The following is a 115343-nucleotide window of genomic DNA, read 5'->3' on the forward strand; positions in this document are numbered from 1 at the left end:
ATGGTGGAGAGGTAGAAGTGCCCTTCTTGGCTCTCAATTTTCCCCAAAGGAAAAATATAAGAGAGCCCTGTCATGGCACTAGAGACCTCTTGGGGGTTGAGCCCATAGGCGCGAATTTTTTTAGAATCGAGGCGAATTTGAATCTCTTTGTCTGATTCCCCATAGAGCGCCACATCGCTGAGGTTGGGGATGGCAGCAAACTCTTTTTTAATGACTTTGGCTTTTTTGAGAAGCTCTTCCATGGAGAGTGTTTCAGAGGCAATGGAGACTTGCATGAGGGGGATTTTTCTCTCCAAAACCGTTGCGGTGGGCTCATCCATGTCGCTGGGGAGGTTGGCTCTAGCTAGAGAGATGGCGTCTTTGACCTTGCTTAGGTCATTGTTTTTGTCGCTTCCCTCTTTGAGGGTAATAACGATGGTGAACATCCCGGGGCGGATGGTCGATTCGATCTTGGTCACGGAGGAGATGCTGCGCACCTCATCCTCAATCTCCCCCACCGCCATCTTGTCGAGATTGTCAGCACTTGCACCCGCATAGACGCCCGTGATAAGAATCTTATCCGAATCAAGAGGAGGGAAGAGCTCTCTTGGGAGGACTTGGTAGCAGTAGATTCCAGCCAACAAGAAAAAGAGCGAGAGTGAGTAGTTGAGCTTGGCGTGGCGAAGGAAAAATTCAATGAACCTCATGGGCTAGAATCCAATATCCATGATGAGGAATTTGAATTTTGTATCCTCTAGCTGTTTTTTGAGGTGTTTGTTCTCTTCGATGAGAGAATCGGATTGGTTTTGGAGCTGGAGGATGTTTTTGCTGGCGTAGTAGATATTGCTACGGATATAGATTTTGGGTGCTAAGAGCACGACGCTCCCTAGGAGAAGAATCATCATCCAAAGCATCAGGGTGAAGCTCAGATTTTTCTCCCCCTCCTGGTGACTCTCAATCGCGCTTAATAACTCCTCTTTCTCTTCCATGAAGTCCCTACGATTTAAACTCAAAAGCCCGCATTTTAGCGCTTCTTGACCTTGGATTGGCTTTGGATTCCTCTGGGGTGGCCACAAGGGGCTTTTTGGTGAGAATCTGACCCTTTTCGTGGTTGTTTCCGCAGGTGCAGCGAAAGGCTTCAGGGGGGCAGAGGCAAGAGTTAGACCACTCTTTGAAAAAATTCTTAACAAGGCGATCTTCTAGGGAGTGAAAGGAGATAATGCTTACACGCCCCTTGGCGATCTCTCCTATGGTTTGCAGGGCGCGCCCGATCTCGCCTAGCTCATCATTGACCTCGATGCGAATCGCTTGAAAAGCGAGGGTGGCAGGATGGATGTTGCCCACTCTTTTGAAATGGCGTTCGATGAGGCGGCTGAGTGCCTCAGCGCTTGTGATTCTCCCTTTTTTGCGTTCCTCGGAGATAAGAGAGACGAGTTTTTTAGATTCCTTGATCTCTCCATACTCCTTAAAGATTCTCTCTAGGCGATCTTGGGGGTAGCTATTGACCACTTCTAGGGCGCTGAGTTGAGCGTTTGGGTTCATTCGCATATCCAGTCTTTCAGAGTGAAAAGAGAATCCCCTAGAGGAATCATCTAGTTGAAGCGAAGAGACGCCAATATCCGCAAGAATCCCAGCAATAGGGAGCTCTTTGAGCGTGGGGAGAACTTCAGAGAATCGACCCTCTCTGAAGCTAAAGCGATCCTTGAAGGGGGCTAGGCGTTTTTGACTGAATTCAAGGGCGTGAGGGTCTTGGTCGATTCCAATGAGTGAGAGTTTTGGGTGCGCCTTTAAAATGGCCTCGCTGTGACCTCCAAAGCCTAAAGTGCAGTCAATGAAGTAGCCCTCACTCAAGGGGGCGAAAATTTCGAGTACTTCATTTTTGAGGACGGAGAGGTGAGGCGATTCCAAAGATTCTCCTAAAAAGGGGGTTGATGTCGCTATTATACTTTAAAATGGTGAGCGTTGCTCAAGAAGCGAAGGTGTGAATAAGCCTTGGGGAAGACCAAGGCTTATTATTCTAGGGAAGAGTTATAGAGTGGTGATTCTTGCGACACCGCTCTTGATAGCCGCTTTGGCTACAGCCTCAGAGACAAATTCGTTGAGTCGGGGGTCAAAAGGGGAGGGGATGAGATACTCTTTGCCATAGGCAAGAGGTCGGCCATGAATCTCTTCAAGCTCTTTGGGAACAGGAAGTTTGGCCAAAGCGGCGAGGCCTTTAGCCGCGGCGATTTTCATCTCTTCGTTGATCTTGGTGGCGCGGACTTTGAGCGCCCCTTTGAAGATATAGGGGAAACCAAGGACGTTGTTGATTTGATTGGGGAAGTCGCTACGCCCTGTAGCCATGATCACATCGGGTCGAGCGGCTTTGGCCACATCGGGCATGATCTCAGGAGTGGGATTGCTCATCGCAAAGACCATGGGATTGGGATTCATTCCTTCGATATCTTCACCCTTAATGATGTCAGCCTTGGAGAGACCTAGGAGCACATCCGCACCTTGAAGAGCCTCTTTGTAGCTCTTGTACTCTTCTTGACAGATAAACTCTTGTTTAGTGGAGTTGAGGTCGGTTCTAGAAGCGGTGATTGCACCTTTGCTATCAAACATCACAATATTTTTGACGCCAAGACTTTTGTAGATTCTTGAGCAAGAGATTGCGGCGGCACCTGCACCCACGACGACCACTTTAAGATCTTCAAACTTTTTGCCGACAAGTTCGATGGCGTTCATGAGGGCAGCGGCGGAGATGATCGCGGTGCCATGTTGGTCGTCATGCATCACGGGAATGTCTAGAAGCTCTTTGAGGCGGTCTTCGATATAGAAGCATTCGGGAGCTTTGATATCTTCAAGATTGATTCCCCCAAAGGTAGGAGCGATGGCCCGAACGATGTCGATGAATTTATCAGGATCTTTCTCATCCACTTCAATGTCAAAAGAATCGATATTGGCAAAGCTCTTAAAGAGCACTGCTTTTCCTTCCATGACGGGTTTGCCCGCAAGTGCACCAATATCGCCTAGACCAAGGACAGCGGTTCCATTGGAGATGACCGCAACAAGGTTGCCTTTGGTGGTGTAGTCAAACGCCTTAAAGGGATCCGCTTCGATCACTTTGCAGGGCACGGCGACACCAGGAGTGTAAGCCAAAGAGAGGTCTTTTTGGTTCTTTAGCTTGGACTTGGGCACAACCTGAAGCTTTCCGCCCGTATGATATTCCAATACCTCGGGGTATTTTTTCAATAGCTCTTCCGTCATTCTTCACACCTTTTGTTTTTTGAAATTGCCCTGAAATATAAACAAATGTAACCTAAAACTTTGATTTATTTAAGCTAAAACTTTATTGAGGAAGGGGGGTGTAAATTAAAATTTAATAAAAGAAAAAAAGTAGCTCAAAAAACTCAAAACCACATTACAATTTGTAACATCAAGGGAGTTAGAAAAGTCCCTTGATGAGATTCTTGACAGGCTCTTTCACCTTTTCTGGAACATATTTTTCAACCGCTTTACCGGCCTTATCTTGCAAAAGGCCGTGGGTATCGATAGAGATTTTAGGTTTGTCCAAAGCTCCCTCTAGAGTGAGCGTGGCAGGACGATCTTTAAATTTAGCCTCCAGCTTGGCGTCTATTTTGTTACGATCAGTATCAATTAGGGCATTCTGGGAGTGCAATTCGGTGTTTTGACTCTTCATTGCAAGATCAGACAAAATCACCCCCTTGTTGATCTTGCTTTTGAGCGTGGCGTGATTGTAAACCTCCTTGGTGAGGTCGATTCCAAAGAGGGGGCGCAGAAGAAGGGATAGCTGATTCTCCAAGAATCGACCCTTTTGAGCTTGTGCTTCTAAGATTCCCTCTTCTTTGGTGAGATTGTAGAGAAACGAACCATCGGTTTTGGAAGAGAAGAGCGCAGGATAGTCAAGCATTTTAAGGAGCTCCAGAAACTCGACTTGGGAGAGCTTGAGGGAGAGGTCATCGTTTTGAAGCTTGCCACTCACTTCGCCTCCAAGGGTTTGGCTAAAGAAATCAGCGATGAGCGATTGAGGGGAGTGCTGGATTTTTCCCGTGGCTTTGAGATCGCCTTTAAGCTTTTGCTTGGTGAGGAAGGCGAGTCTAGAGAGGTCAGGAATGAGAAGCTCATAGGGGGCTTCAATCATCAAAGCAGGAAGCGTAACAACCTGTACTTTGGGGGCGACAAGCTTTAAGAGATCCGAATCGAGGTGGATTTTGGCATTGCCTTTGCCTTGATGAAGAAGCATAGAAGAGGCGAGGGAGAGCTTGGTGGCAGGCATGGAGAGATTGAAATCGCGTTCAATAGGTTCTTTGCTAGTGATTGCCGAGGGGACTTCCATTTTGAGTTCACCGGAGATTCCCTCTTTAAAATCTTTGAGGGAGGCGTTAAGGTTGAGATTGCCTGTGACATACTGGGGCTTGCCTAGCATAAAGAGGAGGCGCTCTAGTTTCAGGTTGCTCACGCTGATATCGGCGGTGGCAGGGGCGAGGTCTTGAAGTGTGATGAGGTAGGAGCTTTGAGAGCCAGCCAGATCAGTGCTTCCATCTAGAAGGAGGGATTTTTTATCGCCCTTAAGGGTGCCTTGAGCTTTGAGCTTGCCTCTTAAGGGCACTCCTGCCAAAGGAGTGAGGGGGGAGAGGTCGCTTAGATCAAGGGCATAAAGAGAATCGGTGGCAAGTGTTTTGAGATTGGTGGCGCCTGATGTGTTGATGTTGCCAATGTTAGAGGCAAATTTGAGATTGTGCGCAACGTTATCCCCATTAAAATGACTTGCGAGTTTAAGATTGAAAAGAGTGGAGGGGATGATGATGTCAAACTCCTGCTTCATCACCTCTTTTGAGGCCTCACCATCATTGGCCAAAAGCTCGGCTTCCCCCTTGAATCCACCTTCAGGAGCGCTTTCAAGTTTCAAATCAAGATAAAGAGCGGCTTTGGCGTAGGAGGGTTTGCCAAGGGTTGCTAGCAGGGTCTCAAGTCGCGCTTTTTTGACATTGGCAATCGCAGAATAGAGGGCAAAAGATCGGAGCTCGATGAGAAATTTTGTCTCCCCTTGGGCGATATCGCTCTCTCCGATGATGGAGAGCTTTTCTCGATTCCCTGAAGCCTTGGCGCTCAGCGTGAAGGCTCCCTGAAGGGGAACGGAAGCCAGCGAAGAAGCATAAGAGAGGTCGTTGACCTTGAGATCAAAGAGGGCATCCACGCTTTGAGAGAGGAGGGAGTAGTTGCCCTTGAGATTTGCCGTGAGCGATTCTCCTCCCTGGAAGAGAAGATTAAAAGAGGAAAATCCTAGGCGAAACTGGGTCAATTCCAAAGGGATGGGCGAGGTTTCGTTGATCTTTTTTTGGACATAGGGTTTTAAAAGGGAATTCCCTATAGGGGTGAAAGGAAGGGTGAGCGCGACAAGAAGGAGGAAAAAAAGCCCCGCACCAGTGCGCAAAAGAAGTTTTCTCGACATCTAGACTCCTTTGGCAAAAGTTTTGCTAATCCCCCATTCTACAATGCAAAAGATTAGAACTCGCCTCAGGGCTAGGCTCACAAGAAGAAGAGAAGTTACAAAAGAGTCAGGCTAGAAGGGAGCTTAGAAGGCAACGCCGTCATTTTCCTGACAACGCCTCTTGCAAATTTCCGCCGAAGAAGAGTCTTTGCCATAGCGTTGGTTACAGTTTTGCATACAACCCTTGACCTTGATGGCAGCGCACATGGAGCGGGCTTTTTCGCAATCATTGAGGCACTGATTCATGGGCTTGCCCTCTTTGGTGCACTGATTCATGCAGTTGCGATGGACCTCATTGCAGTCGCTTGAGCCAAAGCCAAACTGCTTGCTCTTGTCCTCGCCGCATCCAGAGAGCAGCCACATCAATGATCCGAAGAAGAATAGAAGGATAAAGTTTCTCATGCAGAGAGAGTATTTAAAAAGAGATTAAAAATATATAAAAAATAAGAGTTCGGAGTCAAAAGAGGCAAAAGTGGCGACCCCTAGGAGATTTGAACTCCTGTAGCCACCGTGAAAGGGTGGTATCCTTGGCCACTAGATGAAGGGGTCTCTATTAAAAGGTGTGTCGACAATTAATATTTGATTTGAAGTGGCTTTAAGGTGGCGGAGCGGACGGGGCTCGAACCCGCGACCCCCTGCGTGACAGGCAGGTATTCTAACCAACTGAACTACCGCTCCATGTAAGTGGTGGTCGCTACAAGACTCGAACTTGTGACATCCACCTTGTAAGGGTGGCGCTCTACCAACTGAGCTAAGCGACCGAATGTATAAGATTATCAGCGTCTCATTGAATCGTGAAAAAGAAGAAATAAATAAAAGTGGTGACCCCTAGGGGACTCGAACCCCTGTAGCCACCGTGAAAGGGTGGTATCCTGACCGCTAGATGAAGGGGCCACTTTTATTTATAACATTGGTGTGAAGTGGTGACCCGTGTTGGATTCGAACCAACGGCCCATTCCTTAAAAGGGAATTGCTCTACCAGCTGAGCTAACGGGTCACAAACATCCTCTCTCACAAGGTCGTTTTTTACGTCCTTGGCGTAAAGGAGCTGGAATTATAGTGGCTTTTTTTTGGTTTGTCAAGAAGTTTCACTTGAAAATCACTCTCCCTCCAAAAGAAGGCGAAGCAAGAGATAGAGCCCATGGAGCGCGGCTTGCCTCTGAATGTATCGGCGATCCCCCTTAAAAAGGAGTCTTTCGACGATCTCTTGGCCCTCTTGGGAGCGAACTCCAATAAAGACGGTTCCGACAGGTTTATGATCACTCCCCCCTCCAGGGCCTGCAATTCCACTGATGGCCAAAGAGTAGTGGGCGCGAGCGACCCTGAGAGCGCCTTTGAGCATATCCTTCACCACGGCTTCGCTCACTGCGCCATAGAGATCCAGATGCTCCCGTTCAACCTCGAGCCAGCGCTCTTTGATCTCATTGTCGTAGGTGATCACGCCTCCATGAAAGACCTCTGAGGCGCCTGGAATCTGAGTGAGAATTTGTGCCACATCTCCCCCCGTGCAGCTCTCAGCCGTCGTCACAACATGTTTTTTTTGTGAAAGAATCTCGACCACCTTAGAGGCAAGCGAGGAAGCAGGAAGAATCTTCTCTCCAAAAAGCGCCTTCACACCCTCTAAAAAGCTCTCTTCATCGCTAAACTTGAGCGGTTTAGCCAAGAGCATCCCAAAGCCTTGAGCGTGAGAGAGGGCTTTGAGGGAGAGATTGTGGGATTGGGCTAGTGGAGAGAGCAGGAGCAGAGCGCTCTCTTCGTCGATTCCCATAAGGTAGAGGCAAATCTCCTCTTTGGCTGGAGGTAAAAGAATCGCAGGGAGCTCGCCTAGCTCATCAACCTCTAAGAGATTAATGAGGCATCCCTCTAACTCTAGAAGATAGCTCCCCTTTTCTGCGTGAAGGGTCTTGGAGGGAATAAGGCGCTCGTTTTGCCAAATGAGGGTGTCTTCATGAAGGGTGGCGATGAGCTTCATCACCGTGGGAAGTGATTCTTTAGGGCTTAAAAGAATTAGCTGATGAGAATTTTTCACAAGGTATTCTAGTGAAAGAAAAAGATTTTTATCATTATCGGAGAATCTAGAAACACAAGAGGGGATTCCAAGTTGTGAGCGAGCCTTTCGGATGGCATAGTCGCAAAAGTCATCATGACGAATGAGAGAATCTCCTACAAAAGCCAAAGCTAAAGATTGCATCGATTGAACCTCTTATCTATATGTAATAGAAAATGGAATAGAGTGATAAAGTCTAAAGAACCATTATAGCACGACACAAGGAGGAGTATTTGGCAAAGCAGATCGTGATCAGGCCCGAAGAGGAGAATCTCCAAAAAGCTTACGATGAGAGCGGAAAGCTCAAAGAATCATTTTATAAAAAGGAGCTGGTGAAGCTTCAAATTGAGCTGGTGAAGCTTCAAAATTGGGTCAAGCAAAGTGAAAAAAAGATCATTATTATCCTAGAGGGTCGTGATGGTGCGGGCAAAGGGGGCACTATTAAAGCGCTCACGGAGCATCTCAATCCTAGAGGTGCGCGTGTGGTGGCTCTGCAAAAGCCAAGCGATGTAGAGAAGACGCAATGGTACTTTCAGCGCTATATCAACGAGCTTCCCGTGGGGGGCGAGATCGTCTTTTTTGACCGTAGCTGGTATAACCGCGCGGGCGTAGAGAAGGTGATGGGATTTTGCACGAATGAGCAATACAAAGAGTTTATCTATCAGGTGCCCAATTTAGAGCAGATGCTCCTAGGAAGCGGCTTTTTGGTGTTTAAATATTTTTTAGATGTGGGCCAAGAAGAGCAGCTCAAGCGAATCGAACGACGCAAGACAGATCCTCTTCGAATGTGGAAACTAAGCCCTATTGATGAGAAGTCACTAGGGCTTTGGGATGAGTACACCGAAGCGTTTCAAAAGATGTTCGCTCGCACCCATACCCCCTATGCGCCTTGGGTGGTGATTGATTCTAATGATAAAAAACGGGCGCGCCTCAATATTGCTCGTGATCTCCTCTCCCGAATCGACTATGAAGGCAAGGATCAATGCAGCGTCTGCTTGCTTCCTGACCCAAGCATCGCCACGCGCTATTCGCAGGTGGTCAATCTTAAGCCCGTGGAGAGTGGTTCAGGCTCAAAAAAAAGAAAAGAGAAAAAATCTTAGCTTAATAACCGGTTAAACGGCTTTGGGCTAGAATCGCGCCCTAAAAACAGGGGCGATGTCCAAAAGCCCAAGGAGATGGATGATGGATTATAAAGAGACGATAGAGCTGCCCTCCACGACATTCCCTATGAGAGCCTCTCTCCCAGAGAATGAGCCCAAGCGCTACGAGAAGTGGCGCGAGGAGAAAGTCTATGCCAAGATGCAGAAGAATCGCGAAGGAGCCAAAGAGTGCTTCAATCTTCACGATGGCCCTCCCTATGCGAATGGGCATCTTCACATAGGGCACGCGCTCAATAAGATTCTCAAAGACACCATCGTCAAATATCACTATTTCCAAGGTAAAAAAGTCTCCTATGTTCCTGGGTGGGATTGCCACGGGCTTCCCATTGAGCAACAAGTAGAGAAGAAGCTGGGCAAAGAGAAAAAAGATTCACTCCCCAAAGAGAAGATTCGAGAGCTTTGCCGTGCTCATGCGGCCGAATTTATTGCTATCCAAAAGAGCGAATTTTTAGAGCTTGGCGTGGTGGGGGATTTTGAAAATCCCTATAAAACGATGGATTTTCCTTTTGAAGCAGCGATCTACCGAGCGCTTTGCCAGATCGCCCAAAAGGGTCTTTTAGCGGAGCGAAGCAAGCCTGTTTATTGGAGCTGGGCTTGCAAGACTGCACTGGCGGAGGCAGAGGTTGAGTATCAGGATAAGGTGAGCGATTCGGTCTATGTGGCTTTTCCTCTTCAAAAAGAGGCACTAGAGCGACTAGGTGTAAAGAGGGCTGTGCTAGTGATCTGGACGACCACGCCTTGGACGCTCCCTGCCAATGTGGCGGTGGCACTTAGACCCAAAGAGCTCTATGTGCTCATGAGCGATGGCAAGGTTGTGGCCAAGAATCTAGTGGAGAAGCTCACGGCCTTGGGCGTGGTAGGCGGTTCGATTTTACAAGAGTTTGATTCTTCAACCCTTGAGAATCTTTTGGCGCAAAACCCTCTAAATGGGCGGGATTCTCGTATTGTTCTTGGAGAGCATGTCGAGGTTAGTGATGGCACGGGATGCGTGCACACGGCTCCTGGGCATGGCGAAGATGACTACCGTGTGGGGCTTAGATACAACCTTCCTGTGCTCATGCCCGTGGATGATGAGGGACGCTTTGATGAGACGATTCAAAGAGAATCGCTTCTGCCTGAGGCTGATTCTTTTGTCGGAATGCATATTTTTGAAGCACAAAAGAGAATCTTGGGGCTTTTGGGCGATGCTTTGCTCAAGCACACCCAAATCACTCACTCCTATCCGCACTGCTGGCGCTCTCATGAGCCCGTGATTTTTCGAGCCACTAAGCAGTGGTTCGTGTTGATGGATGAGTCTATTCAAGGAGTTGGGAAGAGTCTTAGGGAGATCGCACTTGAAGAGATTCAAAAGACCTGCTTCTACCCTGATCATGGAATTAAGCGCCTAGGGAGCATGATTGAGAATCGCCCCGATTGGTGTATCTCTAGACAGCGAGATTGGGGCGTGCCTATCGCTTTTTTCCGCGATAGACAGAGTGGAGAGATGATCTTTGATGCCGAAGTGTTGGAGCATATCGCGGGGATTTTTGAGCAAGAGGGGTGCGATGCGTGGTGGAGCCGAGATAACGCCTATCTTCTCCCTGCTAGCTGGAAGAATCGAGCGGATAGCCTCGAGAAGATTCACCATATTTTGGATGTTTGGTTTGATAGTGGCTCCACATGGAAGGCTGTCCTGCTCTCTAGTGCGTATGAGGCGGGCAACTATCCTGCTTCGATGTATCTTGAGGGGAGCGATCAGCATCGAGGGTGGTTCCAAAGTTCGCTCCTTGTGAGCTGCGCCATCAATCACCACGCCCCCTACCAGTCGATTCTCACGCACGGCTTCACAGTGGATGAGAAGGGCGAGAAGATGAGCAAAAGCAAAGGCAATGTCATCGCCCCCAAGGATGTTCTCAAAGAGTTTGGAAGTGAGATTTTGAGGCTCTGGGTCGCCTCTAGCGACTACCAAAGCGATCTTAAAATCTCTCAAAACATCCTCAAGCAGGTGGCGGAAAACTATCGCAAGATTCGTAACACGATTCGATTTTTGCTGGCGAACACTAATGATTTAGAGCGACTTTCGCCCCTAGAGGATTTAAGCGAGATTGATCGATGGTTCATGCAAGAGGCAAGAGTGGCGCTAGAGGAGACTAATGCGCTATTTGGGCGATACGATTTCTCTAAAGGGCTTCAAGAGATCAACTACTTTATCACCAATGCCTTGAGCGGAATTTACCTTGATCTTTGCAAAGATAGCCTCTATTGCGATGGCAAAAATTCCAAAACACGCCGCGCTAGTCAAAGTGCCATGGCCTACACTCTGCGCGCCCTGCTTGCCACGCTTGCGCCCGTTCTCACCTATACAGTCGATGAGGCACTTGAGCATGCTGGAGAGGTGCTCAAAGGGGGCGCTCAAAGTGTTTTTGACCTTGTCTATGAGCCCCTCCCTTTGGTGGAGGCACCCAAAGTTGACTTCGTCAAGCTTGAAGAGCTTCGAGCCAAATTCTTTGAAGTGGTGGATGGCCTTAAAAAAGAGAAGAGGCTTAAAAATACATTGGAGGTCAATCTGCTTCTGCCTCCTAAAGAAGAGGACTTTGGAGGCTTGGCCAAGTGGATGATGGTGAGTGAAGTGCTCAAAGAGGCCAAGGGCGAAGAGCTTGCGAGCTTTGAGCTGGCGGGATTAACCTATCGGCTCCTTAGGGCGACCTTGCATCGATGCCCTAGGTGTTGGCAATTTGTCTCACCTAAAGAGGAGACGCTCTGCGAGAGATGTGCGGGAGCAATAGGCTGATGTTTGACCTCTGTGAACCTGTAGGATTGATTGAGGTTTTCATCACGGGAGGGGTGATTTTGAGTCTCATGGCGTTGGGCTATCGCTGGCTCAAGCGTCGCCCCTAGTGATTTTTTGGTACGCTTAGAAAGAAAAGAAGCTCAAATTTCTAAAACCAAACCCTAGTTATTGGGCTTTGGTTATAAAATAGATAAAAGAAAATTAACCGATACACTCCTTCTTACGCCTTGTAATCCCCGATAAAATCGAGAGTCCAAAAGTTATATTTAAATTAACTTAAAAAAGATATTTTGAATAAATCATAATGACTTTTCCCAATTTAAGCGAAATATCATCCTCCCTAACCTACAATTAATGGTTTCGCTCTTAATATTTTTTGTTACTTAATCCACAAAAGGAGGATGATGTATGCAATCAAATTCTGCACTAGAGTATGACTACTCTATATCCAAGCTTTTCGTCTATGCGACGATTGCCTTTGGTATAGTGGGGTTGCTACTAGGGGTTGTGATCGCATTCCAGATGGCGTTTCCTGAGCTCAACTATTTAGCGGGCGAGTATGGGACATTTAGTCGATTGAGACCGCTGCACACTAACGGTATCATTTATGGCTTCACCTTGAGCGGTGTTTGGGCGGGTTGGTACTATCTTGGCCAAAGAGTGCTCAAAATCACCTATAACGAGCACCCTTTCCTTAAAGTGATCGGACATGTTCACTTTTGGGCTTATATTGTGCTTATGGCATTGGCGGTTGTATCGCTTTTTGCAGGACTCACTCAATCCAAAGAGTACTCAGAGCTCGTTTGGCCTCTAGACCTTTTGGTGGTTGTAGTCTGGGTTTTGTGGGGGATTAGTCTTTTTGGAAGCATGGGGGTTAGACGAGAGCAGACGATCTATATTTCGCTTTGGTATTTCATCGCGACCTTTGTGGCGATTTCTGCTCTTTACATCTTTAATAACCTTGCGGTTCCTACCTATCTTGTCTCTGGTTATGGAAGTTTCTTTAACTCCGTCTCTCTCTATTCTGGAACCAACGATGCGATGGTTCAGTGGTGGTTTGGACACAATGCTGTGGCGTTTGTCTTTACTTCGGCTATCATCGGTCTTATCTACTACTTCTTGCCTAAAGAATCAGGTCAGCCTATCTTCTCTTATAAATTGACGCTCTTCTCTTTCTGGGGCTTGATGTTTGTTTATATTTGGGCGGGCAGTCACCACCTTCTTTACTCTACTGTGCCTGATTGGATGCAGTCTCTTGGCTCTATCTTCTCAGTTATTTTAATTCTGCCCTCCTGGGGAACGGCGGTCAACATGCTTCTTACAATGAAGGGGCAGTGGCATCAGCTCAAAGAATCACCCATGATTAAATTCTTGGTTTTGGCATCCACTTTCTATATGCTAAGCACCCTTGAAGGGCCTATTCAATCTATCAAATCTGTTAATGCACTAGCGCACTTCACCGATTGGATTGTTGGACACGTTCACGATGGTACTCTTGGATGGGTCGGCTTCACAGTGATTGCGGCGGTTTACCATATGGTTCCTCGAATGTTTAAGAGAGAGATCTACTCTAAGCAGCTCATGGATGCTCAGTTCTGGATTCAGACCACAGCGATCATCCTCTACTTCTCTAGTATGTGGATTGCAGGTATTACCCAAGGGATGATGTGGAGAGCCACGGATGAATTTGGTAACCTTGCCTACTCCTTCATCGATACAGTCACGGTGCTCATGCCCTACTACACCATCCGAGCCATCGGAGGTCTTCTCTATTTAGTAGGTTTCTTCATGTTCACCTATAATATCATCATGACGATGGTGGCGGCTAAAGAGCTTGAGAAAGAGCCCACTTACGCTACGCCTATGGCTGCATAAAGGAGGAAGGAAGTCATGTTTAACTGGTTAGAACGAAATCCATTTTTCTTCACCGTTGCCTTTTTGTTGGTCTTTTCTATCGCGGGTTTGGTTGAGATTCTTCCCGATTTTGCGAAAGCCTCTAGACCTACGGAAAATTTAAAGCCCTATAGTATGTTGGAAACCGCAGGACGACAGCTCTACATCAAAGAGAGTTGCAACGCCTGCCACTCGCAGCTCGTTCGGCCTTTCAAATCTGAAACCGATCGATATGGAGCTTACAGCCTTAGCGGTGAGTACGCCTATGATCGACCCTTCTTGTGGGGTTCTAAGCGAACAGGTCCTGATCTTCACCGCGTGGGTGATTATCGAACCACTGATTGGCACGAGAATCACATGATGGATCCTACTTCTGTGGTGCCCGGTTCAATCATGCCCGCCTACAAGCATATGTTTAAAAATGCGGCTGATATCGAAACGGCCTATGCGGAAGCCTATACAAACAAAGTGGTCTTTGGGGTTCCCTATGATCAACCTAGTGGGATTAAGCTAGGAAGTTTTGAAGAGGCAAAAGCGGCTATGTTTGAAGAGGCAAAACTTATCGTTGAAGACATGAAAAATCAAGATGTCAAAGACGCCTTGGCTCGGGGTGAAATCAAAGAGATTGTTGCTTTGATCGCCTACATGAATAGCCTCGGACAAAAAAGAAGGGCGAACTAATCGTGGATATGGAAGCTTTGCGAGAGATTCAGGCGTACGCCTATTGGTTCTTCTCTCTAGCGTTGGTGATTTTTCTGTGTGGGTATATTTTTCATATCTATAGGAGTCAAATCAAGGGGACTAGGGATTACGAAAAGTATGGCAGGCTGGCTCTGGATGATGAGCTCACTGATTCTCTCGTCGAAGCGCGCGAAGAAAAAACTGAGAATCCAAAGAAGGAGAGCTAAAAGAATATGGAATGGCTAAATCTTGAAGATAGCGTTAATGCGCTGTCATTGCTGGGTGCTGCGGTCATTTTAGCTTTGACTATCTTCGTCGCGGGTGGTTACATCAAGAAGATGAAGGACAGTCGGGCTGAGGGTGAGCTGGCAAAAGAGAGTTGGGATGGTATCGGAGAGTTTAAAAACGATATTCCTATTGGTTGGGGCGTGACTTATCTCGCGCTTATCGTTTGGGGCTTTTGGTATTGGTTTATTGGCTATCCCCTTAATGCCTACTCTCAAATTGGGGAGTACAATGAAGAGGTGAAGAGCCATAATGCTAAATTTGAAAGCAAATGGGCAAATGCCGACCATAAGACCTTGGTTGAGATGGGTCAAAGTATCTTTTTGGTACAGTGCTCCCAGTGTCATGGTGAGACCACCGAGGGGATGAATGGCAAAGCTGCCAACCTTACTCGATGGGGTCGCGAAGAGGGAATTGTTGATGCAGTTTTACAGGGAGCTAAGGGTCTTAACTATCCTTTGGGCGAAATGCCTGCGGGTCTTGTGGATGAAGCAAGCGCTAAAGCTGTTGCCGCTTTTGTGATGGCAGAACTTTCTGAAGTGAAAAAGAGCAAGAACCCCGCGCTCGTCGAGCAGGGGCGAGAGATCTGGGTCACTGGTACATGCTCTTCCTGCCACGGGGATGATGGTAAAGGGCTTGGCGGACAAGCGCCTGACTTGACTCAATATGGCACCGCCACCTTTGTTGCGGAGGTCCTAGAGAAAGGTAAAAAGGGTCATATCGGTGGAATGCCTGCCTTCAAAGCACCTATGTTGACCGAGATTCAGAAGAAAGCTTTGGCTAACTTCATCTATTCTAACAAGTAAGCAGAGGAGCAGGAAATGAATGGATTGTTCGGAGTCAATGGACTACTTGGATATCTAGTAGCGGTTGTGTTGCTGCTTAGCGTTGTTGGAGTGTTCACTTTCTTGGCTATCGGGGTGCAAAAAGAGGAGGCAACTAATTACTATCGCCTTGAAAAAGCACACGATATTCAGATGTACAACAGTGATAACGAAAAACAGTATCGCTCAACCAAATAAGGAGGATGGAAATGACAAAATATAACAGCCTTGAAAAAATCCTTTTTGTGGCGCATTTGGTTTTGATTGTTGTCTCCATCGTGGTAGCATTCATCCCTGGAATGCTTCCCTTTGTTGTCTAGTTCGGTGAAAGTTGTTGTTCAAAGGGCGGGGAGAGTTTGTCTCCTTGCCCTCTTTTTATTTCTGCCCGCCACGCTAGCCGCGTTCTCTTCACCCTATGTGATCAACCCCCACGCCCAGCTTGTCCCCAAGACTGAAGCCTTTGTTCATCTGCTCGCTCAAGAGCTCCAAGAAAAGACAGGAGTCTCTCTCTATTTGGTGGCCCTAGAGAACCTAGAAGGACGCGATTTCAAGTCCTATGAAGAGGAGTTGGCCAAAGATTTCAAACGCCCCTATGCCTTTATCTTCTTTGCCAAGAAGGAAAAAAAGATTGATGTGGTGGCTGAGGGTGAGGTGGAGAAGCTTTTTGACAAAAAGGATGTTTATTGGAACTATATCGTGCCGCTCATTCCCAAAAAAGAGAATGAGCTTACTGCCTCTAACATATCAGCGATGCTTTTAAATGGTTATGTTCAGATTGCCGATAGCGTGGCGGAGAAGGCGGGCGTGAAGTTAGAGCACTCTTTTGTTTCTGAGGACAAGGGAACCAAAGTGTTTGTCCGAGTGGTGCTCTACTTTATGATGTTCACGCTTTTACTGCTCTTTGTATTTCGATGGATAAGGAAAAAATGATGAGAGAGAAGAATTTTTGGCCTCTAGGAATCTTCTTGGTGACCATGACCGTGGTGGGAATGATTATTTGGACGGTCAATCTAGCGCTTAAAAATCCCGTAGAATTAGACAACTCCTATATGAGTTATTATCAACAGGTTGATTCTAATATTAATGAAATCCAGCAAGAGCAGAAGCGATTCTGGGGGCTCTACGCTATCAAGCCCTTCTCCTCTAAAGTCGAGATGAATCTACCTCAAGGGGTCTCTATTGAGCTTTTAAAAAGAGAGACCCAAGAGGGGGTTGAAGGGGCGAAGGTCACATTTAGACTCACCCGACCCCACACAGCGCGCGAAGATATAGACCTTGGAGAAGGCAGGGAAGTAGGCAAAGGAGTCTATGCCACGCCCGCCATCCAATTCCCCAAAGAGGGGCGATGGAAGCTTCAGGCAATGATTGAGACGAGCGAAGGCAAGGGCTATTTTGAGAAGGAATTGAACGCACGCTAGAGAGGATTACATCCTCTCTTTGGCAGTGATTCCCAGAAGTGCAAGACCCTGAGAGAGGGAGAGGGCTACAACTTTGCAAACCTTGAGAAGGGCAGCCTCTTGAGGGGTCTCTAGGATTTTATGCTCGTTGTAAAATTTGTGAAACTCTCCAGCGAGGGCTCGGAGATATTCGGCGACCTTTTGAATGGCACGATTCTCAAAGGAATCTTCTAGCACTTGAGGGAGTTGGAGCGAGAGGAAGAGAAGATCAAAAATTGAGTCTTCTAAGCCCTCCAAAGAGGCCGCTTCAATCTCTTGGGAATCAAGGCTTGATTTGCCAAGCATTGTATGGATGCGAGCGTGTGCATAGTTGATATAAAAGATAGGGTTGCTTGAATCCTCTTTATTGAGATCATCCACATCAAACTCCAAGTGAGTGTCAGGCTTTTTACTCAAAAAAATGAAGCGTAGCGCATCTGCGCCAATATCTTCAAGCACATCCCTCATAAGGATAAAATTGCCTGCTCGTTTGCTCATTTTATAAGGTTGTCCCCCTTTGAGCAGGGTGACCATCTGAGAGAGGAGCACTTCAAGTTTTGATGAATCGTGGCCCAAAAACTCAATAGCTGCCTTAACTCTCGCAATATATCCGTGATGATCGGCTCCCCAAATGTTGATGTAGCGATCATAGGGGCGAGCAAACTTATCGGCATGGTAGATGATGTCTCCCGCTAAATAGGTTGGTTCCCCGCTCTCTCGAACAATCACTCGATCCTTTTCGTCTCCATGAGCGCTTGAACGCAGCCAAACTTTGCCTCCCCCTTCGTAGCACCCCTGATGGGACTGAAGTAGGGCGTAGGTCTCCTCCCATCTGGGGTAGAGAGATTTTTCACTGACATAATGGTCAAAATGGATATGGGTGTCAGCTAGGTTGGAGCGAATCTCCTCTAGCATCAACTCTTTTCCGAAGAGGGAGAGCTCAGGGATAAAGGCTTCATCAGCAAAGGCCTTCTCCCCCCACTTCTTGAGTGCCTCCTTGGCAATATCTACGATGTACTCACCCCGGTAGTATTGCTCGGGGTAGGTGACAGGAAGAGAGAGAAGAGAATCGCGGCCCGCCAGATAGATGGAGAGACCAAGAAGATGGATTTGATTTCCCGCGTCATTAACGTAATACTCTGTCTCTAGGGCATAGCCAAGGTGTCTGCCGATACGGCTTAGGGCATCGCCTAAAACCGCTCCTCTGGCATGACCGATATGAAGAGGTCCTGTAGGGTTAGCGCTCACATACTCTAAAAGAATGCTCCCTTGCTTGTCTCCTTTGCCAAACTCTCTGCCTTGAGAGAGTGCTAAAGAGGCTTGTGCATCAAGAAAGCCTTGTTTTAGGCGAAAGTTGATGTATCCTCCAACACTTTGGACGCTCTCAAACACCTCAATCTCACTCAGCTTTTTGGAGAGCTCTTGAGCGATGAGGGCGGGATTCTTTTTTAGCTCTTTGGCCAAAGAGAAGGCAGCTGGAGTAGCGTAATGACCGTGATTTTTATCCTTGGGCTTTTCCAAAACAACGGAAAAGCCAAGCGTGGTTTCTAAGAGATGTTTGATCGTGTGGTGCAACGAAGTAGCCTTGTTATGCTTGTTTGGTGGTGTCTTGAATAGGGGTAGAGGCGCTCTTTTCGTTTTTGGGAGCCTCTTCGATTTTTTCGCTTTTGGTCACAGAGACTTCGCTCTCTTCATCCTCTTTCATCGCTTTTTTGAAATTCTTGATTCCTGAACCTAGACCCTTGGCAAGATCGGGAATCTTCTTAGCTCCAAAAAGTAAAACAACAATAGCCAAAATGACTAATAGTTCAGGCATACTGGGCATACCCATACAACTCTCCTTCTTCGGTAAAATTTGACAATTATATTCCCTATTGACTGTTAGGAGTCTTAGGAGTCTCTTTGCTTTTCCAGCGGGCTACAAGGCTTTCTACATCGTAGAGAATTCTTTTAGAGAGAGCTGCTCTGGCGATGGAGAGGAGAAGCTTTTCTGATTCTTTGAGGTCTCTGTTGACGATCACAAAGTCAAACTCTTTGATGTGTTTCATCTCCGTGTAGGCGTGCATCACGCGAAGATCAATCGTCTCTTTATCGTCGGTTCCTCGGAGCACGAGACGCTCTCTGAGCTCTTGCTGGGTGGGTGTGGTGATGAAGACAGAGGTGGTGAGCTCGGGATAAGATTCTTTGATGTTGCGGTGTCCTTGAATATCAATATCAAAGACCACCAATTTTCCTTGAGCCAAAGCCGATTCGACGGATTCTTTGGAGGTGCCATAGTAATTGCCATGGACTTCAGCCCACTCTAGGAAAAAATTCTCCTCGATTCCCTCTAGGAACTTCTCCTTGGAAACAAAATGGTAATGCTTGCCTTCGATTTCGCCTTCACGAGGAGTGCGCGTGGTGGTGGAGACGGAAAAGTAAGCGTTTTTAATCTCTTTGAATAGGGTTTTGCATAGAGAGCTTTTCCCTGAGCCGCTAGGCCCAGAGAGAACAAGAATTGCGCCTTTAGATCGTTCCATTATTTTTTATCGGGAAAGGAGATAGAGATGGTGAGCTGCATTCCATCAAGCAACTCTTTGAGCGCAGGGATGGAGAGCCCTTGGAGGTTTTTGATTGCCTCGGCGGCAGGGGCTTCGCTTTTTTGGACACTTGTGAAGGATTCGCTCTTCTCTTGAGTCAACGGAGCAGCAGGGATGGGCGCAGGGGGAGTGTCATCTTCAAAGTTAAACTCCTCCTCTTCATCTGGGGTGAGCTCTTCGCCTAGGGCTTCACTGAGTGCCTCTTCGGTGAGCGAGGCGAGCTCGCTACTCTCTATTTTGATATCGTTCATGTCTAAATCCTCCGCAGGAATGGGGGTGGGGTCATCTTCTTCAAGGAGATGTTTGACAGTTTCTAGGTCGTTAGCATCCAAAATACCGCCCGCTTCAAGAGGCTCATCGGGGATGAGATTCTCCTCTTTAGCCTCCAGCTCCTCATCCTTTTCTTCTAGGGAGAAGCCCAAGGAATCTAGGTCTAGGTCTAGGTCTTCTTGGGCTGAGGAATCAAGAGCTAAAGCCTCTTTGCTAGAGGCCACCTCTAGAGAATCGGGTGAGGCCTCAAGGAGGGAATCGTCCCACTCTAGGTCGCTTAGGGGGTCTTCCTCTTTGGGTTCAGATGCAGGAGTCTCTTCAAAAGAGAGATTCTCCATATCCACCTCTATAGGGGCATTCTTGGGGGTCTCTGGGCTTGGTGCGGGGGACTCTTCGTCAAACTCCAAAGAATCGAGATCTAAATCCAAATCTTCGCTCTCTTGGTTGGCGAGCTCTTGAGGGGAATCCAAAAGATCATCTTCCAAAAGAGGTGCGTCTTCTTCGCTTTTAGGAAGCTCTAGAGGTTCATCCAGGGAGAGGGGTGCATCAAGATCAAAATCAAGATCCTCTCCTTTTTCGAGCGAAGCGTCAACCTCTTCAGGAAGGTCTAGCGAGAACTCTTCTAGCTCTTTGGAGAAGGCGTCCTCGCCCGCTAAAGAAGAGGCACCCCCTTGGAAGAACTCTTTGGGAGAGCCCCCTTGGGCTTCACTCTTAAGAAGATCGACCATGTCTGTGGGTAAAAACGGCTTCTGAACAAAGAGGGAGAAGCCCGATTCTCTTGGGCGATCCTTGGAGTGGATGAAGCCATATTTTGCGTGGGGAATTTTTTCTGAAAGTGTCTCTAACGCGCCCTCTTCAAGACTCTCATCGTCGATAAAGACAAAATCGAAATCGAAATCTTCGACCTCCATGAATGACTCAACTTCGGCAACTCCGATTCCCGCTTTTTCGGCGCTAAGTTTGACGAGTTTCCTGACGATAGGATTCTTGTTGATGAGGAGCAGTTTCATGAATCTTCCTTCTAGCAAGCATGGATAAGGAAAAATTGTCACGCTTAAGGGTAAAATTATAGCAGTTAATCTCCGCTTTGACAAGGAAAATCCGATGTTTGCTCCTGTTCGACTTCTGTTTGCAATATGGCTTTTAGGACTCTCTTTGGAAGCGAAGGAGCAGTTTTATCTGATGCCAGAAGAGCAAAGAGAAGCGCTTGCCTCCCTCGTTCGTTTCATTGACAACACCAAGAGTGATTTGGATGTGGCGATCTATAGCTTCACCAACAAAGAGATATCTAAAGCGATTAGAAAAGCAGCAGAGCGAGGGGTGAAGATTCGACTTATTTATGATGAGAGCGCCAACAAAGGGGTGGATGTTTCCACGATTGGATATCTCGCTAAATATCGTCATATTGAGGCTTGCACGCTCAAAGGTGAAAGATCAAAAAATGATAAATATGAGGGTCTGATGCACATGAAAATGGCAATTTCTGATGGAAAAAGCCTGCTGATTGGCTCGGCTAATTGGTCAAAGAGTGCTTTTGAGAACAACTACGAGACGCTTCTAATCACTGAAAATCTAGAGTGGACGCAAAAGGCCAAGCGCTATTTTGAGAAGATGAAAACTCGTTGTCGCCCCTATTGAAAGAAGATTTTAAGGGCTTCTAGTGCGAGAATGAATTCTCTCTTGAAGTGGATAAGAATCGCGGGCAATATGACGATTAATACAGCGAAGGCAATGGCAATCTTTACAGGGAAGCCAATCACAAGTAGGTTAAATTGCGGGTGAGCCTTGCCTATCATCCCAAAGATGATGTCCGAGAGCAGGATAAGCGCAACGATAGGGAAGGCCATCGTAAAGCCAATAAGAAAGAGATTGGCAAAGGCCTTGAGCGTGTAGGAGGCGATATCAGGGGAAAAGACAAATCCCCCCAGTGGGATATGTCGCAACGATTCGGCAATAAAAAGAAAAAAGGGGTGATGGAGGTCAAGGGCTAACATCACCAAGAGGGCTAGGAGCGTGATGAGCTGACCGATGATAGGCTTTTGTGCTCCTGTGACGGGGTCATAAGCGCTGGCCATCGTGAGACCCATGGCAAAAGAGGTCACCTCTCCCCCAAAAGAGATCATCCCAAAGACGATCTGTAAAACGACCGAGGCAAGAAATCCCAGCATCAATTCGCTCAATCCTGCCAGCATGAAATCAACGATTTGCGTGGGGGGTGATTGAAGGGGAACGACAGGGAAAAAGAGAATCGTCAAAAAGAAGATGAGAGCGCCTTTAATGCTGGTGGAGATGAGCTGATTCTCAAAAAAGGGAAAGAAAAACATCACGCCACTAAAGCGCAAAAGAAGAAGCAAAAAAGCAGTGACATTTCCCTCGGTGAGAGAGCTTAAAAGCTCCATGGCAAAAGTCGCTTGTTGTCTAGACGATAGATTCGATCGCATCGCTTCGCCAAACTAGCGTCATGGGTGGCAAAGAGAAGGAGTGCTTTTTGGCTTTTGACATAATCAAAAAGTGCTTCCATCACGCTAGAGGCGGTCTCTTGATCAAGATTCCCCGTGGGTTCGTCCGCGAAGATGATTTGGGGTTTTTTGGTGAGAACCCTAGCGATCGAGAGGCGCTGCTGTTGTCCTCCAGAGAGCTCGCCCACGCTCTGTTCCACCACTTGTGCAATACCAAAAGCCTCAAGAAGCTCGTAATCTAGAGGCTGCTTGGAGAGAATGGAGGCAACTTGGAGATTTTCGATTCCACTGAAACCCCTAAAGAGATAGTGAGATTGGAAGATGATGCCAAGCTTTTCTCGTCTAAGCTCCAAAAGTTGGGCCGTTGGGAGTTGATAGATGGATTGATCAAAAAGCTTAACCTCACCTGCAAGAGGCTTAAGAAGGGTAGAGAGGGTGTGAAGGAGCGTTGATTTTCCGCTACCGCTCACGCCCATGATGGAGACGCACTCCCCCGAATCGGCTTCAAGGGAGACCTCTCCAAAGAGCTCATGCTCAAAGGCATGACCTAGAGAGGAGGCAGAAAGAAGGGGCATTAGCCTAGTTGAGCGGCCACTTCTTCGGCGAAGTTGCACGCTTTCTTCTCGATTCCTTCGCCTAGCTCGAATCGAACATAGTCAACGATTTCGATGCTATCGTCTAGCTCTTTGCCCTTGGCTTCAAGAACTTGGGCGATGGTCTTTTTATCATCCATGACATAGAACTGCCCCAAAAGGGTCAATCGTTGGTCAATTAGGGTGCTATCAGCAATGAATCGCTCAAGTTGACCGGGGACGATTTTGTCCCAAATCGCTTCAGGTTTGCCCTGAGCCTTAAGCTCTTCTCTTAGTTTTTGCTCTTGATTTTTGAGCACGCTAGGGGTGAGCTCGCTTCGGCTGATATATTCAGGGATTCGATGGAGGGGTTTGCCAAGTCGCTTGAGCTCTTCATTCTCTTTTTCAAGTTCGGCGATTAGGGCAACCTTCTCTTTGGTGATGAACTCAGGATCAAGCTCCTCATAGCTAAGCACTTGAGGTTTCATCGCTGCGGCATGCATGCAGAGGTTTCTGGCGAGCTCAACGCACGCTGACTTGGAGCCCTCTTTGCCAAATTTGATTCCGATTAAAACGCCCACACGACCGTTAGAGTGGACATAACCGTTGACGATCGCCCCCCTTTTGGTTTCAAGGGTGACTATTCGTCTAACAACAATATTCTCGCCGATCTTGGCGATATTTTGTTGAAGGTATTCGCTAAACTCCATGCCATCTACAGAGACGGTGTGAAGGGTTTCGGTGCTGGAGAGAGCATGATCGTGAACGAGCTTGGAGGTCTTGGCGACAAGCTCTTTGAATTGCTCATTTTTGGCAACAAAGTCTGTTTCAGAGTTGATCTCAAGCAGAGAGGCTTTGGAGAAATCAGACGCCACTTCTACGCTCACCACGCCTTCGCTAGCGACACGATCAGCTTTTTTGGCAGCTTTGCTGAGTCCTTTTTCGCGGAGGTATTCCACCGCCTTTTCGATGTCGCCATCGGTCTCAACGAGTGCTTTTTTGCAGTCCATCATGCCCGCGTCGGTCATTTCGCGGAGCTGTTTAACGAGTTGAGCTGTGATCTCTGCCATGATTTATTTCTCCTCTTCTTCGACAACTTCGCTCTCTTGGAGCGCGTCGCCCTCTTCACTCATTGCTTCAGCTAGAACCTCTTGCTTTTCGGCTTCGCTTGCAGGAGTGACCTCTTCAGTGGCTTCTCCCTCTTCGCTGCCGGCTAAGGCTCGACCCTCTTGAATCGCTTCGGCCATCTCTTTGCAGAAAAGCTGAATGGATCGAATCGCATCATCGTTTCCGGGAATGGGGAAATCTACAACATCGGGATCGCAGTTGGTATCAAGGGGGGCAACGACAGGAATTCCAAGTCTTCTTGCCTCAGCCACGGCGATTTTCTCTTTAGCGGCGTCCACGACAAAAAGCATATCGGGAGCTTTTTTCATGTGGCGCACACCGCCAAGATACTTCTCAAGCTTCTCTTTTTTGCGAGTGAGCATGAGCTTCTCTTTTTTAGTGAGAAGCTCGATTTGGCCGCTAGCTTCCATCTCTTCGATCACTTCAAGCTTGCGGATGGATTTTTTGATGGTGGAGAAGTTGGTGAGCATACCGCCAAGCCATCGGTAGTTTACATAGGGAGCGTTGATGGTGTCAGCGTATTGCTTGATGGTTTCGCTCGCTTGCTTTTTGGTGCCAACAAACATGACGGTTTTGCCCTCAGCCGCGGCATCACGGACAACATTGTAGGTGTATCGGAAGTATCGTAGGGTCTTTTGTAGGTCGATAATATGGATGTTTTTTCGAACGCCGAAGATGTATTTTTTCATCTTGGGATTCCATCGTCTTGTCTGGTGTCCGAAGTGAACACCGCACTCTAGTAGGTCTTTCATGGTAACCATGATCATTGTCTCCTTGGTATGTTTTTTGGTTTATGCCTCCACGCCCCTCTAACGAAAATGACTTTTCGCAACCTTTTCAAGGATTGGCGTGTGTGAGCTACTCTTTTGTCGCCTAGATGGAGTCGTCCCCTAAGGACAAAAAGAGTGGCGATTCTACTAAAAAGAGGATTAAATTTAGCTTTTTTGAAGCTTCTCTAGGGTCTCTAGAACCTCTTTGGCGTGTCCTGCGACCTTGACTCTTCTCCATGCATGGGCGATTCTTCCTTGGGGATCAATAATGAAGGTGGAGCGGATGATTCCTTCAGAGACTTTTCCATAGAGCTTCTTTTCGCCCCACGCTCCAAAGGCTTTGGCGACCTCTTTGGTGGGGTCGCTTAGCAGGGTGATTTTAAGATCGGATTTGGCAATGAAGTTTTGATGGGAGCGAGGAGAATCGGGGCTGACCCCAAGAACGATCGCTTGAAGCGTCTCAAAGCGGGGGAGTGACTCCGTGAAGTCGCACGCCTCTTGGGTGCAGCCGGGGGTGGAATCTTTGGGATAGAAATAGAGAATGATCCAAGCGCCTTTAAGGTCGCGCAGACAGATTTCGGCCTCGTCTTGATTCTTGAGGCAAAAGGCGGGAGCAGATTCCATGGGAGACTCCTTTGATAGGGATGAGTTTTGGATAGAGCTTCTAGCGCGAATTGGCTTAGGCGGATCTAAAGGGATTCATCCTAAAGCTCTTTTTGAACGATGAGTTTCCCCTTGAATCGATGTTTGAGATAGAGTGAAAGGAGTGCCAAAAGGGCCAAAAGGACTAGGGCGATGTAGAGCTTCTCCCTCTCTCCCTCTAGTGCCCCCTCACCGATAAAGGCATAAAGAAACGCTCCGGGGAGAATCCCAAGAAGCGTGCTGGTGAAGAATCGAGCGTAGCTCACTCGCGTGAGCCCCAAAAGGTAGTTGAGTGCATCAAAGGGGACAAAGGGGATGAGGCGAAGTAGAAGAAGGGTCTCAAAGGAGGGATTCTTCTCCAAGAGGGCGACGACTTTGTAGCGCGCGAGGAGTTTTTTAATCGTCTTTTCACCTAAATAGCGCGAGAGAGCAAAGGCGAGCGAGGAGCTGAGACTCGCTCCTGTGGTGATAAGGATAAAGCCCTCCATCGAGCCAAAAAGAGCTCCCCCGATCATCGCCATGAGGACGCTTGGAAAAAGGAGCAGGGGGAGCGTGATAAAGAGAAGGAGGTAGACTAGGGGGGCGAGAATTCCAAAGTCAAGAATGAGGGTTTTGAGCTCTTTGGGCGAGGGGAGTGCGCCTTTGCTTTGATACCAAAAGAGATACAAGAGAAGTGCCCATAATAGAAGAATCACCAATTTTTTCATGATCTTTGGGCCCTTTGAAGCCAGCGATTGAGGAATCGATTCTTCCATTTGGCGAAGAATCCCAAGGGGCGATTTTCGAGACGATTTTGGTAGAGAATCTCTAATAGATGCACTCCCTTTTTCCCTCCGATGGTGAGTCGGTCTGCGCAGGATTGGCAGTAGGTGAGGATAAGCGGTGTAGGGCTCTCTTTGGCGCGATGGATGGCTTGGTTTTTGGCCAGTGCGGGATGGGTGAGCCCCAGCATCCCTCCGCTCCCACAGCAGAGCGTCTTCTCTTTAGAGTTTTTGAACTCTCCAAAAGGAATCCCTGCTTTTTGGAGCACCCCTCGAACGCTTCTGTGGAGCTCGGGATGAGAAATCGAGGGGCAGGGATCGTGCAGGGTGAGGGCTGGCTGATGGGGCTGGGGGGTGAAGGAGCGAGGAAGGGGAATCTCCTCCAGCACCCCATAAAGGGGTTGAATGTCTAGAGAGGGAAGCTCTTTTTTAAAAGTGGTGTAGCAGTTGGAGCAGGCGGTGAGCAAAAGTTTGGGCGAGAGCTCTCTAAGGGCTTGGAGGCTCTTTTGAAAATCCGCTCTAAACCCCTCCTCATCGCCGATGAGTCTCAAGGGTTTTCCGCAACAGTGCTGGAAGTAGCCCACGGAATGAAAATGTTCACCTAAATGGTTTAAGATAGCTTCTATAAGCTCGGGAGAGCGGTTGGCTAGAGCGCATCCAGGCATGAAAGCCACCTCGGGAGAGCGCCCCTTAGAAGCGCTAAAAAGGGGAGAGAAGTTCCATTGTTGAAGCCTTAAGACTTTTTTAAAAGCCAAAGGAGGAGAAGAGGGGGTGAGAATCTTTTTTTGAGCTATAAAGAGCTCACCAAAATCAATCCCCTTGGGGCAAGCCTCCTTGCAAGCTTGACACTCCATGCAAGTGAAGGGGTCAAGGCTAGCTTGGGAGAAGTTTTCTAGAATGGATTTGGGGGAGCGCTCTTGATTCCTTAAAATGACACAAGAGGGAACGCAACGCTTGCAGTCGATGCAGGCTTGGCTCCACTCCATCCTTTTCTCTTTGTTCATCGGACTTGGCGATTCCTCTCCTCTCTTAATCGCCTAAAAAGCATCCATGCCACGCTCAGGGCAAAGAGGATGAGCAATCCTGAGACAAAATAGCCAATGGAGCCCGTCATGGTCTCGCCCGCATAGGAGTAGATAAGGGTGGCGGGGAGTTGCCCCAATCCCGTGGCGACCAGAAAGGGAAGGAGCCGCATTGAGGTGAGTCCTGCGGCGTAGCTTACCGCGTCAAAAGAGACGAAGGGGAGAAGGCGAGTGATGAGAATCGTGTGGGTGCCATATTTAGCAAAAAAAGTGTCCGTCTCCTCTAAGAGCTTGGTTGAGATGAAGCGTTCCACCCCCTCCCTCCCTAGGGATCTAGCGAGCCAAAAGCAGAGTGCTGCTCCCGCCATAGCGCTACTCCAAGAGAGCAGTGCCCCCCAAAAAAATCCAAAAAGGGCAGCGTTGGCAAAGGTGATAAGAAACGCAGGGAGAGGGGCGATGATGGATTGAAGCACCATCAGGGCAAAAGAGACAAGGGGCGCCCAAGCCCCAAAGCCAAGGATGTAGCTCTTGATTCCCTCCACATCCATGGAGGAGAGCGCAGAGATCGATTCCTCAAAAAAGGCGTAAAAGGCGGGAAGCGTGTAGGCAACGCCTATAAAAACAAGAAGCAGAGCGAGGGCTAAGAAGAGGCGAGGCATGGAGCTATTGTATCTCTAAAATATCGCCAATCTTCTCTCTGGGCCAACCATACTGGCCATCGGTGAGAATCCTGAGACGCTCTTTGGCAACTCCCTTGGAGAGGAGATGTTTGTAGGTGCGCTCAGCCCCGATTTTACCTTGGGGGCAGACCACAATGACGAGACCTTCGGGTTTAATTTGCGAAAGAATCGCATCAATTTTAGCCTTGTCTTCAGCGCTCTTCACAGGGAAAGCCGTGGTGCTAATGGCGCCTTTTAAATGCTCTTCGGCGAAATCTTCGGCCACTTGAATGTCAATGAGTGTGAGGCTTTTTCCCTCTCTCACCAAGGGGGCGAGCTCTTCAGCGGAGATATATTGATAGGAAGTACCAAAGCAGCCACTCCAAAATAGCCACAAGGGAAAGAGGAGAATGAGGGAGAATCGAAAAGATTTCATAGGGATTCCTTTGGGTTGTTTGGGAGTTGAGCCTTGCACGAAGGCCAAATCAACACCGATTGATAGGGTGAGGATAATATTGGATTATAGCTTGCATAAAGATAAAATTTTAATTTACCTTTATGGAATTGCCACAGACAGGGATTATAGCGAAAGATAAACCAAGGCTGGCTACAATTCTTGCAGCTATTTTCCCAATCATCCACTTTAATCATTCAAAGGAGTCTCATGGAGGCGACTGACTATCGCTTGCGCTTGAAAGAGAGCGTGGTGGGTTTACAGTTTTTGTTTGTGGCGTTTGGCGCGCTTGTGCTTGTGCCTATCCTCACGGGTCTCAATCCCAATGTGGCACTCTTTACAGCAGGCATAGGGACGCTGATTTTTCAGTTTATCAATAGAGAGAAAGTCCCTCCTGTTTTTCTTGCCTCTTCGTTTGCCTTTATTGCGCCCATTATTGCAGGCGTGCAGCAGTGGGGGATCGAAGGGACGATGGGCGGATTGGTGGCGGCAGGCTTTTTTTATGTGATCTTGAGTCTTGTGGTTCGCCTTAGAGGGGATGGCTTCATCCATCGCCTGCTCCCTCCTATTGTCGTGGGGCCTGTGATTATGACCATTGGACTTATCCTCTCTCCTGTGGCGGTTAATATGGCGCTCGGAAAAACAGGAGATGGAGCGATAGTGCTTGTGGAAGAGGATATTGCACTCATTCTCTCTATGCTCTCTTTGAGTGCGGCGGTACTCGCTGCGCTTCTTGGAAGGGGATTCTTAAGACTCCTACCGATTCTTTGCGGAATTGCAGTGGGCTATGTCGCGGCGCTCTTTTTGGGCGTGGTGAACTTTAATCCCATCCTTGAGGCTCCTTGGGTGGCAGTTCCTGCCTTTAGTGCGCCTGTGTGGAATTGGGAAGCGGTCATTTTCCTTTTCCCAATCGCAATCGCTCCAGCGGTGGAGCATATTGGTGATATGCTAGCCATCAGCAATGTCACAGGCAAAAACTATCTTGAAAAACCTGGTCTTAAAAACACTCTTTTGGGCGATGGCATCGCCACATCAGCCGCCGCTCTTCTAGGCGGCCCTCCCAATACGACCTACTCAGAAGTGACAGGGGCAGTGACGCTCACCAAAGCTTACAATCCCGCGATCATGACATGGGCAGCGATCTTTGCCATCATGGCAGCGTTTATTGGGAAGATTGGAGGATTTTTGCAGACGATTCCCACACCTGTGATGGGGGGAATCTTGCTCATTCTCTTTGGAATTATCACCTCGGTGGGAATTGGAACGCTGGTGAAAGCCAAGGTTGACTTTGGGAATTCTCGTAATATGATTATTGTTTCACTCATCCTCATCTTTGCCATTGGGGGGATGACATTTCAAATCGGAGGCGTAGGTTTTAGCGGGATTGGTCTTGGGGCGATCGTGGGAATTGCGCTCAATCTCATCCTTCCCAAAGGAAGGCATGACATCGATCTTTAGGAGAGTTTTGGGGAGCGGGAGGCAACGAACTCTCGCACGTGGGCGCGAATCTCCTCGTCGATAAAAAACTCTAGCCGCATCACCGAGAGAGGCAGCCCCGATTCTTTGAGCTTCACTTCATCTTTTTCTGTCACTAAAAGCGAGCTTGCCTCATGCTCTTTCATGGCTTTTTGTAGGGTTTTTATATCGAAAAAGGCGTGATCTTTGTAGGCGATTTTTCCTACCACCTCGGGCAAGAATCGCTCTAGCCTAGAAGGGCTGGCAATGGCTGTGACTAGGAGCATCCTTGGGGTGGGGTTGGAAATATTCACTTCGCGTCTATACTCTTTGCCCTCTTTGGCAAGAATATCCGCGCTTTGGTAGAGCGAGGGACGCTCTCTGTAGGCCCCTGAGGGGATGCATAGTTTAAAGTGAGGCTCAAGGAGGGGACGCAAAAGAATATTGAGCTTGTTGTAGGGGAAGCGGAATCCATCATCCAAAAAGATGATATCTTTACCGAGCTCTATGGCCTTGTTGATTCCTTTGGCGCGATCTTCGGAGACGATCACGGTCGCCTTGGGAAGCTTTTGGGCGATGAGCATCGCCTCATCTCCACTCTTTGGAGTCTCCTCTAAAATCTTGCCCTCGTGAGAGACCACCAATAGCCCTTTGGAGCCTCTTTTATAGCCTCTAGAGACCACGGCGACCCTATCTTCATACTCCTTGGCAAGGGCGATGAGAAAAGGGGTTTTACCAGTGCCTCCAACCACTAGATTTCCAATGCTAATAAGGGTAGCGGGAAACTCTCTCTTGAGTGAGAGGGCGCGTCTAGTGGTGGCAATGGTGCAGTAGAGGAGGGAGAGAGGGAGAAGCGCGAGGGCGACCCCTTTTTGGACGGGGGAGGGGCGATAGAAATATCGCTCAATAAAGCGCATTAAACGCGACCCTTGTCCACGATTTTGATCTGTTCACAAACAAAAAGCACATCCTCATCACTCATTTTGGTGTGAATGGGCAAGGAGAGCACCTGCTGGTAGTTGCGAAGCGCGCTGGGGAAGTTGTTGACCTTGAGAGCGTATTTGGTTTTGTAGTAGCTAAGAAGGTGGAGAGGAATAAAATGGAGCCCTGTTTGGACCCCCCTTTCTTTGAGCTCCTTGGCAAAGCCATCGCGATTCTTGTCAATCTTAACGATGTAGGCGGAAAAGACATGTTCACTGGAGCGCGCAGGGATGGAGAGATGCGCGAGATTAGAGAGCTCTCTGTCATAGATTTTGGCGATCTCTTTGCGGCGTGCGATGATTTTGTCAATCTTTCTTAGCTGGGCGAGGCAGCAAGCCGCGGCAATTTGAGTGAGGTCATATTTGTTTCCAATATCAAGCACATCATAAATATACTCAGGGTGCTCACTCCCCTCTTCATCCTGCACCATGGCGTGGTAGCGTAAAAGAGTTGCTTTTTGGGCGAGCTCGTCGTCATTGGTGACGATCATGCCGCCATTAGCGATGCAGTGAAGCTTGTCGGGAAAGAAGCTAAAAATGGTCGCATCCGCTCCAAGGGAACCCACCTTTTTGCCCCCTTGGGAGAGCCCCATGGCGTAGGTGGCGTCCTCGATGATTTTGATTCCATATTTTTTGCCCAAGGCATAGAAACTCTCTATTCCGGCCATTCCTCCTGCAATATGGCTGACAATAATTCCTCTTAGTTTTTTGGAATCGTTTTTTTCTAAAATCTCTTCGCAGCGCTCCGCCAAAAGATTGAAATCTTTCTCACTCACATCAATAAAAATAGGCTCAGCGTCAAAGTGGCGAATCACTTCGGGGATGAAAGGGTGGCAATTGACCGAGCAGAGCATCTTATCGCCCCGTTTGAGATCTAGCGCACAGAGGCAGAGGTGCATCGCTGCGGTGCCATCGCTAGTGCTGATGGCGTGCTTGGTGCCAATATACTTCTTAAACTGCTCCTCTAGCAGAGAGACTTTGGAGTCTTTGCCAGAGAGTGCGCTTAAAATCTCGCTACTTTCGGAATCATCAATATCGGGGGCAAAAAATGGGATGGTCTCCATACTTCCTCCTTGGCGTGGTTGCGTGATGATGAAACTTGGAGAGGAGGCGCTCCTTAAAGTCGCCCTCTCACTTGGGCGATGGGAGGCATCTCACTCTTAAATTTATTAGTTGAAATTCTTTTTAAGACCATTTCGACTAGCTCTTTGGCGTGCCCTTTGGCCAAAAGCTCCTCTTTGGAGAGCTTAAGCTCGATATGGTCGAATAGAAGTTGATCCATGTCATTATAGCTAAAACCCAACTCTTTTTCATCGCTCTGCCCCTCAAAGAGATCGGCACTTGGGGCTTTTTGGATAATTTCATCAGGAATGCTTAAAAATTTAGCTAACTGAAAAATCTCGGTTTTGTAAAGATCACCGATAGGGTTGAGTGCGCAAGCGGTATCGCCATAGAGCGTTCCATAGCCCAAGAGAATCTCGCTTTTGTTGCCTGTTCCTATCACGAGCCGATTCTCTTTAAAGGAGAAGTCATAGAGCGTGATCATCCTAAATCTAGCGCAAGCATTGCCAATACGAAGAGGGGTGGCCTCAGGGTGGAGCTCCCTGAAGGCAAGTTCTAAAGGGGCGATGGATTGGATGTGGTGAGAGAGGTTGAATCGCTCACAAAGAAGCAAGGCGTGCTCGACACTCTCTTTAGAGGAGACAGAGGAGGGCATGAGCAGGGCGTGAAGATTCTCTCCAATGGCCTCTTGGCAAAGCCTCGCCACTACGGCTGAATCGACTCCTCCACTAAGGCCAACAACAACCTTTTTAAAGCCTCTTTGGGCCAGCTCTTGACGCAAGAAATCGACTAATTGATTCACGAGTGCAGATGGGTTGGTGAGAGTCATTAGGGTTACCTTTGATCGTGGGAGTGGTGAGATGATTTTATCCAAAGTGGATAAAAGTTAGGATAAGATTCTAAGGTTTAAAAATTAATTTCCATCCCTTAAGGGATTGATAAAAAAGGAGTCACCATGTTCAAAAGAATCGCCCTGCTTTCTATTGTAGCGGCATCTTCATTGTGGGCTGCCGGAAACAACCTCTATGAGATTACTCCGACAATCGGCGGGTCTATCCACCTTGGTAATGATAAATATAAAAATGACGCTGATCTCTCCTATGGCCTTAGATTTGCTAATCGAGTCACGGAGAATGCATTGGTGGAGATTGGGTATGATCGCGTGGATGGGGCTAAATACTCTAATAGCTCTGAAAAGACCGATCTTGACCGCTACTTTTTGAGCGTCATTTATGAGTATAGCGACTACAAGACGCTTATCCCCTACGCGCTAGTTGGATTTGGCTATGAGGATGTAGAGAATGAGCGACAAAGCCTCAATAGTGCAGGTTTTGGGCAGTGGGGATTGGGATTGCGTTATGTGATGAGCGAGAATCTCCACCTTAAAACCGAGATCAAGCACCTGCTTAGCCTTGATGGACGTAGCGATGCGCTTGTCTCTGTTGGGCTCGCGATTCCTTTTGGCGAATTTGCCAAAGAGAGCCCCAAACCCCTCAAAGTTAAAGAGCCTGAGCCCATCAAGCCTGCTCCTGTAGCGAGCGCTCCACTAGATAGCGATGGAGATGGGGTCACTGATGATAAAGATTTGTGTCCTGGAACGCCCAAGAATTTCAAAGTCAATCAAGAGGGTTGCCCCATCCAGTACACTTTCTTGGTTCAATTCCCCTTTGATTCGGCCGAGATCACCCCTGCTTATATGGATGAGGTGAAAGATTTTGCCCTCTTTTTGGAGAATCACAAAGGCGTGAGCGCCAAGCTAGAGGGGCACACCGACAGCAAGGGAAGTGACGCCTATAATAAAAAGCTCTCCGCCAAACGATCCAACGCCGTGAAAGAAGCTCTAATCAAGCTTGGAATCGACAAGAGCCGATTGAGCTCTGAAGGATTTGGAGAGGAGCGACCCATCGCGGATAACGCTACGGATGAAGGACGACAAAAAAATCGAAGAGTTGAAGCGATCATCGCCCCACTTAAAAAATAAATGTAACCGTTTCTTTATGAAGCGTTCACTATGATACTTCCCGTCTTCTAAACCTAAACGCGAAGGGCTTATTGGGCTTGCCCTTGAGCTCTTCGCTTGGAATCCTTTGAGAGAGTGGTGTGCAGAGATGAAACCCGTAATCAACCAAGATGTAGCGATCTATTATTCTGAGCCCCTGCTTGATTCTAAGGAGGCCAAAAGCATCTGCGAAGTCTTGGCCACCAGTGCCGCCACGATCAAGAGCCTTCAGCTTAAAGCCCTCTTCTTCTCCTTTGAAAAAACCGAGCAATTTGAGCCTCAAGCGGTCGTCTCTATCGCTAAAACCCTACTGGCCATTCAAAATAAGCTTGAAGTCGTCACCGCTTTTTGCGGGTATAGCGAAAAGCAATTTCAGGAGCTCAAAGAGATTTTCCCCAATAAAAGCATCCCGCTTTTTAAGACGGCTGAGATGGCGATGCTTTTCTTGGGGATCAAGATTCCTCGCACAGCGCATCCCATCGTGCTTTTCGATCAAGATGGGATGACCCAAACCATCGTCTCCCAAGAGCTCTCTTCCAAGGGCTTTAAAGTCCACGCCGCGCTCAATCAGCAGGATTTCTCTAAGAAGAAGCGGGAATTTGGGAATAATGCTATCTATATTTATGATATCTTTTTTGATGTGACGGGCAACTACATTCCTGTGCGAATCTCCAAGGGAATCGTCACCTACAAACTCTATAAGAATCTAGATGGTAAGCTCCACCTTCATTTCAACTCCCAAGCCCATGTGGCTCGAATGGCAGAGGGGTACAAGGTCTTTGCCTTTGATGCAAGCGATGTGAAGTCGATGAATATTAAAGTGATTGACTTTTTTGTCTCTTTAGCGCTCAATGGGGTGAAATATGATGCCTTTATCGCTATTTTTGGCTTGACCAAGGAGCTCGTGGCGCTTGATGTGGCGCAGAAAATGACGCGAAGCGGAGTGAAATTTTTTGAGAGCGAGAAGGCCTTCATGCATGATAGCACTGTGGTGCAGTTGGCTCGAAGCTATCAGGCCAAACGACCTGCGGGACTCACCAAAAAACTGGTCTCAAAACTCCCTGTTTTTATCGATGCATCCCTAGAGACGCTCACCTCGCTCACGGGTGGAGAGGCGATGAAGCAATCTCATAAGATCACGCAGTGTGCCATTAGTGAGACGAGTGATCTCATGGGTGCCGTGATCAGCTTTGAGGGCGATATTTCGGGGATGCTGGCTTTAGCGTTCAATCAAGCCATTGCCAAAGAGGCAGCGCTCATGATGCTAGGAGAAGAGGCAAACTCTTCTACGGAGCTCTTGGATGTGGTCTCTGAGTTCACTAACATCATTGCTGGACGGAGCAAGGCGCTCTTGTCTGAGGATGAGACCACCATCTCCATCTCCCTTCCTAAAACCTGCAAAAACTTTTCTGAGCTGATGACCACTTTGGGGAATCGCCAAGGGGTTCAGATCGATCTTCTGCTTAACAATAAGCCTCTCTATCTCTTTTTGACCCACTAAAAGCGATTCGTTCTAGCGCACTCCACGCCCTTTGGGCGCGGGGAGAGGCTTAGAGTGAGATCTCTTTAATATCCGCAATATGCAAGAAGGCTTGATAGATATGCGCAATGAGGGCTTGACGATTCTTTTTCAAAAGGGTGTTGTCGCAGTTGATAAGGACATGGTCGAAAAATTGATCCAAAGGCTCTTTGAGTTTTAAGAGGGCAGAGAGCTCCTCTAGCGCACTTGGGTGGGTTGCTTGACTCACCTGGTTAAACTCTGCAAAAAGCCGCTTCTCCTCCTCGCACTCTAGCCATTCAGGCTTGATTTCGGGAAGGTCGCCCATATCCATCCCTTTAGTGATGTTGGCGACCCTTTTAAAGGTGGTGCTGAGTGACTTGCCTTCACTAGAGGAGAGAAGAGCGCTAAGTGCTTCAATCTTTTCGCCTACAAAGAGGAGGTTGCGCTCGCCTCCCATCGCGACTGCACGGATAAAGGAGGCGTTAGTGGAGAGGAGCGATTCGATTCTCTCGAGAATGAATCCCTCCAGCTCTTTGAGGGCAAAGGGTTTGTAGAGGGGGGCAAGCTCAGGTAGGACGATAGAGAGGTCAAGAGGAATCTTCTGTTTCCACACGATTCGAAGCACTCCGCTGGCCGCCCTTCGAAGTGCAAAAGGATCTTTGGAGCCCGTGGGAATCCTGCCTAGGCTGAAGAGTCCCATGAGATTATCTAGGCGATGGGCGAGCGCGAGAATCGCCGAAAAAGGCGAAGAGGGGAGCTCGCTATCCTCGCCCTTGGGAAGATACTGCTCTTTGAGTGCTTCATAGACAAGGGGGTCTTTGCCTAGTGCCTTGCCGAGGTAGTAACCGATAGTTCCTTGGAGTTCAGTGAACTCATAGACGGTTTCGCTCATGAGATCAGCCTTGGCAAGTGTGGCGGCCTCTTGCATGAGGGTGCGTAACTCCTCTTGATTCTTAGGAGATGAGGCAAAGAGCTTGGAGGCGTAGAGGTCAAAGAGGTAGAGGGCGATTTTGGTCTCGCGTTCACTCTTTTGCGCCATGCTCCCTAGCCCCTCGACGAAGGTCACCTCTTGGAGGCGCTCCGTTAATAGGCCATTTTTGAGGTCGTTTTGGTAGAAGAAGAGGGCATCGGAGAGGCGCGCTCTGAGTACCTTTTCGTTTCCTTGGACGATGAGTTTGGCGTTTTGGCTTCGGGCGTTGCTCACCACGATGAAGCCGTTGTAGAGCTTGTCGCCTTGATAGAGGGCGAAATAGCGCTGATTCTCTTTCATGGAGGTGATGATCACCTCAGGGGGGAGCTCCAAGAATCGAGCTTCAAAATGACCCAAGAGAGCCGTGGGATATTCAGTGATCGCCACCACCTCTTCTAATAGATCCGTATCAAGCTCCACGCTCACGCCCTCTCTCTCTTCAATGTCGCGAATCTCTTGAAGAATCTTCTCTCGCCTCACTTTGGGATCAAGGATGACCCCTTTTTGAGCGAGAAGCGCGAGGAAAGAGGCAATATCCTCGTAGGGCTGTGGTTCAAAAGAGTCGATACGATGAACATAGGTGAGTTTTTGGCTGGAGATTCCAAAGAGTGTAGCGGGGATAAGATTCTCTCCGTGCATGATTCCAAGCCAGCGCACGGGGCGGATGAAATTCTCGTGCAAAGAGCCCCAGCGCATGCTTTTGCCAAAGTTCAGTGAGGCAATCCACTCCTCTATCATGAGAGGTAGAAGCCTCTTTGCGCTCTCTCCTGCGGAAGTCTTGGAGTAAAAGAGCACCTCTTTTCCCTCTTTGGTCGCACTTCCTAGTTCACTCACGCTCACGCCACACTTAGCCGCAAAGCTCTCGGCCGCTTTGGTGGGGGCACCCTCTTTAAAGGCGATCTCTAGGGGAGGGCCAAAGAGCGCCTCTTTGAGCTCTGGCTGCTCTAGGGGGAAGGCTTGACTTAACAAAACAAGGCGTCTAGGGGTATAGAAGAGCTCAAAAGGCGATTCCATTCTATATTTTTGGAGGAGGGTATTCCATTTGGAGAGAAGATGGGGAAGCTCTCGTAAAAAGGGGATGGCGGGGAGCTCTTCAATTCCAATTTCAATAAGGAGGGGCTGATGCATAAAAAGCCTTTGCAAAAGTGACATTTGAGGAGGATTCTAACCAAGCTGTCGTTAAAAAGAGTTTTGAGGAATTCATGGTATGCTAATGGTTCAAAACCGCATCAAGGAAAGAGTGATTGGGAAGAGTGAGAATAGGCACGGCGCTGGTCTTTTGGTTTTTTTCCGTGTCGATTTGGGCGCTTCCGCAGGGCTTTGAGTCTAATCGTTGCGTGAATGAACCGCAATATTTTTCGCCCAAGCAAAAGGCGGTCTTACTCAAGGCTTATGAGTATGGCGCTCCCCATGATCTAGGATACACGCTTGCAGCGATTGCATGGAAAGAGTCCTGTGCGGGCGAATATCGGATGAACTTCCAAGACCCAAGCGCAGGAATCTATCACGCCCACCTCCCTGGCCTCATCAAAAAATACCCCTCGCTCAAACAGAACGGTTTCACCCAAAATGTTTTGGGCGCACTTTTGGTCAAGGATGATGCCTTTGCCGCTAGAGAGGCGATTAGCGAACTCAAATATTGGGAGAAGGTCCATCAGGGCAATTGGGAGAGGATGATCAAGTCCTACAATAAGGGCTTTAGCTGGCAAAAAGATTCTCAATCCAATCGCTTGGCAGAGGACTACTACCAAGATGTCAAAGAGAAGGTCAAGCGACTCCAAGCCTTTCTTCCTCGTCTCAAACTAGATAAATACACCTCTTTAGAGAGCTCCAATCGAGTCTCTCTCCCAATTTATGAGAAGCGTAGACTCACCCCTATTGCAACCCCAAACCAAGTCCCCTCCAAAGAGCCTCCCGCTTACGGCACCACGAGGGTTGTGGTGAAGAGTCGAGGCAAGGCGGGAGAGTTTGATCTTTTGCCCGACCAATAAACCAAGCGCAAGGAGGCGATCATGGAAACATCCAAGAGGCTAAGAATCCTCTATGTTGAGGATGACGCACTCATCCGCGAGGCGACGCTTCCTGTGTTGGAGCGTTTTGCATTGGAGGTTTTTAGCGCTCAAAATGGCGAGGAGGCGCTCAAATTTTTTAGAGAGAAGCGCCCCAATATTATCATCACCGATATTCGAATGCCCGTGATGGATGGGCTAGCCATGGCGCGCCTTATCAAAACAGAGAGTCCCTACGTGCCCATTATTTTTGTGAGTGCTCACAATGATACCGATCAGCTGATGGAGGCAATTGACTTGGGCGCGGATGCCTTTTTGGTTAAGCCCTTTTCTCTGCAAAAATTGCGTGAGATCTTGAGGAAATTTGATCGTTACATCGCGGAGCAAGAAGAGACCAAAAGGAGTCAAAGGCTTCTTGAAGAGTATAAAAAAGCGGTGGATGCGAGCGCTATTTTGAGTATTTCGGATCTATCGGGAAATATCATTTTTGCCAATGAGAAACTTTGTGAAATCACAGGCTACACTCGCGAAGAGCTCTTGGGGCACCCCCATTCGATGTTTCGCCACCCTGACACTCCTAAAGAGGTTTTTGAGAGGCTTTGGAGCACGATTTTAGAGGGCAAGATATGGAAAGGGATGCTTAAGAATCGTAAAAAGAACGGCGAACCCTACTATGTGGATGCGACTGTGGTTCCTCTCATGGATGAAAACAATCAGATCACTCAATTCTTGGGTTTGTGCTATGAGATCACCTCCCTTATTCGCGCTCAAAACGCTCTAAGGGTTGCGCTCAAGCGAGCGGAAGAGGCTGATAGGGTCAAGGGGGTCTTTTTGGCGAATATGAGTCATGAGATGAGAACCCCGCTCAATGGAATCATCGGCTTTGGGCGACTGCTTTTGGAGGAGAATCTAAACCAAGAGCAGAGGGAGTATGTAGAGATTATTGATAAAAGCGGCGAGCATTTATTGGGAATCATCAACGACATTTTGGATCTCTCCAAGATTGAGAGCGGCAAGTTTGAGCTCGAATCACTCCCCATGAAGCTCTCCGAAGAGCTTCGCGCAGTTGCTGATTTTTGCGAAGTGAAGGCCAGAGAGAAGGGGGTGAAACTTCTTTGTCTATTTAAGGAGATTGAGGGGTTGATCATCCAAGGGGATGTGATGCGTCTTAAGCAGGTCACTGCCAATTTGCTGGGTAATGCGATCAAATTCACCCCTGAAGGAGGAGAGGTACGTCTAGGGGTGGAGGTGCTAGAGGAGAGGGAAGAGGCAATCGCGCTTGATTTCTCCGTCAGCGATACAGGCATTGGAATCGCCCCTGAGTATTTGGAGAAGATATTCCGTCCTTTTGAACAGGCGGAGAGCTCAACAGCGCGTAATTATGGAGGCACAGGTCTGGGACTCTCTATCTCCCAAGAGCTAGTGAGGCTTATGGGAGGCGAAATGCGTTGCCAAAGCGAGGAGGGAAAAGGGAGCCGATTCTCTTTCACGCTCACCCTTCCAAAAGCCAAAGGGCTGACTCAAGCGGAGCGGGAGATTCCAAAGGAGGCCTTTTTAATGGCAAGGTGCTGGTGGCGGAGGACAATCTTACCAATCAAAAGCTTGTTCGCATCCTTTTAGAGAAGCTGGGACTTTTAGTCGTGATGGCGGATGATGGAGTGATGGCGCTGGAGCACTATGCTAAAGAGAGCTTTGATTTGGTCTTTTTGGACATTCAGATGCCCCTCATGGATGGATGGGAGACCAAGCGTCGCCTTAGGGAGGTGCAGGAGAGCCAGAAACGGCGTGTTCCCTTGGTGGTATTAAGTGCAAATGCCATGAGCAGTGATCGAGCCAAGTATGTCGAGGAGGGTTTTGATGCTTGCCTCACCAAGCCACTCATTAAAGAGGAGCTGATTGAGGTGTTGATGCGCTACCTCCCCCTTCAATCCTCCTCCTTGGCTCTAGCTCTTGATTTGGCAGAGAGCTCTTCTAAAGGAAATCCTAGACGCCAAAAGATGGCGGATCGACTAGGGCTTGATGAGGAGAGTTTTTTGGAGTTGGAGAGGGAGTTTGTCGGCTATGCTAGTCATGATGTGGAGACGCTCCTTCTAGAGATTGAGGGAGGAGGCAAGGCGAGCTTTGAGCGAGCTCATGCAATTAAGGGGGCGGCACTCAATCTAGGTTTTGATTCACTGGCTGAGATTCTAGGGGAGATTGAGCAGCTTGCACGCGAGGGAGCATCTGTGGGGGTCGCGGTGAAGAAGATTTTACAAGAAGCATGGAAACAAACCAAAGAGGAGGTGGAAGGTGATAGTTAAGGCGCTAATCGCAGATGACAGTCCCATCATGAGGAAAATTGTGCGGGCAAACCTTGAAAAAGCCAATGTCAAACTCATCAAAGAATCTAAAAATGGTGAAGAGACGATGGCAACCCTCAAACAGGGAGAGGTCAATCTGCTCTTCTTAGACCTTAATATGCCTGAGCCCAATGGCTGGGAGATTCTTGATAAGCTGCACAAAGGAGGGAAGACCTCTGAGCTCTCCGTGATTATTATCTCTAATGAGATGGGCGAGGGCTCCAAAGAGAATCTTCAAAAGATGGGAGTGGTCGGCTTTATTCCCAAGCCTTTCAATATCCAAGCTTTTCAGGAGGTGGCGGTTCCTATTGTGGAATCGATCTACAACGAGGAGAAGAAAGAGCGCTTCTTTGATGCTCAAAGAGAGGAGGAGCTCATCACGCTTTTTGCCAATGAGACACCGCTTTGCTCTATAGAGGGAGGGTATCTCTTCTTTGAGTTCAAAGAGAGCGTGGTGAAGATTGAGAAAAAAGAGCTCGCCAAAATGGCAATTCTAGAGAAGAAGATTCTCTAGAGTGCAAATGGCAGAGCGCCAGAGGCATGGGTGACCTCGGCGGGAATCTTTTTGATTGCGATTCCGTTCTCTTGCATGACCAAGGCAGTGTTTTTGCAGGCACGCTTCACTAGAAGCACCGAACAATCTTGGATGAGGTGAGCGAGCACATCATGTTCTTTTTTGTGCGCCTCTTTCTCCTCGCAACTCTCGCTATCATCATGAGAGTGGGAGCAGCCCATCTCCGCTTCTAGATTGACTCTAGGATTCTCGCGCATCTCGATAAGATCAAACTTCTTGAACATTCCCGATCCTTTGGCCTCGAAAATGCCAAAAAAGGGAGTGTGTCCTGCGTTGGTGAAAATCTCTTGGGCTTCGTTTTTTAGAGGGATAGCAATTTTCATGGGTAAACTCCTTGGATTAAAAAAGTGACGCCTCTTCGCGATCCTCTTTGAGCCTCTCTTGCAAGAAGGCGAGATTGACCCCAAGGATGAGTGCGAAGTGGTACTCCTCGTTTTGGATGAGAGAGAGTAGCTCCTCTTTGCTTTGATAGCTCTTGGAGAAGTCAATATTTTCAAAAATCTCTAGGTAGGGCTTAGGGATAAGAAAGAGAATCTTGGCCCACTTGGCGTTGAGTTTAAGATAGGCGACATAGCGTTCAAATGCCTCTAAATCAGGCTCGGCGATCACCACTTTGTTGCTTTGACCATGCTTGGTGATTTTGCCCCTTGTGTTTAAAAAGCAGGGATGAAGAGTGTCGATGGCCTCCATTTTGGCGAGCGAAAAGGGGAGGGTGTGTGTTTTGAAAAAATGGACCACATTGGCAAGAGGCTTCAAAAAGAGTCGAGGCAAAGGAAGCGTGTGGTGGTGTCCTTCAAAAAATATTTTGCTATCAAAAAGAGTGTAAGAGGTGACTTCAAAAGGCTCTTCAAGGGGGGGCGTGGAGCGAAGAATCGTGGGGGCGATGCGCTCAAAAGGCTTTTCGTGAAAGAAAAGCCACTCATAACTCTCTTTGAGAGCGGTTTCAAGAAGGTTGATCGGCTCTCCTTCAAAAAAGAGCGAAGATTTGAGCTCTAAAAGCTTTTGGGCAATCTTCCACTCCAAAGAGGGCAGGAGCGCCACTTGGCTTCCCTTGGAGGTGAGAGTATAGCGAATGAGACGAATCGCGGCTTCTTGAATCGAATCGACCCTGATCCATGCAATCTCATGGTCGTGCATTTTGATCTGTCCGCTAAAGACGATTCCATAAGCTCCCTTGTGGATTGCCTCATCGATGAGGGTGTTGTGGCGGGCCAAAAAGAGATCGCCTCGCTTGAGGGTCTCTAGACGGGTGGAGAGGCTGTGAAATGAGGAGATCGAAGGAGTGTTGAGTAGCTCTCCTTGGACGATTTCTAGCACCTCCGCAACGCGCATTAGCTCACCTTGCTTCCGCTCTTTCGGCGCTTCTCGGGTCGAAGGAGGCAGAGCCCCTCCTCATCTTTGGCGGCGAGTAACATCCCTTGGCTCATTAATCCCATCAATTTGGCGGGTTTGAGGTTGCAAACCACGCAAGCTTGAGTGCCAATGAGTGATTCAGGGGTGTAGAAGGCTCTGATTCCTGCGACAATCTGACGAGGCTCTGATTCGCCTACATCCACGGAGAGTTTAAGGAGTCGATCGCTCTTCTCGACCGCCTCAGCGCTTAAAATCGTGCCAATTTTGAGCTCCACTTTGAAAAACTCCTCGATAGAGATGCAGTTCTCAGCCAACCCTTGAGGTGTGGCGACTTTCTCCTCTTTGGCGAGCGGGGCGCTTGAGGTGGCTTGGGTGATCATGGTGTCGCTCTTCATGAGAGGCTCTTCGATCTTGGGAAAGAGGGGCGGGGTAGGAGTGAAGGTGAACTCTTCCAAAAGCGCTTTTTGGATGATGAGCCGCTCATAGCTGGCTGTGGATATCTCTAGATTCAGGGCTTGAGCGATTTTAGCGGCGCTCTTTGGCATGATGGGGGAGAGCATGAGGGTGGCTTTGGCGAGAAGATTGGCGATGAGTGCCACTAGCGCCATGGCTTGGGATTCTTTGCCCTCCTTCATCAGCTTCCATGGCTCATGCATGGCAATGGCGGTGTTGGCGATGGTGAAGATTTTCCAAAGCTCTTCGAGATAGCGATGGGGTTGCATCTCTTGGATGTAGCCATGAAGCGAATCGAGAATCAGTTCGGCCTCTTGCAGCTCTTTGGCGTGAAAAGTGGTGACCTCTTTGGAGGTGATTTGATAGTCAAAATATTTGCCGCTCATTCCGCCTAGACGGTTGAGAAGATTCCCTAAATCGTTGCTCAAATCAGAGTTGAGACGATCGATGAGGGCTTTTTGGCTGAAGTCACCATCTTGCCCAAAGGGGACTTCGCGAAGCATGAAGTAGCGGAAGGGCTCCACCCCATAGGCGTCTGCCACCTCTTGAGGATTGATCACATTGCCCACGCTTTTGCTCATCTTGGCTCCATTGCGCGTCCACCATCCATGCGCTGCAACATGCTTGGGAAGAGGAAGATCAAGGCTCATTAAGAAGGCAGGCCAATAGATTGCATGGAATCGCAAGATATCCTTCCCCACCAAATGCACTCTCGCAGGCCAAAAATCCATCCGTTTCTCATCATCTCCATAGCCAAGGGCGGTGACATAGTTGAGCAGGGCATCGAGCCATACATACATGACATGCTTGGGAGCATTCATTTCCTGGGGGAGCTTCACCCCCCAATCAAAGCTAGTGCGTGTGATGGAGAGGTCATCCAACCCTGATTCGACAAAGCGCATTACCTCGTTTTTTTTAGGCTTGGGGAGGATGCAGTCAGGATTCTCTTTATACCATGCGAGGAGCTTTTCTTGATATCTAGAGAGAGCAAAGAAGTAGCTCTCCTCTTTCACCAAGCTCGTCTCTTTGCCGCACTCAGGACAGTAGAGGTCATCTACAAGTTGGCGCTTGGTGAAGAAGGTCTCACAGCTCACGCAGTAGTGCCCCTCGTATTCGCCTTTGTAAATATCGCCCTTCTCAAACATCTTCAAAAAGGCCTTCTGTACGCCCTGTTTGTGTTTAGCATCGGTGGTGCGGATGAAGTGGTCGTAGCTAATCTCAAAGCGATCCCAAAGGGACTTGAAGGCGCCACTGATCTCATCGGCGTAGGCTTGAGGAGTTTTACCCTTTTTTTGGGCGCTCTGTTCGATCTTTTGGCCATGCTCGTCGGTGCCCGTGAGAAAGAAGGTCTCATGCCCAATGAGTCTGTAGTAGTGAGCCAAAGAATCGCCAATCATTGTGGTGTAGGCGTGTCCGATATGGGGAATGTCATTGACATAGTAGATGGGGGTGGTGATAAAGCTCTTGGGGTTCATCGTCTCTCAATCCTTAAAAAATGTTCATTAAAATTCAAAGTCTCCCCCTTCTCCCTTGCTCATGCTTTCATAGACTGCCTTGACATAGCTTTGTCGCGTGGGGCATCCCAAAACGCTAGGGCAGGAGAGGCACGAGGAGAGCGAGTGGGATTCTTGGCACTGGCGCAAATTCTCTTTTTGCTCCCTGAGTCGCTCGATGAAGCGGTCGTTAGAGTTCTTGGTAGACGCTTCGGACACGCTCTATCTCATGAATGCTTCCAAAGAAGCAAGGAGTGGTATCATGCAAATGGGAATGTTCAAGCTCTAAGAGCCGCTTTTTACCATCAATCGCCGCTCCGCCTGCTTTTTCAAAGATGAAGGCAAAAGGGAGTGCTTCAAAGAGCATTCGGAGCTTGCCCTTGGGATTGTCGCTCGCGCCTGGGTAGCTAAAGAGTCCGCCCCCTTTGATGAGGATATTGTGCAAGTCGGGCACCATACCGCCAGAGTAGCGGAGGCGATACCCCTCGGCAAAGAGTGAATCGATGAACTCCTTGTGCTTGGGGTGCCAGCAGGCTTGGGTCGCACCCGGGGCGTTTATTTTGCCCTTTTCTTGGAGGGCGAGGGTTTTTCGATGCTCAAAGCGTCCAAACTGGAAGGTGTAGAGCTCCACTTTTTCATGAGCGATCACGAGCTCAATTCCTGGACCATAGACAATGTAGGCAGAGGCGATGAGGTTTTTGGCGCCAAACTCTCCCTCATAGATCCCAAAGATAGTCCCCACGCTCATGTTGACCTCCACAAGCGAAGAGCCATCCAGAGGGTCGTAGGCGATCATGTAGCGACCTTCAGGATTGAGGATGAGGCAACCCTCCTTCTCCTCGCTGCAAAGCCCTTTGATAGAGGGAATCTTGGCGAACTCCTGCTCAATGATCATGTCGGCTTTAAGGTCGGCTTTGAGCTGCTGGTCGCCCGTGGCGTTTTTGGTCTCAAAATATTCGCCCGCGCTCTCCCCGATAACCCCTTGGATATAGGGGGCGCACTCTTTGATTTTTTCAAAAATAGCTTCTAACATGACAGAATGACCTTTGGGGGTTTCTTTTTTGAATCTCTCTTGAATAGAATTTTACTAGAATCGAATAAATAGTGGATAAAAATCATCATAGACCTAAGCTTTTTTTGTTAGAATCGCCCTCTACACTAGACTTGACTCTCTTAGCGGGGTGGCGAGTAGAAGGGAAACTCTATTCATGCTGGTAGCTCCAAGCATTCTCTCAGCCGATTTTGGAAAGCTCTCCTTGGAGGTGGGCTCGATTTGTGAGGCGGGGTGTGATTATGTCCATGTCGATGTCATGGATGGACATTTTGTCCCCAATCTCACCATGGGTCCTCTAGTCGTCCAAGCGGTCAAAAAGGCGGCCACCAAGCCTTTGGATATTCACCTTATGGTGCAAAATAACCCCTTTTTCGTGGATCTGTTCGCCCCTTTGGAGCCTGAATTCCTCTCCTTTCATATCGAGGAGGAGAAGCATCTCCATCGACTCATTCAGCAGACGAGAAAGCATGGGATTCGTCCTGCGGTGGCGCTCAATCCTCATACTGACGAATCCCTCCTTGAGTATATTCTCTCTGATATTGACATGGTGCTCGTCATGAGTGTCAATCCAGGTTTTGGCGGGCAGAAGTTTATCCCTAGTGCACTAGAGAAGATTAGGCGACTCAAAGAGAGAATCGAGCGCCGCAACCCCTCCTGTCTCATTGAAGTGGACGGGGGAGTGAGTGACCAAAATATCCACGCCCTCAAAGAGGCGGGGGTGGATATGGTCGTGGCGGGAAGCTACCTCTTTGGTTCTCCAGATTATCGCGCCGCTATCGCCTCGCTTCGCGTATGAAAATCAAGATTTGCGGCATCACTCATCTAGAGGATGCCCTCAAGGCCGTAGAGCTTGGGGCTGATGCGCTGGGGTTTGTCTTCTATCCACCCTCTCCTCGCTACATCAAGCCGCATTTAGCCAAAGAGATCATCTCTGATCTGCCCCCCTTGGTGCACAAAGTCGGGGTGTTTGCTGGATGCCTGCCTCAAGAGGTGGAGGGGGTGTTTCAAGAGGCAGGTTTGAGTCTAGCCCAGCTTCATGATGAGGCGCTGTGGGGGCATGAGTATGCGATTCCCACCTTGAAGGCCTTCCGAATCGCCTCTAAAGAGGAGCTTTTGCGCGTGCAAAAAGAGGGGTATTGCCTTGTCGATTCTTTTGTGGAATCCTTTGGCGGAGAGGGGAAGCGGCTGGAGCTGTCGTGGTTTGAGGGAGTGGATTGCTCCAAGATGATTCTAGCAGGAGGACTTCGTAGTGAAAATTTAGAGGAGATTCGATCTCTAGGTTTTTATGGAGTCGATGTGAGCAGTGGCGTGGAGGGTGCGCCAGGAAAAAAAGATTTTGCCAAGATGGAGCGCTTCATTCGCCATGTCCAATCGTTATAACAACCTCTTAGAGAAGCTTCGTTACGCCCCTATGCCCAAAGAGGAGTTCCTCCGCTCCATCTGCGCGGTCGCGGGGCTCTATTCAGATGCGGATAGTGAGTATGAGATTCTCAAAGGCTCGGGTCTGCCCCTAGAGGAAGAGGGAGAGATGGTCTATTTTTCGACCACACGCACCCCCTACAAAGAGCAGCGATTCTGCATCGTGGATGTAGAGACCAATGGTTCTCTGCCGGCCAAAGATCAGATCATTGAGATTGGAGCCATTCTCTATCAAGGGGGCAAAATCATTGACTCCTTTGAGAGTTATGTCTTTTGCAAAGAGGTGCCCGAATATATCACCAAGATCACAGGAATCACTAGTGAAGAGCTCAAAGATGCCCCCTCAATGAAAGAGGTGCTCACGAGATTCAGACTCTTTTTGGGGGATGCGGTCTTTGTGGCGCACAACGCCCTTTTTGATTATGGATTCTTGGGAGCGATGATGAAGCGCTCAGGAATGGATCGTCTCCATAATCGTAAGCTCTGCACTATCGATTTGGCGCGAAAGACGATTCCTGCGGATCGCTATGGACTCTCTTTCTTGAATGAGTTTTTGGAGATCCACACCGAAGTCTCCCACCGAGCCTACGCCGATGCGCTCACCGCTCTGCGCGTTTTTGAAGAATCGCTCCGCCGCGTGCCTAGTGAAATTATCACCACCGAGGAGCTCATCTCCTTCTCCTCTCCTAAGGGCGCAAAGAATCCAAAGAAGAGTCGAATCTCACGATAAAGCCTCGATCTAATCCCGCCAGGTCTTGATAGAAACGGAGCTCTTGGTGGGGGATTCTCTCCATGAAGCGCTCTATCGCCCCTCTTTGGTCATACCCCATCTCAGCGATCATATAGGGAATCGAGCGCTTTTGCGCCTCTTTGATCAACTCCTCTAAGAGCTCACTCCCTCTTTCTCCGCCAAAAAGCGCTTCGCTAGGTTCAAAGTTCAAGGGTTTGGGCAGGGGAGTGTTTTGGGCGATATAGGGGGGGTTAGAGAGGAGCAGGTCAAACTCTCCTTCAAGAGGCTCCAGTAGAGAACCCAGATGAAGCGTGATTCGACTCTCTGCTCCCATTCGTTTGAGATTCTCCCTTGCCACTTCCAGCGCCCTAGGAGAGATGTCGCTCGCTTCAAAGGTGAGATGAGGATGCAAGAGGGCAAGAGTGGAGGAGATGATTCCGCTTCCAATGCCCACTTCAGCCACCCTGCAAATAGGATGAGAAGCAATTAGTGAAGAAGCCCAATCAATAAGAATCTCTGTCTCAGGTCTAGGGATGAGCACCCCAGAAGCCACATAAAAATCCCTAGAGTAGAAGCTCGCTCTCTCTAGAATGTATTCAATAGGCTCCCCTTGGAGGCGCCGCTTTAGAAGCGATTGATAGTTTTGCGATTCCTCATCACTCAAAAGCGTCTCATCGTGGGCATGAAGCCATGACCGCTCTTTTTTCAAGAGCTCTTGAAGTAAAATCTCCGCCTCTAGCCTTGGGCGCTCAATAAAAGGGAGTGCAAGTTGATCTCTAGCAGACGCTAGTGCCTCTTTAATGGTCATGAAAATAGCCTAACGCCTCTAGTCTCTGAAGCAGAGGTGGATGGGTGTAGTAAAAAAAGATAAAGGCGGGGTGAGAGTAAGGAAAGGAGCGATTCTCATTCACCAAAGCCACCAGTGCGCTAGAGAGAGCTTTGGCATCCTCCATCTCTGCGCCAAAACGATCCGCTTCATATTCGTTGTGGCGGCTTAGGATCCCAAAAAGGGGCATAAGCCAAAAAGAGAGCGGAGAGGCCACAAGAAGCAACAGGGCTAGCGTGGCGTGGGCTGAGGCCTCTATTGAGGCGGCTTCAAACAAGGAGGAGGGGAGGTGTCCTGCCACATAGAAGAGGAGAAGGAGCAAAAAAGCGCTGAAGGCGAGATTTTTGTAAAGGTCACCATGGCGAAAGTGACCTAACTCATGCCCTAGAATCGCTAAAAGTTCCCGCTCTCCCACCTTTTGGAGGAGCGTGTCAAAGAGCACGACTCGTTTGCTTTTGCCCAAGCCTCCAAAATAGGCATTGAGTCTTCCGTCCCTTCGACTGGCATCCATCACAAAAACCCCTTGACTCTTAAAGCCCGCCTTGTGGAGAAGCTCATCGATTCTCTCTTGGAGCGAGGCGTCCTCTAGGGGGGTGAAGCGGTTGAATAGAGGAGCGATGAGGGTGGGATAAAAGAGATTGGCTAACAACAAAATCCCCATCACTAAGCCCCAGCCATAGAGCCACCAGTCCTCTAGATTCTTTAATATCCAAAGGAGAGCAAGGAGAATGGGTGAGCCAAGGAGCAGCCAAAGCGCCAAACTTTTGAGCTGATCAAGAATAAAGAGCTTTGCATCCCCTTTGGCAAATCCAAAGCGGCGATCAAGGATGAGCTTTTTGTAGGCCTCCAAGGGAAGCAAGAAGAGTGAGCCTAGAATCACAAAACCAAGGACAAAAAGGAGTGAGCCAAGCCATGAGGGCTCCGTTTCGCCTAGATTCTGCTCTAGCCAAAAAAGCCCTCCATAGAGCCAAATCCCAAATAGAGCTCCTTCTAGGAGGGTTTCAACCATCGCTAGTCCCTCTTTGCTCTTGGCATAGGCGGCCGCCTCTTTGTACCCCTTCTCCTCTAATATGATGGGAGTGGCGCGACTAAAGCGCTCAATATGGCGAATCTGAAGCCACGAAAGGAGAAGCTTGGGGAGGGTGTAAAAGAGCCAAAAGGCCAAGGTGAATATCATCAAAACCTCACTGGATAGGCATTCAAACCTTTGAAATGCCAAGAATTGTCCTAGGAGAGAACTATACCCACAAGGGGGTTATACTCCTCTTTAAAGATTGTTGGGATAAAATGCTGTTCTACTATTGCACGACACAACGTTTTCGTTCTTCCCTAAAAATTCAGTGGCGCACGATCACAAAATAACAATATTGTAAGGTTTATCATCATGTCAGAATCCAAGAAAAATCCGGAAACGAAGTATATATTTGTCACGGGCGGGGTCTTGAGCTCTCTTGGCAAGGGTATCACCTCCTCTTCGGTGGCTACACTCCTTAAGCACTCTGGATTCAATGTCGGAATCTTGAAGATCGATCCCTATATTAACGTCGATCCTGGGACGATGAGTCCTTTTGAGCACGGAGAGGTTTTCGTCACTTACGATGGCGCTGAGACTGACCTTGATATTGGCCATTATGAGCGATTCTTGAACACCAACTTCTCTTCTAAGCATAACTTCACCACGGGTCAGGTCTATCTTTCGGTCATTGAGAGAGAGCGTCGCGGAGGCTATCTTGGTAAGACGATTCAGGTGATTCCCCATATCGTGGATGAGATCAAGCATCGCGTGAGATTGGCAGGAGAAGGCAAAGAGTTTTTGGTGGTGGAGCTTGGGGGCACCGTGGGGGATATCGAGGGACTTCCCTTTTTGGAGGCAATGCGTGAAATGAAGCATGAGCTTGGGCTAGAGCGTGTCATTAGTGTTCATGTGACGCTTATTCCGCTCATTAAGGCCGCGGGCGAGCTCAAGACCAAGCCTACCCAGCACTCCGTTCAAGAGCTGCGCCGTATCGGAATTACGCCTCAAATCATCATCGCGCGCTCAGAGAAGCCTCTGCCCAAAGAGCTCAAAAAGAAGCTCTCGCTTGGCTGCGATGTCGATTATGATTCAGTGATTGTGGCTGAAGATGCACCCACCATTTATCAAGTGCCACTCAACTTCATGAAAGAGGATATTCTCACTCCGATTGCCAGACGGTTTAATATGCCTAAGATCGAGCCTAAGATGGAAGAGTGGAATCGCCTCGTGAAGCAGATTCTTGCTCCCAAAGATGAAGTAACGATCGCTTTTGTGGGTAAATATTTGAGCCTCAAAGAGTCATACAAATCTTTGATTGAAGCGCTCACCCATGCAGGAGCCAATCTTGACACCAAGGTTAATATCAAATGGTGTGACAGTGAAGAGATTGAGAGCTCAGGGGTCGAGCCTCTGCGCTATGTGGATGGGATTCTCGTCCCCGGAGGATTTGGCGAGCGAGGGGTGAAGGGAAAAATGGAAGCGATTCGTTTTGCGAGGGAGAATAAAATCCCCTTCCTTGGAATCTGTCTAGGGATGCAGCTGGCGATGATCGAATTTGCCCGAAATGTTTTAGGAATTGCTGAGGCCAACTCCATGGAATTTGATCCTCAAACTCCTGAGCCTATCATCTATCTGATTGAGGATTTCATCGATCAGCAGGGCAACAAGCAGGTGCGTACCCACACTTCGCCTATGGGCGGCACTATGCGGCTTGGAGAGTATGAGTGTGGACTCAAAGAGGGCAGTCAGACCAAAGCCGCCTATCAAGGAGAATCCCTCATCAAAGAGCGACACCGCCACCGCTACGAGGCTAATCCCAAGTATCGAGAGCGAATCGAGCAGGCGGGCTTGATTGTGAGTGGAGAATCAGAGGGCTTGATTGAGGCGTTGGAGCTGGTGGATCACCCTTGGTTTATTGGAGTGCAATTCCACCCCGAATTCACCTCTAGGCTACAAAATCCCAACCCTGTGATTTTGACCTTTATTCAAAAGAGTCTGGAGTTGAAAAAAGTTGACCGGGATAGCTAAACCTCCCCTCCTTGGCAAGCGGGAGATTGAATCGATCCTCTCCCAGAGGTTTGCCAAGGATCGCTTCTGCCGTCTCAAAGACCTCCCCTCTCCTGAGAAGCTTCATGGAATCCCTCAAGCCTGCGATCTGATCATCGAGGCGATGCAGCAAAAGAGACGAATTGTGGTGATTGGCGATTATGATGTCGATGGAATCGTCTCCACGGCTATTATGGTTGATTTTTTCCATCGCCTCTCCTACCCCATCACCTCTGTTATTCCCAATCGATTTTGTGATGGTTATGGACTCTCTCCCGCGCTCATAGAGCGATTAGAGACGGATCTTATCATCACGGTGGATAATGGAATCATGGCCCATGAAGCGGCAAAAATCTGCCAAGAGAGGGGAATCTCTCTCATCATCACCGACCACCACACTCCCCCTTTAGAGCTTCCATGCGCGAAGGTGATTATTAACCCCAAGCTCTCTTGTTGCTCTTTTCCACAAAAGGAGATTTGCGGGGCAAGCGTGGCTTGGTATCTCTGCGCCGCGCTTAAGGGGAGGCTTGAGGCCAAGATTGATATGGGAGAGTTCCTTGATCTTTTGGCGCTGGCGATCATTGCCGATGTGATGCCTTTAGTGGAGGTCAATCGTCTTTTGGTGCGCCAAGGCCTCAAGGAGATGGCGCGATCGAATCGAGCCGCTTTTGTGGTGCTCAAAGAGAAGTTGCGCAAAAGCCATTTTAGTGGAGAGGATGTAGCCTTTTTGATTGCTCCTCTTCTCAATAGCGCAGGCAGGATGGAGGATGCGAGCCTCTCTTTAGAGTTTTTACTGAGCGATTCGATTCTAGAGGCTGGGGAGAAGTTTGATCGCCTCTGCGCGCTCAACTGCCTGCGCAAAGAGACCGAATCAAGACTCTTTGAAGAGGCACTGGGGCAGATTGACCTTTGTGGTGAGGCGCTTTTGGCCTATGGCGAGGATTGGCATGAAGGAGTCCTTGGAATCGTCGCCTCCAGACTCACAGATCGCTACAAGAAACCCGCCTTTATCTTGACGCAAAAAGAGGGAAGCCTCAAAGGAAGTGCTCGAAGTGTAGGAGAGCTTGATTTGGTGCGTCTTTTGCAGAAGAGCCATCATCTTCTTTTGCGCTATGGGGGGCACAAGGGTGCGGCGGGAATCCAGCTTCGACGAGAGAACTTCGAGAGCTTTAAGCAGGCGATTGAAGAGGAGCTTTCAAGACTCAAAGAGCGAATTGAGTGGAGATGTGAAGGGGAAGAGTGCTTGGGAGAGATTGCTCTTGAGAGCGTGGATGCGGAGCTCTTGGATATTTTGGAGCGATTTGAGCCCTATGGAGAGGGGAATCCTAAACCTCGATTCTTTTGCAAGGAGGCGAGGGTGTGTCGCTACAAAATCGTAGGGGCAGAGAAGAATCACACCTCCTTGGTGCTCAAGAATCCCTCTGGCAATGAGCGCAAGGCGATTGCTTTTCGTCAAGTCTATGAGTTCGCGCCCCTTGCTTCGATCTCTTGCCTTTTTTCTCTCTCTAGGGATATTTTCAGCGCCGAATCGATTCCTCAGCTCATCATTGAACGCCTCGAAATCCTTTAGCTTTTACACAAAGTAACAGAAAAACTTTACTTTTATTCCCTTTGCTTCACTTAAGTTATAAATAAAAATTAATATGATAATCTAATTTTAATTTTAAAAATTAATTAAGGAGATTATCCAATGTCCTCACTTGATAGGGAATGGCTAGAGGCTTTAGAGCAGATGGATGGGGAGCTCAAAAAGGCGGGGTTGAGCCGAAGGGATGCGCTCAAGGTTCTAGGGCTTGGAGGGGCGGCTCTCGCTCTCCCTGCGACCGCTCCCAGGGCGCACGCGGCGAGTAATGCTAAAGGGAAGATTGTCATTATTGGAGCAGGACTCGCAGGAATCACTGTGGCATCGCGTCTAAGCCACGCCCTTAGCAAGCCTGATATCACGATCATTGATGGGGGCGATAAGGTCGATTACCAACCTGGATACACATTGATTGCCTCGGGTGTTTATGGGCCCAATGATGTCACTTACGAGCGTGCAGGACTCATTCCTAGTGGTGCGAAGTGGATCAAAGAGTATGTCAAAGAGATTGATGCGGCAGGAAATAGCGTCACCACCACCTCAGGTCAAAAGATCACTTATGACTATCTCGTGGTTGCGACAGGTTTGGTGACTGATTATTCAATGGTTAAAGGTTTGAGCGAAAGCGACGTGGGTCGCAATGGAATCGCCTCTATCTATACGCTTCCCACCTGCCAAAAGGCCTTTGGCCAAATCAAGGAGTTTGTCAACCAGGGGGGTGTAGGGCTTTTCACCGACCCCCATACTCCTATTAAATGCGGAGGTGCTCCCAAAAAGATTCAGTTTCTCGTGGATGACTACGCCCGAAAAGAGGGGAAACATGACAAGATAAAGACGATCTTTCTGCCCAATGGGGGGACAATGTTTGGGGTCAAAGAGTACGCAGAGATGATTGAACGCCTCTACAAAGAGAAGGGGATGGAGTGGAAATTCAAGCACAATCTCGTGGCGATCGATCCCGCTTCCAAAAAGGCGACCTTTGAGTACACCTACACAGTCAAGGGAGAGTTTGATGAGGTGTTGGGAGAGCATGAGCTCATTACCCAAAAAGATAATGTGGTGATGGATTATGACTTTATCCATGTCACCCCTCCGATGAGAGCCCCCAAGATGGTTAAAGATTCGGAGCTCTCTTGGAAGAGGGGAAGTGCATCAGCTGGGGGCTGGATGGAGCTTGTGAAGGAGACCTTGCAACACCCTGTCTATAAAAATGTCTTTGGTCTTGGTGATGTGGCGGGAATCCCCATGGGTAAAACAGGGGGAAGCGTAAGGAAGCAAGCGCCTGTTTTGGTGGAGAATCTCATTAACGCGATGGAAGGCAAAGAGCCCACCGCTCAATATGGCGGCTACACCGTATGCCCTCTGATTGTCGATTATGGTCGTGTGGCGATGCTAGAATTTGACTGGAGCGCCACACCCAAGCCCTCCTTCCCTCTTGATCCTTCAGTGCCTAGGTGGGTTTATTGGGCGATGAAAGTCTATATGCTGAAACCTATGACCATGATTGGGATGCTTAAAGGCTACGCCTAAGATGAATAAAGGGGAATCCATGAAGCGCTTGTGGCTAAAAGAGGTGATCATCTTTGGAGTGTTGCTTCTAGGATTGGCTCTTCTCATGCATGGAGGGGATTTGGGACGACGGCTAGGACTTGCTTTGGCTAGCCCTAGCCACTTCATCCATCCAATCCTTTGGACGCTCCCTTTCTATCTTTTGGCGTGGCTCTTTCGGATTGGGTTTGGAATCTTCTCCAAGAGGATTCGTCGAACCGAATTTTAGAAGAGCTTCATAAAGGCGCTAGCGTCAAACTCTTCAAAGTTGTAGTTATTGGGATTTGGGGTGCTATTGCCCTTGGAGATGGCTTCGCTCACTTTGGAGAGCGTTTGGGATATCTCTACTCTTTTTCCTTCAATATAACTCATCGATTCTTCTCCGAGAGAGGAGGGGTCTTGTAGCGAGAGAGAAAATCGCTCCCCTCCCACCTCGTTCACGAGCTCGCGATCAAAGAGTTTTTTGCCCATGAAAGAGCTATTTTGAGCCAAGCTGGAGATCTTCTCTTGGCTCTCTTGGAGCTGCTCTTTGAGGGCTTCTTGGGTGGAAGAATCCATGAGAGGATCTTGGAGGCTTTGGTGAATCCAAGCGAGATTCTCTCCCTCTTTGCCCATCTTCTTAAGCGCTACATCCGCACTTTGCAATGCTCCGATAAACTCATTGGCTCCCTTGATTCCTTGGGAGAAAGCCTCAATCTCTAATCGCTTTGTGTCAAACTCTGCCGAATCTCCCTTGAGGGAGCTGGATCTCTCTAAAACAGGATTTTCTGGCTCATTTGAAGGGGTGAGACTCCCTAGATGTTTTTGGAAAATAGCTAGATTGGAAGAGCCTCCGATGGCATTGATCATGATTCCCTCCTTGGGTTTTTTAAGGATAAAAGCACTTTTTGTTCCAATAGATGAGAGGGGGGCTTTTGGATATAATCGCCTTTGATCGAGTTTTGAAGAGGTCAAGGAGAGAGCTTGAAAATTGTTTGCTGGATTCTGTTTTGTGTGAGTTGGGTGCTAGGGAGTGCGATAGATTTCTCATTGATTCAAAAAGGAGAGTCATCAGCCAAGATGACTCTTTTGGTGATGGGGGGAATCCAGGGTGATGAACCCGGAGGCTTTCATGCGGCCAATCTTCTTGCCACGCCCCACTACAAAATCACCCAAGGGAGTGTTTGGGTGGTGCCCAACCTCAATCCTCATAGTATTCTGGCCAACCATCGAGGAATCTATGGCGATATGAATCGAAAATTTGCCCAACTCTCCCCCAAAGACCCTGAGTATGAGACGATTCAGCGAATCAAGTCGATCATCCTTGATTCCAGGGTTGGCGTGATTCTTCATCTTCATGATGGCTCTGGGTTTTATCGAGAGGAGTATTTAGGGCCGATGTTTAATCCTAAAAGATGGGGACAAAGCTCCATCATCGACCAAGAGAGAATCGAAACTGCTCCTCATGGGGCACTAGGGGAGATAGGGGGTGAATTGGTGGCTCATATCAATCGTTATATCCTAGAAGAGCTCCATCGTTATCGGTTAAAAAATACTCACACTGCCCAAGGAGACAAGGAGATGGAGAAGGCGCTCACCTACTTTGCGATTCAGCATCAAAAAGCAGCGCTAGCCAATGAGGCAAGCAAAAGCCTCAAGCTTGAAGAGCGAGTCTATTACCATCTTTTGGCTATTGAGGGGATGATGAACTATCTCCAAATCTCCTTTGAGCGAGACTTTGAACTCAATCCTTCGGCCATCAAAAGGGTGCTTGAGGATCCAAAGATAGAGGTGCATTTTGAGAATCGCATCTCTCTCCCTCTTCATCGTTTGCGTCCCCTGCTCTCCTATTTCCCTACGCCCAAGGAGGGGCTCAAAGGGGAATCTTCTAATGCATTGGTTAGGGTGATTAAAGAGAGACAGGGGCATGGAATTTGGTATGGAAATCGGCGAATCTCAACTCTGCTGCCTGATTTTTTTGAGAGCGATGAGTCGCTTCCTTGGGTGAAATTGCACATTGATGGAGAGGAAAAGAGGCTTAAAATGGGAGAATGCGCCGAGGTTAGGGAGCGATTCTTGGTGCATGACTTGCCGCTTGGCTGTCGAGCCAATGTGATAGGGTATGTGAATGCCCAAAAAAGCAATGAGACGGAGCTTGAGATCACCCAAGGGGAGATTGAAGGAAGATTCTCTCTAGATCAAGAGGAGAGACTCTATCGAGTCGAATTCTACTGTGGTGATCGCTTCAGCGGGATGGTGCTCGTTGACTTTGTGAAGAAGTGAGAAGAAGCTCAAAGGGCGAGGGAGTGACCCTTTGGAGCTTGAAATCAATCCATTTGTTTGCGAATGAAGGTGGGAATCTCTAGGATATCTTCGTTTTGCTCATAGTCTCCTCCGCTCACTTTACGAAGTGTGGAGGCGCTAGAGAGCGCTTTGGTGCTTTGGCTCAAATCTTTGGAGGCAACGAGCTTCAGCGTGTTGGCCTCCTCTTGGGAATCGGGTCGAACCAACTCTTTTTCAAAGCCTGTTGCTACGATGGTGATTTTGACCGCATCTTTGGGGGCAGAGGCATCAGTGGTGGTTCCAAAAATTACGTAGGCATCACTGCTGGCGCACTCCTCGACAATCTCCATAGCGCTACTGATTTGTTGCAAAGGATAGTCGGGATGGATATAGAAGTGGACTAATACACCCATCGCTCCGTTGATAGACATATTGTCAAAAAGGGGCGATTCGATAGCATTTTTAATCGCTTCATAGGCGGCGTTATTGCCTGAGCTCTCGCCAATTCCCATGAGAGCCAATCCTCGGTGGCTCATGACCGTGCGCACGTCAGCAAAGTCAACGTTGATATCATTCTCGCCATGATTGAGGATGATACCACTCATTCCGTTGACCGCACGAGCCAAAACATCATCCACGATTTTGAAGCTCTCTTTGATGCCAAGATTCTTGTCCACGATAGAGAGGAGCTTATCATTAGGAATCACGACAATAGAATCGCTCTCTTTTTTGAGCTCTGCCAAACCCTGCTCAGCAAGCTTGGAGCGCTTGCTTCCTTCAAACTTGAAAGGCTTGGTGACGATGGAGATGGTGAGTGCTCCCGCTTCTTTGGCGGCTTGAGCGATGATAGGAGCTGCTCCTGTTCCTGTGCCTCCGCCAAGACCCGCTGAGATAAAAACGATATCCGTGCCGCTCAAAAGTGCCTTAATGTCTTCAAAGCTCTCGATAGCCGCGTTGCGACCTGTTTCAGGTTGCATTCCTGCGCCCAGACCCTTGGTGAGTCTTGCGCCTAGTTGAATTTTGATGGGTGCGGGCGAAGCATTGAGCGCTTGAGCGTCTGTGTTGGCAATGGCAAGCTCAATATCTTCATGGGAACCGCCCGCGATGAGGTGGCTAATCATATTGCTTCCGCCCCCTCCTACGCCGATGACCTTGATTCTTGCCCCTGTGATGGTGGTGGCTTCTTCGACCGTTATTTGCATCTGTTCACTCCCTCGTGGATTTCATTAAAAAAGTTGGGTTAGCCATTGCCAAAACTTGGTGAAAGGATTGGGACCCTCTTTTTTGCTCTTTTGTATCTCAGCAATTTTGGAGAGATCATGCTTAATATCCGCGGCGCTCTTGCTCTCCGCAGGAGGAGTTAAAGAGCTGTTTCGCGGAGATTCTTTGATCTCTGGTGTGGAGAGAAGAGGAGGAATCGACCCCCCCTCTTCGTGGAACTTCTCTGTTTTGAAGCGAATCTTCTTTTCCGAATCAATTTCGTAGTTGGTGAATCGACCCGCTCCATAGAGGATAAGGCCAATAGCGGTGGCGTAGCTTGGGTCTCGAAGATTCTCAAAGAGTCCATCAATCTCCAGCGGTCGTGCGATTCTTACAGGCATATGAGAGAAGATCGCTCCCGCTAGCTCTCTGATTCCATCCAGTTTCACCATGCCCCCTGTGAGTACCACGCCCGCACCTAGATGCTCCTTAAGCATACTTTTTTCTAGGGACTTCGCCAAAATCATCAGCGTCTCTTCGACTCTGGCGTAGATGACATTGTGAACCACCTCTAGGGAGACTTGATGGGTGGAGGTCTCATCCCCAATGATGGGGAGTTCGATGAGATCGCCCCCAGAATCTTGATGTTTATTAAGGGAGCCATACTCCACCTTCACTCGTTCTGCTGCACTCAAGGGGGTGCGAAGCGCCATGGAGAGGTCATTGGTGATGTGATTGGAGCCCACGCCAAGGAAGTCGTTGTATTTGATGGAGTTGCCCGCATGCACCATGAGGTCGCAGGTGCTCCCCCCCATGTCGATGCAAGCCACGCCTAGCTCTTTTTCATCATCATTGAGCACCGCAATGGCTGAAGCATAGGCGCTAAGCACAATGTTTTCGATCTCAACTCCTGCAGCTTTGACGGCTTTTTTGAGATTTCCGAGGCTAGAGCGCTGGGCGGTGACGATATGGACAAAGACTTCGAGGCGATTCCCGCTCATTCCTAGGGGGTCATCAATAAAGTCTTGATCGTCCACCTTGAAATTGTAAGGGAGGACATGGAGGACTTCGTATTCATTGGGAATCGTGGCATTGTAGAGAGCGGTTTGCATGACACGATTGATCTCTTTGATGCCAATCTCACTATTGGGAATATTGACAATTCCTGAGCTATTGATACTTTTGGTGTAGACGCCAGAGATGGAGACGATCGCCTTGGAGAAGTTGGTGCCTGCCACGCGCTTGGCGTCGTTAATGGCACTTTTGATCGCTCGACTGGCCAGCTCGATATTGGTGATAGCGCCTTTTTTTAATCCTTGGGATTTGTGGATGCCTGTTCCAATGACATGAGGCACGCCATCTTTGATGTCGGCGATGATGGTGCAAATTTTGGTGGACCCGATGTCAATTCCCAATATGGTCTGATTCAATCTCCTATCCTTTCTGGCTGGTTGCATCCATGCATTTTATCGGTTCTTGACTATAGCATAACGTCGATTCAGATACTCTAGGAACGCCCCTTCGGCGAGCCTCTCTTTGATCTGAGTAACGTTTTGGGCGATAAAATCTAAGTTTTTTATCATTTCTTCGCTTTTAAGCAACTTTTGTTCCAATATCTCAAAGAGCACCGCTTTTTCGTCTAAAAGCACGTATCCTTTGGGCTCGCTACTTTGAAAAACTTGGGCTAAAAACTCAGCTGCTTCTTCGGTTTCCAAGGAAGAGATTTTGGCCACATCGTCGCGCCCGATGAATCCAATCACTTCACCCTTAAAGGATTCTAGCTCTTTTTTGGCCATCTCTTCTAAGAGGTCGCGCTTTTTTTGGGCGAGGAGATCATTGCGAGCGAGCTCTTTGGCCGCTTCAAATTTCATGGGTTCACTCTCTTTGATGCCCATGAGCTTGATGGTGAGGTAGCCCTCAGGCGAAGGAACGGGTTTCAGAGTCTCACCCACTTTAGCTTCAGAGAGGCGATAGAGGAGCTCATCTCCTAGAGTTTCATCTGACTCAGCCAAGCTATAGCGTGTCCCTTCGGGGGTAGGGCTTTTTTTGAATTCAATGTAGGTCTTAAGAGCGTTTTTCTCGGCTTGAGCGTCTTTGTAGTCTTTCTCTACGCGAGTGCGCGCCAGCTCAAATTCCAAGGGGCGACCATCTAGCCCTAGATAGTTGTTTTTGAAGCTATCGTAATGGATTTTAAGCTCCTCATCCGAGGCGCTAATTTCGTCGTTTTTGGAGAGGGAGTAGATGATATCATAGACTCGGTCCGTCATATAGACATCTTGATTTTCTCCCCAAAAGCTCTTGACCTCTTCATCGCTGACGACGGGCTTGAGGGAGGTGGAGCTGAGGGTCTTGATGGAGAGTTTATCTTGGATGTAAAAAGCCGCCCCCAAGGATTCTTTTTCAAGTTCGGTGACGCTAGGCGTGAGAATCACACCCAGTTTTTCTAATAGGAGAGAATCGTGCAGGGCACGCTCAAAAGCGGCGGGTTTGTAGTGATTCTCTTCGAGAACCTTGCGGTAAGTTTTATCATCAAATTTTCCCTCTACATGGAACGCTTCCATCTTCACAACAGCCTTGGCGACCTCTTCATCGCTCACGCGAAGACCGACATCCTTGGCAAAGTTGAGCATGAGGGTTTTTGAGATGAGACTATCAAGAGCCTGTTTCTCGATTCCTAGGGCTTTGGCTTGCTCTTTGTCAAGTGAGCCGCCAACGATTTTATTGTAAAACTCATAGAGTCTCGCATACTCTTGCTCTAGCTCGGTTTGGGTGATTTTCGTCTCCCCAACCTTGGCGACCCAAGAAGAAGAGGAGGAGAAGCTATAAGCCCCCCAGCCGACAAATCCAGCTCCCACGAAAGCGATCACGCTGATCCAAATCGTGATGACGAGATATCTCTTATGCTTCTGCATCCAGTTTATCATTGAATTAGCCTTAGGGGTTATAATTACGCTGTTTTGATAAAGCTCTAAAAAGCCACAATTATACAGAAAAGCGAATTAAATTGCGATGAGGACGATATGAATGGACAATAAAACCCTAGCACAGGAGGATTTGCGCTACCTTTGGCACCCTTGCACCCAGATGAAAGATCATGAGCAGTTTCCGCTCATTCCTATTGCTCGAGGCAAGGGGGTCTATCTCTATGACTTTGAAGGAAATGCTTATATCGATGGCGTGAGCAGTTGGTGGGTCAATCTTTTTGGCCACAGTCATGACTACATCAATAGCCAAATTGTGGAGCAGATGGGGCGATTAGAACATGTGATTTTGGCTGGATTCACTCACGAGCCTATCATTAAGCTCTCCAAGCGTCTTGTGGAGATGACACCCCATGGACTTGAGAAGTGCTTTTATGCGGATAATGGCTCTAGTGCGATTGAGGTGGCGCTCAAGATGAGTTTTCATCGCCATAAGATCGAAGGCAAAAAGCGTGCACTTTTCCTATCACTCTCTAACAGCTATCATGGGGAGACGATTGGGGCGCTCTCCGTGGGTGATGTGGCGCTTTATAAAGAGACCTATGGGGAGATACTCCTCGCCACCCTCCAAACCCCTGTACCTAGGGATTTGACCCAAGAAGCGACCCAAGAAGCGCTAGAAGCGCTAGAAGTGATTTTAGAGAACAGAGGCGAAGAGATCTCCGCTTTTGTCCTAGAGCCTTTGGTTCAGTGCGCTGGAGGAATGCATATGTACAGCGCCGATTATGTGAAGGGGGCGAGCCAGCTTTGTAGGGCGAGGGGAATCCATCTCATCTTTGATGAGATTGCCGTGGGATTTGGACGTACAGGAACACTCTTGGCGCTAGAGCAGTGTGGAGTGGTACCCGATTTTCTCTGCCTCTCCAAAGGAATCACAGGAGGGTATCTCCCCCTTTCGGTGGTGATGATGAGCCAAGAGACTTACGATTGTTTTTATGCACCCTATCATGAAAATCGAGCTTTTCTTCACTCGCACAGCTACACAGGGAATGCGCTAGCCTGCGCGGCCGCCAATGCAACTTTGGATCTCTTGGAAGATGGGAGTGTTTTAAAGAACAATCGTCTTCTTGGGGAGAGAATCGACACCCATCTAAAGCGACTCGCTCTCCATCCAAGGATCGGCAACGCTCGCCGCACAGGGATGATCGCGGCGTTGGACCTTTTGGGTTTTGATCCCAAAGAGCGCGTGGGTCTTAGGGTCTATAGTGAAGCGCTGAAGAGGGGAATATTGTTGCGCCCCCTAGGGAATGTGATCTACTTCATGCCTCCTTATGTCATCACCCTTACAGAGATTGATCAGGTTTTTGAGGCGCTAGAGGAGGTGCTAGGGAGAATCCTTTAGAGAGAGTTGGAAATTAATTGAGACAAGCCACGATTTTCTTAAAGAAAAAGATGGAATAATGCGCGCCTTTCGTCTTTTAAAAAAAATATTCAAGGTTTGGATTCATGGCAAAAAAGCTCTTTTTAACCCTCCTCTCTCTTTTCTCTTTCGCCTGTGCCTCAGGCTACAAAATCCCCGAACAATCTCTTGATTCCACGGCTCTCTCTGGCGCTCATGTCGCGGGGAGCTATGGGGCAGATGCCAGTTATTACAACCCTGCCAACATGGCTTTTGCCTCTTTAGAAGCTGAGATGGAGAGTGCGCTCACCTATATTCATCTCACCTCGGTTCACTTTGAGCAAGGCGCCTACAAAGAGGATTCAAAGCGAGAGAATTTCCTTGTTCCTAAGTTTTTTTACCGAAGCCCTGCGATGGGGGATTGGCGTATGGGGCTCTCCTTTACCACCCCAGCAGGACTCTCTAAGCGCTGGGAAGAGGGGGTTAGAGGGCAAAGTAATGCCAATGAGTTCACGCTAGAGGTCTTTGAGCTCAACCCTTCTCTCTCTTATAAAATTTCCGATTCGCTAGCGCTTGGCTTGGGAATCCGTGGGGTCTATAGCAAAGGAATCGTGAAAAACGATATGGTCACTTTGGGCTCCTATCAAGAGCTCAAAGGCGATTCTTTAGACTTTGGCTGGAACGCTGCTTTGGCGTTTAAGCCCGTGGAGAGCACCAATTTAAGCATTGCCTATCGCTCTAAAGTCAATCTTAGTATTGAGGGTGATGCGGGAATTCGCACCCCCTTTGGAAATATCAATCCTGAGGCTAGAGTCACGATTCCTCTTCCTGCAACTCTAAGCCTAGCGCTTGCCAAGCAGTGGGATGACTTCTTGGTGGAGTTTGTATGGGATAGGGTCTATTGGTCGGCCTACAAAGAGCTTGATTTTGACTATGACCACGACATGACCTCCAATCCAATCCTAAGAGCCCTAGACGCTTCCAAGGCCAAAAATTGGAAGGATACCAACACCTATCGCCTAGGACTCTCTTATCAGATGAATGAGGCGTGGAAGCTCATGGCGGGCTTTGGAATTGATAAGAATCCCATCCCTGATGACAGGCTAGGTTTTGAGCTCCCCGATAGTGACGCCAAGATCTACTCTCTTGGAGCTCGTTATAAGATCAACTCTCGCCATGAGGTGGGAGCAGCCTTTTTGGTGAGCGACAAAGAGGACAGGACGACCTCTATTGGCACTTTTAGCCATACGCAGGCCCACCTTTTAACCTTTGGATACACCTATCGCTACTAAAAGGAGTCCACGATGAGAGGCAATCTCTACACCCTCTTGTGGCAAAACGCCCAAGAACATCCTCGTAAAACGGCGCTCTTTGTGGATAAGCTCCAGCTCAACTATAAGGAGCTTCTGCGTGAGAGTGATAAAGTGGCCTCTTTTTTGCAAAAAGAGGGAATCAAGGCGGGCGATCGAGTCGCTCTCATCCTCTCTAACTCTTGGGAGTATATCGCCACCCTCTTTGGAGTACTTCGTTTAGGGGCGATCGCTGTGCCCGTGAACACCATGCTCAAAAGCGACGAGATGGAATATATCCTCAAAGATAGTGGCGCGATGCTAGCTTTTATTAGTGGAAAGTTTGAGAAGGAGGCGAAGAATCTTCTCTACACCACAGGACTTAAAAAGGTGATATGGCACGACGCTGAAGTGAAGTGCGATGCAAGGAATCTTCGTTACGAGGAGATGGTGGAGGCAAAGAATCTTCCAAAGGAGTGGGCCAAGGGATCGGGTGAAGTGGCGGTGATCATCTACACCTCGGGCACGACAGGATTCCCCAAAGGAGCGATGCTGACGCATGATAATTTCTTCTCCAATCTTGCCGCGGTGACGGAGCGATTCAAGATTCACGCCAAGGATCGCTTCATCGTCTATTTGCCGATGTTTCACGCCTTCACGCTCACAGCGACGATTCTACTTCCTTTTTATCGCTCCTGTTCGTTAGTGGTGATCAAATCCATCCTCCCCTTTAGTAATATCTTAAAGCAGGTGCTCCTTAAGCGTGTCACCATCTTTTTGGGGGTGCCTGATGTCTATAATGCGCTCATTCGCGCCAAGCTCCCTTGGTATTTTTTGTGGTTTAATTCCGTGAGAATCTTTGTCTCTGGCGCCTCAGCACTCAGCGAATCGACTTTGGCGCGCTACAAAGAGAAGTTTAAGCGCGCGGTGATGCTAGAGGGGTATGGGCTTAGCGAGTGCTCTCCTGTGGTGGCAGCCAACCCCTTGGAGAGACAAAAGGTCTCGTCTGTGGGGCCTGCGGTGCCAGGATATGAGGTGAAAATCGTGGATGATGAGCTCATGGAGCTCCCTGTAGGCGAACGAGGTGAGATCATCGTGAGGGGAGGATGCGTGATGAAGGGCTATCTCAACCACCCCGAAGCCACCCAAAACACGATCGTCAATGGCTGGCTGCTCACGGGTGATATTGGGAAGATGGATGAAGAGGGTTATATCTACATCCTAGATCGTAAGAAGGATTTGATTATCTCTAAAGGAATCAATATCTACCCTCGAGAGATTGAAGAGGCGATTTTGTCAGGCTTTCCTACCGTGAAGAGTTGCGCGGTCGTGGGATGGCAGGATGAGAGTCTAGATGAGATTCCTGTCGCCTTTTTGGAGTATGAAGAGGGAGCCAAGCCTCATAGCGAGAGTGAGATTAAAGGCTATCTCAAGAAACATTTGGCGAACTTCAAGATTCCCAAGCATCTCTATGTGCGTGATGAGCTTCCCAAAAACGCTACGGGCAAGGTTTTGAAGCGAGTGCTCAAAGAGGAGCTTAAACAAGCAGGCCTTTGATGAATCAAAAGAGATTCTGTGTGGCTTTTTTAGGAGTGCCCTTAAGAATTTCTTTTTTCTAAAGTATCTTTGGTGTAGAATCGCAAAATCTACGCCAAGAGCTGAAATTCAACAAAGGTATATTTGTGCAAAGCAAAAGAAGCAGAGTGCTAGTCAAATTCTCAGGCGAAGCGCTAGCGGGCGAAAATGGCTTTGGAATCGACACCAAGATTCTAGGATTTATTGCCAGTGAAATACGATCATTGGTAGAAAATAAGATTGAAGTGGGAATTGTCATCGGAGGAGGCAATATCATCCGAGGTGTGAGCGCCGCTCAAGATGGAGTGATTCGACGCACCAGTGCGGATTACATGGGAATGCTAGCGACGGTGATTAATGCAGTGGCGATGCAGGAGGCCTTGGAGCACGCGGGGCTGGATGTTCGCGTCCAAAGTGCTATTGAGCTTAAAGAGATCTGTGAGAGCTACATCTATCGCCGCGCGATTCGTCACCTAGAGAAGGGTCGAGTGGTTATTTTTGGAGCGGGCACAGGGAATCCCTTCTTCACCACCGACACCGCCGCTACGCTCCGAGCTATTGAGATTGGGGCTAATATGATCATTAAGGCCACTAAAGTGGACGGAGTTTACGACAAGGATCCCAACAAATTCTCCGATGCTAAAAAACTTGACACGCTGAGCTATGAAGAGGCGCTTGATGATCGCATCAAGGTGATGGATGACACCGCCATTGCGCTCGCTAAAGACAATCGCCTCCCTATCGTGGTCTGCAACATGTTCAAACCAGGAAATCTGCTTAAAATCATCCAAGGCGACAATGGGCTCTGCTCTGTTGTAGGACAGCGTCAATAACGTTCTAAACTCTTTAAAACCCTAAGGAAAAATCTATGCAAAGAATGGAAGAAATCGCCTTCAAGGCACTCAATCGAGTCAATAATGATCGCTATCTCCTCGCTAATATTTTGTTTGCTCGCATTGATGAGCTCAGCAAGGGTGCTAAGCCTTTGGTGAATATGGACGTGAAAAAACACAAACTCACTGATATTGCAATGACCGAAGTGGCCGAGGGCAAGATTGCGCTTAGCCAGATCGATCAGCTCTAAGCCTCTTTTTTAAACATAGGGCGGCGCCTTGGAATTTTTTTCTAGAGTCTCAAAGATCAGCTCCACCGCCAAGGCCAAAGAGCTTCTCTTTTCGCTCATTGAGGTCACTCCCCCTGTTCAAAGGGCGATTGATTTTGCCATAGAGGCTCACGAGGGGCAGAAGCGAAAGAGTGGCGATCCTTATGTGGTTCACCCTCTTTTGGTCTCCTGCATCGTTGCCTACTATGGGGGTGATGAGGCGATGATTTGTGCCTCATTGCTCCATGATGTGGTTGAGGATACCAACTTTAGCACCGAGGATGTGAGCCGTATTTTTGGTGAAGATGTTGCCTCGCTCGTGGATGGACTCACTAAGATAGTTGAGATTCGAGAGGAGGAGCTTCCTCCTGCGGCCTCCAACCAAAAACTAGTCGCTGCGGCTCTTAGCTTCCGCAAGATGCTAATTGCCTCCATCAAGGATATTCGAGCCTTAGTGATCAAGCTCTGCGATCGCCTCCATAACATGCTCACGCTTGATGCACTTCCCGAAAAAAAGCGCATCCGAATCTCCGAAGAGACGCTCGTGGTCTACGCTCCCATCGCGCACCGTTTGGGAATTTCCTCCATGAAAAACGAGCTAGAGGATCGGAGCTTCAACTACATCTTCCCCGAAGAGTACAAAAAGATTGATGACTACTTCCACCAGAATCGTCAAGCCATTCAGCTCAAACTTCACACTTTTATCGATAAAGTCAAACATCTGCTCATGAGCAAAGGGATGCCTGATAGCGACTTTGTCATCACTAGTCGTATCAAGCGCCACTACTCTATCTACTTAAAGATGCAACGCAAGGGAATCTCTATCGAAGAGGTTTTGGATCTTTTGGCGATTCGTATCATTGTGAAAGAGCCTTTGGATTGCTACAAGGCGCTGGGGATTTTGCACCTAGAGTTCAAGCCTATCGTCTCTCGATTCAAGGATTATGTCGCCCTGCCCAAAGAGAATGGTTATCAGACGATTCACACCACGCTCTTTGATGATTCCTCGATTTTTGAGGTGCAGGTTCGCACCGAAGACATGCACAAGAGCGCTGAATATGGCGTGGCAGCGCACTGGAAATACAAAACAGGAGGAATCACTCCTTCACTAGGTTGGCTGAGTGATCTGCAGTTCCAAAACAACACCATTGAAGAGTTCTATGAGCTGGTGAAAAATGATCTCTATCGCGAAGATATCACCGTCTTTTCTCCTGATGGGGACACCTACACACTCCCCTCAGGTGCGGTAGCGCTTGACTTTGCCTATGCGGTGCACACCGAGGTGGGGAATTGCGCCAAAGAGGCCTATGTCAACAATCAAAAAGTCTCCCTTCTAACCGTGCTCAAAAGTGGTGACATTGTGCGAATCATCACCTCCAAGGAGCCTATTGTGCGCGCCTCTTGGGTGGATGCCGTGAAGACCTCAAGGGCCAAGAATCAGATTCGTGTCAATTGCGCCATCAAGCTCAAAGAGATCGAAAAACGGAGCGCGATTAACATTGTTGCCACAATTTTTGGCAAGCTTCCCGAAGAGATCGCGGCGTTCGTCTCCAACACTCATCTAGAGAGCTCTATTCACAAGGCGTGCAAAGACCTAAGCTACCTCAAAGAGATCAAGAATCGTATCAACAACAGCATTCGAAAAGATGCAAGCCTTTTAACTCGAATCAAGATCAAGATTCTCAAACTCAAAGAGTTTATCTTTGACAATCTTGTTATCCATTCCAACTACAATATCAACGAAGCGCTCTTTGACTACTGTTGTCATCCCAAGTATGGAGATGAGATTGTGGCACTCAAAAGCGGCTCTAAGGCGTTTGTCCATCACAAGCTCTGCGATCGTGCCTATGGCGAGATCGAGAAGGGAGCCAAGATGCTCTATGTGGAGTGGGTCAAGGACAAAATGGCCTCCTACAAGGTGATTGTGGCGCTAGAGAATCAAAAAGGGGTTTTAGCCAACTTTTTGCAGTTTTTGGCTAAAAACGACATCAATGTGCTGGGTGTCGATTTGGGAAGCCAGAAAAACAGCTACGCCTCCCATTGCGAGGTGCAGATCGAGAGCCACATCAAAGACGCCAAGCTTCTGCGTAATATCTTGGCGCAACGCTTTAGAATCATTGACCTTTACAGTCAAAAAGATGCTTATGGAAGCAACTAGGAAAGGAGAGCCATTCATGCAAGAGGGCATAGAGGTAAGAGTGCAGGAGGCGATGCGAGAGATTGCTAGAGGAGTGAATGAGATCATTGGAATTGAATACATTCAAAGCCTTGTTGAGCGCTACTATAAGAGCGGCGAGACCTTCTCTATCAAGGCGGGATTTGACCCCACGGCTCCTGACCTTCACCTAGGGCATACGGTGCTCATCCAAAAGATGGCGACTTTTCAAAAGCATGGAGCGATTGTCACTTTTCTCATTGGTGACTACACCGCGATGATCGGCGATCCTACGGGCAAGAGCGAGACGCGAAAGCCGCTCACGCGAGAGCAGGTGCTTCAAAATGCCCAGAGCTATCAGGATCAGGTTTTTAAGATTCTTGATCCTCAAAAGACCGTGATTCGCTTTAACTCAGAGTGGCTAGAGAAGCTTGGAACAGCAGGAATGATTGAGCTCACCGCGAAATTTTCTGTGGCCAGAATGTTGGAGCGCGATGATTTTGAGAAGCGCTACAAGAGCCAGACTCCCATTAGCCTCGTGGAATTTATCTATCCGCTTTTGCAGGGGTATGATAGCGTGGCGCTCGAATCGGATGTAGAGTTTGGGGGGACGGATCAGAAGTTCAACCTTCTTATGGGGCGCCATCTTCAGAGAAGTTATGGACTCAAAAAAGAGCAGTCGGTTCTCATGGTGCCTATCCTGGAGGGACTAGATGGCGTGCAGAAGATGAGCAAGAGCCTTGGTAACTATATCGGGGTGACCGAAGAGCCCAACACGATGTATGCCAAGGTGCTCAGTGTCTCAGATGAGTTGATGTGGAGATATTATGAGCTTTTGAGCGCCAAAAGCCTTGATGAGATCCATAAACTCCAAGAAGATGTAAAGAGCGGTAACTACCACCCCAAAAAAGCCAAAGAAGATTTGGCACTAGAGATCACAACAAGGTATCATTCAGAACAAGACGCCCTCCAAGCCAAAGAGGAGTTTGATAAGGTTTTTGCTCGGGATGAGATTCCTAGTGAGATGCCTGAACTGGGTGTCACGGGGGAGATTTGGATCTGCAAAGCGATGGTGGAGGGGGGAATTTCCCCTTCGACCTCGCAGGCTAGACGCGATATTCAAGCGGGATCAGTCAAGATCAATCAAACCAAAGTGGAGGATATCAACCAGCAATTAGGCCATGGGGAGCACATCATTCAGGTGGGCAAGCGGAAATTTTTGAGACTGATTGTCAAATAACGGAGGAACATGAAAGAGCGCCACACGACACTACCCTCACTCAAGATCGGAAAATACACGATTCCATTCCCTATTGTCCAAGGGGGCATGGGTGTGGGAATTAGCTGGGATAATCTCGCGGGAAATGTCTCTAAAGAGGGGGGACTGGGAATCGTAAGCACCGTGGGAACGGGGTATTATCGCGCTTTTGAATTTGTAGAGAAGCTGGTGGCTTCAAGACCGCTTGAGGTAGCGAACTTCTACTCCAAGCAAGCCCTTCATGAGATATTCAGGAAGGCTAGAGAAATTTGTGGAAATGCCCCCTTGGCGGCCAATGTCCTTTATGCGATCAATGATTATGGCCGCGTGGTGAGGGATGCGTGCGAAGCGGGAGCCAATATGATCGTCACGGGCGCGGGGCTTCCCACGAATATGCCAGAATTCACCTCTAATTTTCCCGATGTCGCGCTTGTGCCTATCGTCTCCTCGGCCAAAGCGCTTCGGATTCTCTGTAAGCGTTGGGAGGGGAGATACAAGCGAATGCCTGATGCCGTGGTGGTGGAGGGGCCCTTGAGTGGAGGGCACCAAGGAGTCCCCTATGAGGATTGTTTTAAGCCAGAATATCAGCTAGAGCGCGTCTTGCCTGAGGTGGTTGAAGAGGCAAAGAATTGGGGCAGCATGCCACTTTTGGCCGCAGGGGGAATTTGGGATCGAAAAGATATCGATCGATTCATGGCGCTTGGAGCCGCTGGAGTGCAGATGGGGACGCGATTCCTTGGGACGCACGAGTGCGATGCGAAACGCTATCCTGAATTGATGCTCAAAGTCAGGGAAGAGGATATTAAACTCGTCAAATCCCCCGTGGGCTATCCCGCTAGAGCGGTCATGACAGGAATCATGGATCGCCTGCAAGAGGGCAATGCCCCCAAGGTGCGCTGCATCAGCAACTGTGTCGCTCCATGCAAAAGGGGGGAAGAGGCGAAAGCCGTGGGCTACTGTATCGCTGATCGCCTAGGCGATGGTTATCTTGGGAGTGCCCAGGAGGGGCTCTATTTTACGGGCTCCAATGGTTATAAGATTGATAAGATCGTCAGCGTGAAAGAACTCATGGATGAATTGGTGCAGGGCTAAAATTTTTCGGCTTCTTCTGGGGGGGCTCCTCTTTTTGGGGTCGTCCCTCTTGGCAGAAGTGCCCAAGATTATCGATCTCTCTACCCCGAGCGCAAGCCATCTCAAAATTCGCTTTGACCGTCCCATCGCCTCCAGTCTCTTTAGGAATTTTCAGATCAACGACAAGAACGGATTTCGAGATGTCTATGATGCTTCGGCGATTCTAGGGGTGGGAATTCCCAAGAATCTCTCTTTGGGCGAAGGGGTGAAGCTACGAATCGCCCAGAATGAAGCGACCAAGGTGAGAATTGTGCTCGATTCTCCAAGTGAGATTAAAAGCCAATTGCGAATCGAGGGGGATGAGGCGCTCATCTCCTTGGAGGGGGCAGGTTCTAATATTAGCGTGCTTTCCCTCTTTGAGGGAATCACCTCTGAAACCAAAACTCCTAGCGCAGCGTCCGCAAACTCTCCAAAACCGACCGCTACGAGCACAAAGAGACCCTCCATTCAAGGAGCAGGCAAACGAATCGTCCTAGATCCTGGTCATGGAGGCAAGGATTGTGGGGCGCAAGGGGTGGATGGGGTATGCGAGAAAGAGGTGGTGCTAAGTGTCGCCAAATATCTCTCTCAAGAGCTAACCACACGCGGCTACAAGGTCTTTATGACGCGCTCCAAAGATGTTTTTATCAACCTAAGGGATCGAACCAAATTTGCCAATGACAAGGAAGCCGATCTCTTCATCTCGATTCACGCGAACGCTGTTCCCAAGGATAAAGCCTCTAAAATGCATGGGATTGAGACCTATTTCCTCTCCAATGCTCGAAGTGAGCGGGCGAAAAATGTCGCTGCCCTTGAGAACAAAGATGATATTGAGACGATGAACTACTTCTCCAAGCAATCTTTCCTCAACACGATCAACTCCCAGCGCATGATCGCCTCCAATAAGTTGGCGATTGACATACAGTTTGGGATGTTGCGTCAAGCGCGGGAGAAGTTTGAGGGGATCACTGATGGTGGAGTGCGTGAGGGGCCTTTTTGGGTCTTGGCAGGCGCACTCATGCCCTCTGTTTTGCTAGAGCTTGGCTACATCACCCATCCCACTGAGGGCAAGAGGCTTGCTCAAAGCAGCTATCAAAAGCTTCTCGCCCAAGGAATCGCTGATGGAGTTGATGGCTATTTTGAGAAAAATTTTTAACCCCAAGGAGCGTGCGTGGAGCGAGTTGAGACCACTGAAGTCCTTTTTTCTTCCCTCTTTTTTCTGTTGGCGATTTTCACGCTGCTCGTGGTGGGGCTCTCCCAATACGCTAAAAACTTCTCCCAGCTCTTTGCGCTTGTGGCTAAAGAGCGGGGGCTTTATGCGGTTTTACTCAATCTTTTCATGACGGTGGGATTCTTCTCTACCCTCTTTTTTCTCTTCCGTCCTAGGGCTCGCCCTCGCCTCTCTTTGCGATATAAAATCTCAATGACGGGGATGCTATTTCTCTTTTTTGGGACGCTTCTTCTTGGGCTTAGCGTCAAGATGGGAAATGGCTCTATTGAACGAGAGAGTGTCGCGGGAATCATGGATTGGCTCTACTACATAAGGCAGTCGCTGGCGAGATGGTTTGGCTCCTATTGGGGAGAGAGAGCCTTGGATTGGCTCTTTTTCTTTTCGTTTGTCTTTTTGCCTCTACTCATCTGGATCAATGAGATGGAATTTGATCGAAACGACCTTTTGGGACACTATTTTCACTCGCTACGCCCCTCGATCAATCTCTCGATTGGCACCCTCTTTGGGATGAGCATTCAGCCTCTTTTTAAAGAGAGCTGGTGGGAGTATAACGAACTAGCCCTTTTGGGCTTGGGTTTGGTGCTTTTAGCGATTCTTTTCTACAAGAAGCGCCACTACTTTGGCTTTTATGAGATATTCAATATGGTGCTCTTAGGCATGGCACTACTTCTTATGGCGCTAGCACACCCTCTTTTTGAGGGCTACATTGACTATTACGAGGCCAAAAAGGCTTTTTATGGCTTGGTGCTTTTGGGGTGGTCGGCGCGATGGATGGATCGCATCACGCGCTAGAGTGATTCCTAGAATCTTTGGGGAGCCTTGATTCTCTTTTCGTCCAGCTTCCGATAAAACTTCTTCATCCCCTTTTGTGCTTTTGTATCTATTTTGTAAGAGATGTGACGAAGATAGGCAAGAATCGCCTCGGCCTTGATCGCACTCTTTTTCTCGTATTGGGCGAGGATATAGCGCGGGATGAAAATTTTTTGCTGGATGAAGCGACGAGCGATTTTTGTGTAGAAAGCGCCATGGCGGTTGTAGCAAAACTTGGCAAAGACAAAGGGGAGATGGTGTCGCTTCACCCACAGTTCACCCATATCGACGCACTCATGGGGGTGGGCAAGAAAGTAGTGGAGGGCTCTATCCCCGATGAGTACTTGCCCTTGAAGGGAGAGGACTTCAAGGAGGGCGTTGCTGGTGGCGGACTGATAGTCACTCCCCTCTTTGGAGGGAATCGCGATGACACTTAGAACGCGTTTTCTAGCGATGATTCCGACATTGGGGCAGGGCTTGGAGCGACCCGCGATGCTAGAGATAAATCCCGCGTCAATGCGCCGATGGAGAAACTCTTGGTTGAGTTTGGCGGGATAGCTCTTTTTGAGCTCAATGAATTTTTTAAAATGGGCGGGAGTGGGGTAGCGCTTGATGAAGACATGAAAGGGAAGAAGATTAATATAGTCGATTTTGCCAAATTTCATGAGAGATTCCTTTGTGCTTGGAGTGGATAGGCAAGGGAGTAGTTCCCTTGATGGGGAAATAGCAGGGGCTCGCCCAGTGAGGCAAGCCAAGAGGAGAGAGGGGTGAGGGAGTTGGACTCTAGATTGGCAACGAGGATGATTCCTGTATGAGGATCAAGAGAAATCTCCCCAAGGAGCGTGCTCCACTCTAAAAGCCGCGAGGGAGCATAGAAAAGTTCTAAGAGCGAGGGAGTTTTCCCTTTGAAGTGGTAACTAAGAAGGGGCAGGTGCACTTCGCTTTTGGGGGTGGGGGTCTCTAGAGGCAAGAGAGGCAGGGTGCGAAGCGCTTCAGGAAGGCCAGAGTGCTTTAGCGCAGGGAGCTCTCTAGAGAGCAAGGCATAAGAATCGACCTCGCAACGCCATCCCCATCTCTCCTCTTCTCCCTCCCAGGGAGAGAGGAGGAGAAGGCGCTCTATGAGGGGATTGGCGCCAAGTAGACGATGGGCAAAAAAGGAGACCCATCCCATCTCCTCATAGGAACCATAAGGGACGATGATCACTTGCGCTCTTTTCTCTAATAAAGAGGGCTCAAGGATATTCTCTTTTAAAAAGGTCTCAAATTTCCCCAGTAATAGGCGCATTTGAGCGCAAGTGGCGGGATAGAGATCTCCAGCAAACGCTAGAGTTTTGATTCTCATGAAGGCTCCAACTCTCCTAAATTCAGCCGTTATGATAGAGCGTTTGGCTATAATTTTTGATAAAACCTTGATCAATGCAGAATAGGAAGTCCATGGCGTTAGTGAGCCTCCAAGAGATATCCAAACAGTATGACTACTCCCCCATTTTGACGCAAGTCTCCCTTCATCTCAATCCAAATGAAAGAATCGCCATCGTGGGAAAAAATGGAAGCGGCAAAAGCACGCTCCTAAAAATCGTGGCAGGAGAGCTGGAGGTGGATGAAGGGGAGCGGCTCGCCTCCTTGGGAATAGAGATCAAGATGCTCCCGCAAAAACCCTTTTTTCCTGAGGGGATGAGGGTAAGAGAGGCGATTGAAGAGGAGCTCAAAGAGCTCAAAGAGGCTAAAAAAGAGTGGGACAGAATCAGCGAAGCCTTAGCGAAAGATTTTGAAAATAAGGAGCTTTTGGCCCGTCATAGCGAGCTTTCAAGCCTACTTGAGCATCATGGTGCATGGGATTTGGATGGAAAGCTAGAGCGGGTTTTGGTGGAGTTTGAACTCAAAGAGTTTGAGCATCGATTCGTCAATCTTCTAAGCGGAGGAGAGCAAAAGCGGGTCGCACTGGCAGGACTTCTGCTCCAAAAACCTGATCTACTTCTTTTGGATGAGCCAACCAACCATCTTGATGTGCAGATGGTGGAGTTTTTAGAAGAGCTTCTCACTAAAGAGAACTTCACGCTGCTTTTTATCTCGCATGACCGCTATTTTATCGACCATATTGCCACTCGAACCATAGAGATCGAAGAGGGGCGTTTGCGCTCCTTTGAGGGAGGATATGGCGACTATCTACGACAGAAGGAGGAGCTCCTTTTAGCGATGGCCAAGGGGCATGAGGTGCTTCTGAAGATATTAAAGAGTGAAGAGGAGTGGCTAAGGCGCGGGGTGAAAGCAAGGCTTAAGCGCAACGAGGGGCGCAAGCAGCGGGTGCTCGCCATGCGTGAGGAGGCAAAGAAGAATCCGGGCGTGATTCGCAAAATGAAGCTGGAGCTGGAGCGAGAGAAGAAACATTTTAATCGTCAAGAGGGAGTGAATCGTCGTAAGATGCTTTTTGAAGTGGAGAATCTTCGCCTAGAACTTGGGGGAAAAACCCTCGTGGAGGGGTTTGGCACGAGGATTCTTCAAAAGGATAAGATCGCGATCGTGGGTAAAAACGGGAGCGGTAAAAGCACCCTCTTAAAGGCGCTTCTGGGTGAGTTAAAACCCAATGGTGGAGTGATCAAGCGCGGGGATTTGAGAATCGGTTACTTTGATCAACACCGCGTGATGTTGGATGATTCCAAAAATCTCATCGAAACTTTTTGTCCTTTTGGAGGGGATAGGGTCGATGTGAAGGGCAAGAGCATCCATGTCTATGGCTATCTGAAGAATTTCCTTTTCCCCAAGGAGTTTTTGGACAAAAAGATTGGGGTGTTGAGCGGGGGCGAGAAGAATCGAGTCGCGCTAGCCCTTCTTTTCACCAAAGAGTATGACTGCCTGATCTTAGATGAGCCGACCAATGATTTGGATATTCCTACGATTAATATTTTAGAAGATTATCTGCTCAGCTTTGAAGGCGCACTCCTTTTTGTGAGCCATGATCGCTACTTTGTCGATAAGATCGCGCAGAAGATGTTGGTCTTTAAAGGGGATGGGGTGATTGAAGAGAGCCACCTCTCTTATAGTGAGTATCTTGAAATTGAGCGAGAGCTCAAAGAGTATGCTCAGCTTGAAGAGAGTAGCCAGAGGGTCGAATCATCCAAAGAATCATCCTCTAAAGTGACCAAGAAAGCCACGAAATTGAGCTACAAAGAGCAGCGACTCTTGGAGCTGTTGCCTAGTGAGATTGAGGCGCTAGAGGGGAAGATCAAAGAGATGGAAGAGAGGCTTTATCATCCAAATCAGTATGGAATTACCGATCTGGCTGAGGTGGCGATGGAGTATGAGCGACTCAAGAGGGAGAGCGAAGAGAAGCTAGAGCTCTATGTGGAGCTCGAAGAAAAGAGAGAGGAGCTGGAGGGGTGAGAGTTGCAGAAAGAATGGAGGCGATTCCAGCCTTTCTCTTTTTAGTAGGAGTTTTTGCGCTTGGGGTGGCTCATGTGAATGCGGTCGTCAATATAGCTCTATATGGCTCGATCGCAGGGTGGCTGCTATTTTATTCTAAGAGAATCACCCAAGAGGGCTGGCGTTTTCTCTATCCTGTGGGGATTTTTTTGTCGATCTATTTGGCTTTAGCGCTTTTTTCGCTTCTCTTTAGCATCGATGTAGCCAAGAGTTTTAGAGAGATTAGGAGTGAACTCCTCCAAAATTTTTTCCTCTTAGTGGCGAGCTTTTGGATGGTCGTAGGGCTTAAAGAATCCTCTCTTCGCTATTGGCTACTGGCTTTAGCGGGGATTTTGGTCTTGCATATGGCCATTCACCTTGGAATATGGGTGGAGCATGGAGGTTTTCCTTATCGAGCGGGTGGGCTGTTAGACAGCGGAGGGGGCGAAAAATTTGGAGTGTGGGTGCTTTTCTTTTTGGGACTCTCTCTTGCACTAGGGGTTTTGGGTGATTCTAAGATTCTTAAAATCTTAGGGGGAGGGTTGGTCTTGGTTGCTTTAGTGGCGATTGTGGCCAATAATACCCGAGCCACGCTTTTAGGGGCAATCATTATGGGAGCGAGTCTGCTGTGGCTCTTTAAGGAGAGAAGCAAGCGTTATCTCGCCCTAGGAGCGGGGGTGGTTTTGGTTTTGGTCTCGCTCTCTCTCCTCTATCACCATGGAGAAAGACTGGGGCATCGATACAATCTTGCAGCCCAAAGCGAGGAGATTCACCATCTCTTTGAACTTTCACCCGCACAGATGAAAGATCTAGAAAAAGAGGGGATTGATCATGCCATTGCTTCGCGATTGGCCATGTGGAAGTCCATCGTCTTGGCCCTTGGAGATGACCCCTTGACCCCTAGAGGGTATGGGAGAGATCTCTATAAAAGAACCATCGCCAAGGAGTGGAGTCACACTACGCAGAATATTCCCTATATAACCTACCTTTTTCCCCATAATGCCTTTTTGAGCATGGCCTATCAGCTTGGAATCTTGGGGCTTTTTTGGATGGTGGCTTGGTTTGGATTCTTGTGGAGGCGCTCGCTTCTTCTGGCACACTCTAACTCGAGCTATCGCTGGGTGGGGGGATTTTTCTTTTTGGGGAGCGTGGGGTTGGCGGTCTCTATCTTTTTTGGAGATTTTTTTGCCGATAGCGAGGCGAGGCTTTTTTATATTTTAAGCGGCGTGATGTTGGCATTGGATTTTAGGAGTCGGCAATGATCAAGATTTTAGAGACCGAATCCTCGCTCGGCTGGGGCGGTCAAGAGAATCGAACCGCAAGACTCATCAATCACCTTGATCCGACTCGATTTAGGGTCTATGTGGCCACCCCCAAGGATTCAGAGCTCTATAAAAGACGCCAAGAGATAAGAGCGGAGTTTTTCCCCGTGGAGATGAGAAAGAGCTATAGCCTCAAGGCGATTTGGCAACTCTACAAGATTATCAAAAAAGAGAGGATTGATATTGTCTCAACCCACTCTGGTAAGGATGCTTGGCTAGGAGTCATCGCGGCTAGGCTTGCTGGGGTGAAGGCGATTCGCACAAGACATCTCCAAACCCCCATCTCCTCTCCGCTCTCCTATAATCTCCATGATAAAGTGGTCTGCGTGAGCGACTTTGTCAAAGAAGATTTGGCAAAGAGGGGAGTCCAAAAAGGGCGACTTTGCACGATTCATACGGGTGTGGATGTGAGCAAGTACGCTCCCCATAGAGAGGGCATTTTAAGGAGAGAGCTTGGGCTTAGGGAAGAGGAGATTCTTGTGGGGATTGTCGCTGTTTTGCGAGGGGCAAAAGGGCACAAACTGCTTTTGGAGGCCTTTGCCAAACTCTCCTCTTCTACGGCTAGGCTGGTTATCATCGGAGATGGCCCCCAGCGTGAAAATATTGCGCTTATAGTAGAGCAACTCAATCTTCAAGAGAGAGTCGTGATGCTCGGGCATCGAGAAGATGTGGCGAAAATCATGCCCGATTTGGATATTTTTGTCCTATCCTCCTCCATGGAGGCGCTAGGCACGGCTATCTTGGAGGCAAGCGCGTGTGGCGTGGCGGTGCTTGGAAGCAATGTAGGGGGGATTCCTGAGTGTGTTCGCGAAAATGGACAACTCTTTGAGGCGGGCGATTCGGACTCTTTGGTTAAGAATCTTCAAGCGCTTATCAATGATACTTCCAAGCGAAAAGAGAGGGGAGCCAAAGGGCGAGTGCTCGTGGAAGAGGAGTTTAGCGTGGAGGCGATGGTGAGAAAGACGGAGGGGCTGTATAGAGAGATTATCACTCCTCAAAAGATTCTTATCGTCTCCAATACCGCGTTGGGCGATACTATCCTCTCCACTCCGCTTTTTAGAGAGACACGCCTTGCACTCCCAAAGGCTCACATTACAGCTCTTTTAAATCCCGTCAATGCCATGCTTTTTGAGACCAATCCCTACCTTGACAAGATTGAGCTCTATGGGGGCAGATGGAGGGGTTTTTTGGGGGCGTGGTGGAAGCTTTGGAGGAGAGGGTTTGATGTGGCATTGCTTGGACATTCTAACGATCCTCAGATCACGCCTCTTTGCCTTCTTTTAGGAATCTCCAAAATCATCAAGATTCCTAATCATAAAAATCCCTGGCAACGCTTTCACCATAACCCTCCCGCTTCACCTATAGAAGATCAATATGCTGTTTTGACTCGACTTTTAACCCTTAAATATATTGGCATAGAGAGCTCCAATACAAGGCTAGAGCTTTTTTTAAAAGAGGAGTGGACGACAGAGGCAAAAGAGATCCTGAGACCTTTTGGTCAAAAAAAGCTTATTGGCATTCAAATGGGTGCTTCCAACCGAAGTCGACAGTGGTTTGTGGAGCGATGGATTGAGCTTGCTAAAAGAATCATCGAGCGAGATGAAGAGGTGGTGATTGTTTTTGTGGGGAGCAAAAATGAGCTAGAAGAGATCTCTTTGGTGGCTCAAGCCTTGCCCCAAGATAGAGTGTTTATATCCGCGGGAAGATTGAGCCTTGGGGCAGCTGCAGCCCTTATTGGAGAGCTTGGGCTACTCTTCACGCCCGATACAGGACCCCTTCACATAGCGGTGGCTTTGAGGGTAAAGACAATTTCACTTTTTGCGGTGGCGAACCCAAAAAATTCACTTCCCGATTATGATCAAAGCTTGCATCGATATATCAAGGTGGATCGATGTTGTGAGCCTTGTGTGGGCAAGCGATGTGCCTATCAAAAATGCATGGAGGCCATCGGCGTGGATGAGGTCTATGAAGAATATAAAAAATTGCAGGAATAAAAGAGTTGAAAACATTAGCCAAATGGAAAAAATCTCTTCGTAAAATCTATCAAAGAGTTCAATGCAGGCTTTTTAGAGGAGAAAAGATTTTAGTTTTAAGCGATTCTCATGGGGGTGTTTTTGAGTATATTCATGATCATTTTTTATTAACACCCCATCTGATTAACTGTGAGATTGTTGGAGGGGCCACGGCGTATGGGCTCTCCAAGGAAAATTCAACCACAAAATCTTTCTCAAAATTCACTAGTGCACTCAAGCGCTTTTCTGACTACAACACTATTATTGTACTGCTTGGAGAGGTTGATTGTAGTTTTGTACTGTGGAACAAAGCAATCCAAAAAGGTGGAGGCGTCGAAGAACAGATCGTTGATGCATTGCGAGGTTATCGAAAGCTTTTAGAGTACCTCCAAAGAGAAAAAGGCAAGAGAGTTTTTATAGCTGGGGCTCCTTTGCCTACTATCAAAGATCATCAGCGAGAGCTTCAAGAGCTAGAGCTGAGACGTCAAGTAAAAGCCACTCAGCGAGAGAGGACGGAATTGGTTTTGAAACTCAACAAAAGATTAGAGACGCTTGCGCTGGAGTTTTCCTTTGGTTATTTTGATATTACTCAAGAGACTTATGATTTCTCCAGTGGCACTATTAAGGAAGAATTTTTGATCAAGGATCGCATTGATCACCACCAATCTCAGGAAGCCACAGCTCCTTTTTGGAGAGAGAAAATTCTACTTAATTGTATAGAAAAGTAATATTGAGGATTTTAAAAAAATGAAAAAAATTCTTGTAGTCTCTCATGGAGCGGCTTTAGGCGGAAGTCCTATTTCAGGGTTGAATATCGGACGACATATTGACAAGAATCAATTTGAAGTGATTTATGCTTTTGGAGAAGAGAGGGAGATTTTTGACATAGCCAAAAAAGAGGGCTTCAAGGTCTTTTTTGTGCCCAAGCGTTCCTATTTAACCATTTGGGATTATGCAAAAATAATCTGTCGCGAAAAGATTGATATTGTTCATCTAAACACCCTTACCTCCTATTATAAGTATCCTGCGATGGCTGCTTGGCTATGCCGCAAGAAGATCGTCTGGTTTGTGCGCGAAAATCCAGAGGAGAAGAGGTGTGTTAGGCTTGGGAAGTATATCAATGCCTTGGCTGATCGTATCGTAACCGTCTCTCTTGACACCGCCAAGAAGATGTTCTATGCCAATCACGCTAAGCTCTGCACCATCTACAATGGAATCGATCTGAAGTTTAAAAAGATTGAGGGAAGGGAGAGGCTCTGTGAAGAGCTTGGTTTGAGCGCTCGAGAGAAATATATTTTGTGCGTAGCTTCTTTGGAGGAGAGGAAGGGGGTAAAGGATTTAGTAAGAGCTTTTCTCTCCTCTTTGCCTAAGCTCCAAGGGTATAAATTGCTCATCGTTGGAGAAGATAGAACCAAAGAGCAGAGATATTTTTTGGAGCTCAAAGAGCTGGCCAAGGATTCTTCTGAGGTGATCTTTTATGGTAAAAGTCAAAAAATTCAGCAACTGCTTTCGCTCTCTGAGCTTTTTGTGTTGCCTAGCTATTGGGAGGGGATGGCAAGAGTGATCTTGGAGGCAATGGCCTGTGGACTACCCGTTGTTGCTTCTGATGCCGGAGGGAACAGAGAGCAAGTGATGGATGGAGTGAATGGTTTTTTATTCCCCCCAAGAGATATTCAAGCTCTCTCAGCCGCATTGGAAAAAGCGATTCTAGGAGGGCGCACTCAGCTGCTTGGGAAAAACTCTAGAGAGCTCTTAGAAAAAAATTTCGATATCAAAGAGACGACAAAGAAGATTGAAAATCTTTATAAAGCTTTGTAACAAAATCATGAATATTTTGCTCTTGTGAGATATTGATTTTGAACAATTGAGTCTCTTTGAGGGTGTAGGGGGCTTTAAAAATAAAACTCAGGGGAACAAAAGGGGAATTGGAATCAAGGATTAGTGTTCTTTCTCCTGTGGGGCGTTGTTCTGGCATGTAGCACGGTCCTGCCAAAAGAATGATTGCCACATCATAGCAATCAGCAATATAGGCATTTCCGCTATCACTTGAGACATGGAGTTGCATCTCTTTAAGATAAGAGGGAACCTCTTCAAGCTTCAGTTTTCCCAGCATAGAGATCACGGGGGGATTCGGAGAAAAAAAGCGGGTGATCTCACTCCAGATCTCTTCGTCTTTGGCCGTTCCCATTAGATGCAATTCGGAAGGAAACTTTTCAAATATTTTAAGCATCTTGATCCATGTTTGAGTGTCAATATTTTTGATTCGATTTCCAGCCCCAAGCGATAGAGCGATCTTGAAAGCCTTTGGATTGGTCAAAGGGGACGGCTTGGGCTGATAGCATGGCTCAAAGGGTGATTTTTGATAACTCTTTGGGCGAGGCAGAGAGGTGAGCGACCAATAGGAATCGAGAGTCAGGTCATCTTTGGAGTGTTTGACGATTTTAAAGCCCCTCATCAAGCTTTTTTCGTAGCGCTTGGTCGCATAGGTGAGCAGGGTTGCCTTGTGCTTTGGCATGGCGCATTGAACCAAAAAGAGCGAAAGGGCATTAGGAGAGAGAAGGTAGATGTTCTCGTAGTGGCGAAGAAAGAGTGTCGTTGCAAGTTTCAGCTTTTCAAGGAGGCTCCCCCGATAATCTTCAAAGACGAAGATGGCTTGGATTCTGGAATCATGCTTGGCAAAGGCTTGGTTGACCGAGGAGATGAGCACATCTTGCGCTGGGTGGGCATTAAAGAGAATCGAAGCATTGACATAGTCGCCGATTTTGGCATTTTGGATCACGAGGGTTTTGGATGCAGGGGGGCGAAAGTGGCTCGCAGTCCAAAAGAGAGGGTAGAGGAGCCAAAGAAGAAGATTATAAAACATAATGGGCTCGAATGATTTCAGAGATCTCTTGAGGAGAGTTCTTTGTGATAGCCCAAGTTTCCTCCCCCCACGGCGCCCAGCGGCGTGGATCGGTCTTGCCCATGATGGCAAGAGTCGGGATGCCAAGCGCAGGCCCCATATGGAGAGCTCCGCCATCTAGGGTGATGAAGAGTGAGCCTACAGAGATAAGGGCGGCGAGCTCGGTGATGCTTTGCGTCTGGAGGAATTCTGCGTTGGGGGCGCTTGCAAGATCAAGCGCCCCCGCCTTATCCTCCAAAGAGGCCGTGATGATACACTCCTTGGGGGCGAGCAGGGCGATGAGCTCTCTAAAAGATTCCAAGGGGTAGCGATTGGCCTCTAGACGGCTGGATATGTGCAGGATAATCTTATTTTGATGCTCTAAAAAACGCCTCTTTTGCGCCTCTTCTATCATCCATAGAGTCCTTTCGTCCCCATAGACGACCCCCAAAGGTCGGAGGCATTCAAAGCAGACCATCACTTCATGGAGCGATTCTTGGATGGAGAGGGGATGGGTGAGGCTGTCTTTTCTTTGGGGGTGAGATACGCCGATTCGCATGGGCGCTCCAGCGGCTTTGGAGAAGAGCTCAGCATGCTTAGAGTGGGCGATTCGAAGGATGACACTACAGTCGTATCGCTCCTTTTTCAGGCGATAAAGAATCCAGCCTTTGTGAAAAAAAGCCTTGATTTTGGCGACGATTCCTTTGACATGCTTGGTCTTAGTGTAGCTCCAGATGCGATGGATGAAGGGATTGCCTTGGATGGCGCAGAGATTGTAGCTGTTGACAAGGATATCGATTTTTGCTTCAGGATAACGCTTTTTTAGCGCCTCAATCGCGGGTGTGGAGCAGATGAGATCGCCAATATTATCATTACGGATGAGGAGAATTTTTTTAATCATGGATAAGCCTCGTGATAATCTCCATGCTTTTTTGCACATTCGCCTCCATTCCAAATCCTTGGGCAATCTTTTTGGATTCGCCTTTTTTTTGCTCTAAAAGGGAGGGATTGTAGAGGAGCTCTTGGAGGTGTTTTTGGATGCCTAGATCGCCTGGATCTTTCATGATCTGCTCTTGAGGGAGAATCTCGCTCGCTCCATTTTGGGCGGTGGTGAAGACAACACACCCTTGGCTTAATGCCTCCAGCACGACATTAGAGAAAGGCTCGTAATGGGTGGGGAAGAGAAAGATATCGCTTGCGGCGTAGAATTGCTCCACATCCCCTCTGGCTCCTGTGAAAATCACTCTCTCTTTAAGCCCTAGAGATTCCGCTAAGGCCTCGTAGCGGCTCATCCTCTTCTCCTTGCCCACGACAAAAGCGATAAAATTTCCCTCAAGAGTGGAGAGAAGCTTCAAAAATGAGGCCACCCCCTTGCGCTCAAATCCACTTCCCACAAAGAGCAATATCTTTGATTCCTCGTTGATTCCAAACTCCCTAGAGAGCTCTTTTTTGGCTTTTAGAGGATCGGATTCTTTGAGGGGAACTCCGTTATAGACCACCTCGATCTTTTCGCTGGGAATTTGATAGTGTTCCATGATTTCGCGTTTGATCATTTGAGAATTGGCGATGATGCAGCGTGATTTTTCAAAGCAGCGCCTCTCCAAAAAGAGATAGACCCAATGAAGAGGATTGAAGCTTTGAATTTTAAGGCGCTCCATATAGGCTTTATGCACTCCATCTCCCGCACGATAGAGGTCGGGGCAGGTGATGCGCTCCAGAGAGAAGTAGAATCGATTCTTTTTAGTGAGGCAGACTTGGAGGTTAAAAAGTAGGGCGCGAATCCATGAGGCAAGGAACAAGGGCGCTTTGGAGTGGATCACTTCGTGTTCGATTCCTTGGCGCTCCAGCTCGCTAGAGAGTCGCGAAAGATAGGCCTCTGCTCCGCCAAAGGGCTTGGAGTGCTGGCGCAGGAGGTAGATTTTCATTCAAGACACCCCTCTAGAGTTTGGGCAGGATTTTACCTGATTGGATATAATTTCGTCATGAAACAGTTCTTCAAACGATTCGCTCCCTACATGGGGGGCTACAAACTCTACTTTTTTTATGCGATCTTAGGGACAGCCATGGTGGCGGGTGCCAGTGGCGCGAGTGCCTATCTTGTCAAACCGGTCTTGGATGAAATTTTCATCAACAAAGATGTGGCAATGCTGGCGATTCTTCCTTGGCTCGTGGTGCTCGCCTATTTCTGCAAGGGGTTTGGCGGCTACATTCAGACCTATTTCATGAACTATATTGGACAGGATATTGTTCGGCGCGTGAGGGATGAGCTGCTAGGGAGGATGCTCTCCTTTGAGATGACTTTCTTTAATCGCCGCCGCACGGGTGAGCTCATCAGCCGCGTGGTGAATGATATCAACGCCATTCAATCGGCTGTTTCGACCTACTTTGCGGATTATGTTAAAGAGGGATTGACGATTGTGGTGCTAGTGGGAGTGGTGATCTATCAGAGTCCAGAGCTTGCCTTTTACGGTCTTGTAGTGATGCCCCTAGCGCTCTATCCGCTCACGCTTTTGGCCAAGAAGATGAAAAAGGTCTCCAAAAGGACACAAGAGAAAAATTCCGATGTCACTTCGCGTCTAGCGGAGATTTTTAATAATGTTGAGCTGATCAAGTCTAATTCGGGTGAGCGCTTTGAGGTCACTAGCTTTGCCAAAGAGAATCGTAAGCTTTTTGATCTCAACATGAAATCGGTGCGTGTCTCTGAGCTCACCTCTCCTCTCATGGAGACGCTAGGGGCGCTTGCGGTGGCGGTGGTCATTGTCGTGGGCGGGCATCAGGTGATTGATGAGAAGCTGACCGTGGGGTCATTTTTCTCCTTCATGACGGCGCTTTTCATGCTCTATACCCCCATCAAGCGACTCAGTGGAATCTACAACAAAATGCAATCTGCGGTGGCCGCAGGAGAGAGAATCTTTGAGATGATGGAGCGAGAGCCCCTTATCAAAGATGGCGAGAAGGAGCTAGAGGGGAAGATCGAATCTCTTGAGTTTAAAGAGGTGGGGCTTTTGTATGAGGAGAAGCGTGCACTAGAGGGAATCAGTTTCACACTCAAAAAAGGAGAATCGCTCGCGCTCGTGGGTGATAGCGGTGGTGGAAAGAGCTCGCTAGTGAGCTTGATTCTTCGACTCTATGAAGCAAGCGAGGGAGAGGTGCTCATCAATCAAGAGAAGATTCGCCATCTCACTCAAAAGAGCCTGCGTTCCCGTATAGCGATTGTCACGCAAAGAATCTTCATCTTCAATGACACGATTGCTCACAATGTCGCCTATGGGGAGGCAGTGGATAGAGAGCGGGTCAAAGAGGCACTTCAAAAGGCTAGAGCGTGGGATTTTGTCGAGACACTAGAGGAGGGAATCGATACGATTCTAGATGAGTTTGGCGCCAATCTCTCAGGCGGCCAGCGTCAGAGAATCGCGATTGCTAGAGCTATCTACAAAAACCCTGATATTTTGATTTTGGATGAGGCGACTAGTGCCTTAGACAACAAGACAGAGACAGAGTTTAAAGAGGCATTGGCTGAGATTATGAGGGATAAGATCACCCTCATTGTGGCCCATCGCCCCTCGACGGTTTCGCTTGCCCAAAAGATTGCGCTTTTAAAAGAGGGTAAAATCCTTGCCATAGGCACCCAAGAGGAGCTAGTCCAGTATTCTCCTGAATTTACCAAAATTTTTCATCAGCCCCTAGGGTAATGTGTTATAATCAACCCAAACAGTTCCAAATCCAAAGAGGTGCGCCATGTCCAACCTAGCCAAAATCGATCAGGTGACCAATCTCCATCGAAACAACGAGCTTCAGCTCCTCTGCTTTCGCCTAGAGAAGGATAAAGACCTTTACGCCGTCAATGTCTTTAAGATTCGCGAGGTGGTCAAATATCGGGGTAACATCACGGTGGTCTCGCACGAATCAAGCTCCCTTGTGGAGGGGCTTATCACGATCAGAGAGCTCACGATTCCTTTGATTGATATGCGAAAATGGTTTCATTATGATTCAAGGATGAAAGAGAAGAATCTCAAAGAGTATGCCATCAAGCGCGAAGAAGGCGAGGATGACATTATCATGATTTGTGAGTTTTCGCGATGGACGGTGGGCGTGAGAATCTATGAAGCCGATCGAATCTTGAACAAAAAGTGGACGGAGATTGAGCAGAGTGCGGGGATTGGCGGGGCGACCCAAAATAGCAAGCTTGTGAGCCGCACACGCTATTTTGATGGTTCTTTGGTGCAGGTGGTCGATATCGAAAAGATGCTCGTGGATGTCTTTCCTTGGATTGAGAGCGAAAAAGAGGAAGAGATGCGACAGATTCGCGAGCTTCGCACGACCAAAGAGGTTCTTCTTGCCGATGATTCCCCTAGCGTCTTGAAGACTATGCAAAATATTCTTGATAGGATTGGCGTGGAGCACAAAGATTTTGTGAATGGTCAAAAATTGCTTAACTATATCTTTGATCCCAAGACCGATGTGGAGAAGATCGGGATGATCATCACCGATTTGGAGATGCCTGAAGCCTCAGGATTTGAGGTGATCAAGCAGCTCAAAGCGAACTCCACGACCGCTCATCTGCCTATCGTGGTGAACTCCTCCATGAGTGGAAGCAGCAACGAAGAGATGGCACGCTCGCTCAATGCCGATGAGTTTATCAGCAAGTCCAATCCAATCGAAATCGAAGAGGTGATGAGGCGTCACCTCGCCTAATCGCCTAGTTCTCGCCTCTCCTGCCCTAGCCGATAGAGGGCGAAGTCATATTTGATAGGGTCGTGGGGGTCGAGTTTTTTGAGAAACTCAGTCGCTTCGATGGCTGCTTTGAGATCATAGCTTTGGCGTTGGATGATCTTGAGCTTTTTGCAAAGAGCGAAGGTGTGCGTATCTAGCGGTAAGATCAACTCCGATTTTAAAATCACTCCTTCCCACCATCCTAAATCTAAACAATCCTTCCGAATCATCCATCGCAAAAACATATTCCAGCGCTTAAGTGGCGATTGGTGTGCCTCTGGATTGCCAATTAAAAATCGAAAGCCTGAGCTTTGATATCCTCCAGAGCGCTCTAGAATCGCTCTTTGCATCGTCTTGATTCCTTCTAGGATTCCTCCTTTTTTGTGTCCTTCTAAAAAGATAGAGCGGAGTGCTTGAGGAGAATCGTCTAAAGTGGAGAGGGCTAAAAAGAGCTGACGAACATCTTCGCTATTTTGGAATCGATAGACTCCAAAAGGGGCATTTTGGATAGATTGTGGGGTTTGTGCAAGGAGGGAGAAGTCGAGCGTCTCCAAAAAAGTGACAATCTGCTTGGCGCTCCCATAGGAGAAGAGTGCACAGATGAGCGCGCCTAGGTCACTCTTGGTTTTTTGAGCGACAAGAAGAGGGTCGGGACGCGCCAAAGAGATCTCATCGCATCGATTCCTCTCTTTAGCCTCCCTATCCAAAAGGGCTCTAAGGCGATTCAAGTCCAAGGCTTACTGTTTTATTCCCAAAAGAGTGTCTAGCATCTTATCTAGCGTAGCAACCACTTTAGCGTTAGCGGTGTAACCCCCTTGGAATCGGATGAGGTTGGTGAGCTCTTCGTCGGTGCTCACCTCAGAGATGGAGACATACTCTTGTTTGACCGAAGTGAGGACGGCTTTTTTGATCTCATTGCTTGTTTTGGCATCGGCGGTGTCAGTGGCGATTTTGGTCGTCACGAGCTTGAAGAAATCGGCTAGGGTTTCATTGTATTGGTTGCCGTTATAGTCAAAAAAGTTGACTTTGTTGTATTGGAGCTGTTGCATTTTGTTGGCCACGACAATATTCCCCTCCACGGCCTCCCGATAGCCACGAATGAGTGTTGGGTCATCACGATAGCGCATCGCTAGGTTGATATTTTGGGCGCTATTGCCATCAAAGAATCGATTGATTCCAAGGGCGCCGGCGAAATTGGTGCCATTGTCTTGATAGGAAATATAGATTCCATCGCTGGGATTTTTGGGAAGAATTTGAAAGGTTTTGGTCTCATTGTTGTAAGTGGCGTAGAAGTTATCATCAAAGTCGTTGATAGCGTTTCCATCGCCGTTATCATCGGTGTTGGCATTGAGCTGATTGACAATATCTTGCATGGTGGTGAGGGCATCGACTTTAACACTCTTTCGACCCATCTCCTTGCCCGTATTGTCATACATCACAATATCAAAGGAGCCTGAGGTGATATTATAGCCGCTACCCACGACACTATCACTGGTGAGGAGCGTGAGTTTATCACTAGTGAGACTTAGCTGAGAGCTCTCCGCATAGATGTTGTTGGTCGATTCGATAAGCCCTTGGGCAAAGGTGTCAAGGTCATTGATATATTGCTGGATTTTTCCGATTTTACCCATGCAGCTTTCGCCAGGATTCCCTAAACAAGTGTCAAGGAGCGCGCCCACTTTACCCTCGGTGAGGTCGCGTGTGATATCCACGCTTTTAAAATCCTGGCCTTGGTAGGAGATGGTGTAGATTCCCTCGGCGCTGGTTGAATTGTCGATCACCAGGGGGTGAAAAGTGACGCCATCCACCAGTGTGTAGCCTCCCGCAACCGTGAGATTATAGGTCTCGTTGAAATCGGCAATCTCCGTATCCACTTTGCTGTAGCTAGAGATTCCTGTTTTAAAAGCTGTTCCTCCGATAAGTTTGGAGAGGTTAAACTCCAGCTCATCTCGCTTGTCTCGAAGATCGTTGGCTTTTTTGTTGCTGTGTTCGGCCTCATAAGTCTGAATCTGTTTATTGATCTCAGCAATCTGTTTAGCGAGGCTGTTGACCTCATCCACAGTCACTTTAAGCTCTTCATTGGTGGTTTTTTGGAGCTGAACAAGTCTGGCTCGCGTCTCTTGGATGGTGTTCGCGAGGGTTTCTGTATTTTGGGCGAGAACCAATTTTTGAGCAGGATCTCCTGATTTTTGAGCTAAAGAGGTCCATGAGTCAAAATAGGTCTGAAGTGTTTTGTAAAGACCAATCCCATCCATCTCCGGGAAGTAGGAGGAGGCTTCGCGCAAGACAGAGTATTGACTAGCGGTTTGCTGCTCCTCGGTTGCAGCTTTTTTATAGCGTGAATAGACATATTCGTCATGGATTCGGACAATTGTGGAGGCCTCAACCCCTTGCCCAAGGCTATAGTTGGAGAGTTTGAGAGGGTCTTTGGCTGTGGCATCCACTCTTTGGCGAGAGTAGAACTCATTGCTGGCGTTGGCGATGTTGTTGCCCGTGACACTCACCATCACCTGATGGGTCTGAAGACCTGTATAGGCGAGGTTGAGCGAGGAGAAAATACTAGCCATGGCAAAACTCCTTAGTGATTACGCTTCAAGCGTTAAAAAGGAGGAAGGGGCGTGCTTTTTGCCGCTATAATCTTGAGTTTGAGGGGGGAGGAGTCGCTCTAAAAGGGAGTTGTAAAATTCAGAGACTGCTAACACCATGCGGGCGTATCGCCGATTCTCCTCTTTAAGATCTTCCAAAGATTCTCGCAACTCTCCAAGAAGAACAGTCGCCTCTTGGTCTAAAAGATCGCCCAAGGAGGTTTCAGGACGCTCTTTGGTGAGCTTTAATATCTCATGGTCGATGAGGCTCTTTTTGTTCTCAAAGGAAGCGATGAGATCGTCCTTGGTTTTGGTTCGAGAGAAGATGATTTGGTGCTTGGCCTCTTTGATATCTTCGATATCTTGCCTGGTGATGGCTAGAAGAGAGCGCAGGTCATTGATCGCGCTCTGGAGGTAGTGATGTAGCATGGTTGGCTCCTCATGTCTGAACTACTCCCGATTAAGCAAATTCAGTGCCATCTTTTCAGCGGTGGCGGGGAGGTCTAGCTTGTATTCTCCTTTTTGGAGACTCTCTTTGATGGCCTGAACCTTAGAAGAGGAGGCAGAGGATTCGGTTTTGGACTCGACCTCGCGATTTTGGACATTTTTGGCGGTAGGGAGCGTGGCTCCTGATTGGATAGGGCTGATCATAGCAGCTCTCCTTGCTTGTTTTTTCAGGGGAAAGAGTGATTCTAGAGGCTATATCGACCATTTGAGCCATAAGGTTAAGGCGAGAGACTATCGAGAGAAATTTTTAGAGATGTCGTGGAGCATCTTTTCGGTTTCGGTTTGGGGTCTGTGCAGGCGCGCATCCTCATCAATAAAGAAGTTGATATTTGGACCCCCCACTTTGATAGCGTAAACGACAATAAAGAGCATGGTATAGAGAAAGAGAGCAAAGGTGACCGAGGGGACAAGCCAGTTTTTGAAATCCATGCCAAAGCTTCTTTGTAGTGAAGATTGATTTTAGTCGATTATAGCACAATTTAATCTGCATTTAATAATTACTTCTTTTTTGCTTTGCTATAATCATCCAATGACGCTCTGCACGCACAAGGGGCTCACAAGGATTTTTTTAAAAAAGGGGAGGTTGGATGCGATTTGTCTGGCTATGGTTGGTGATGGGGGCAACCCTCCTTTTTGGAGCGGTGGCTGAGGAGCGGGCATGGCCCAAGGGCGCGACATTTTTGACTTTCTTAGAAGAGAACAAGATTCCTCTTAGTCTCTACTATTCGCTTCCAGGTGAGGATAAGGAATTGGCCGCGGAGATCTATAGTGGCGTCCGATTCCATGTTCTTAAAGATGAGGAGAGCGGAGAGTTTCTTCAGGCTCTCATCCCCATCACTGAAGATAGTCAAATTCATGTCTACAAGGAGAAGGGCGAGGGGAACTATGGGATGGCGATCATCCCCATTAGTTACTTTGAGAAGAGCCAGTCAGTGGTTCTCTCTATGAATGCTTCTCCTTATCAGGATATTTTAGAGGCTACGGGTGACTACTCTTTGGCGGGTGAGTTTGTCTCGGCCTACAAAAACAGTCTTGATTTTCGACGAAGCATTCAAAGGGATGATAAGCTAGCCGTGCTCTATGATCGGAAATATCGCCTTGGAAAGCCTTTTGGGTCGCCCAGTATCAAGGCTTCTATGGTGGAGACTAGAGGGAAACCCAATTTTATCTTCCTCTTTAAAGATGGACGCTACTATGATGACACGGGGCGAGAAATGGCGAGCTTCTTGCTCACTACGCCGCTCAACTACTCTCGAATCTCTTCTCGATTCTCTTCAGGGCGCAAGCATCCTGTCTTAGGGATTGTTCGTCCTCACCTAGGGGTTGATTACGCCGCTCCTAAAGGAACTCCTATTAAGGCTGCGGGAGATGGTCGAGTCGTTTTTGCTGGCACCAAAGGAGGCTATGGAACGACTCTCATCGTGGCTCATGCCGATGGCTATAAAACACTCTATGCGCATCTTAATGGAATCGCCAAAGGGATTCGCACAGGCGTCTCTGTCAAGCAGGGCTCATTGATTGGATTTGTTGGGAGCAGCGGACTTAGCACGGGTCCCCATCTCCACCTAGGTCTCTACAAGAATGACAAAGCCATTGACCCTCTAAAGAGCCTCAAGATCACCAAGAGTGCTTTAGCGGGAAAAGAGCGCCAAGAGTTCATGCAGCTTGCCCAAAGCTACAAGAGCTCCCTGCAAGAGGTGGTGGCCCAAGGGGTTTTTCCTGCTCTAGGAAATGCACCAGAATTTTTGGTCAAAAGCGAGCTTAAGCCCTCATCGCTTAGGGTTGAATGATCCAGAATATTCGTTTTGGAGAGTGCATCAACTCTCCTTATGTGAAGCCTAAACGCGTCTTTTACACGGAGAGGGGAATCGAAAAGAGCTGGGATGTGGTTGAAGCTCACGATAGCGTGAGTGTCTTGCTTTTTGATCCCAAAAAAAGGGCGTTTGTTCTTGTGAAGCAGTTTCGCCCCGCGGTTTTTCTCAAAGGGACGAGCGGTTACACCTATGAGCTCTGTGCAGGGATTGTGGATAAACCAGGCAAAAGCCTAGAGGTGATTGCGCAAGAGGAGATTTTGGAGGAGTGTGGCTACTCTCTCTCCATCGATTCGCTAGAGCGAATCACCTCTTTTTACACATCAGTGGGTTTTGCAGGGAGTCGTCAGACGCTCTTTTATGCGGAGGTGGAAGATTCTCTTCGCCAAGGAGAGGGGGGCGGGGTAGAGTCTGAAAATATTGAGGTGGTGCACCTTCCGCTTTTGGAGGCAAGAGCTTTCATGCTGGATGAGGAACGACCCAAAACCCCGGGGCTTCTCTTTGCTTTCATGTGGTTTTTTGAGCGCCACCCTAAAAACTTCTTTTAATCGTCTCAAAGCTATAATCACTCCCACTACCTCACAAAGGAGAATCCTAGTGATCATTCGTATCCTCTCTGCCCTGCTATGCGGCACCATGATGTTTGCCGCCCCCCTTCCTTTTGGCAATAAAATCGCCGTTCCTATCGTCCAAATGGACGCTGATTCGGAGCACTACGCCTATGTTCCAGCCTTTGACCTTAGGGTGGGCGAGAGTGGAGAGATTATCCGTTGGTTTGATAGAAGCCATTCTGCTATCGTGGCGCGTGCTGCGGTGATTGAGGTGAAGGAAGGGAAGGCCAAGATCGCTTTTGAGCGCTTTAAGACGCTCGACCAAAAAGCCTTTCCAAATCCTGAACTCACGCCTAGAAAAAATGATGAGGTGATTTTCCGCACTTTCTACGATCGAGCTTTTTTGATCGCCCCCAATCAAGAGCTCTATCAAAAGATCAAAGATGCTTATCCTGAGATGACATGGCAACACCCTGATCTTTTTGCCTCTTACCTTTTAGACAATGGGACTCACGCCCCCAACACCGAAGATTTTCGTAAAATCTGTGATGCCTATAGCGCTGGAATCGTCTATATCGTCAATCTCAATGAAGGTCAAGCGCGAGATTGCCAAACCTTTGGACTGCTCAAAAAAGATTACATCACTGGTCGCGTTGCCGTGGAAGATCGCATGAAGCCTTTCTTTTCGCGCCTTGGAAGCATAGAGCAGAGCTGGTTTAACTTCATCATTGGAGGGGTAGCGGTGGAAGATTACTATCTTTATTACGATGCACTCCTCAAAGGTCAAATCAAAGATGAAGACATCACCTTCTTTGGTCGAGTCTATCGCTACCTCCAAGATGGAATCAATAAGGTTTTTTAAGATGTTAGATGCACAACATATTCAAGCCCTCAAAGAGATCGTTGGAGAAGAGAACTGTTTTGATGACAAAGCGCACAAGCTCGCCTACTGCTATGATGCGACGAGAAATCGTTATGAGCCTGATGCGGTTATTTTTCCTCGATGTGAAGAGGATGTGAGCCGTCTACTCGCCTATTGCAACACCCACAAGATCACGATCGTGCCTAGGGGTGCGGGGAGCGGATTCACGGGTGGATCACTTCCTGTAAATGGTGGAATCGTGCTGGCGTTTGAGAAACATATGAATAAAATTCTAGAGATCGATATGGAGAATATGGTCGCGCGTGTTCAGCCAGGAGTTGTGAACAAAAGACTCCAAGAAGCAGTCGAAGCGATGGGGCTCTTCTATCCGCCTGATCCAGCGAGCGAAGAGTATTCGACCCTTGGGGGAAACGTGAGCGAGAATGCGGGGGGCATGAGGGCGGCTAAATATGGAATCACCAAAGATTATGTGATGGCTCTAAGGGCGGTGCTTCCCAATGGCGATATCATTCGCGCAGGCAAAAAGACCATCAAGGATGTGGCGGGTTACAACATCGCGGGAATCTTGATTGCCAGCGAAGGGACGCTCGCGGTGATCACGGAGATCACGCTCAAGCTCCTAAGCAAGCCCAAACTTCGCCAGAGCGCGATGGGAGTTTTCCCCACGATCGAATCGGCGATGAACGCTGTCTATAAGACCATGGCCGCGGGTGTGACTCCCGTGGCGATGGAGTTTTTGGATAATCTCACCATTAGAGCCGTGGAGAGTAAATTTTCTAAAGGTCTCCCCGTGGAGGCAGGGGCGATTTTAATCACGGATATGGACGGAAATCTGCCCGAAGAGATTGAGTTGCAGATGGCCAAGATCGAAGAGAAATTCAAAGAAAATGGTGCCCTCTCTTTCAAAAAAGCGGCCAGCGAAGAGGAGGCTAAAGACCTCTGGTTTGCTAGGCGGAATGCCAGCCAAAGCGTCACGATTTATGGCAAAAAGAAGCTCAATGAAGACATCACGGTGCCTAGAAGCAAACTCCCTGAACTGCTTCAAAGAATCAACGCTATTTCAGAGCGTTATGGTGTGAAGACTCCTTGTTTTGGACATACAGGCGATGGAAATGTGCATGTGAATGTGATGGTGGAGGATGGGAGTGACCCAAAACAACTAGAGATTGGACATCAGGCAATCGAAGAGATTTTCAAGGCCGCGGTTGAGCTAGAAGGAACACTCAGTGGAGAACATGGGATTGGTATCTCTAAGGCGCCTTTTATGCATCTCGCTTTCACTCCAGAAGAGATGAATCTCTTCCGTGCGATCAAGCAGGCGTTTGATCCCAATAATATTCTCAATAATGGAAAGATGGCTCTCTAGTAGGGCTTAGAGAAGTGGTGCAATGTGAAAGCAAAGGGAATCAAGGGAAACTACTTCCGCTTGGGGGCGATTCTGCTCACGGTGATGGCGGTCAAGCTCTCTGCACTTTTGTGTCGTGTGCGCCAAAAGACGGGTTGCCCCCTCCTTCGCCTCCTGCTCTCTAGCGAGGAGAATGACCCCCCGCCCCAAGGGAGTGCCATCTCTTGTCTTGTCTCTTTCACCACTAGCGATGGAATCTCCTTTTCCCTTTTTCTTCCTTCCTCTAAGGCGACCCACTGCAACTGCATCTTTAAGCGCCGCTCTTTTTTAGCCCTCAACTACCAAAAAATCCAAAAACTTCGTCCTTGCCGCTGCCGACATCGTAAAACAGGTCTCGCCCCTCCTCTATTCTAGAAAATCCACATCGTTTTCTTTGGCCCTATTGTTTTTAAAATTTTTCATGAATTTAGCAGGAGCGAATCATGTCCCAAAATATCCCTTCGGTGATTCTTGGATTCCCAAGAATCGGAGAAAATAGAGAGTTGAAAGTAACCCTAGAGTCCTATTGGGCAAAAAAAGTGGATGAGAATACCCTAGAGGAGAGTGCCTCAAAGCTCAGGCAGACGCACTGGGGGATTCAGTCTAATATTGCGCTAGCGAGCAGTAACGACTTTAGTTTTTATGATGGAATGCTCGATATGATCGAGCTTCTAGGCGCAATTCCAGAGCGATTTGCGGATATTGCCAATCCAAGGGCACGCTACTTTGCGATGGCACGAGGCGATGAGAATCACACCGCGCTCTCGATGCTGAAGTGGTTCAACACCAATTATCACTATTTAGTGCCTGAGCTTGGCGAGGGGATGGTTTTTGCCCCCGATACGACCAAGCTCAAAGCGCTCTATAAAGAGTCACTCGCCCATCGGCGTGTGCCAAAGATTCAGCTCGTGGGACCCCTCACCTTTTTGGCGCTGAGCGATAGAGGGTATGAGGCGAATCGAGGGCTATTGAATGCTCTTTTGGTGGCCTATGGCGAGGTGCTCAAAACGGTTGCCTCTTGGGGGAGTGAGCTCTATGTGCAGTTCGATGAACCCATTTTGGCGCTTGACCCAAGCTCAGAGAGGCTTCAAGATGCCAAGAAGAGCTATGACTATCTTGCGTCCACTCCTGGAATTAAATCCTTTGTAGCGACCTATTTTGCGGCTTCTACGGAGGCCACAGAGGTGCTTCTTCAGACTCCACTTTGGGGGATCGCCCTTGATTTTGTGCACGGAGAGGAGAATCTTGCCTCACTCCCCTCTATCGCCAAGAGTGATAAGGTGCTCATTGCAGGAGTGATTGATGGGCGTAATGTTTGGGCGTGCGATCTAGGTGAGCGACTAGAGTTTTTAAACCAGTTAGCCACGAAACTCCCCAGAGAGCGAATCTATCCCAGCACCTCATGCTCTCTACTCCATCTTCCCTATTCTGTAGCGCCTGAGGCCAAAATTCCCCTAGAGGTGAAGCCTTGGCTGGCTTTTGCCAAAGAGAAGGTGAAGGAGTTAGAGATTCTCTCCAAGCGATTTGCAGGTGTAAAGCTTGGAGCAGAAGAGATGGAGTGGGAGCGTCTCAACCTTGAAAATGCCCAAAAAAGGCGCGATTCCAAGCTCACCCAAAATAGAGGAGATCACTCCACCGCTAAAATCGCCCTCCAAGAGGCTAAACCCAGAACCACACCCTTCAAGGAGCGAATCGCCCTCCAAGAGAGGCGCTTCAAGCTGCCCCCGTTGCCCACGACTACGATTGGTTCGTTCCCCCAAGACAAAGAGGTTCGCGCCTTGCGCCTAGCCTACAAAAAAGGGGAGATCACCCAAGATATCTATGAAGAGGGGATGAGGGCGCATATCAAAGCGTGCATAGAGTTCCAAGAAGAGGCAGGATTTGATGTGCTCGTGCATGGAGAGTTTGAGCGCACCGATATGGTGGAGTATTTTGGTGAGCTCTTAGAGGGTGCGCTGATCACCCAAAATGGATGGGTGCAGAGCTATGGCAGTCGATGTGTCAAGCCTCCCGTGATTTATGGGGATGTCTCACGACCCAAAGAGATGACCCTTTCGTGGAGTCGCTATGCGCAATCGCTCACCTCTAGGCTTATGAAGGGGATGCTCACGGGGCCTGTGACCATTCTCAACTGGAGTTTTGTGCGAGATGATATTCCCAGAAGCGAAGTGTGCGCCCAAATCGCGCTGGCCATCAAAGAGGAGATTCGTGACCTTGAAGAGGCGGGAATCGCCATTATTCAAGTGGATGAGGCGGCGTTTAAGGAGGGCTATCCGCTTAAAAAGGCTCAAAGGGCTGCCTATGAGGAGTTTGCCCTCAAAAGCTTCTGGATTGCCACCTCCAGCGTCAAAGATGAGACGCAGATTCACACCCATATGTGCTATTCCGTCTTTGATGATATTATCACAACGATTTTGGCGATGGACGCTGATGTGATCACCATTGAGACGGCGCGTGCGGGGAATCGATTACTGGAGGCGTTTAAGAAGGTCAACTATGATAAGCAGATTGGACCAGGAATCTATGACATCCACTCCCCAAGAATCCCTAGTGTAGAGGAGATGAAGCGCCAAATTCTTGCTCTTTTTGAAGTGATTGATCCCAAGCAGATATGGGTGAACCCTGATTGCGGGCTCAAGACAAGGGGCTGGAGCGAGACTAAGGCTTCACTCCAAAATCTCATTCAAGCGACCCAAGAGGTGCGAGCGGGGCTCTAAAGCTCTCGCTTTCCCCCTTGGGGATATAATGGAATCTTTGATTTGAATCCATCTCCAAGGCCCATTTCAAACGCGCTCCCTAATATCCTCTTTGGGGCTTTGGAGATGGATTTCGTTGATCAATTTTTGAGTTAGCGTGAAGGGCGAGGATGAGATATTTTAAATGGCTCTTGGGATTGATTCTTCTAGGGATGTTCTCAGGGCTCTATGCTTGTGCCCTATGCCAGCTCTACACTCCCAAGATTGATGTGGAAGTGATAGTGCGGGGCGAGGCTAGCCAGACCCAAGGAATGGAGGTGGTGTGGCGATTCTCTGAGGAGTTTAGCCGAGAGATTGCGCTTTTATACGGCTCATCTAAAAAGAGGGAGCTAGGGGAGAGAGAGCTAGCCCGAGTGAAAGGGGTTTTGCTTGACTACCTCACTCCTAGAGCCTATCTTACGACTCTCACTATGGATGATGGCCTAGAGATCAAAGAGCTCAAACCCACCCCTCAAAACCCTCGACTTTTTTTGGAGGGGAATCGAGTCCTCTTCTCCTATACACTCTCTTTTGTTCAGGCGATTCGCCCTTTAGACACGATCTCTATGGTGCTAGAAGATCGAGAAGGATTTTTTGACTTCTCTATCTCTAATGTCCAGTTGGCTTGGAATCCTCAGATGAGCTGGAGCGAGAATCGCTACAACAACCTCCTTTTTATCACTCAAATCACCCCTATAAAAGAGCAGATTCTTGAAGTGAAACCTCTTATGGATGAGCCCAAAGAGCTACCCAAGAGAGCGAGCAAGGTGAGCTTTGAGTGGAATCTTCAATCGATTCTCGCGGTCTTTCAGCTGCGCCTCAAAGAGCTTTTGGAGAAGAGCCACCAAGGGGAGATAATGGCAGGAATCCTTCCTTTGCTGCTCTTCTCGTTTCTCTATGGGGCGCTTCATGCAGCTGGGCCGGGGCATGGCAAGATGCTGGTGGGCTCCTACTTTTTCGGGGTGCGCCAAAATCGCGCCAAAGCCCTCTTTATCGCACTGGCTATCGGAGTGATTCACACCTTTTCTGCTTTTTTGATGACTCTTGCACTTTACTACTTTTTCGAGCTCTTCTTTAAAGAGTTTTTGGACAATTTCCTCTTCTATGCCACCAAGTTTTCCGCACTCATCATCATCTCAATTGCCCTTTATCTGCTGTATCGCAAGCTGGGTGCTTTGAAGCGACTCTTTTTTGGAAAGCCCAAAGGAAAACAGTGTGTCGCCTTTTTTGTTCACCCTCCCTCTTGCACCTGCGGAGGCTGTTCGGATCGAAGCAAGAGCACAGACGTGGGCGTGGTTTTAGGGGCGAGCTTGGTGCCTTGCCCCGGAACGGTCACGATCTTTATCTTCACGATGGCATTAGGGGAGTATGGAGTTGGATTCTTGGCGGCTTTTTGTATGTCCATGGGGATGAGCTTGGTGATCTTTGGAGCGGCGAGCTTGGGGCGGGGGCTCAAAAAAGGGGTGGAGCGCTACACGGAGCGAGCGATTCTTTTAGGCGAGTGTTTAGGGGTAGCCGTGATGCTCTTTTTGGGAGTCTCGCTTTTGGTAGCGATGTAGAGACTCCCGTTTTGACCTCAGCTATCGAATCAGCGTCTCGTTGAGCAGATCGGCGATCTGGAGATTTTTGCCAAAAGCTTGTTGGTAGATGATATAGTTGGCAAGCACTCTAGAGCCGTAGTAGCGTGATTCCTCGTAGGGAATCATCTCTAGGCTATACCAGGGATCTAGCGCACGATCTTTTCTAAAGAGCTCCCCTCTAGCGAGCAGTCGGCGGGTGAAGCCAGGACCTCCGTTGTAGGCATAGGAGATAAAAAGGGGGTGCGAGAACTCTCTGATGAGGTCGCGCAGGAAAATTTCGGCGTATTTGACATTGAGTGCGGGATCAAACATATCGGTGAGCTCGCAGCGCTCGCCTAGATTTTTGGCGATGGATTCGACATTAAAGGGCATGATTTGCATCATTCCAAGCGCATAAGAGGTGGAGATGACCGTAGGAATGAGATGACTCTCTTGGCGTGCGAGCGCATAGAGGAGCGCCTGTTTATCTGAATCAAATTGAGAAAAAATCTCTTGATAGGGAGTGATGAAGAAATGTTTTTGGAATCGCCACTCCCGTTGCATGATGAGGGCAAGATGGGATTCGGTGTTGCGATAGCGCAAGGGGGAATCAGGAAGAGCGCTAAGGTTGGAATCGCTCTTTTTGCTCTGCTCTTCGATTTTGAGCCATGCGAAGGGATCTTTGGTGTCCCATGGAGCGCTTGGTGGCGCATCTTTGGGGAGTACTTGCCGAACAATCTCAAAAGCAGGCTCCTTTTGGAGGGTCTGGCTGGCGTAGATAGAGTAGATGTTAGGGTGGCGACTCTGGGCAACCTCTTCTAAAATCGCCTTATCTCCTGTAGTAAGGTAGCGCCAAAAGAGTGCTCGAGTGATAAGCAGCGGGTCTTTGGCCTTGGTTTGGGCGCGCAAGAAGTAGAGTAGAGCATTCTCTTTTTGGCCATGGACAAGAGCATTGAGTCCTAGATAAAAGAGCGTCCGATCGTCCGTATTGGTGATGCCTGTGACTTTGGAGAGCGAATCTTGAAGTGCCACATAGGCGGAGTTGAGGATGATGAGCTGGATCATTCGACCCATCTTATAGTCGTTTTGATTGGCAAGATTCTCCCAAGCGTTAGCGGGAATAAAGCGATTGAATTGCTCTAGGCGATACTCTTGACCTACCCCTTCAAAAAGGGTTGCAAAGGTGGTGGCGTTTGTTTCTAAGAGATTTTTGAGTGGCTCTTTGGAGGCGAGAATCTCTAAATGTTTGGCGGTGGTAGGAGCGTCGATGGCGAGTTTTTTGGAGAGTTTTTGAAGATCAGACTTGCTCATCTTAGCCGCATCACTCAGCTTGAGTGCATAGCCGATGCATTTGGGCTCTTGTTTAAGAAGCTCACTTAGGCTCATACGCTCACAAATAGTGCGCCTAGAGAGGGTCTTGTTGTCGCTTTTTTTGAAGTAGCGCCCAAAGAGTTTGGTGTTGCTTCTATAGACGAGCTTGTAGGCTTCATTGGCCTCACCCGGTGTGATATTTTGATCCAAAAACTGCCAAATGTAAAAGTCCCTCGTGATTCCCTCGGGCTTCTCTTTGAGAAACTCAAGCGTGATCTCTTGGGCTAAGAGAAGCCAAGGGAGGAGCCAAAAAAGGAGGATTCTCATAGGCTACGCGCGAGTCCAAAGAGAAGCTTCACAAGAAAGAGGTCAAGGAATTGAAGCGCGATGATGACAATCAGTGGTGCGAGGTCAATTCCGCTAAAGACCGTGGGAATCCTGCGGCGCAACTGGTAATAGAGGGGCTCGGTGAGGCGTGAGAGAATCTGGACGATAGGATTGTAGGGATCAGGGCGCACCCAGCTAATGAGCGCAGCGATGATGATCACCCACATATAGAGGTTGAGAATCATATGGAGAATTTGGGCGATGGCTTCTATGAGGGTTGAGAAGATCATGAGGGCTCCTTGAGTCGAATGATGTCATTGAAAAAGAATCGGGCGTATTCAAAGAGATCGGAGAGTTCAGGCCCATTTTCGCTCCCTGTGAGAAGGAGGCGAAGGGATTTAAAGAAGGGTTTGCCTTTGAGTCCTGAGCGCTCCATTGCCTCTTTTTTGAAGGCTTCAAAATCTTTGAGAGCAGGGGAAAACTCCTCAATCATCGCACGCAGATGAGGATAGAGGAGAATCATGGCGGAGGCAAACTCTCCTTGGGCGATCTTGGGGGCAAAGAGGGCATCGATTTTGGGGCGCAGCTCATTAAGAGTGCTTGATTCTTGGAGATAGAGCTTGGCCAATCCCCCCACGCTTGGGTCCTTGTGGTCGAGTAAAAAGGCGAGGTCTTGCTCGCTTAAGCGCTTGAAGTGCTCTCGATTCAAGAATCGGAGCTTATCAAGGTCGAATTTGGCGGGAGCTTTGGCCACATGAGTGATATCAAACCACTCAATCGCCTCTTTGAGGGCGAAGACCTCCGTGGGGGTTTTGTTGCCCATGAGGATAAGATAGTTAGCGATCGCTTGAGGGAGATAACCCTCCTCTAAGAGCCACTTAACGCTAGAGGCGTTGTCTCGCTTGCTCATCTTCTTGCCCTCTTCATTGAGCAAGATGGGGAGATGAGCGTATTGGAGAAGCTTCTCATAGCCTACGCCTCTTTGAATGAGCATCTGTTTGGGAGTATTGGAGACATGATCCTCGCCTCGCACAATAAAGCTCACATCATAGAGCATATCATCGATGGCGCAGGCGAAGTTATAGGTGGGGATTCCATCCTCTCGAACAATCACAAAACTATCCACCTCGTGGGGTTTGAAGGAGACGATTCCTTTGATTTCATCTTTAAAGCAGATCTCCTCGCTCGCGCCTCTTAGTCGAATCACGGGTTTTTGGGTGGAATCTTTCTCGATCTCCGCCCACGCATCGTGGTAGCGAAAGGGGAGCTTTTGCGCCAAAGCCTCTTCGCGTTTTTGATCCAAGAACTCCTTGGAGCAGTAGCAATAAAAGGCTCTGCCTTGGGAGAGGAGATATTCGGCCATCTGGGCATGGCGGGGGAAGTTATGACTTTGATAGACGAGCTCATCCCACACCATTCCAAAGAGATTAAGGAGGGAGAGAATCTCTTTATCTTTCCCCTCAATATTGCGTTCCATGTCGGTGTCTTCGATACGAACGAGGAATTTTTCGCCGCGTTGCTTGGCAAGAATGTAGTTGAAAATCGCCGCACGGAGGTTGCCTGTGTGCATATCTCCTGTGGGGCTTGGCGCGAAGCGAAGCATGGCTTCTCCTTGGAAGGGGTTGGGATAGGTTTAAGGTTTGGATTGTAGCCCAAGGCGCTTTAAAAGAGGCTAATTGAGCCTTTTTTTGCGCCGATAGAGGAGGGAGCCAAGCTCGACGCTTAGCATCGCCAGTACGATGATTCCTGCTCCTAAAATCTGTATGCTTCCCAAGGGCTCTCCTGCATAGAAATAGCCAAAGATACCCGCTGAGACAGGCTCCATGGTGAAAATGACAGCGGTTTTAGCGGGTGTGGTGAAGCGTTGCATATAGGTCTGCACCAAAAAGGCGAGCACCGTAGCAAAGAGTGCGGTGATGAAAAGCGCTTTGAGGAAGGGATAGGAGAGGGTGGAAGGAATCGTGAAAGGGTCAAAAAGGAGGGAGAAGAGGAGGCAGAGCAGAGTCGCAGTGGAGAATTGAGCGAGAATGAGCGGGAAGAGGCGGTGGCGCTTGGAAAAGATTCCCGTGTAGACGATATGAAGCGCAAAGAGCGCCGCGCATCCAAGGGTGAGAAGCTCACCCTTTCCAAGGCCGATCCCTCCTCCATTGGTGCTCACCATCCAGAGTCCCACCACAGCAAGAGCGATTCCAAGAAGGGCGAAGGGGGTCTGTTTTTGGGAGAAGAGCATCCATAAAAAGAGGGGCACAAAGACCACATTAAGGCCTGTAATGAAGCCCACCACAGAGCTGAGTGAGTGCTCAAGCCCAAAAGTCTGGAGGGAGAAAGCAAGACAGAACATCACCCCCAAAATCGCCCCCGCTCTAATAGAGGGGAGATCAAAGCTGGGTTTGAGGGCAATCCCTATAAGAAAAAAGAGCACCGTGGCTAAAAGAAATCGCCAAAAAAGAAAGGCAAAGACGGGAACCTCCTTGATGGCATCCTGCACCATCAAGAAAGTAACCCCCCAAATCACGGAAATTCCAAGAAGCGAAACATCAGCCAATAGCTCTCTGCTTTTAAGTGACACGGTCCAATCCTAAGCGAAATATCAAGAAAGCGCGGATTTTACCAAAGTTTTGATTTAAAAATTGTCTGTTAGAATGACGGATTCTAATCAAAATTAAAGCTAAAAGTAAGGTTTATGAGTCAAAAAATCGTTCAAATGACCAATGTTCACAAATACTTCGGCGATTTCCACGCGCTCAATAATGTTAATTTTAGTGTTCGCAAAGGGGAGATTGTCGTGGTGTGTGGACCCAGTGGAAGCGGCAAATCGACGCTTATTCGCTGCATTAACGCACTAGAGGAGATTGACGAGGGGGATATTATTATCGATGGTCAGAATCTCTACGACAGAAGCACGGACATTAACAAGATTCGCTCTGAGGTGGGGATGGTTTTTCAACATTTCAACCTCTTTCCGCATCTCACGATTCTAGAGAATATCTCCATCGCACAGATCAAAGTGAAGGGCCTCTCTAAAAAAGAGGCGGATGCCAACTCTATGGAGATTCTCAAAAAAGTCCAGCTAGAGCACAAAGCTCAAGGCTATCCCAATGAGCTCTCAGGAGGGCAAAAGCAGCGCGTGGCAATCGCTAGAACCGTGGCGATGAAGCCCAAAGTGGTGCTTTTTGATGAGCCCACGAGCGCACTTGATCCTGAGATGATTGGTGAGGTGCTTGATGTCATGCGCCAACTCGCGCGTGAGCACTACACACTGGTGTGCGTGACGCATGAGATGGGTTTTGCTAAAGAGGTGAGCGATCGAATCATCTTCATGGATCACGGGGTGATTATGGAGGACACGACCCCTGAGGAGTTTTTTGCCTCCCCCAAAACAGAGAGGGCGAAGAAGTTCTTGAATGAAATTTTGACCCATTGATCTCAATCATAAAAATTTAGGAGAAAAGTCGAATGAAAAAGATACTACTAGGAATCTTGCTCGCCCTTGGTGTGGCTTGGGCGGCGGATATGGCTCTGTGGGAGAAATCGACCCTCAATGCAATCATTAAGCGCGGCGAGCTTCGCGTGAGCACCGATCCGGGCTATTACCCTTTTGAGATGAAGGATAAAAAGGGTAATGTGATTGGATTTGATATTGACATTGCTAGAGAGATGGCCAAGGCAATGGGCGTGAAGCTCGTGATTGTCCAAGGGAGTTTTGATAGTCTCATCTCAGGTCTTTTGACGGACAAGGCAGACCTTATTTTAGCGGGAATGACCATCACGCCCGAGCGAAATCTCAAGGTCGCCTTCTCTAATCCCTATTTTACAATCGGACAGACGCTGCTTGTTCGACCCGATCTCAAAGAGAAGGTGAAAAATTATAAAGACCTTGATAAGCCTGAATATACGGTCGTGACCAAGCTTGGGGTTACGGGCGAGATCGTCGCTAGACGCATGATGAAAAATGCCAAGATCAAGACCTACGACACTGAGGCTGAAGCGGTGCAAGAGGTGCTCAATGGCAAAGCCGATGCCTTTATTTACGACTTTCCCTTCAACTCGACCTTTATGATGCAAAAAGGCAAAGGGCTTTTAGTGCATCTTGATCAATCCATTACCTACGAGCCCCTAGGAATCGCCCTCAAAAAAGGTGACCCCGATTTCCTCAACTGGCTCAATCACTTCCTTGCGCAGATCAAACACGACGGAACCTATGATGAGCTCTATGAGCGATGGTTTGTCGATAACAAATGGCTAGATAGAATCCAATAAAACCTCTAAATTCTAAGGAGAATCGATCATGAAAAAGATTTGGCTAGGAATCCTGATTTCTGTTTGCACCCTTCTGGGCGCGGATATGTCGCTGTGGCAGAAGTCCACGCTCAATGAGATTATCAAGCGCGGCGAGCTTCGCGTGGGTCTTGAGCCTGGTTATCTTCCTTTTGAGATGAAGGACAAAAAAGGCAATGTGATTGGCTTTGATGTGGATTTGGCCAGAGAGATGGCTAAGGCTATGGGTGTGAAGCTAAAGCTCGTCCCTACCTCATGGGATGGCTTGATTCCTGGATTGGTGACGGAGAAATTTGACATTATCATCTCCGGTATGACCATCTCCCAAGAGCGGAATCTTCGAGTCAATTTTGTTGAGCCCTATATCGTGGTGGGGCAGTCGTTGCTCGTTAAAAAAGGACTAGAAAAGGGCGTGAAGAGCTACAAAGACCTCGACAAGCCTGAACTCACTTTGGTGACAAAGTTTGGAGTTTCGGCGGAGTATGCGGCCAAGCGACTCTTTAAAAATGCCAAACTTAAAACCTATGATACCGAGGCTGAAGCGGTGCAAGAGGTGCTCAATGGCAAGGCGGATATGTTCATCTTCGACCTTCCTTTTAATGTCGCTTTCATGGCGCAAAAAGGTCAGGGCTATCTCGTTCACCTCGACACTTCCCTCACCTATGAGCCTCTTGGCTGGGCGATCAAAAAAGGTGACCCCGATTTCCTTAACTGGCTCAACCACTTCCTTGCGCAGATCAAACACGATGGAAGCTATGATGAGCTCTATGAGCGATGGTTTGTCGACACCAAGTGGCTAGAGAAGATCCAATAAGCTAGCGTATGAAAAGACACCAATCGATTCTAGAAAACCGACCTTTAGGGCATCTGCTCGCCTTTCTTTTCTTTGTGGCGTTGGGCTACTCCATGTATTTGGCAGGCTCTAGCATCAACTATATTTGGAAATGGAATACGATTCCTAAATATTTTGCCTACGAGCACACGGTCGCGCTTGAATCGACCCTAGAGGGGAGGGTGAAAATCCTCTCCCCTAAAGAGGTCGAGGTCGTGGGCGAAGAGGGGAGCGAGAAGTTCCTAGTGGCAGGCTATGAACTTGCCTACGAAGAGGGGGAGATCATCTATCCCGGTGAGGCGCTCGCCAAAAAAGAGGAGTATAAGGCAGGTCCGCTTCTTCTAGGGCTCTGGATGACGATCAAGATTTCGCTCATTTCAGGGGTGATTGCCTTTTTTATCGGCGCCATTCTTGCCCTCATGAAAATCTCCAAAGCACAGGTGTTTCGCGATATTGCTACGGTCTATATCGAAGTGATTCGCGGCACGCCTCTTTTGGTGCAGATTTTTATCTTCTATTTTATTATTGCGACCATTTTTGAGATTGACAGCTTCTACGCAGGGGCTATCTCGTTAGCGATTTTTTATGGAGCCTATATCGCTGAGGTGCTTCGTGGAGCGATTCAATCCATTGATAAGGGTCAGCAAGAGGCGGCGCTCTCTTTGGGGATGAACTATTTCCAAACAATGACGCTCATCATTATCCCTCAAGCCCTCAAGCGCTCGCTCCCCTCACTCACGGGTGAGATGATCGCTCTGATTAAAGATTCGTCTCTTGTCTCAGTCATCTCAGTGACCGACCTCACCAAGGTGGGCCGTGAGATGGTGGCTAATACCTTCTCTCCCTTTGAGACTTGGATTGTGGTGGCGATCATGTATTTTGCTATCACCTCTTCGCTCTCACTTCTAGCCCATCGACTCGAAGACAACATGAAAAAGAGAGGGGGAATGTCCTAAAAAGGACCCCCCTTTCTTTTTTCCTCTGTTTCTCTTTTTCTTCATCCGATATAAAACTCTTTATTATTGTCATATCTTTTAATATTTTGTCTCCAAAATCGTGTTACACTAGCTCTTGATACGTTATTAAGTGTACTCAGTGCAACTATTAAGGAGACGGAAAAATGCAGCTAGGAATCAGCAAAAAAGTGACACTGATTCTTTCGGTCTTGCTGATGGGGGGAGCGATACTCTTTTCGGGAGTGAGCTATCAGCAGGCCAAGAAAGATATTTTGAGGCTAATGAATGTCAACCAGATTGAGGCAGCCAAGGGGGGAGCTGTCTTTATGAGTCAATTCGCCAAAGACAAAATGCAGATGATGGAGCAGCTCGCCAAGCGTTTGAGCACCATCGATGAGAGCGACCAATCCAAGGTGATGGAATACTTGAAACTAACAGAGGAGCAAGGGGGCTTTGGATTAGTTTTTGCGGGGTATGAGGTGGATGGAAGAATGATTCGCTCCAATGGAAATCATCAAATGCCCAAAGATGGATTTGATCCGCGCGTGAGGGATTGGTTTATGGGGGCAAAAGCCAAAGGAGCTCCCTCGGTGAGCAAGCCCTACATCGCCTCTTCTGGGGGAATGATGGTTACTGCCTTTTACTCTCCCATCAAGCGAGAGGGGAAATTTGTCGGTGCGGTAGCGGGTTTCATCACATTGGATGATGTCAAAAAGATGACCCTTGGAATCAAGACAGCCCCAAGCAGCTATGCCTTCATCTTTGATGAAGATCATCGAATGATTGTCCACCGAAATGATAGTCTATTGATGAAAGAGAGCCCAGTTGCCAAGATGATGGGCGAGCGACTGGCAAGCCAAAAAAATGATGCCAGCGAACTTATTTATTATCAAAGCAGCGATACCCAAGAAGAGCGAGTCGCGGCGTGTTCCTACTCTGGGGAGTTTCGCTGGACAATTTGTGTGACCGTGGCCGAGGAGGAGTACAGCGCCCCACTCAAAGACCAACTCAAAAGCTTTGCCCTCCTTGGAGCGATATTTGTGGTAGTGGGGTTGGTCTCGCTCTATCTTCTGCTCACCAAGATGCTTAAGCCCATTGAGACCATTAAAGATTCTTTGGTAGGGTTTTTTGCCTTCCTTAATCATGAACGAAGCAGTGTGGAGCCGATTTCGCTGAAGCAGAATGACGAATTTGGGGTGATGGCTTCGCTTATTAATGAGAATATTGAGAGGATCACCCAAAGTGTTATCCAGGATCGAGAATCGGTAGCAGAAGCGCTCAAAACCGTGGAGCGAATCAAAGAGGGCTATCTTGATAGAGATATTGTCTCTAGCCCTGCCAACCCTCAACTCGAAGAGCTCAAAAAAGTGCTCAATGAGATGGTGGTGGTGCTAAGGCAAAAAGTAGGCAAAGATATCAATCGCCTCAACAGCGTGATGCAGACCTTCTCTAAGGTCGATTTCACCTCCAAGATCGAGGGGGCGAGCTCTGATTTTGAGCGTGCGCTCAACCATATCGGCGAGGAGGTCTCGGCAGTGCTTCGAGAGAACACCCATGTGGCTAATACTATACTGCCACCATTTGTCAAGACAACTTTTTGAGAATTCATCTTCCAGCCTCTAGCCTTTAATTTAAGCAACGTTTTTCAACCCTTCTAGATAAACATTCATGGGCTTTTGATAATTTAGTGCTGAATGAAATCTATTGTGATTGTAAAAATTGATATATCTTGAAACCTTAAATCTGAGATCTGAAATAGAGCTATACTCATTGATATAGATTTCATCATATTTTAAAGTCCTAAAAAATCTCTCAATGGCAATATTATCAATGGATCTGCCTTTACCGTTCATAGAGATTTGAATGTTGTGTTTCTTGAGAAGTTCTGTATGTTCATGGCTGGTATATTGGCTACCTTGGTCGGAGTTGAATATTACAGGAATGTCATATTTTTCAATGGCTTCTTTTAAAACATCTGTTACAAGAGATGTATCCATAGTTGTTGATATTTTCCATGAGAGTATCGTTTTACTGTGCCAATCAATAATGGCGCACAAATACACGAAACCACCCTTGATTGGGATATAGGTAATATCTCCACTCCAAACCTGATTGGCTCTGTTAATTTCAAGCTCTCGTAGTAGATATGGATAGATTTTATGTTTATAGTTTTTAATGGATGTGTGTCGTTTCTTTTTTGGAAAGATTGCCTGTATCCCCATAGTGTTCATTAGCTTATTGACTTTATTTACACCAATTGAAAATCCATCTTCCAAAAGCTGCCTATGCATAAACCGATAGCCATAGGTTGAGGATATATCAGTATATATCTCATCTATCCTTTTCATGATTTTTAAATCATTGTCTGATATGGGTTTAGGTTCATAATAAAGGGTTGAGCGATTTAAATCTATTATTTCACATTGTCTTGCCATGGAGAGATTCTTTAGCTTGGGTGTGACAAGATCTTTTTTATTTGATAAGCCCAAGCTCTTTAGCTTTCCCACTGCCCAATCCCTCTCTATGGTTGTTTTTCCTAATTTCTTTGCTAGAGCATCATTCTCTGTTTTTAGCTCTTCTATCTCATCTTTATAGGCTTTAGTAGCCGAACCTACATCAAATACTAGTGATGCATTCTCTAAAAACTGCTTTTTCCAATCAATGAGACTTTTTGGTGTAATCTCATATTTACTGGCAATCTGTGCTACAGTCTCTTCGCCACCTAGTAATTCTAAGACAACTCTAGTTTTAAATTCTGCACTATAGCTTTTTCTTTTTCTACTCATTTTTTCCTCTCCTAAATCTTTAGAAAATTCTACCATTTAGGAAGATAAACCTTTCAATTTATTGTCTTGAATTTTAGTGGCAGTATATACCTTGGAAGAGAAGGCAAAGATGCTAAGGGAATCGATGCAAAATCTTTCCCAAGGAGCCAATGAGCAAGCCGCCAGCCTCCAAGAGAGCGCTTCGGCAATCGAGGAGATGAGTAGCTCTATGCACAATGTGAGCGATCGCGCCTCTGAAGTGATCAAACAATCTGAAGATATTAAGAATGTCATCACTATCATCCGCGATATCGCTGACCAGACGAATCTTCTTGCGCTCAATGCCGCGATTGAGGCCGCTAGAGCGGGAGAGCATGGAAGAGGATTTGCTGTGGTGGCTGATGAGGTGAGAAAGCTCGCTGAGCGCACCCAAAAGAGCCTTGGTGAAATTGAGGCCAACACTAATGTTTTGGTGCAATCCATCAATGAGATGAGCGAAAGCATCAAAGAACAAGCTCAGGGAATCTCCCAAATCAACGAGGCAATCGCCCAGCTAGATACGCTCACCCAACAAAATGCCACCGTGGCCGATCGAACCGATGGAATTGCCCAGGAGGTGAGCCAGACTGCCGATGATCTCCTGGGAATCGTCTCCAAAAGCCGCTTCATTCCCTAAATCTTTCCTCTCCAAGCCTTCGGGCTTGGACTGCCTCTTTTTTAATCAAATCGTTTAGCCTTTTTGTCGCTTAAACTTTGTATAGTTGCCTTGCCATTTTGAATCTCTTCCCGCCCTCTACACAGATAAAAGGGGTGAAAATGGAACAATACGAGCAGTTTTCTCGCTTCATGCCAGCGATTCTTGGCTATCGAGATCAGTTTATCTCTCTCAATTCCCAACTCAAAAAAACCACCCTTACTGGCAAGATCAGCTCGCTAGAGACAGCGGAAAATCTCTTCGCCTATATGGAGACAACTCAACAGAAATTCTCCGAGCTCCAAAGACGGCTTTTGGATGCTTTAGTGGAGCAAAATCTTCATCGAGTCTCCGATCTCTTGGGAAACACAGCTCAGGTGAGTATTGACATTCTTGTGCGAAATCTTTTCGAGCGGACTGCGGATGTGGGGTTTTTGGCGATGGATGAGGATATCATCGATTTCCTGTTGCGCCCTGATACACAAGCAGAGCAGCGTGCGAGTTTGGAGCACCGACTCTTTGAATATGCGCAAAAGTACACCGTCTATCAAGAGATTCTTGTTTTGGACGCGGAGCTATTTTGTGTAGCGCATCTAGACGCAAATAATAAACCCATCTCCAAAACCTCTTCTTTTGGGGCTAGGGTGCTTGATTCTAAAGAGGCGTTTGAGGAGTTTTTTGGAGTCGATTCTCTTTATGGTGAAGGAGAATCAGCTCTTTTTTATGGCTCTCCTATTCGCCAAGAAGGGAGAGTGATCGGTGCGCTGGTGTTGGTGTTTGATTTTGCGGGGGAGATGAAACGAATCTATAACAAACTGCAAGAGGGCTCTTTGGGGGTGAACTACGCTCTTTTGGATGAGAGGGGTCGTATCATCTCTTCGCTCAACGAATCGCTACTGCCTGTGGGATCAAATGCTCCTTGCTCTTTGAGCGAAAAGTTAGGGACTATCACGCTCAAAAACAGGGAATATTTCATTCTCTGTGCCAAAAGCCGAGGATACCAAGGGTATGGAGGGCCAAAGGATTGGTGTGCGCTGAGTCTTTGGAGGGTGGATGAGCTACGCCGTTTAGAGTTTCGTCGAAGTGTGGAGGCGAAACTTGAGGAAGATATTGAGGATTCTCCTTTGGTGGGGGCTTCGCTCGCCTCTATTATTAACGAGGCGCAAGAGATTTATGAGGATTTGAATGATGTGGTGATCAACGGAGAGATTATCGCTTCCAAAACCCACAGCTACGCGCTTAATGCGATTCTTGATCGAATCAGGGCGATTAGTCACCACATTAACGCGCTATGCATTCACTCCATCACCGAATTGCTTGAATCCATCGAGAGTGCTTCGCACGAAAATCTCCGATTCTACTCAGGCTTGGCGATGGATATTTTGGATCGCAATCTCTATGAGCGCGCTAATGATTGCCGATGGTGGGCTCTGCATACGCACTTTCGTCACACGCTCGCCAAGGAATCGCCCACAGCAGAGGAGATTGAGCGTTTTGGTGAAATATTGTGCGCAATTCACTCACTCTATACGGTCTACTACAATCTTTTTGTTTTTGACGCCTCAGGCAAGATTCTCGCCTCTTCACATCCAAATGAGCAGGACAAGATCGGCAAATTCCTCCCTCGTGAGACGCTCAAGGCGGTGCTGGCTTGTAAAAATCCCCAAGAGTATCATCTCTCCTCTTTTGAGTCTTCGCCTTTTTATAGAGAAGAGCCGACCTTTGTCTATTATGGAGCGATCTTTCCTCTCTTAGGAGGCAAGCCTGTAGGGGGAATTGGAATCGTCTTTGATTCTACGCCGCAGTTTCACGCGATGCTTGAAGATTCGCTCCCTAGAGACGAGAAGGGAGAGGCAATAGAGGGAGTGTTTGGGTGCTTTGTGGATCAAGCAGGCAAAATTATTGCCAAGACGCAAGGGGGCGAGGTTCCTCCTTTGGAGGGGGTGTTTGAGGCGATCAAGGGAGAGGGGCGGGCTGAGAAGATTCTTTACCCTGATGGGGGTGAGCAGTTATTTGGAATCAGGCGTTCTGGCGGCTATCGAGAGTATAAAAGCGGGCTTTATGCGGCGATGTTTAGGAAGGTCTAGTTTGCCTTGGTATTTGAGGGAATTTGTGCTACGCTTTATGAATGGATAGTTTAAGAACAAAGGAGAGATAGATGGTACACGAAGGAGCCAAAGAGGCAGCAGAGAGACTCCCAGAAGAGGTGGTGGATTACCATCGAATTATCCAAAGCACGATTGAGGAGCTAGAGGCGGTTGATCTCTATAATCAGCGAGCTGCGGCGACCAAAGATCCTGCGGTTCGAGCGATCATGGAGCACAATCGCGATGAAGAGATTGAGCACGCTGTCATGGGGCTAGAGTGGCTTAGGCGTCACAGCCCTGTATGGGATGAGACGATGCGAGCCCTGCTTTTCAAAGAGGGAGAGATTATCAGTCACGAACAGGCCTTCACGGGCAAGACGGGCGAGGTAGCCTCAGCTTTGGGATCAAATGGGCTCAATATTGGAAGTTTAAAGAAAGGAAAATAGTCATGGATATTCTACGAAGAGAAAACGCACAATTCCCCGCCTCCATCTGGAGCGCTATCGAAAAAGAGGCAGGTTTGGTTTTTGGCAAGCACCTCACGGGTCGTAAAGTGGTCGATTTCAAAGGGGGGTTGGGAATCGGCTTTAGCTCCTTGCCCACGGGTCGAGTGATCTCCTCCAAGGAGAAATTAGGCGAGGCGAGTGTGGGAGTGAGAATGAACACACCTGTGATTGAGCTAAAGATTCCTTTCTCCTTCCCTGAGAGCGAAGTGGAGGCGATTTTGCGAGAGGCAAACGCTTTTGACATCTCCAGCATTGAAAAGGCCGCCAAGAAGGTGTGTGTCGCTGAGAATGAACTGGTCTTTTACGGTCTTAAAAAAGAGGGCATCGAAGGTCTCATCCCCTCCATCCCCCATAAGCCCATCAAAGCCAAGGGCGATGAGATACTCCCCGCGGTGGCTGAGGGAATCAAGGAGCTTGTCAACTCCGAGATTGAAGGTCCCTATGCACTTCTTATTCAGCCGCAATATTTTGGCAAGCTCTTTGGGGTGGCGGGCAACTCTGGCTATCCTCTCACGCTCAAGCTCGCTGAGCTTCTTCAGGGCAACAATATTATCGTCGCTCCCGCACTCAAGAGCGGAGCGCTTCTTGTGAGCCTTCGAGGGGGAGATTATGAGCTCTACAGCGGGATGGATATTGGCGTGGGCTATAGCGAGAAAAAATCAACCAACCACGAGCTATTCTTCTTTGAGACGCTCACCTTCCGTATCAACACCCCCGAAGCGTCTATCGCGATCGAGTGGTAAACCGTCCTCTTCCTTGATTCTTCTCCTGAGGATTTTTGAGAATCCTTGGGGGGGGAATCGGACTCTTTTCTAACCTCTCTTAATGTAGAATCATTCTCATGAAACCACCCATCAAAATAGACTATCGCGCCTCTATCGACATCACCAAGAAGATCACTCACCCCTTCTCACGAGAGGTCTATATGGGCAAAATGAAAGAGGAGTTGGGTGAGGGATCGGGGATATGGTATGACATGGGGCATGGTATCGCTTTGGCGGTGAGGGAGTTTGTCCCGCGCCAAGAGATGGTGATTTTTGAGCAGAGCGATGTGGCGGGTGCGGTTTTTATCTTTAACCTAGGCTCGGATTTGCGCTTTGTTTTTAAGGATCAAAAGGAGCATCTCCTCAAAAAGAATCGATTCTTGGTGGGGCTAGCCTCGACTCAATTTTATGTAGAGACTCCATTCTCATCGGGGCAGGTTTGGTCTACGCTCACCACTGCGATGAAGCAAGAGCTTTTTTTGGAGCTCGCTACACCAATCAAAAATATCCAAGAGCATCTCAAAGAGGCCTCCAAGCATAGTTACTCCATTTTTCAGGATCGAAGCATTGACCCCAAGCAGCTTGAACTGTTGCGCTATCTCCAAAAGAGAGATTCTTATGAAGAGACCCTTGAGAGCATCCACCTCGAATCAAAAGCCACTGAGCTCATCCACTACACCATCGAGCGAATGGCAAGGGCGCTTGATGATTCTTCATTGAGTGCTTTGGAGGAGGGGTGGCTCTCCTCTTTGGAGCGAGCAAGAGAGATTATCCTCCAAGACTATCACAACCCTCATCTCTCCATCAAAGAGATCGCCTATCGCTCAGCGATCAATGAGTGCTACCTCAAGAGAGACTTCAAAAAGCACTACGGAATGACCATTTTAGAGATGATTCAAAAGCGTCGCTTGGAGGTTGCTAAGGAGTTGCTTCATGAGCGCCTCACGCTCAAAGAGGTTGCCCAAGAGGTCGGATATAGGCATGTGGGGCACTTCAGCAAACTCTTCTCCGAGCGCTTTGGAATCACCCCAAGTGACTATAAAAAAGAGCTCCGAAATTTCTAGAATTTTTCCCATTAGCGCACAAATCTTTTCCTTTTGGTGACTCTATTAATATTGATAATGGAAATCATAAATGATAACATCGCCAAAACTTTTATGGAGGATGTCTATGGAAAAAGGAAAATGGTTCTCTAAGCTCTCTCCCTCTCTCTGCGCGCTGCTTCTTGCTGGTGGGGTGTCAGCGCTCGCTCAAGAGGAGGCGGATAAGCTCAACAATGTTCTAATCTCAGAAGAGATTCCGACCAACTACGCGAGCAAAGAGAAGTCTGCAATTATGAGAAGCAATATCAAGCCTGATGAGAGCGCGAAGTCGGTTCAGATTTTCAACGAGACCTATATGCAGGATACTCAAGCGCAGACCATCAACGATGTGATCAAAATGTCCTCGAATACAACCTATTTGGGAGATAACAACGGCAGAGAGAGCCTCTTTGCGATCCGAGGCTTTTCAGGAGTCCCTATCTTGCGCGATGGATTGAGTCTCACCAATGCTGCGCCCTTTCCTGAGGTGTTTAACCTCGAATCTATAGAGGTGCTAAAAGGGCCCGATTCTTTGCAGTATGGCCAGTCAAGCCCCGGAGGGATTGTCAATCTCGTCGTCAAAAAACCCCTCTATGAGACCTATGCCCAGATTGAGCTAGAGACTACTTCTAACACCTCCTATAGTCCCAAAGTCGATCTAGGGGGTGCGCTCAATGATTCCAAAACTTTGCGATATAGACTCGTGGCACTCGCTCGACATGATGAAGGATTTCGAGATAGTCATGTCAATTCTGATAGGGTCTTTATTGCGCCAACTCTTGCCTATGACATTA

The 115343-nt window shown here is 48.2% G+C and carries 110 protein-coding genes, 5 tRNA genes and 1 pseudogene (2 of these 116 only partly in view); 61 read left to right on the plus strand and 55 right to left on the minus strand.

The features are described 5' to 3' along the window. The 12 genes from WS_RS00840 to WS_RS00895 form a co-directional block, all read right to left on the minus strand. A protein-coding gene (locus WS_RS00840; protein ID WP_011138131.1) for an efflux RND transporter permease subunit crosses the window boundary here: on the minus strand, window positions 1-686 show its beginning. The gene continues 2464 nt to the left of window position 1, outside the view; the window shows 686 of its 3150 coding nt (coding positions 1-686); the start codon lies at window positions 684-686; its stop codon lies off the left edge, out of view. 3 nt (window positions 687-689) lie between these two features. Further along, the gene (locus WS_RS00845; protein WP_011138132.1) at window positions 690-968 is read right to left on the minus strand and encodes a hypothetical protein; all 279 of its coding nucleotides are present in this window, start codon (window positions 966-968) and stop codon (window positions 690-692) included. A 7-nt stretch (window positions 969-975) separates the two neighbouring features. Continuing rightward, window positions 976-1887 carry a 16S rRNA (cytosine(1402)-N(4))-methyltransferase RsmH gene (gene rsmH, locus WS_RS00850; RefSeq protein WP_011138133.1) on the minus strand — a complete coding sequence of 304 codons (912 nt, stop codon included), beginning with the start codon at window positions 1885-1887 and terminating at the stop codon, window positions 976-978. 120 nt (window positions 1888-2007) lie between these two features. Continuing rightward, a complete protein-coding gene (locus WS_RS00855) occupies window positions 2008-3228 on the minus strand; it encodes a malic enzyme-like NAD(P)-binding protein (RefSeq protein ID WP_011138134.1) in 1221 nt (406 codons plus the stop codon). A gap of 178 nt (window positions 3229-3406) precedes the next feature. Then, the gene (locus WS_RS00860; RefSeq protein ID WP_011138135.1) at window positions 3407-5434 is read right to left on the minus strand and encodes a translocation/assembly module TamB domain-containing protein; all 2028 of its coding nucleotides are present in this window, start codon (window positions 5432-5434) and stop codon (window positions 3407-3409) included. Window positions 5435-5557: 123 nt separating this feature from the next. Continuing rightward, window positions 5558-5836: a hypothetical protein gene (locus WS_RS00865; protein WP_041571672.1), complete on the minus strand. Its 279-nt coding sequence runs from the start codon at window positions 5834-5836 to the stop codon at window positions 5558-5560. A 110-nt stretch (window positions 5837-5946) separates the two neighbouring features. After that, window positions 5947-6022: transfer RNA gene (locus WS_RS00870), tRNA-Glu, on the minus strand. Between the two features lie 52 nt (window positions 6023-6074). Continuing rightward, window positions 6075-6151: transfer RNA gene (locus WS_RS00875), tRNA-Asp, on the minus strand. A gap of 7 nt (window positions 6152-6158) precedes the next feature. Then, a tRNA-Val gene (locus tag WS_RS00880) sits at window positions 6159-6234 on the minus strand. A 58-nt stretch (window positions 6235-6292) separates the two neighbouring features. After that, window positions 6293-6367 (minus strand) — tRNA-Glu (locus WS_RS00885). Window positions 6368-6394: 27 nt separating this feature from the next. Beyond that, a tRNA-Lys gene (locus WS_RS00890) sits at window positions 6395-6470 on the minus strand. 102 nt (window positions 6471-6572) lie between these two features. Continuing rightward, entirely contained in the window at window positions 6573-7664 is a 1092-nt protein-coding gene (locus WS_RS00895; RefSeq protein ID WP_011138137.1) for a CinA family protein, read from the minus strand. Window positions 7665-7753: 89 nt separating this feature from the next. Here WS_RS00895 and ppk2 point away from each other — a divergent pair, with 89 nt between their 5' ends. From ppk2 to WS_RS00940, 10 genes are all read left to right on the plus strand, one after another. After that, complete coding sequence (ppk2, locus tag WS_RS00900; protein WP_011138138.1) at window positions 7754-8620, plus strand: polyphosphate kinase 2; 867 nt, start codon at window positions 7754-7756, stop codon at window positions 8618-8620. 82 nt (window positions 8621-8702) lie between these two features. Continuing rightward, entirely contained in the window at window positions 8703-11450 is a 2748-nt protein-coding gene (ileS, locus tag WS_RS00905; protein ID WP_011138139.1) for an isoleucine--tRNA ligase, read from the plus strand. Next, window positions 11429-11557: a hypothetical protein gene (locus tag WS_RS11200; RefSeq protein WP_269470907.1), complete on the plus strand. Its 129-nt coding sequence runs from the start codon at window positions 11429-11431 to the stop codon at window positions 11555-11557. The genes ileS and WS_RS11200 overlap by 22 nt, the downstream gene beginning before the upstream one ends. 301 nt (window positions 11558-11858) lie before the next feature. After that, window positions 11859-13325, plus strand: coding sequence for a cytochrome-c oxidase, cbb3-type subunit I (gene ccoN, locus WS_RS00910; protein ID WP_011138140.1), 1467 nt, complete (start codon window positions 11859-11861; stop codon window positions 13323-13325). 15 nt (window positions 13326-13340) lie between these two features. Then, window positions 13341-14024, plus strand: a complete 684-nt coding sequence (ccoO, locus tag WS_RS00915) for a cytochrome-c oxidase, cbb3-type subunit II (protein ID WP_011138141.1) — start codon at window positions 13341-13343, stop codon at window positions 14022-14024. Window positions 14025-14026: 2 nt separating this feature from the next. Beyond that, a complete protein-coding gene (locus WS_RS00920; RefSeq protein ID WP_011138142.1) occupies window positions 14027-14251 on the plus strand; it encodes a cytochrome c oxidase, cbb3-type, CcoQ subunit in 225 nt (74 codons plus the stop codon). A gap of 6 nt (window positions 14252-14257) precedes the next feature. Then, a complete protein-coding gene (locus WS_RS00925) occupies window positions 14258-15115 on the plus strand; it encodes a c-type cytochrome (RefSeq protein WP_011138143.1) in 858 nt (285 codons plus the stop codon). A 15-nt stretch (window positions 15116-15130) separates the two neighbouring features. Then, on the plus strand, window positions 15131-15331 hold the full coding sequence (locus tag WS_RS00930) for a DUF4006 family protein (protein WP_011138144.1): 201 nt from the start codon (window positions 15131-15133) through the stop codon (window positions 15329-15331). 114 nt (window positions 15332-15445) lie between these two features. Beyond that, entirely contained in the window at window positions 15446-16063 is a 618-nt protein-coding gene (locus WS_RS00935) for a hypothetical protein (protein ID WP_011138145.1), read from the plus strand. After that, window positions 16063-16551, plus strand: coding sequence for a FixH family protein (locus WS_RS00940; RefSeq protein ID WP_049770608.1), 489 nt, complete (start codon window positions 16063-16065; stop codon window positions 16549-16551). The genes WS_RS00935 and WS_RS00940 overlap by 1 nt, the downstream gene beginning before the upstream one ends. 6 nt (window positions 16552-16557) lie before the next feature. Here the strand turns inward: WS_RS00940 and argS are convergent, their stop codons facing one another. From argS to WS_RS00960, 4 genes are read right to left on the minus strand one after another with little or no spacing between them, the layout of a single operon-like run. Continuing rightward, window positions 16558-18144, minus strand: a complete 1587-nt coding sequence (gene argS / locus WS_RS00945; protein ID WP_011138147.1) for an arginine--tRNA ligase — start codon at window positions 18142-18144, stop codon at window positions 16558-16560. A gap of 13 nt (window positions 18145-18157) precedes the next feature. Continuing rightward, entirely contained in the window at window positions 18158-18400 is a 243-nt protein-coding gene (locus WS_RS00950) for a Sec-independent protein translocase subunit TatA/TatB (RefSeq protein ID WP_011138148.1), read from the minus strand. Between the two features lie 40 nt (window positions 18401-18440). Next, window positions 18441-19088 (minus strand): guanylate kinase, encoded by a 648-nt coding sequence (gmk, locus tag WS_RS00955; RefSeq protein ID WP_011138149.1) that lies wholly within the window; start codon window positions 19086-19088, stop codon window positions 18441-18443. Beyond that, entirely contained in the window at window positions 19088-20428 is a 1341-nt protein-coding gene (locus WS_RS00960; RefSeq protein ID WP_041571673.1) for a hypothetical protein, read from the minus strand. Before WS_RS00960 ends, gmk begins: the two co-directional genes overlap by 1 nt. A gap of 94 nt (window positions 20429-20522) precedes the next feature. On the opposite strand from WS_RS00960, the gene WS_RS00965 reads away from it, so the two are divergent. Then, window positions 20523-21056, plus strand: a complete 534-nt coding sequence (locus WS_RS00965; RefSeq protein ID WP_011138151.1) for a phospholipase D-like domain-containing protein — start codon at window positions 20523-20525, stop codon at window positions 21054-21056. Here WS_RS00965 and fliR read toward each other — a convergent pair. The 9 genes from fliR to WS_RS01010 form a co-directional block, all read right to left on the minus strand. Continuing rightward, complete coding sequence (fliR, locus tag WS_RS00970; RefSeq protein ID WP_011138152.1) at window positions 21050-21817, minus strand: flagellar biosynthetic protein FliR; 768 nt, start codon at window positions 21815-21817, stop codon at window positions 21050-21052. The two genes, WS_RS00965 and fliR, sit on opposite strands and share 7 nt — an antisense overlap. Continuing rightward, a complete protein-coding gene (locus tag WS_RS00975) occupies window positions 21805-22452 on the minus strand; it encodes an ABC transporter ATP-binding protein (protein WP_011138153.1) in 648 nt (215 codons plus the stop codon). Before WS_RS00975 ends, fliR begins: the two co-directional genes overlap by 13 nt. Then, a complete protein-coding gene (gene tsf, locus WS_RS00980; RefSeq protein WP_011138154.1) occupies window positions 22452-23519 on the minus strand; it encodes a translation elongation factor Ts in 1068 nt (355 codons plus the stop codon). Before tsf ends, WS_RS00975 begins: the two co-directional genes overlap by 1 nt. Before the next feature lie 3 nt (window positions 23520-23522). After that, on the minus strand, window positions 23523-24338 hold the full coding sequence (rpsB, locus tag WS_RS00985; RefSeq protein WP_041571957.1) for a 30S ribosomal protein S2: 816 nt from the start codon (window positions 24336-24338) through the stop codon (window positions 23523-23525). Window positions 24339-24512: 174 nt separating this feature from the next. Further along, on the minus strand, window positions 24513-24971 hold the full coding sequence (gene bcp, locus WS_RS00990; protein WP_011138156.1) for a thioredoxin-dependent thiol peroxidase: 459 nt from the start codon (window positions 24969-24971) through the stop codon (window positions 24513-24515). Between the two features lie 80 nt (window positions 24972-25051). After that, window positions 25052-25696: a TVP38/TMEM64 family protein gene (locus WS_RS00995; protein WP_011138157.1), complete on the minus strand. Its 645-nt coding sequence runs from the start codon at window positions 25694-25696 to the stop codon at window positions 25052-25054. Then, entirely contained in the window at window positions 25693-26754 is a 1062-nt protein-coding gene (locus WS_RS01000) for a (Fe-S)-binding protein (protein WP_011138158.1), read from the minus strand. Before WS_RS01000 ends, WS_RS00995 begins: the two co-directional genes overlap by 4 nt. Next, window positions 26751-27431, minus strand: coding sequence for a TVP38/TMEM64 family protein (locus tag WS_RS01005; RefSeq protein WP_011138159.1), 681 nt, complete (start codon window positions 27429-27431; stop codon window positions 26751-26753). Before WS_RS01005 ends, WS_RS01000 begins: the two co-directional genes overlap by 4 nt. A 4-nt stretch (window positions 27432-27435) precedes the next feature. Continuing rightward, on the minus strand, window positions 27436-27867 hold the full coding sequence (locus tag WS_RS01010) for a rhodanese-like domain-containing protein (RefSeq protein WP_129545346.1): 432 nt from the start codon (window positions 27865-27867) through the stop codon (window positions 27436-27438). 228 nt (window positions 27868-28095) lie between these two features. On the opposite strand from WS_RS01010, the gene WS_RS01015 reads away from it, so the two are divergent. Then, window positions 28096-29343 carry a uracil-xanthine permease family protein gene (locus tag WS_RS01015; protein WP_011138161.1) on the plus strand — a complete coding sequence of 416 codons (1248 nt, stop codon included), beginning with the start codon at window positions 28096-28098 and terminating at the stop codon, window positions 29341-29343. On the opposite strand, the gene WS_RS01020 is transcribed toward WS_RS01015, so the two are convergent. The 3 genes from WS_RS01020 to WS_RS01030 are packed head-to-tail and all read right to left on the minus strand — an operon-like array spanning window position 29340 to window position 32211. After that, window positions 29340-30257, minus strand: a complete 918-nt coding sequence (locus WS_RS01020) for a tetraacyldisaccharide 4'-kinase (RefSeq protein WP_011138162.1) — start codon at window positions 30255-30257, stop codon at window positions 29340-29342. The genes WS_RS01015 and WS_RS01020 overlap by 4 nt on opposite strands. Then, window positions 30257-31384 (minus strand): DegT/DnrJ/EryC1/StrS family aminotransferase, encoded by a 1128-nt coding sequence (locus tag WS_RS01025; RefSeq protein ID WP_011138163.1) that lies wholly within the window; start codon window positions 31382-31384, stop codon window positions 30257-30259. Before WS_RS01025 ends, WS_RS01020 begins: the two co-directional genes overlap by 1 nt. 53 nt (window positions 31385-31437) lie before the next feature. Beyond that, on the minus strand, window positions 31438-32211 hold the full coding sequence (locus WS_RS01030) for an NAD+ synthase (protein ID WP_011138164.1): 774 nt from the start codon (window positions 32209-32211) through the stop codon (window positions 31438-31440). Window positions 32212-32337: 126 nt separating this feature from the next. Here WS_RS01030 and WS_RS01035 point away from each other — a divergent pair, with 126 nt between their 5' ends. Together WS_RS01035 and WS_RS01040 are read left to right on the plus strand one after the other, a co-directional pair. Beyond that, the gene (locus WS_RS01035) at window positions 32338-33363 is read left to right on the plus strand and encodes an OmpA family protein (protein ID WP_011138165.1); all 1026 of its coding nucleotides are present in this window, start codon (window positions 32338-32340) and stop codon (window positions 33361-33363) included. A gap of 127 nt (window positions 33364-33490) precedes the next feature. Continuing rightward, entirely contained in the window at window positions 33491-34882 is a 1392-nt protein-coding gene (locus WS_RS01040; protein ID WP_041571674.1) for a chemotaxis protein CheX, read from the plus strand. A gap of 49 nt (window positions 34883-34931) precedes the next feature. Here WS_RS01040 and glyS read toward each other — a convergent pair whose 3' ends face one another. Beyond that, a complete protein-coding gene (glyS, locus tag WS_RS01045; RefSeq protein WP_011138167.1) occupies window positions 34932-36980 on the minus strand; it encodes a glycine--tRNA ligase subunit beta in 2049 nt (682 codons plus the stop codon). Between the two features lie 125 nt (window positions 36981-37105). Here glyS and WS_RS01050 point away from each other — a divergent pair, with 125 nt between their 5' ends. The 4 genes from WS_RS01050 to WS_RS01065 are packed head-to-tail and all read left to right on the plus strand — an operon-like array spanning window position 37106 to window position 40714. Then, window positions 37106-37843 carry a hypothetical protein gene (locus tag WS_RS01050; protein WP_232013730.1) on the plus strand — a complete coding sequence of 246 codons (738 nt, stop codon included), beginning with the start codon at window positions 37106-37108 and terminating at the stop codon, window positions 37841-37843. A 21-nt stretch (window positions 37844-37864) separates the two neighbouring features. Further along, on the plus strand, window positions 37865-39481 hold the full coding sequence (locus WS_RS01055) for a hybrid sensor histidine kinase/response regulator (RefSeq protein WP_011138170.1): 1617 nt from the start codon (window positions 37865-37867) through the stop codon (window positions 39479-39481). Next, window positions 39433-40161: a response regulator gene (locus tag WS_RS01060; RefSeq protein ID WP_041571675.1), complete on the plus strand. Its 729-nt coding sequence runs from the start codon at window positions 39433-39435 to the stop codon at window positions 40159-40161. Before WS_RS01055 ends, WS_RS01060 begins: the two co-directional genes overlap by 49 nt. Then, on the plus strand, window positions 40151-40714 hold the full coding sequence (locus WS_RS01065) for a response regulator (RefSeq protein WP_011138172.1): 564 nt from the start codon (window positions 40151-40153) through the stop codon (window positions 40712-40714). The genes WS_RS01060 and WS_RS01065 overlap by 11 nt, the downstream gene beginning before the upstream one ends. Here the strand turns inward: WS_RS01065 and WS_RS01070 are convergent. Genes WS_RS01070 through WS_RS01090 form a run of 5 tightly spaced genes read right to left on the minus strand, consistent with a single transcriptional unit; the run spans window position 40711 to window position 45106 of the window. Then, window positions 40711-41097: a NifB/NifX family molybdenum-iron cluster-binding protein gene (locus tag WS_RS01070; RefSeq protein WP_011138173.1), complete on the minus strand. Its 387-nt coding sequence runs from the start codon at window positions 41095-41097 to the stop codon at window positions 40711-40713. The two genes, WS_RS01065 and WS_RS01070, sit on opposite strands and share 4 nt — an antisense overlap. A 16-nt stretch (window positions 41098-41113) precedes the next feature. Next, window positions 41114-42106: a hypothetical protein gene (locus WS_RS01075; protein ID WP_011138174.1), complete on the minus strand. Its 993-nt coding sequence runs from the start codon at window positions 42104-42106 to the stop codon at window positions 41114-41116. After that, complete coding sequence (metG, locus tag WS_RS01080; RefSeq protein WP_011138175.1) at window positions 42106-44055, minus strand: methionine--tRNA ligase; 1950 nt, start codon at window positions 44053-44055, stop codon at window positions 42106-42108. Before metG ends, WS_RS01075 begins: the two co-directional genes overlap by 1 nt. Before the next feature lie 27 nt (window positions 44056-44082). Further along, a complete protein-coding gene (locus tag WS_RS01085; protein WP_041571676.1) occupies window positions 44083-44292 on the minus strand; it encodes a hypothetical protein in 210 nt (69 codons plus the stop codon). Then, entirely contained in the window at window positions 44264-45106 is an 843-nt protein-coding gene (locus WS_RS01090) for a class 1 fructose-bisphosphatase (RefSeq protein ID WP_011138176.1), read from the minus strand. The genes WS_RS01085 and WS_RS01090 overlap by 29 nt, the downstream gene beginning before the upstream one ends. Window positions 45107-45281: 175 nt before the next feature. Between WS_RS01090 and rpe the strand changes: the two genes are divergently transcribed. From rpe to WS_RS01105, 3 genes are read left to right on the plus strand one after another with little or no spacing between them, the layout of a single operon-like run. Beyond that, complete coding sequence (gene rpe, locus WS_RS01095; RefSeq protein ID WP_011138177.1) at window positions 45282-45923, plus strand: ribulose-phosphate 3-epimerase; 642 nt, start codon at window positions 45282-45284, stop codon at window positions 45921-45923. After that, complete coding sequence (locus tag WS_RS01100; protein WP_011138178.1) at window positions 45920-46507, plus strand: phosphoribosylanthranilate isomerase; 588 nt, start codon at window positions 45920-45922, stop codon at window positions 46505-46507. The genes rpe and WS_RS01100 overlap by 4 nt, the downstream gene beginning before the upstream one ends. Further along, window positions 46491-47276, plus strand: coding sequence for a 3'-5' exonuclease (locus WS_RS01105; protein WP_049770611.1), 786 nt, complete (start codon window positions 46491-46493; stop codon window positions 47274-47276). Before WS_RS01100 ends, WS_RS01105 begins: the two co-directional genes overlap by 17 nt. Here the strand turns inward: WS_RS01105 and prmC are convergent. Continuing rightward, the gene (gene prmC, locus WS_RS01110; protein ID WP_011138180.1) at window positions 47233-48084 is read right to left on the minus strand and encodes a peptide chain release factor N(5)-glutamine methyltransferase; all 852 of its coding nucleotides are present in this window, start codon (window positions 48082-48084) and stop codon (window positions 47233-47235) included. The two genes, WS_RS01105 and prmC, sit on opposite strands and share 44 nt — an antisense overlap. Further along, window positions 48074-49279, minus strand: coding sequence for a M48 family metallopeptidase (locus tag WS_RS01115; RefSeq protein WP_041571960.1), 1206 nt, complete (start codon window positions 49277-49279; stop codon window positions 48074-48076). Before WS_RS01115 ends, prmC begins: the two co-directional genes overlap by 11 nt. A 207-nt stretch (window positions 49280-49486) precedes the next feature. On the opposite strand from WS_RS01115, the gene WS_RS01120 reads away from it, so the two are divergent. The 4 genes from WS_RS01120 to WS_RS01135 all read left to right on the plus strand — a co-directional run bounded on the left by WS_RS01120 (window position 49487) and on the right by WS_RS01135 (window position 54522). After that, window positions 49487-51145 carry a CTP synthase gene (locus tag WS_RS01120; RefSeq protein ID WP_011138182.1) on the plus strand — a complete coding sequence of 553 codons (1659 nt, stop codon included), beginning with the start codon at window positions 49487-49489 and terminating at the stop codon, window positions 51143-51145. Beyond that, window positions 51129-52733, plus strand: a complete 1605-nt coding sequence (gene recJ, locus WS_RS01125; protein WP_011138183.1) for a single-stranded-DNA-specific exonuclease RecJ — start codon at window positions 51129-51131, stop codon at window positions 52731-52733. The genes WS_RS01120 and recJ overlap by 17 nt, the downstream gene beginning before the upstream one ends. A 120-nt stretch (window positions 52734-52853) precedes the next feature. Then, the gene (locus WS_RS01130) at window positions 52854-54275 is read left to right on the plus strand and encodes an NAD(P)/FAD-dependent oxidoreductase (protein ID WP_011138184.1); all 1422 of its coding nucleotides are present in this window, start codon (window positions 52854-52856) and stop codon (window positions 54273-54275) included. Between the two features lie 19 nt (window positions 54276-54294). Continuing rightward, complete coding sequence (locus WS_RS01135) at window positions 54295-54522, plus strand: hypothetical protein (protein WP_041571677.1); 228 nt, start codon at window positions 54295-54297, stop codon at window positions 54520-54522. On the opposite strand, the gene WS_RS01140 is transcribed toward WS_RS01135, so the two are convergent. Beyond that, entirely contained in the window at window positions 54519-55142 is a 624-nt protein-coding gene (locus WS_RS01140) for a flagellar FLiS export co-chaperone (protein WP_011138186.1), read from the minus strand. The two genes, WS_RS01135 and WS_RS01140, sit on opposite strands and share 4 nt — an antisense overlap. A gap of 114 nt (window positions 55143-55256) precedes the next feature. Between WS_RS01140 and WS_RS01145 the strand changes: the two genes are divergently transcribed. Continuing rightward, window positions 55257-56555 (plus strand): M14 family metallopeptidase, encoded by a 1299-nt coding sequence (locus WS_RS01145; RefSeq protein ID WP_011138187.1) that lies wholly within the window; start codon window positions 55257-55259, stop codon window positions 56553-56555. A gap of 44 nt (window positions 56556-56599) precedes the next feature. Here the strand turns inward: WS_RS01145 and ftsZ are convergent, their stop codons facing one another. The 3 genes from ftsZ to WS_RS01160 are packed head-to-tail and all read right to left on the minus strand — an operon-like array spanning window position 56600 to window position 60679. Beyond that, window positions 56600-57757 carry a cell division protein FtsZ gene (gene ftsZ, locus WS_RS01150; RefSeq protein ID WP_011138188.1) on the minus strand — a complete coding sequence of 386 codons (1158 nt, stop codon included), beginning with the start codon at window positions 57755-57757 and terminating at the stop codon, window positions 56600-56602. A 24-nt stretch (window positions 57758-57781) separates the two neighbouring features. Beyond that, window positions 57782-59185: a cell division protein FtsA gene (gene ftsA, locus WS_RS01155; RefSeq protein WP_011138189.1), complete on the minus strand. Its 1404-nt coding sequence runs from the start codon at window positions 59183-59185 to the stop codon at window positions 57782-57784. Between the two features lie 36 nt (window positions 59186-59221). Next, entirely contained in the window at window positions 59222-60679 is a 1458-nt protein-coding gene (locus WS_RS01160; RefSeq protein WP_011138190.1) for a peptidylprolyl isomerase, read from the minus strand. Window positions 60680-60779: 100 nt separating this feature from the next. Between WS_RS01160 and WS_RS01165 the strand changes: the two genes are divergently transcribed. The 10 genes from WS_RS01165 (at window position 60780) to WS_RS01210 (ending at window position 72587) form a co-directional block, all read left to right on the plus strand. Then, window positions 60780-62078, plus strand: coding sequence for an adenosylmethionine--8-amino-7-oxononanoate transaminase (locus tag WS_RS01165; RefSeq protein ID WP_011138191.1), 1299 nt, complete (start codon window positions 60780-60782; stop codon window positions 62076-62078). A gap of 104 nt (window positions 62079-62182) precedes the next feature. Next, window positions 62183-63367, plus strand: a complete 1185-nt coding sequence (locus tag WS_RS01170) for an OmpP1/FadL family transporter (RefSeq protein ID WP_011138192.1) — start codon at window positions 62183-62185, stop codon at window positions 63365-63367. Window positions 63368-63379: 12 nt separating this feature from the next. Then, a complete protein-coding gene (locus tag WS_RS01175) occupies window positions 63380-64921 on the plus strand; it encodes a fatty acid--CoA ligase (protein WP_011138193.1) in 1542 nt (513 codons plus the stop codon). A 125-nt stretch (window positions 64922-65046) separates the two neighbouring features. Continuing rightward, window positions 65047-65772 carry a UMP kinase gene (pyrH, locus tag WS_RS01180; protein WP_011138194.1) on the plus strand — a complete coding sequence of 242 codons (726 nt, stop codon included), beginning with the start codon at window positions 65047-65049 and terminating at the stop codon, window positions 65770-65772. Window positions 65773-65807: 35 nt separating this feature from the next. Beyond that, complete coding sequence (locus WS_RS01185; RefSeq protein ID WP_011138195.1) at window positions 65808-66023, plus strand: DNA-directed RNA polymerase subunit omega; 216 nt, start codon at window positions 65808-65810, stop codon at window positions 66021-66023. 28 nt (window positions 66024-66051) lie between these two features. Further along, complete coding sequence (locus WS_RS01190) at window positions 66052-68199, plus strand: RelA/SpoT family protein (RefSeq protein ID WP_011138196.1); 2148 nt, start codon at window positions 66052-66054, stop codon at window positions 68197-68199. Window positions 68200-68215: 16 nt separating this feature from the next. Then, window positions 68216-69436 carry a tyrosine--tRNA ligase gene (gene tyrS, locus WS_RS01195; protein ID WP_011138197.1) on the plus strand — a complete coding sequence of 407 codons (1221 nt, stop codon included), beginning with the start codon at window positions 68216-68218 and terminating at the stop codon, window positions 69434-69436. A 9-nt stretch (window positions 69437-69445) separates the two neighbouring features. Beyond that, entirely contained in the window at window positions 69446-70546 is a 1101-nt protein-coding gene (locus WS_RS01200) for a nitronate monooxygenase (protein ID WP_011138198.1), read from the plus strand. After that, window positions 70527-71720 (plus strand): N-acetylmuramoyl-L-alanine amidase family protein, encoded by a 1194-nt coding sequence (locus WS_RS01205; protein WP_011138199.1) that lies wholly within the window; start codon window positions 70527-70529, stop codon window positions 71718-71720. The genes WS_RS01200 and WS_RS01205 overlap by 20 nt, the downstream gene beginning before the upstream one ends. A gap of 15 nt (window positions 71721-71735) precedes the next feature. Then, window positions 71736-72587: a hypothetical protein gene (locus tag WS_RS01210; protein WP_011138200.1), complete on the plus strand. Its 852-nt coding sequence runs from the start codon at window positions 71736-71738 to the stop codon at window positions 72585-72587. 8 nt (window positions 72588-72595) lie between these two features. On the opposite strand, the gene WS_RS01215 is transcribed toward WS_RS01210, so the two are convergent. Both WS_RS01215 and WS_RS01220 read right to left on the minus strand, forming a co-directional pair. Further along, window positions 72596-73270 carry an MqnA/MqnD/SBP family protein gene (locus WS_RS01215; protein ID WP_011138202.1) on the minus strand — a complete coding sequence of 225 codons (675 nt, stop codon included), beginning with the start codon at window positions 73268-73270 and terminating at the stop codon, window positions 72596-72598. Next, window positions 73267-73947 carry a hypothetical protein gene (locus tag WS_RS01220; RefSeq protein ID WP_041571679.1) on the minus strand — a complete coding sequence of 227 codons (681 nt, stop codon included), beginning with the start codon at window positions 73945-73947 and terminating at the stop codon, window positions 73267-73269. Before WS_RS01220 ends, WS_RS01215 begins: the two co-directional genes overlap by 4 nt. A 92-nt stretch (window positions 73948-74039) precedes the next feature. Here WS_RS01220 and abc-f point away from each other — a divergent pair, with 92 nt between their 5' ends. From abc-f to WS_RS01250, 5 genes are read left to right on the plus strand one after another with little or no spacing between them, the layout of a single operon-like run. Further along, on the plus strand, window positions 74040-75986 hold the full coding sequence (abc-f, locus tag WS_RS01225) for a ribosomal protection-like ABC-F family protein (RefSeq protein ID WP_011138204.1): 1947 nt from the start codon (window positions 74040-74042) through the stop codon (window positions 75984-75986). After that, window positions 75983-77266, plus strand: coding sequence for an O-antigen ligase family protein (locus WS_RS01230; RefSeq protein WP_011138205.1), 1284 nt, complete (start codon window positions 75983-75985; stop codon window positions 77264-77266). The genes abc-f and WS_RS01230 overlap by 4 nt, the downstream gene beginning before the upstream one ends. Continuing rightward, window positions 77263-79320: a glycosyltransferase gene (locus WS_RS10525; protein ID WP_011138206.1), complete on the plus strand. Its 2058-nt coding sequence runs from the start codon at window positions 77263-77265 to the stop codon at window positions 79318-79320. The genes WS_RS01230 and WS_RS10525 overlap by 4 nt, the downstream gene beginning before the upstream one ends. Before the next feature lie 5 nt (window positions 79321-79325). After that, window positions 79326-80066 (plus strand): hypothetical protein, encoded by a 741-nt coding sequence (locus tag WS_RS01245; RefSeq protein WP_011138207.1) that lies wholly within the window; start codon window positions 79326-79328, stop codon window positions 80064-80066. 19 nt (window positions 80067-80085) lie between these two features. Beyond that, window positions 80086-81156 (plus strand): glycosyltransferase family 4 protein, encoded by a 1071-nt coding sequence (locus WS_RS01250; protein WP_011138208.1) that lies wholly within the window; start codon window positions 80086-80088, stop codon window positions 81154-81156. Here WS_RS01250 and WS_RS01255 read toward each other — a convergent pair. The 3 genes from WS_RS01255 to WS_RS01265 are packed head-to-tail and all read right to left on the minus strand — an operon-like array spanning window position 81110 to window position 84144. Then, complete coding sequence (locus WS_RS01255; RefSeq protein ID WP_011138209.1) at window positions 81110-82201, minus strand: glycosyltransferase family 9 protein; 1092 nt, start codon at window positions 82199-82201, stop codon at window positions 81110-81112. The two genes, WS_RS01250 and WS_RS01255, sit on opposite strands and share 47 nt — an antisense overlap. Continuing rightward, window positions 82191-83120: a glycosyltransferase family 9 protein gene (locus WS_RS01260; RefSeq protein ID WP_011138210.1), complete on the minus strand. Its 930-nt coding sequence runs from the start codon at window positions 83118-83120 to the stop codon at window positions 82191-82193. The genes WS_RS01255 and WS_RS01260 overlap by 11 nt, the downstream gene beginning before the upstream one ends. Beyond that, window positions 83113-84144, minus strand: a complete 1032-nt coding sequence (locus WS_RS01265; protein ID WP_011138211.1) for a glycosyltransferase family 4 protein — start codon at window positions 84142-84144, stop codon at window positions 83113-83115. Before WS_RS01265 ends, WS_RS01260 begins: the two co-directional genes overlap by 8 nt. Window positions 84145-84201: 57 nt before the next feature. Here WS_RS01265 and WS_RS01270 point away from each other — a divergent pair, with 57 nt between their 5' ends. Both WS_RS01270 and WS_RS01275 read left to right on the plus strand, forming a co-directional pair. After that, on the plus strand, window positions 84202-85911 hold the full coding sequence (locus tag WS_RS01270) for an ABC transporter ATP-binding protein (protein ID WP_011138212.1): 1710 nt from the start codon (window positions 84202-84204) through the stop codon (window positions 85909-85911). A gap of 46 nt (window positions 85912-85957) precedes the next feature. After that, window positions 85958-86914: a chemotaxis protein gene (locus tag WS_RS01275; protein WP_011138213.1), complete on the plus strand. Its 957-nt coding sequence runs from the start codon at window positions 85958-85960 to the stop codon at window positions 86912-86914. On the opposite strand, the gene WS_RS01280 is transcribed toward WS_RS01275, so the two are convergent. From WS_RS01280 to WS_RS01300, 5 genes are all read right to left on the minus strand, one after another. After that, complete coding sequence (locus WS_RS01280) at window positions 86911-87660, minus strand: TIGR02757 family protein (protein ID WP_049770691.1); 750 nt, start codon at window positions 87658-87660, stop codon at window positions 86911-86913. The two genes, WS_RS01275 and WS_RS01280, sit on opposite strands and share 4 nt — an antisense overlap. 9 nt (window positions 87661-87669) lie before the next feature. After that, window positions 87670-89499, minus strand: coding sequence for a flagellar hook-associated protein FlgK (gene flgK, locus WS_RS01285; protein WP_011138215.1), 1830 nt, complete (start codon window positions 89497-89499; stop codon window positions 87670-87672). Between the two features lie 18 nt (window positions 89500-89517). After that, window positions 89518-89946: a hypothetical protein gene (locus WS_RS01290; RefSeq protein ID WP_011138216.1), complete on the minus strand. Its 429-nt coding sequence runs from the start codon at window positions 89944-89946 to the stop codon at window positions 89518-89520. A gap of 21 nt (window positions 89947-89967) precedes the next feature. Further along, a complete protein-coding gene (locus tag WS_RS01295; protein WP_011138217.1) occupies window positions 89968-90168 on the minus strand; it encodes a flagellar biosynthesis anti-sigma factor FlgM in 201 nt (66 codons plus the stop codon). An 87-nt stretch (window positions 90169-90255) separates the two neighbouring features. Next, window positions 90256-90453: a hypothetical protein gene (locus WS_RS01300; RefSeq protein ID WP_011138218.1), complete on the minus strand. Its 198-nt coding sequence runs from the start codon at window positions 90451-90453 to the stop codon at window positions 90256-90258. 158 nt (window positions 90454-90611) lie between these two features. On the opposite strand from WS_RS01300, the gene WS_RS01305 reads away from it, so the two are divergent. The 7 genes from WS_RS01305 (at window position 90612) to WS_RS01335 (ending at window position 98947) form a co-directional block, all read left to right on the plus strand. Then, the gene (locus WS_RS01305) at window positions 90612-91814 is read left to right on the plus strand and encodes a peptidoglycan DD-metalloendopeptidase family protein (RefSeq protein WP_011138219.1); all 1203 of its coding nucleotides are present in this window, start codon (window positions 90612-90614) and stop codon (window positions 91812-91814) included. After that, entirely contained in the window at window positions 91811-92383 is a 573-nt protein-coding gene (locus tag WS_RS01310; protein ID WP_011138220.1) for an NUDIX domain-containing protein, read from the plus strand. Before WS_RS01305 ends, WS_RS01310 begins: the two co-directional genes overlap by 4 nt. Before the next feature lie 49 nt (window positions 92384-92432). Further along, complete coding sequence (locus WS_RS01315; protein WP_011138221.1) at window positions 92433-93248, plus strand: plasminogen-binding N-terminal domain-containing protein; 816 nt, start codon at window positions 92433-92435, stop codon at window positions 93246-93248. 1 nt (window position 93249) lies between these two features. Beyond that, window positions 93250-94635, plus strand: coding sequence for an FAD-linked oxidase C-terminal domain-containing protein (locus WS_RS01320; RefSeq protein ID WP_011138222.1), 1386 nt, complete (start codon window positions 93250-93252; stop codon window positions 94633-94635). A 24-nt stretch (window positions 94636-94659) separates the two neighbouring features. Continuing rightward, window positions 94660-95028 (plus strand): hypothetical protein, encoded by a 369-nt coding sequence (locus tag WS_RS01325; RefSeq protein WP_011138223.1) that lies wholly within the window; start codon window positions 94660-94662, stop codon window positions 95026-95028. 68 nt (window positions 95029-95096) lie between these two features. After that, window positions 95097-97370, plus strand: coding sequence for a 5-methyltetrahydropteroyltriglutamate--homocysteine S-methyltransferase (gene metE, locus WS_RS01330; protein ID WP_011138224.1), 2274 nt, complete (start codon window positions 95097-95099; stop codon window positions 97368-97370). A 149-nt stretch (window positions 97371-97519) separates the two neighbouring features. Continuing rightward, entirely contained in the window at window positions 97520-98947 is a 1428-nt protein-coding gene (locus tag WS_RS01335; protein WP_011138225.1) for a HoxN/HupN/NixA family nickel/cobalt transporter, read from the plus strand. 21 nt (window positions 98948-98968) lie between these two features. Here the strand turns inward: WS_RS01335 and WS_RS01340 are convergent, their stop codons facing one another. The 4 genes from WS_RS01340 to WS_RS01355 form a co-directional block, all read right to left on the minus strand. Next, window positions 98969-100585 (minus strand): lytic transglycosylase domain-containing protein, encoded by a 1617-nt coding sequence (locus tag WS_RS01340; protein ID WP_011138226.1) that lies wholly within the window; start codon window positions 100583-100585, stop codon window positions 98969-98971. Then, a complete protein-coding gene (locus tag WS_RS01345; RefSeq protein WP_011138227.1) occupies window positions 100582-100875 on the minus strand; it encodes a YggT family protein in 294 nt (97 codons plus the stop codon). The genes WS_RS01340 and WS_RS01345 overlap by 4 nt, the downstream gene beginning before the upstream one ends. Then, window positions 100872-102188 (minus strand): glutamate--tRNA ligase, encoded by a 1317-nt coding sequence (gene gltX, locus WS_RS01350; protein ID WP_011138228.1) that lies wholly within the window; start codon window positions 102186-102188, stop codon window positions 100872-100874. Before gltX ends, WS_RS01345 begins: the two co-directional genes overlap by 4 nt. A 69-nt stretch (window positions 102189-102257) precedes the next feature. Then, window positions 102258-103154, minus strand: coding sequence for a DMT family transporter (locus tag WS_RS01355; RefSeq protein WP_011138229.1), 897 nt, complete (start codon window positions 103152-103154; stop codon window positions 102258-102260). A 114-nt stretch (window positions 103155-103268) separates the two neighbouring features. Between WS_RS01355 and WS_RS01360 the strand changes: the two genes are divergently transcribed. From WS_RS01360 to WS_RS01380, 5 genes are all read left to right on the plus strand, one after another. Continuing rightward, window positions 103269-104009 carry an amino acid ABC transporter ATP-binding protein gene (locus WS_RS01360; RefSeq protein WP_011138230.1) on the plus strand — a complete coding sequence of 247 codons (741 nt, stop codon included), beginning with the start codon at window positions 103269-103271 and terminating at the stop codon, window positions 104007-104009. Between the two features lie 32 nt (window positions 104010-104041). Beyond that, entirely contained in the window at window positions 104042-104845 is an 804-nt protein-coding gene (locus tag WS_RS01365; RefSeq protein WP_011138231.1) for a transporter substrate-binding domain-containing protein, read from the plus strand. Window positions 104846-104873: 28 nt separating this feature from the next. Further along, a complete protein-coding gene (locus WS_RS01370; RefSeq protein WP_011138232.1) occupies window positions 104874-105677 on the plus strand; it encodes a transporter substrate-binding domain-containing protein in 804 nt (267 codons plus the stop codon). A gap of 8 nt (window positions 105678-105685) precedes the next feature. Then, complete coding sequence (locus WS_RS01375; RefSeq protein WP_011138233.1) at window positions 105686-106651, plus strand: amino acid ABC transporter permease; 966 nt, start codon at window positions 105686-105688, stop codon at window positions 106649-106651. 164 nt (window positions 106652-106815) lie between these two features. Further along, window positions 106816-108252, plus strand: a complete 1437-nt coding sequence (locus WS_RS01380; protein WP_011138234.1) for a methyl-accepting chemotaxis protein — start codon at window positions 106816-106818, stop codon at window positions 108250-108252. Window positions 108253-108282: 30 nt separating this feature from the next. On the opposite strand, the gene WS_RS01385 is transcribed toward WS_RS01380, so the two are convergent. Then, entirely contained in the window at window positions 108283-109473 is a 1191-nt protein-coding gene (locus tag WS_RS01385) for an IS3-like element IS1302 family transposase (protein WP_011138235.1), read from the minus strand. A 55-nt stretch (window positions 109474-109528) separates the two neighbouring features. Here WS_RS01385 and WS_RS01390 point away from each other — a divergent pair. The 6 genes and pseudogenes from WS_RS01390 to WS_RS01415 all read left to right on the plus strand — a co-directional run. Continuing rightward, window positions 109529-110092, plus strand: a pseudogene (locus WS_RS01390) (methyl-accepting chemotaxis protein); the annotation flags it as partial. Window positions 110093-110232: 140 nt separating this feature from the next. Further along, entirely contained in the window at window positions 110233-112197 is a 1965-nt protein-coding gene (locus WS_RS01395; protein WP_011138237.1) for a cache domain-containing protein, read from the plus strand. Between the two features lie 71 nt (window positions 112198-112268). After that, complete coding sequence (locus WS_RS01400; protein WP_011138238.1) at window positions 112269-112643, plus strand: encapsulin-associated ferritin-like protein; 375 nt, start codon at window positions 112269-112271, stop codon at window positions 112641-112643. Window positions 112644-112645: 2 nt separating this feature from the next. Further along, on the plus strand, window positions 112646-113446 hold the full coding sequence (locus WS_RS01405; RefSeq protein WP_011138239.1) for a family 1 encapsulin nanocompartment shell protein: 801 nt from the start codon (window positions 112646-112648) through the stop codon (window positions 113444-113446). A 98-nt stretch (window positions 113447-113544) separates the two neighbouring features. After that, window positions 113545-114531: a helix-turn-helix domain-containing protein gene (locus WS_RS01410; protein WP_011138240.1), complete on the plus strand. Its 987-nt coding sequence runs from the start codon at window positions 113545-113547 to the stop codon at window positions 114529-114531. A gap of 106 nt (window positions 114532-114637) precedes the next feature. Next, window positions 114638-115343, plus strand: the 5' portion of a protein-coding gene (locus WS_RS01415; RefSeq protein WP_041571682.1) for a TonB-dependent siderophore receptor. 1361 nt of this gene lie beyond the right edge of the window; 706 of the gene's 2067 nt are visible here — the first part of the coding sequence; the start codon lies at window positions 114638-114640; its stop codon lies off the right edge, out of view.

The organism is Wolinella succinogenes DSM 1740, assembly GCF_000196135.1.
Classification (GTDB): domain Bacteria; phylum Campylobacterota; class Campylobacteria; order Campylobacterales; family Helicobacteraceae; genus Wolinella; species Wolinella succinogenes.

Coding starts and splice junctions, on each gene's coding strand:
- tyrS (WP_011138197.1), top strand. CDS start 68,216: ATGCAAGAGGGCATAGAGGTAAGAGTGCAGGAGGCGATGCGAGAGATT.
- WS_RS01345 (WP_011138227.1), bottom strand. CDS start 100,875: ATGATCTTCTCAACCCTCATAGAAGCCATCGCCCAAATTCTCCATATG.
- WS_RS01405 (WP_011138239.1), top strand. CDS start 112,646: ATGGATATTCTACGAAGAGAAAACGCACAATTCCCCGCCTCCATCTGG.
- WS_RS01070 (WP_011138173.1), bottom strand. CDS start 41,097: ATGAAAATTGCTATCCCTCTAAAAAACGAAGCCCAAGAGATTTTCACC.
- WS_RS01115 (WP_041571960.1), bottom strand. CDS start 49,279: ATGATATTCACCTTGGCCTTTTGGCTCTTTTACACCCTCCCCAAGCTT.
- fliR (WP_011138152.1), bottom strand. CDS start 21,817: ATGGAGCTTTTAAGCTCTCTCACCGAGGGAAATGTCACTGCTTTTTTG.
- WS_RS00960 (WP_041571673.1), bottom strand. CDS start 20,428: ATGAAACTGCTCCTCATCAACAAGAATCCTATCGTCAGGAAACTCGTC.
- WS_RS01020 (WP_011138162.1), bottom strand. CDS start 30,257: ATGCGCTTTATTGAGCGATATTTCTATCGCCCCTCCCCCGTCCAAAAA.
- WS_RS01035 (WP_011138165.1), top strand. CDS start 32,338: ATGTTCAAAAGAATCGCCCTGCTTTCTATTGTAGCGGCATCTTCATTG.
- WS_RS01365 (WP_011138231.1), top strand. CDS start 104,042: ATGAAAAAGATACTACTAGGAATCTTGCTCGCCCTTGGTGTGGCTTGG.
- bcp (WP_011138156.1), bottom strand. CDS start 24,971: ATGGAATCTGCTCCCGCCTTTTGCCTCAAGAATCAAGACGAGGCCGAA.
- metE (WP_011138224.1), top strand. CDS start 95,097: ATGTCCCAAAATATCCCTTCGGTGATTCTTGGATTCCCAAGAATCGGA.
- WS_RS01175 (WP_011138193.1), top strand. CDS start 63,380: ATGAGAGGCAATCTCTACACCCTCTTGTGGCAAAACGCCCAAGAACAT.
- WS_RS01395 (WP_011138237.1), top strand. CDS start 110,233: ATGGAACAATACGAGCAGTTTTCTCGCTTCATGCCAGCGATTCTTGGC.
- flgK (WP_011138215.1), bottom strand. CDS start 89,499: ATGGCTAGTATTTTCTCCTCGCTCAACCTCGCCTATACAGGTCTTCAG.
- WS_RS01250 (WP_011138208.1), top strand. CDS start 80,086: ATGAAAAAAATTCTTGTAGTCTCTCATGGAGCGGCTTTAGGCGGAAGT.
- WS_RS01170 (WP_011138192.1), top strand. CDS start 62,183: ATGGCAAAAAAGCTCTTTTTAACCCTCCTCTCTCTTTTCTCTTTCGCC.
- WS_RS01340 (WP_011138226.1), bottom strand. CDS start 100,585: ATGAGAATCCTCCTTTTTTGGCTCCTCCCTTGGCTTCTCTTAGCCCAA.
- ileS (WP_011138139.1), top strand. CDS start 8,703: ATGGATTATAAAGAGACGATAGAGCTGCCCTCCACGACATTCCCTATG.
- WS_RS00895 (WP_011138137.1), bottom strand. CDS start 7,664: ATGCAATCTTTAGCTTTGGCTTTTGTAGGAGATTCTCTCATTCGTCAT.
- WS_RS01275 (WP_011138213.1), top strand. CDS start 85,958: ATGTCCAACCTAGCCAAAATCGATCAGGTGACCAATCTCCATCGAAAC.
- ccoN (WP_011138140.1), top strand. CDS start 11,859: ATGCAATCAAATTCTGCACTAGAGTATGACTACTCTATATCCAAGCTT.
- WS_RS00855 (WP_011138134.1), bottom strand. CDS start 3,228: ATGACGGAAGAGCTATTGAAAAAATACCCCGAGGTATTGGAATATCAT.
- WS_RS01140 (WP_011138186.1), bottom strand. CDS start 55,142: ATGATCAATGCCATCGGAGGCTCTTCCAATCTAGCTATTTTCCAAAAA.
- WS_RS01000 (WP_011138158.1), bottom strand. CDS start 26,754: ATGAACAAAGAGAAAAGGATGGAGTGGAGCCAAGCCTGCATCGACTGC.
- WS_RS01165 (WP_011138191.1), top strand. CDS start 60,780: ATGGACAATAAAACCCTAGCACAGGAGGATTTGCGCTACCTTTGGCAC.
- WS_RS01320 (WP_011138222.1), top strand. CDS start 93,250: ATGTTAGATGCACAACATATTCAAGCCCTCAAAGAGATCGTTGGAGAA.
- WS_RS01375 (WP_011138233.1), top strand. CDS start 105,686: ATGAAAAGACACCAATCGATTCTAGAAAACCGACCTTTAGGGCATCTG.
- gmk (WP_011138149.1), bottom strand. CDS start 19,088: ATGGAACGATCTAAAGGCGCAATTCTTGTTCTCTCTGGGCCTAGCGGC.
- ftsZ (WP_011138188.1), bottom strand. CDS start 57,757: ATGCAAATAACGGTCGAAGAAGCCACCACCATCACAGGGGCAAGAATC.
- WS_RS01005 (WP_011138159.1), bottom strand. CDS start 27,431: ATGCCTCGCCTCTTCTTAGCCCTCGCTCTGCTTCTTGTTTTTATAGGC.
- WS_RS01380 (WP_011138234.1), top strand. CDS start 106,816: ATGCAGCTAGGAATCAGCAAAAAAGTGACACTGATTCTTTCGGTCTTG.
- WS_RS01130 (WP_011138184.1), top strand. CDS start 52,854: ATGTCCTCACTTGATAGGGAATGGCTAGAGGCTTTAGAGCAGATGGAT.
- WS_RS01075 (WP_011138174.1), bottom strand. CDS start 42,106: ATGCGCGTTGCGGAGGTGCTAGAAATCGTCCAAGGAGAGCTACTCAAC.
- WS_RS01265 (WP_011138211.1), bottom strand. CDS start 84,144: ATGAAAATCTACCTCCTGCGCCAGCACTCCAAGCCCTTTGGCGGAGCA.
- WS_RS01120 (WP_011138182.1), top strand. CDS start 49,487: ATGTCAGAATCCAAGAAAAATCCGGAAACGAAGTATATATTTGTCACG.
- WS_RS01295 (WP_011138217.1), bottom strand. CDS start 90,168: ATGATCAGCCCTATCCAATCAGGAGCCACGCTCCCTACCGCCAAAAAT.
- WS_RS01100 (WP_011138178.1), top strand. CDS start 45,920: ATGAAAATCAAGATTTGCGGCATCACTCATCTAGAGGATGCCCTCAAG.
- WS_RS01105 (WP_049770611.1), top strand. CDS start 46,491: ATGTCCAATCGTTATAACAACCTCTTAGAGAAGCTTCGTTACGCCCCT.
- WS_RS01220 (WP_041571679.1), bottom strand. CDS start 73,947: ATGAGAATCAAAACTCTAGCGTTTGCTGGAGATCTCTATCCCGCCACT.
- WS_RS01160 (WP_011138190.1), bottom strand. CDS start 60,679: ATGATAAACTGGATGCAGAAGCATAAGAGATATCTCGTCATCACGATT.
- gltX (WP_011138228.1), bottom strand. CDS start 102,188: ATGCTTCGCTTCGCGCCAAGCCCCACAGGAGATATGCACACAGGCAAC.
- WS_RS01335 (WP_011138225.1), top strand. CDS start 97,520: ATGAGATATTTTAAATGGCTCTTGGGATTGATTCTTCTAGGGATGTTC.
- WS_RS01370 (WP_011138232.1), top strand. CDS start 104,874: ATGAAAAAGATTTGGCTAGGAATCCTGATTTCTGTTTGCACCCTTCTG.
- WS_RS01300 (WP_011138218.1), bottom strand. CDS start 90,453: ATGGATTTCAAAAACTGGCTTGTCCCCTCGGTCACCTTTGCTCTCTTT.
- WS_RS01055 (WP_011138170.1), top strand. CDS start 37,865: ATGGAAACATCCAAGAGGCTAAGAATCCTCTATGTTGAGGATGACGCA.
- WS_RS00925 (WP_011138143.1), top strand. CDS start 14,258: ATGGAATGGCTAAATCTTGAAGATAGCGTTAATGCGCTGTCATTGCTG.
- WS_RS01015 (WP_011138161.1), top strand. CDS start 28,096: ATGGAGGCGACTGACTATCGCTTGCGCTTGAAAGAGAGCGTGGTGGGT.
- abc-f (WP_011138204.1), top strand. CDS start 74,040: ATGGCGTTAGTGAGCCTCCAAGAGATATCCAAACAGTATGACTACTCC.
- WS_RS01040 (WP_041571674.1), top strand. CDS start 33,491: ATGAAACCCGTAATCAACCAAGATGTAGCGATCTATTATTCTGAGCCC.
- WS_RS01360 (WP_011138230.1), top strand. CDS start 103,269: ATGAGTCAAAAAATCGTTCAAATGACCAATGTTCACAAATACTTCGGC.
- ccoO (WP_011138141.1), top strand. CDS start 13,341: ATGTTTAACTGGTTAGAACGAAATCCATTTTTCTTCACCGTTGCCTTT.
- WS_RS11200 (WP_269470907.1), top strand. CDS start 11,429: ATGTGCGGGAGCAATAGGCTGATGTTTGACCTCTGTGAACCTGTAGGA.
- WS_RS01215 (WP_011138202.1), bottom strand. CDS start 73,270: ATGAAATTTGGCAAAATCGACTATATTAATCTTCTTCCCTTTCATGTC.
- WS_RS00995 (WP_011138157.1), bottom strand. CDS start 25,696: ATGAAAAAATTGGTGATTCTTCTATTATGGGCACTTCTCTTGTATCTC.
- WS_RS00845 (WP_011138132.1), bottom strand. CDS start 968: ATGGAAGAGAAAGAGGAGTTATTAAGCGCGATTGAGAGTCACCAGGAG.
- WS_RS01255 (WP_011138209.1), bottom strand. CDS start 82,201: ATGTTTTATAATCTTCTTCTTTGGCTCCTCTACCCTCTCTTTTGGACT.
- WS_RS01270 (WP_011138212.1), top strand. CDS start 84,202: ATGAAACAGTTCTTCAAACGATTCGCTCCCTACATGGGGGGCTACAAA.
- WS_RS01010 (WP_129545346.1), bottom strand. CDS start 27,867: ATGAAATCTTTTCGATTCTCCCTCATTCTCCTCTTTCCCTTGTGGCTA.
- WS_RS01305 (WP_011138219.1), top strand. CDS start 90,612: ATGCGATTTGTCTGGCTATGGTTGGTGATGGGGGCAACCCTCCTTTTT.
- WS_RS01090 (WP_011138176.1), bottom strand. CDS start 45,106: ATGTTAGAAGCTATTTTTGAAAAAATCAAAGAGTGCGCCCCCTATATC.
- WS_RS00860 (WP_011138135.1), bottom strand. CDS start 5,434: ATGTCGAGAAAACTTCTTTTGCGCACTGGTGCGGGGCTTTTTTTCCTC.
- WS_RS01260 (WP_011138210.1), bottom strand. CDS start 83,120: ATGATTAAAAAAATTCTCCTCATCCGTAATGATAATATTGGCGATCTC.
- WS_RS00950 (WP_011138148.1), bottom strand. CDS start 18,400: ATGGGTATGCCCAGTATGCCTGAACTATTAGTCATTTTGGCTATTGTT.
- WS_RS01205 (WP_011138199.1), top strand. CDS start 70,527: ATGAATTGGTGCAGGGCTAAAATTTTTCGGCTTCTTCTGGGGGGGCTC.
- WS_RS01135 (WP_041571677.1), top strand. CDS start 54,295: ATGAAGCGCTTGTGGCTAAAAGAGGTGATCATCTTTGGAGTGTTGCTT.
- metG (WP_011138175.1), bottom strand. CDS start 44,055: ATGAACCCCAAGAGCTTTATCACCACCCCCATCTACTATGTCAATGAC.
- WS_RS01200 (WP_011138198.1), top strand. CDS start 69,446: ATGAAAGAGCGCCACACGACACTACCCTCACTCAAGATCGGAAAATAC.
- WS_RS00975 (WP_011138153.1), bottom strand. CDS start 22,452: ATGCCCCTTCTTTCTGCCTCCTCTCTAGGTCATGCCTTTGAGCATGAG.
- WS_RS01400 (WP_011138238.1), top strand. CDS start 112,269: ATGGTACACGAAGGAGCCAAAGAGGCAGCAGAGAGACTCCCAGAAGAG.
- tsf (WP_011138154.1), bottom strand. CDS start 23,519: ATGGCAGAGATCACAGCTCAACTCGTTAAACAGCTCCGCGAAATGACC.
- WS_RS01025 (WP_011138163.1), bottom strand. CDS start 31,384: ATGGAGACCATCCCATTTTTTGCCCCCGATATTGATGATTCCGAAAGT.
- WS_RS00865 (WP_041571672.1), bottom strand. CDS start 5,836: ATGTGGCTGCTCTCTGGATGCGGCGAGGACAAGAGCAAGCAGTTTGGC.
- WS_RS01410 (WP_011138240.1), top strand. CDS start 113,545: ATGAAACCACCCATCAAAATAGACTATCGCGCCTCTATCGACATCACC.
- WS_RS01185 (WP_011138195.1), top strand. CDS start 65,808: ATGCAAAGAATGGAAGAAATCGCCTTCAAGGCACTCAATCGAGTCAAT.
- rpe (WP_011138177.1), top strand. CDS start 45,282: ATGCTGGTAGCTCCAAGCATTCTCTCAGCCGATTTTGGAAAGCTCTCC.
- rpsB (WP_041571957.1), bottom strand. CDS start 24,338: ATGGTTACCATGAAAGACCTACTAGAGTGCGGTGTTCACTTCGGACAC.
- WS_RS01385 (WP_011138235.1), bottom strand. CDS start 109,473: ATGGTAGAATTTTCTAAAGATTTAGGAGAGGAAAAAATGAGTAGAAAA.
- prmC (WP_011138180.1), bottom strand. CDS start 48,084: ATGACCATTAAAGAGGCACTAGCGTCTGCTAGAGATCAACTTGCACTC.
- WS_RS01310 (WP_011138220.1), top strand. CDS start 91,811: ATGATCCAGAATATTCGTTTTGGAGAGTGCATCAACTCTCCTTATGTG.
- WS_RS00930 (WP_011138144.1), top strand. CDS start 15,131: ATGAATGGATTGTTCGGAGTCAATGGACTACTTGGATATCTAGTAGCG.
- glyS (WP_011138167.1), bottom strand. CDS start 36,980: ATGCATCAGCCCCTCCTTATTGAAATTGGAATTGAAGAGCTCCCCGCC.
- WS_RS10525 (WP_011138206.1), top strand. CDS start 77,263: ATGATCAAGATTTTAGAGACCGAATCCTCGCTCGGCTGGGGCGGTCAA.
- WS_RS01290 (WP_011138216.1), bottom strand. CDS start 89,946: ATGCTACATCACTACCTCCAGAGCGCGATCAATGACCTGCGCTCTCTT.
- WS_RS00940 (WP_049770608.1), top strand. CDS start 16,063: ATGAGAGAGAAGAATTTTTGGCCTCTAGGAATCTTCTTGGTGACCATG.
- WS_RS00965 (WP_011138151.1), top strand. CDS start 20,523: ATGTTTGCTCCTGTTCGACTTCTGTTTGCAATATGGCTTTTAGGACTC.
- WS_RS01030 (WP_011138164.1), bottom strand. CDS start 32,211: ATGACTCTCACCAACCCATCTGCACTCGTGAATCAATTAGTCGATTTC.